A 113387-nucleotide genomic window follows, 5' to 3' on the forward strand; every position below is an offset into this window, starting at 1 on the left:
CCAGCATCGATGTAAGGCGGGCGTCCCACACCCAATAGGTGCCCCACATCGGCCGGCCCCAGAGCGAGCCGGTGACGAGGCAGAGGAACGCGAACACCGCGCCGATCGGCGCCATCGCCTTGTGCGAGACATCGGCGAGGGGATGGCGCCAGACCAGGATGCCGAGCGCGGAGAGCGCCAGCAGCGTGTAGCCGAACATGGCCAGCCACGCGAAGGGCACGTGGATGTACATGATCTTGACAGTCTCGCCCTGCTGGTAATCGGCCGGGGCCTGGAAGGCGAGATAGAAGCCGAGCGCAAGGCTGGCCAGCGCGGCGCCGGTCAGCCATGGCAGCACCCGCCCGGAAAGAGCGAGGAATCGGGTGGGGTTGGCAAGGTCCATCAGCGCCATGGGGCGGTTCTAATCCGCCGCGCGCGCAGCGGCAACACGCGCTGCCTGCGTCACAACGCGGATGTGAAGCCACAGGATCGTCATAAGTGGGGGCTTTAAGCGGCGGGCTGACCATTGGAGGATTCCCCGCGCCATGACGCTTTCGCCCCTTGCGTCCACGCTCCGCGTCGCCCTTGCCGGCTTTGTTCTGATGGCCGCGCCCCATGCGGCGAAGGCTCGCAGCGCCAATGACCAGATGTTGCTGCTCGACCCGGCGGAACGCATTGAACAACGGTGCAACGCCCGCGCCATGGGCGAGGTCGGACGTGGCAAGAATGGTCTCGATCCGGATGAACTCGTCGCCTATGCCTATCGCGATCCGGTCATAAAGGGTTGGCAGATCAAGGCGCCGGGCGCCGCGATCCGCAGCGGGCACACCTGGTATCACCTCTCCTATGAGTGCGAGACGCAGAATGAGGGACTGGACGTGAAAAGCTTCAGCTACAAGCTCGGCGCCGCCATCCCGACCTCGGAATGGTCAGCGCACTACCTCGTTGCGCCGTAGTCTCGCCTGAACGACACCGGGCGTCATCCCGGACGGCCCGAGGCCGATCCGGGATCGCTTTCATGACAAGAGCGGCGCGCGATCCCGGCTCCGCGCGTCGCGCAGCCGGGGATGTCGGCTTCAGCCGCCGTTCACCAGGAGGCGAGGGCGCGCAGCTGCGGGGTCTTCTTGTCGAGATGGTCGGACATGCGGGCGAGCAGCCGGTCGAGCAGCTCGACCGCCTCGCCGACCGCCGGGCCCTTGTTCAGCATGACGCATTCGGCGCGGGCGGCCATGGCGGCGTCGGTCATCTCGCCGCGCGAGGGCACGCCGTCGCGCACCAGATCCTCCAGCACCTGAGTCGCCCAGATGGTCGGCACGGCGGCGGCCTCACAGATCCACAGGAGTTCCTCCTGCATCTCGGCGAGGCGCTCGAAGCCGATCTCGGCGGCGAGATCGCCGCGCGCGATCATCACGCTGAAGCCGCCGCGCCGGGCGGCGCGGGCGATCAGGTCCGGCAGGTTGGTCACCGCCTCCGGCCGCTCGATCTTGGCCATGAGGCCGAGCGGATGGGTGCGCCCGCCGCCATGCCGGGCAATGGCGGCGTCCAGCAGGTCGATGTCCTCGGGCCGGCTGACGAAGGAATAGCCGACCATGTCGGCGCATTCGATCACCGTGGCGAGGTCGGCATCGTCCTTGTCGGTGAGCGGGGAGAGGCCGAGCGCGGTGTCCGGCAGGTTGATGCCCTTTTCCGGCTTGAGCTTGGTGCCGGCGGCGCGGGCGTGGTGCACGCGGATCACCGCCTCGCCCTCGGCCAGGCTCTCCACCACGCCCTCGACCTTGCCGTCATCATAGCGGACGCGGTCGCCGATGCGCAGCCGCAGCACGATCTCCGGCAGGGTGACGGCGGCGCTGAAGGCCACCTCGTCATCGATTCGGGGCTCGCCCTCAGCCACCAGACGGAAAGCGTCGCCGGTCATCAGCCGCCCGGCGGGTTTGCCCTTCTTCATCGGCAGAACGGCGCCGGTGCGGATCTTCGGTCCGGCAATGTCCATCAGCACGGTGAGGCGCCGGCCGAGCGTGGCGCCGGCGGCGCGCACATGGGTGGCCATCGCGCGCCAGGACTCGGCATCGTCATGGGCGCAGTTGATGCGGGCGATATCCATGCCGCGGCGGGCGAGGGACAGGGTGAAATCGGGATCGCTCGCCGCCTCGCTCGGCAGCGTGACCATGATGCGGGTGGCGCGGCCCTCGGGCTCCGGGCCGAGCGCGCCTTCCGCCGCCGCGTCGAGACGGGCCTCGCCGGCGAAGAAGGTGGCGGCATCCGGTTCAGTGATCGCCGGCTTCTTCTTCCGTCCGCCCAGCGCGGCGAGGGCGAGGATCACGGCGTCGAGCGTCGGCAGGACGCGGCTTTCCAGCCGGCCGAGCGAGGACAGGCCCCGGCGCATGAGCTGGCGCTGCAGCGGGCGCAGATCATGGCGGCGCAGGGTCAGATAATGAGCGAGGTTGGCGAGCGCGGCGTCCTCGCGGCCGGCGGCGGCGGTGAAGGCCGCGACGCGCGGCGCGGCCTCGCTCACCACGGCCTCGCGCAAGGCGAGCACGGTGTCCATCAGGGCGGCATCGTCGAGCGTGTCGAGATGCGCGGCGGAAAGGCTGGTCAGCATGTTCATCGGCGTATTTCCCCGCTAGGCTGAGGCGAAGCTAAGGCCGCGCTGTTACGCCGCCGTGACCTGGGTCAATCGGCGGCAAGGCGATGGCTGGAGCCCGTGAAACTTGACTTTGCGGCGGGCGGCGCCTAAGAGGCCGCGATCCTCGCATAACCCGCGAGCCGTCCCGCCGCCCGGGCCCTGAGCCCGGAGGTTAACGCCCGACAGCGCGATGCGCCCTCGGGCGCCACATGGCTTTGGGTACACCGATGCGAGAACGGAGCTGAGCGAACGCATGTTCGATTCATTGAGCGACCGCCTTGGCGGCATACTCGACCGGCTGAAACGACGCGGCGCCCTCACCGAGGCGGACGTGAACGAGGCCATGCGCGAGGTGCGCCGCGCGCTCATCGAGGCCGACGTCGCGCTCGATATCGTGCGCTCCTTCACCGACCGGGTGCGCACGCGCGCGGTTGGCGCCGACGTCGTCAAGTCGGTCACGCCCGGCCAGATGGTGGTGAAGATCGTCCATGACGAACTCATCGCCATGCTCGGCTCCGACGCCAAGCCGATCGATCTCGACGCCGCGCCTCCGGTGCCGGTGCTGATGGTCGGCCTGCAGGGCTCGGGCAAGACCACCTCCACCGCCAAGATCGCCAAGCGGCTCACCGAGCGCGGCAACCGCAAGGTGCTGATGGCCTCGCTCGACACGCGTCGCCCGGCGGCGATGGAGCAGCTCGCCACGCTCGGCACGCAGGTCGGCGTCGCCACCCTGCCGATCGTCGCCGGCCAGTCCGCCGTTCAGATCGCCCGGCGCGCCATGGAAGCCGCCCGCCTCGGCGGCTTCGACGTGGTGATGCTCGACACCGCCGGCCGCGTCACCCTCGACGAGGCGCTGATGGCCGAGGTCGCCGAGGTCAAGGCGGCGACCCGGCCGCATGAAGTGCTGCTGGTCGCCGACAGCCTCACCGGTCAGGACGCGGTCAACACCGCCAAGGCGTTCGACGAGCGCGTCGGCCTCACCGGCATCGTGCTGACCCGCGCCGATGGCGACGGGCGCGGCGGTGCCGCGCTGTCCATGCGCGCCGTCACCGGCAAGCCGATCAAGCTGATCGGTACCGGCGAAAAGATGGACGCGCTGGAGGATTTCGATCCCCGCCGCATCGCCGGCCGCATTCTCGGCATGGGCGACGTCGTCTCGCTGGTCGAGAAGGCGGTCGAGAACATCGATGCCGCGCAGGCCATGGCCGCCGCCGAGCGGATGCGCAAGGGTCAGTTCGACCTTGAAGACCTGCGCATGCAGCTTGAGCAGATGGAAAAGCTCGGCGGCCTTGGCGGGCTGATGGGCATGCTGCCCGGCGTCGGCAAGATGAAGAACCAGATCGCCGCCTCCGGCATGAATGACGGTGTCATCAAGCGGCAGAAGGCGATCATCGATTCGATGACGAAGAAGGAGCGGCGCAACCCGAAGCTGATGGACGGTTCGCGCCGCAAGCGCATCGCCGCCGGCTCGGGCACCAAGGTCGAGGAGGTCAACCGGCTGATGAAGATGCATCGCCAGATGGCCGACATGATGAAGGCGATGGGCGGCGCCGCCGGCAAGCGCGGGCCGATGGCCGGACTTGCCAACATGTTCGGCCTGGGTGGCGGCGGCGGGATGGGCGGCATGCCCAGCCCCGAGCAGCTCCAGCAGATGGCCGAGAAGATGCCGGGCGCGGGGAAGGGAGCGGGCGGGCTGCCGAACCTGCCGCCGAACTTCCCCGGCAACATGCCCGGCGGTTTCCCCGGCCTCGGCAAGCCGGGCGGGCTTCCGGGCCTGCCGGGGTTCCCGAAGAAGAAATGACGGCCGACACGACTTCACGCCGTCATGGCCGGGCTTGGCCCGGCCATCCACGACTGCCGCAACGCAAGGCGTGGATCCCCGGGCCAAGCCCGGGGATGACGGAAGAACCCAGACGACACGAACATAAGACCTGAAAGGAAGTACCCATGTCCCTCAAGATCCGTCTCGCCCGTGGCGGCGCCAAGAAGCGTCCCTATTACCGCATCGTCGTTGCCGACTCGCGCTCGCCGCGCGATGGCCGCTTCATCGAGAAGATCGGCACCTTCGATCCGCTGAAGCCGAAGGACGCCGCCGACCGCTTCGTGCTCGACGTCGAGAAGGCCAAGGCCTGGCTCGCCAAGGGCGCCCAGCCGACCGACCGCGTGGCCCGCTTCCTCGATTCGCTCGAGCTGGTGAAGCGCGAAGCCCGCAACAACCCGGAGAAGGCCGTCCCCGGCAAGAAGGCCCAGGAGCGCGCTGCCGAAGCCGCCAAGGTCGCCGCTGCCGCCGAAGCTGCTGCCGCCGCCGCTGCCGCTCCTTCGGCGGAGTGAGGCCGCGGGCGGGCGTCGACGCCCGCCTCACCTCTCCCCGTCGGGGAGAGGTCGGCCCGCAGGGCCCGGTGAGGGGAGGCCGTCGCCGGTCAACGGCGATGACCCCTCACCCAAACCCTCTCCCCGTGGGGGAGGGGGCTTTTCGCGCACGCTGGATGTAGCCCATGCCGACCGATCGCATCATGCTTGCCCGCATCGGCGCCCCGCACGGGGTGCGCGGCGAGGTGCGGCTGTTCATCTTCGCGGGCGATCCCGAGGCGCTGCTCGACTATGCGCCGCTGACCGACGAGGCCGGCAAGCGGGTGTTCCGCATCGCCTCGATGCGGCCCGGCAAGGAGCATTTCGTGGCCCGGCTCGACGGGGTCGCGACCCGGGAGGCGGCCGAGGCGCTGACCAATACCGGGCTTTACGTCACCCGCGACCTCCTGCCCGAGCCGGAGGACGAGGATGATTTCTACCATGCCGACCTGATCGGCCTTGCCGCCGTCACGGTCGCGGGCGAGCTGTTCGGCAAGGTGCTGGCGATGCACGATTTCGGCGCCGGCGACATTCTCGAAATCGCGCCCGAGGGCGGGGGCAAGACGCTCATGCTGCCCTTCACCCGCGCCGTGGTGCCGTCCGTCGACCTGAAGGGCGGGCGGATCGTGGTCGAGCCCGGCGAATGGGCGCGCGAGGAAGCCCCGCCGCCCGAGGCGGATCAGAACTAGAGCCGTCCCGTCATCCCGGTCAGGCAAGGTGCAGGGACGGGATCGCGCGCCGTAGAACCCTCTCCTTCACGCGATCCCGGATACGGCCTGCGGCCCTTCCGGGATGACGGCCGGACGATGTCGGCCACCGGATCGGAACCCCTGCCATGTGGCGCGCCTCTCTCGTCACCATCTTCCCCGATATGTTCCCCGGCCCGCTCGGCCTGTCGCTGGCTGGCCGGGCGCTGGGGCAGGGCGGCTGGGGGATCGAGACGGTCGATCCGCGCGATCACGCCACCGACCGCCACCGCTCGGTCGACGACACGCCGGCGGGCGGCGGGCCGGGCATGGTGATGCGGGTGGATGTGCTGGCCCGCGCCATCGACGCCGCCGCGCCCGAGGGCGACACCCGCCCGCGCCTGCTGATGACCCCGCGCGGCGCGCCGCTGACGCAGAAGCGCGTGCGGGAACTGGCGGCCGGGGAGGGCGTCGTCATCGTCTGCGGCCGTTTCGAGGGGGTGGATGACCGCCTCGTCGCCGCGCGCGGGCTGGAGGAGGTCTCGGTCGGCGATGTCGTGCTGTCCGGCGGCGAGATCGGCGCGCTGGTGCTGCTCGATGCCTGCGTGCGCCTGCTGCCGGGCGTGATGGGGCACCCGGAATCCGGCACAGAGGAGAGTTTTTCCGCCGGGCTGCTGGAGTACCCGCAATATACCCGCCCGCAGAGCTTCGAGGGGGTGGAAATCCCCGCCATCCTCACCTCGGGCGATCATGCCAAGGTCGCGCGCTGGCGGCGCGCGCAGGCGGAAGCGGCGACCAAGGCGCGCCGTCCGGATTTATGGGCGGCCTATCGCGCCGCGCATGACGGTTCTGCGACCAAGGGGGAATGACAACGCGGCCAAACTCGCGTATAGGGCGCGCCGTCACTACCGAACTGACAACAGCAATATGCGAGCGGCAGGGTCTGACGTCCCACAGCCGACTTCGCCTGAGGTGATAACATGGTCGATATCATTAAAGAGCTCGATGACGAGCAGGCCGCCAAGCTGGCTGCCGTCCGCGCCATTCCCGACTTCCAGCCCGGCGACACGGTGATCGTGAACGTCAAGGTGAAGGAAGGCGAGCGCACCCGCGTGCAGGCCTATGAAGGCGTTGTGATCGCCCGCAATGGCGGCGGCATCAATGAGAGCTTCACGGTTCGCAAGATTTCCTATGGCGAGGGCGTCGAGCGCGTCTTCCCGCTCTACTCGCCGAACATTGACAGCCTGAAGGTTGTCCGTCGCGGCAAGGTGCGTCGCGCCAAGCTCTATTACTTGCGCGACCGTCGCGGCAAGTCGGCCCGTATCGCCGAGCGTCAGGACAAGAACAAGCTCAAGGCCAAGAAGGGCGCCCCCGTCGCCGCCGAGTGATCGGTTACGACTGGGCGGGCGGCTTTCGCGCCTGAACGACAAAAGCCGGGGCTCGCCCCGGCTTTTTTGTTGCCCGTGCCGGTGCGCCCTGCGCTCCGCCCCGCGATAGTCGTCAGCAGTCCTTGATGTGGCGGACTTTGGTGTTGGTCTGCTGCTCGACGATGAGCGTGCCGTCGCCGAGCATGGCGGCCTGCATCACCGTGGCGAAATCGGGCTTGCGCATCGGGCAGGTGATCAGCTGGGCCTGTTTGCGCGGCTCGACGGCCGGCGGCGGCGAGGTCACCTCGACGCGGTTGCGCGCCTCGACCGCGGCGACGAAGGCGCCGAGAGTGGCAATGATCAGAGCGATGTCGGTGATGCGCATGAGGGGCAACTCCCGCTTCTTCTGCATCAGCCTAACGTAAGGAATGTCTTTCTTCCATAGGGTATTACGTAGGGTGAACGACGTAAATATAATCAGAATGGCGACGATTACTTGTAATACATTATCCCACATCCCATGTAGCTCGGCGCGCTTTCACGCCCTCGTGCGGCGCGTGCCGGGCGCGGTGGCTGCGGCGCTGATTGTTCCGCGCGCCGAGACTTGCTAGAAGAGTTCCATGAACAACAGAGCCGGCATCATCGTGAGCGTGCGCCGGGGCGTGGACATGTCCGCCGCCCCTGATGCCGCGCGCCCGGAAGCGCGCCGCCGGTTGCCCACCACGATCGGCTTTGCCGCCGTGCCGGACCATGTCCGCCTGCCGGCGCGTTTCTTCGGCCGCTTCACCGCCTGCGCGGTCGCCGGGCTTAGCTGAGCGCCGCCCGGAGCCGATCCGCGCTCCCGGCCGCGCCGCCGAGCCCCATGCCCTGTTTTCTTCCAGTGAGACGCCGAGATGAGCACGTCCGCGCCCCGTACCCTGTACGACAAGATTTTCGACGACCATGTGGTGGACCGTCAGGAGGACGGCACCTGCCTCCTCTATATCGACCGCCATCTGGTGCATGAGGTGACCAGCCCGCAGGCCTTCGAGGGTCTGCGCCTCGCCGGCCGCCGGGTTCACGCGCCGAGCAAGACGCTGGCGGTGGTCGACCATAACGTGCCGACCTCGGACCGGCGCTTCGGCATCGACGACCCCGAGAGCCGCACCCAGGTCGAGACGCTGGCCGAGAACGCCCGCGATTTCGGCGTCGAGTATTTCAACGAGCTCGACAAGCGCCAGGGCATCGTCCACGTCATCGGCCCGGAGCAGGGCTTCACCTTGCCGGGCACGACCATCGTGTGCGGCGACAGCCATACCTCGACCCATGGCGCCTTCGGCGCGCTTGCCCATGGCATCGGCACCTCGGAGGTGGAGCATGTGCTCGCCACCCAGACGCTGATCCAGAAAAAGAGCAAGAACATGCGCGTCAGCGTCGACGGCACGCTGCCCGAGGGCGTGACTGCCAAGGACGTGACGCTGGCCATCATCGGCGTGACCGGCACGGCCGGCGGCACCGGCTATGTCATCGAATATTCCGGCGAGGTGTTCCGCAACCTCACCATGGAAGGTCGCATGACGGTCTGCAACATGTCCATCGAGGGCGGGGCCCGCGCCGGCATGGTGGCGCCGGACGAGACCACCTATGCCTATGTGAAGGACCGCCCGCGCGCGCCCAAGGGCGCCGCCTGGGATGCCGCCCTGCGCTACTGGGACACGCTGCGCACCGATGAGGGCGCGTTCTTCGACAAGGAAATCCGTCTCGACGGCGGCGCCCTGCCGCCCATCGTCTCCTGGGGCACCAGCCCCGAGGACGTGATCTCGGTGGACGGGCTGGTCCCCGACCCCGACCTGATCGAGGACGAGGGCAAGCGTGAGGCGAAGAAGCGCGCGTTGGCCTATATGGGCCTCACCGCCGGCACCAAGATCACCGACATCGCCATCGACAAGGTGTTCATCGGCTCCTGCACCAATGCCCGCATCGAGGATCTGCGCGCCGCCGCCAAGATCCTCGACGGTCACAAGGTGCGCGAGGGCGTCTCCGGCATGGTCGTGCCGGGCTCGGGGCTGGTGAAGCTGCAGGCCGAGGCCGAGGGTCTGGACCTGATCTTCAAGGCCGCCGGCTTCGACTGGCGCGAGCCGGGCTGCTCCATGTGCCTGGGCATGAATGCCGACAAGCTCCTGCCCGAGGAGCGTTGCGCCTCGACCTCGAACCGCAATTTCGAGGGCCGGCAGGGCTACAAGGCGCGCACGCACCTTGTCTCGCCGGCCATGGCGGCGGCGGCGGCGATCGCCGGCCACTTTGTCGACATCCGCCGCTGGCCCTATTCGGTCTGACGGCGCGGGAGCATCGGGTGGCGCATTCCCCCTTCACCGACCCGCCGGACAACGACCCCATGGAAGTGTGGGGCCGGCGGATCGGGCGCGGGCTGGCGGTGGTCGTCGCGCTTGGGCTCGGGGTGTGGCTGATCGCGACCTATATGAGGTGATCGCATGAGCGCCCTTGCCCCGGATGACGCCGCCGTCTGGTCCGCCGCCGTCGCGCCCTCGCTGGCGCTGATGGAGGTGATGGCCGAAGAGGCCTATGCGCGCCTGCCCGAGAGCTTCCGCGCGTTGTGCGGCAATCTTGTCATCCGCGTCGAGGACTTCCCGACCGACGAGGTGCAGGAGGAGATGGAGGCGGAAAGCGCCTTCGATCTGCTCGGCCTGTTCCAGGGCATCGGTCTGGCGCAGGGCTATGAGACGGTGACGGGCGTGCTGCCCAATATGATCTTCCTCTACCGCCGGCCCATTCTCGACTACTGGGCCGAGCATGAGGAATCGCTGGGCGACATCGTCACCCATGTGCTGGTGCACGAGATCGGCCACCATTTCGGCCTGTCGGACGAGGACATGGAAGCCATCGAGGCGGCGGCGGATACGTAGGTGAACGCATTGGCAATGCGCACCTCCAAATTTAGAATGTCTCTAATTTGGAGGTGCGCATCATGGTCCAACCGGTTTCCGCCGCGTCTGCCGTTCAGCCGTACAGCTTTCCGCTCCGGTCCCTCCATTGGGCGACGGTGATCGCGATCATCGTCGTCTATGGGGTGACCTATCTCGAAGACCTGTTCGAACGGGGATCCGCCGGGCGGGCTTATGTGTGGTGGACCCATATTTCGGTGGGTCTGACAATCCTCGGCCTCGTTGCGTTGCGCTTCGCGTTCCGCATCGCCGGGCCGGTGCCGCCGCCCTCGGCGGCCCTGTCGCGGCCGGTTCATCTGGCCTCGTCCGCGGTTCATGTGCTGCTTTATGCGCTGCTTGTCGTCACTCCGCTTGTCGGCATCTATCTCGCCTTCCTGCGCGGCAACGAGGTGACGTTCTTCGGTCTGTTCACGATCCCCGCACCGTTCGCGGTCGATCGCGAGGCAGCCCGGCCGGTGCAGGAGGTGCACGAGTTGCTGGCCAATGCGCTGGTCATCCTCGCGATGCTGCACGCGGTTGCGGCGCTGGCGCATCATTTCGTCCTGAAGGACGATGTGCTGCGCCGGATGCTGCCGGGCCGCTAAACGCGAGGGGCAGGGCACGCGGCCGGCGCGGTGTGTTATGGAGGGCGGGAATTGACGGCTGGCGGCCCGTGCGGCCAGCCGGACGAAGGAGGAACCGCGTGGACAAGTTCACCACACTGAGCGGCATCGCCGCACCGCTGCATCTGGTCAATGTCGACACCGACATGATCATCCCCAAGCAGTATCTGAAGACGATCAAGCGCACCGGCCTCGGCACGGGGCTGTTCTCGGAGCTGCGCTACAAGGATGACGGCTCGGACAACCCGGATTTCGTGCTGAACAAGCCGTCCTACAAGGGCGCGAGCATCCTGGTCGCCGGCGACAATTTCGGCTGCGGCTCCTCGCGCGAGCACGCGCCCTGGGCGCTGCTCGACTTCGGCATTCGCTGCGTGATTTCCACGTCCTTCGCCGACATTTTCTACAATAACTGCTTCAAGAACGGCATCCTGCCAATCGTGGTGACGCCCGAGCAGCTCGCCGCCCTGTTCGACGATGCCGAGCGCGGCGCCAATGCGCGTGTCACCGTCGATCTGGAAAGCCAGACCATCAGCGGGCCGGATGGCGGCACGATCTCCTTCGAGATCGACCCTTTCCGCAAGCACTGCCTGCTGAACGGGCTGGACGATATCGGCCTCACCCAGGTGAAGGCGGACAAGATCGCCACCTATGAATCCAAGCTCGCCGAAGAACGCCCCTGGGCGTGAGCCCGGCCGCGTCCGCTCGCGCCTGCCCGTCATGCCCGGCCTTGCGCCGGGCATCCATGTCCTGAAGGACCGGAAGACGCCCCCATGTCCCAGCGCCGCCTGATCTCCTCCCATTCCGCCTTCGAGAAGGTGGCCGGCTATTCGCGCGCGGTGGTGGACGGGGACGACATCTTCGTCTCCGGTACCACCGGCTATGATTATGCCGCGATGGTGCTGCCGGATGATCTGGTCGAGCAGACCCATGGCTGTTTCCGCAACATTGCGAGCGCGCTCGCCGAGGCCGAGGCCAGCCTCGATGATGTGGTGCGGGTGCGCTACATCGTGGCGCGGGCGGAATATGCCGAGACGGTGTTCCCGATCTTCGGCCAGTATTTCGCCACGGCCCGTCCGGCGGCGACGCTGATCGTCGCCGGAATGCTCCAGCCGGAGATGAAGATCGAGATCGAGGTCACCGCGCGTCGGCGCAGGTAAGGCCTGTCGCAACTTACGCTTTACAGCGGCGCCTTCCGGGGGTGGAATCGTTCAAAATAGATGAACGTTCCGGGAGAACGCCATGTGCCATATCTTTGCGGGCCAAGCGCCCGAGACCTATGAGGGCCAGACGCGCTCCGTGCGCATCGGCGGCCATTCCACCTCGATCCGGCTGGAGGCGGCCTTCTGGACCGTGCTGGAGGAGGTCGCCGCGCATCAGGGCATGAGTCTGGGCAAATTCGTCACCAAGCTGCATGACGAGGTGCTCGACCTGCATGGCGAGGTGCGCAACTTCGCCTCGCTGCTGCGCTGCTCCTGCCTGATCTACCTCGCCGAGGTGCGCCCGGCCCACCAGCCCGCCGAGGCCGCGCGCGAACGCTATCTGTGCGAGAGCCGCCGCCTGCATCTGGAGGCGGCGGAGTAGTGCCGCGCACATCGTGGTGATGTGCTAGCAGCCTACCACCACGCCCTCTTCCCCCGGCCTAGCATCCTCTCGACGGCGGCAGTCGCGTCGCCGCAGGACCAGGCCGGAGGGACAGGTGGCGAAGGCCATTCATTCGATGATCCGCGTGCTCGACGAGGCACGCTCGGTTGATTTCTATGCGCGCGCCTTCGGGCTCGCCATTGCCGATCGCTTCGCGTTCGACGACTTCACCCTGATCTATCTGCGCAGCCCCGATGCCGACTTCGAGGTCGAGCTGACGGTCAATCATGACCGCACGGAGCCTTATGTGCTGGGCGACGGCTACGGCCACATCGCCTTTGCGGTCGAGGATCTCGAAGCCGAGCATTCGCGCTTCGTCGAGGCCGGGCTCAATCCCAACCCGATCAAGGAGTTCTTCCGCGACGGTGCGCTGCTCGCCAAGTTCTTTTTCGTCACCGATCCCGACGGCTACAAGATCGAAGTTCTGCAGAAGCACGGACGCTACCGCTGACAGCAACGCGCCGGAACGCCAGCGGCGCGACGACTGGAAAATACATAAAAATATCCGGGAGGAAACAATGACAACTCTGATCGACAGGCGGGGTCCGTCACGCCGGGCCCTGCTCACCGGCCTCGGTGCCGCCGGGGCGCTGATGGTGAGCGGCGCCGCCGTGCTCAACCCGCGCGAGGCCTGGGGCCTCGAAGTCACCGCTCTGAAGCCGGAGACCATGCGCACCCTCATCGTGATGGCGCGCGACGTCTACCCGCATGACCGCATCCCGGACCGCTTCTACGCCATCGCCATGAAGCCCTACGAGACCGGCGCGGCCACCGATGCGGCGCTGAAGACGCTGGTGGAGGAGGGCGTCATCACCCTCGACACGCTGGCCAAGGCCAAGCACGGCGTCGCCTATGCCGATGTCGGCTGGGAGGACCAGCGCGTCGCCCTGCTGCGCCAGATCGAGGACGGCGCCTTCTTCCAGAAGGTGCGGGGCGGCCTCGTGGTCGGCCTCTACAACCAGGAGGATGTCTGGCCGATCTTCGGTTACGAGGGCTCCTCGGCCGACAAGGGCGGTTACATCGACCGCGGCTTCAACGATCTCGCCTGGCTGTGAGGGGAGCACCGAACCATGTCCGCACCCTTCGATCTGAATGATGATTCCGTCGTCGTTATCGTCGGCTCCGGCGCCGGCGGCGGCACGCTCGGCACCGAGCTCGCGCTCAAGGGCGTCAAGGTGGTGATCCTTGAGGCCGGCCAGCGCCACAACATGGAAGACTTCGTCAATAACGAGTGGGAGAGCTTCGCCCAGCTCGCCTGGACCGACATGCGCACGACCTCCGGCTCGTGGCGCGTGCACAAGAACTTCCCCAACCTGCCGGCCTGGATCGTCAAGGCGGTGGGCGGCTCCTCGGTCCACTGGGCCGGCGCCTCGCTGCGCTTCCAGGAGCACGAGTTCAAGACCCGCACCACCTATGGCGACCTCGACGGGGCGAACCTGCTGGACTGGCCGATCACGCTCGCCGAGCTTGAGCCCTGGTACGCCAAGGCCGAGGATCGCATGGGCGTGACCCGCACCAACGGCATTCCCGGCCTGCCCGGCAACAATAATTTCAAGGTGTTCGAGGCCGGCGCGAAGAAGGTCGGCTATCAGGAAGTGTCGACCGGCCACATGGCGATCAACAGCCAGCCGCGCGCCGACCGGGGCTCCTGCCAGCAGATCGGCTTCTGCTTCCAGGGCTGCAAATCGGGCGCGAAATGGTCGACGCTGATCGCCGAGATCCCGCGCGGCGAGGCGACCGGCAATCTGGAGGTGCGCCCGCAATCCATGGTGCTGAAGATCGAGCATGATGCGAGCGGCAAGGCGTCCGGGGTCGTCTATGTCGACAAGGACGGCAAGACGCAGCGGCAGAAGGCGCGCATCGTCGCGGTAGCCGGCAATTCCATCGAGAGCCCGCGCCTGCTGCTCAACTCCGCGAGCAGCCAGTTTCCGGACGGGCTCGCCAATTCCTCCGGCCAGGTCGGGCGCAACTACATGCGGCACATGACCGGCTCGGTCTACGCCATCTTCGACAAGCCGGTGCACATGTATCGCGGCACGACGATGGCCGGTGTGGTGCGTGATGAGGCCAGATACGACACCAAGCGCGGCTTCGTCGGCGGCTATGAGATGGAGACGCTCTCGCTCGGCGTGCCCTTCATGGCGGCCTTCCTTGATCCCGGCGGCTGGGGGCGTTCCTTCACCTCGGCGATGGACGGCTATGTCAACATGGCCGGCATGTGGCTGGTGGGCGAGGACATGCCGCAGGAAACCAACCGCGTCACCCTCAACACCGATGTGAAGGACCGCTTCGGCCTGCCGGTCGCCGATGTGCATTTCGACGACCATCCGAACGATGTCGCCATGCGCAACCATGCCTATGCGCAGGGCGCGGCGGTCTATGACGCGGTGGGCGCCACCCGCACCCTGCCGACCCCGCCTTATCCGTCGACGCATAATCTCGGCACCAACCGGATGAGCGAGAAGCCGCGCGACGGCGTGGTGAACCGGCACGGCCAGACCCACGACATCCCGAATCTGTTCGTCTCCGATGGCAGCCAGTTCACCACCGGCGGCGCGGAGAATCCGACGCTGACCATCGTGGCGCTGGCGCTGCGTCAGGCCGAGTTCATCGCCGGGGAAATGTCGCGCAAAACGATCTGACGCGGCGGGCGCCCCGTATCGGTCAGGTCGGCACGTTCCGGCCACCCGAACGGGTGAAGCCTCCACTCGTCTCGTTCCCTCAGCCGCCGGCGCGCCCCCGCCGGCGGCTTTCTTTCTTGAAGGTCAGGAGGTTGTCTTGCCAGCGTCGACATGAGCCATTAGCAACGCCTCGCCCGCTTAAAATCGGCTGACCCCCGGGCTCACAGGCGCACGCGAGGAAACCATGGCGACCCACAAGCTCCTTCTCCTTCCCGGCGACGGCATCGGCACCGAGGTGATGGCCGAGGTGAAGAAGGTCATGAGCTGGCTCGATGCGCAGGGCATTGCCTCTTTCGCCATCGAGGAGGACCTCGTCGGCGGCGCGGCCTATGATTCCTGCGGTCTGCCCATCTCCGAGGAGGCCATGGCCAAGGCCTTCGCCGCCGACGCCATCCTGCTCGGCGCGGTCGGTGGCCCGAAATGGGCGAATGTGCCCTATGAGGCGCGCCCCGAGGCCGGCCTGCTGCGCCTGCGCAAGGATTTGCAGCTGTTCGCCAATCTGCGGCCGGCGCTGTGCTACCCGGCGCTCGCCGATGCTTCCAGCCTCAAGCGCGAACTGGTCGAGGGGCTCGACCTCCTGATCGTGCGCGAACTGACCGGCGGCGTCTATTTCGGCGAGCCGAAGACCATCACCGACATCAGCGACGGGCAGAAGCGCGCCGTCGACACGCAGGTCTATGAATCCTACGAGATCGAGCGCATCGCCCGCGTCGCTTTTGAGCTCGCCCGCACCCGTCGCGGCAAGGTGGTCTCCACCGAGAAGCACAACGTCATGAAGACCGGCGTGCTCTGGAAGCAGGTGGTGAGCGAGGTTCACGGCTCGGAATACAGCGACGTGACGCTGGAGCACCAGCTCGCCGATTCGTGCGGCATGCAGCTCGTGCGCGCGCCCAAGCAGTTCGACGTGATCGTCACCGACAATCTGTTCGGCGATATTCTCTCGGACGTGGCGGCCATGCTCACCGGCTCGCTCGGCATGTTGCCGTCCGCCTCGCTTGGCGGGGTCGAGGAAATTTCTGGCAAGCGCCGCGCGCTCTACGAGCCGGTCCATGGCGCGGCGCCCGACATTGCCGGCAAGGGCCTCGCCAACCCGATCGCGATGGTGGGCTCGCTCGCCATGGCGCTGCGCTATTCCTTCGGCCAGATCGAGGCGGCGGACCGCGTCGAGGCGGCGATCGCCGGTGTGCTGGCGGCGGGCTATCGCACGGGCGACATCTATTCCGAGGGCATGACCCGCGTCGGCACGGCCGGCATGGGCGACGCCATCGTCGCCGAGCTCGGCAAGGCGGCCTGATTCGCGCCATCGCGCCGCACCCCGCCTGCGGGCGGGGGCAGCCGGAGGGGCCCAAACAAAAAGCCCGGCGCGAGCCGGGCTTTTTCATGAGCGCGTAAAGGCGGCGCCGGGTGGCGCGGCGCGAATCAGTAGCGCGGCAGGTCGAAACGGCCAGGCAGCGGGTAGCGCGTGCCGGTGATGGTGCTGTCCTCGCCATAGGTGGGATAGCGCGGCTGCACGGCATACACATAGTTCAGATAGCCGGTGGAGCCGGGCTTCACCACGGTGCCGGGATCGAGATAGGAGCGCGGCGGCTGCTTGCGGATGATGATGCGCGTCTCCTGGGCCTGCGCCGGAGCGAAGGCGGCAAAGGCGCTGCCGGCAACAAGGCCGGCGAGAAGGAAAGCGGCGACACGCATGGGAACCTCCTGGTGACGCGAAGCGAACCAGCTCGGACGTCACGATAAGATATGGTCGCAACTTATCGTTCCGTCGAGATGAGGAAAGTCCTAATTCCGTCGGTAGGCGATGAAGCGGGCGGCTTCCACAAGGAGTGTGGCTTTGCTGCCGAAGGGAGCGAGGGCCGCCTCGGCCATATGGACGAGCCGGTCAAGCTCCTCCCGCGCGCCCTCGACGCCCATCAGGCCGACCAGCGTCGCCTTCCCGGCGGCGGCATCCTTGCCCACCGCCTTGCCGACCGTGCCGGCGTCGCCTTCCACGTCGAGCAGGTCGTCGGCGATCTGGAAGGCGCGGCCGATGGCCTGCGCATAGGCGTCCAAGGCCAGCATCTGGCCGGGCGAGGCGCCGCCCACCAAGGCGCCGGCCTCGCAGGCATGGCGCAGCAGGGCGCCGGTCTTCAGCGATTGCAGATGCTGGATTTCCGACAGGTCGAGCGCCCGGCGGCCGGCCGTCTCGAAGCGCCCCTCGGCGGCGAGGTCGAGCATTTGCCCGCCCACCATGCCGGCGGCCCCCGCCGCGCGGGCGAGGCCGGCGACAAGGGCGATGCGCACCTGCGCATCCGGCCCGGCCTCGGGCCGAGCGAGAATCTCGAAGGCGAGGGTGAGCAGGCCGTCGCCGGCAAGAATCGCGGTGGCCTCGTCAAAGGCGCGGTGCACGGTCGGCTGGCCGCGTCGCAGATCGTCATCGTCCATCGCCGGCAGGTCGTCATGCACCAGCGAATAGCAATGCACGCATTCCAGCGCCGCCGCGGCGGGAAGGGCGGCGGTGGGCGCGACACCGAACAGGGCAGCGGTCTCCACCACCAGCAAGGGGCGCAGCCGCTTGCCGCCGGCCAGCGCGCCATGCCGCATGGCGGCGGCGAGCCGGGCGCTCGGCTGCGCGCTCGCGGCGATGGCCGCCTCAATATAGGTGCTGACCGCCTCGGCGGTGGCGCTGAGGGAATCGGCGAGGCGGGTGGAAAGATCACCGGTTGAGGCTGCGGTCATGTCTGGGCACTCGCGACAGGGGCGTCGTTTCCGTGCCCGAGCGGCCCCGGCCGGTCAAGCGAACCGTTGCTTGCTCCGCAACGCCGGGGAAACGTTCCGTGCGGGACGGCGTTACCAGCCCGGCGCGGTCGACCCGCGTGCCGGGGCTGGATAAGGTTGAGTCGCAGGGGGAGCGATGCGCGCCATTTGGACGTGGGCTATTCGGCTGGTGGTGCTGCTCGTGGCGGCGCCGCTGCTGCTGGGGCTCCTTTATAATCTCGTGGCGCCGGTTTCGACGCTCATGCTGGCCCGCTGGGCCACCGGGCAGCCGGTCACCCGCAGCTGGGTGCCGATCGAGGACATGGCGCCGGCGCTGGTGCGCAGCGTGCTCGCCTCGGAGGATGCGCGCTTCTGCCAGCATATCGGCGTCGACCTCGTCGAACTGCAGAATGTGATGGACACCGCCGACGATGGCGAGCCCGCGCGCGGGGCCTCCACCATCACCATGCAACTCGCCAAGAATCTCTTTTTGTGGGGCGGGCGCAGCTACATCCGCAAGGGGCTGGAAATGCCGCTCGCGCTCTATCTCAATATCGCCATGCCGAAGCGGCGGCAGCTTGAGATCTATCTCAACATCGCCGAATGGGGGCCGGGCGGGGAATTCGGCGCCGATGCGGCGGCTCGGCGCGCCTTCAACCGGGGCGTGGGCGAGCTCTCCGCCCGGCAGGCGGCGCTGCTGGCGGTGACGCTGCCCAACCCCTATCGCCGCAATCCGGCCAAGCCGGGTCCGGGGCTGAACCGGCTCGCCAGCAACCTTCAGGCGCGGCTGCCGCGCGAGGGCGCGGAGCTGACCGCCTGCCTCGGCCTGTCGCGCTAGGCTGGGCTGGTGACGCTGGCGAGTAACTCGGGCGAGTGACTCCGGCGAGTGACTCGGGAACGCCAAGCGTGTATGACGCGCGCGGATAAAGTCTCGCGCAGACTCGCCGCGGCCCCTTTCGCTGGGACGCACGAGTCTGTATAAGCCGCCACTCGAATTACGCACGACCCGGCGCCGGCCCTCCTGTCAGGGGCGTGAGCCATGCCGGTACAGGAGAAGACAATGGCCGTTCCGAAGAAGAAAACCAGCCCGTCGCGTCGCGGCATGCGCCGTTCCGCCGATGCCCTCGCCAAGCCGACCTATATCGAGGACAAGGATTCCGGCGAGCTGCGTCGTCCGCACCATCTCGACCTGAAGACCGGCATGTATAAGGGCCGTCAGGTTCTCAAGGTGAAGGCCGAGGCCTGAGCCTCGCCCGGCGCTGAGCGTCAGCGATCACGCGATCTGAAACGCCGGCCTTCCCCCGAAGGCCGGCTTTCGCTTGTCTGGATGGTGCGGGCCTTTACCTCTGGTTCACGTCGTTCGGACGAGTTGTTCCTTGGCGTGCGGGCAAGTGGTATGAAGGGCCACCTCGGGCGGTGCCGAGAGCGAGGCCGTGTTGCTTATCAAGCGTATCAGTTACCTGCGTGTCTCGACGGACCGGGCGTTTGTGGCCAAGGCGGGTGCGCGTCGTGCCGGCCTTGCCGCTGCGTTTGTGAGCCTCTCGCTGCTTGCCGCCTGTGCCGGTCGCCCCGGCCCCGAGGCGCTAGCCGCCATCAACGAGACCACGGTGCAGGGCGCGAGCGAGCATGTGATCCTCGTCGCCTCCTCGCGCGAGCGCGATCCCAATCCCGGTATTTTCTTCAATGGCGAGCGCACCACGGCGCTGAATTTCGCCCGCATCGACATGACGGTGCCGCCGACCCACAAGCCGGGCATGGTCGAGATTCCGCGCGGCGTCGCCAATCCCGCCACCGACATGACGGTGCGCGAGGCGCTGTATCGCGACACGCCGGCGCAGTTCAGCGCCGACCTCAAGGCGGAACTCGCGCGCCGCAAGCCCGGCGATCGCGACGTGACGATCTTCGTCCATGGCTACAACACGCTGTTCTCCGAGGCGCTGTACCGCTTCGCGCAGATGGCGGAGGATTCCAAGCAGCCCGGCGTGCCGGTGCTGTTCACCTGGGCCTCGCGCGGTTCGGTGGCCGATTATGTCTATGACAATAACAGCGCCACGGCGGCCCGCGACCGGCTGGAGGAAACCATCCGCCTCGTCTTCGACAGCGGCGCCGAGAATGTGACGATCCTCGCCCACTCGATGGGCAATTGGGTGACGGTGGAAGCCCTTCGCCAGATCAAGATTTCCGGCAAGCCGATTCCGCAGAGCAAGATCGAGAACATCATCCTCGCCGCGCCGGACATCGACGTCGACGTGTTCAAGAGCCAGCTCAAGCGCCTCGGCAAGCCGCCCAAGCCGTTCATCGTCATCGTCTCGCGGGACGACAAGGCGCTCGCCTTTTCCGACTTCATCGCCGGCGACAAGCCCCGGCTCGGCGCCTACACCAACGATCAGGAACTGGTCGAGCTCGGCGCGGTCGTGGTCGACATGACCAAGGTGAAGTCGCTCGACGAATTCAACCACGGCAAGTTCGCCCAGTTGGCGCAAATGGCGCCCGAACTGCGGGGCATGATGGCCCATGCGCGGGCGAAGAATTCCGCCTTCACCCTGCCGGAACAGACCACCATTGCCGGTGTCGAGTTTGTCGGCGCGGACAAGCTGGTGCCGACGCTGGCCAATGCGAGCGGCAATCCCGGCTCCTCCACCGCCGGCACGCGGCAGGGGGCGGCATCGGCTTCGTCCGGGCCTTCCGAGGCTGCGGCGCAAAGCGAAGGCGAGACCTCGCCCCAATAGTCGAGACCTCGCCCCCCATCGTCTCGTCGTTCCGTTAACCGCGCGCACGGCCCGGCTTGCGCCCCTCGTGCCGAGTTGTGGCGCACGCGACAGAGGGTGGTACACTCGCGTCGAACTCGACGATCCCTCGATGGTTGTCGGCTTAACGTCTCGTTGCGTAATCGGAAGCCCGAATGCCTGAGCGCGTCGCGCCGCTGCATGCCCCCGTCGCCTTGCTGACGCCTGAAGAGGTGGCTGGTATTGTCGGCGAGCTGAGCGGCGCCGCCTATCGCTGGACGCCGGGCACGGACCAGCTGGCCTGGTGCGGCACCGCTGCCGATGTGCTGGGCACCGAGCGCCTGCCGCACGTCCATTCCGGCCGGGATTATCAGGCGCTGGTCGCTCCGGGTTCCGGCACGCCCCGCGTCGAAGCGGCCCGCACCGCCCAGACGCCGGGCCTCAAACCCGGCACCCGCCTGTTCGAGACCACCTATTGCCTGACGGCGCCGGCCGATGCCGAGCTGAGCCGTCTGTGGCTGGAGGACCGGGGCATCTGCCATCTGGCGGAGGACGGGCGGCTGGAGAGCGTGGAGGGCATCGTCCGCCGGCTGTCGGTCGGGCGTCCCGTGCGCACCGCGGGCGTGTTCGGCGGGGTGGAGCCGCAATCCGAGCGGCAGCGCCTGTCACAGATGGTCGATGAGCGCCTCACCGCCGCCTACCGGGACGGCAGCGAGTTCGGCTTCCTGCTGGTCGGCATAGACCAGCTCGGGCGTTTGAATGATTCCTACGGCTTCCAGATCGGCGACGAACTGGTCGACATCGTCTGGATGCGGCTTCGCGCCCAACTCCGCGAGGGCGAGGAGATCGCCCGCTTCTCCGGGGCGAAATTCGGCATTCTGCTGCCCCGTGTGGGGGGCGAATGGCTCGCCTCGGCCCAGCGCATCCTCGCCGGCGTCAACACCACGCCGCCGCGCACCAGCGCCGGGGGCGTGGCGATCAGCGTCTCGGCCGGCGGGCTGGTGGCGCCGCGCCATGGCCGTTCGGTGGCGGAGGTTTTTTCCCACGCGCAGGACATGCTTGTCGCCGCCCGCGCCGCCGGGCGCGGCAGCCTTCATATCTATTCGCCGGGGATCGACCGCGCGGCCGAGCGGCGGGCCAATCTGCGCTTCGCTGACGACATCATCTCGGCGCTGGGCGAGGGGCGGGTGACGCTTGCCTTCCAGCCGATCGCGCGGACGGGCGGCCGCACCATCGCCTTCCATGAGGCGCTGGTGCGCATTCAGGGCCGCAACGGGCGGGTCTATGACGGCTCCAGCATCATCCCGACGGCGGATCGCTTCGGCCTGACGCGGCTGCTGGATCAACGTTCGCTGGAACTGGCGCTGGCCACATTGCGGGCGGAGCCGGAACTTCATCTCTCGGTGAATGTCGCGCCGGGCTCGATCCATGACAGCGTCTGGCAGCACAGCCTTGAGACGGCGGCGGATGAGGGGCTGTGCCGGCGGCTCATCATCGAGCTTACCGAATCCGCCTCGATCTCCGACATCGACACGATGCGCGCCCGCGTTGTCTGGCTGCGCGGGCTGGGCTGCCGGGTGGCGATGGACGATTTCGGCGTCGGCTACACCTCGTTCCGCAGCCTGCGCCGGCTGGGCGTCGATCTGCTGAAGATCGACGGCAGCTTCATCTGCTCGATGATGCAATCGGAGGACGACCGCCATTTCGTGCAGGCGCTGCTGGAACTCGCCGGCAAGCTCGGCATCGAGACCGTGGCGGAATGGGTTCTGGATGAGGAGGCCGCCCGCCTGCTTGGCGACTGGGGCTGCACCTATCTTCAGGGCGAACTGGTCGGGATGGCGACCGAGCGGCCGGCCGCGGGCGACATCGCCGCGGGTGCCTGAGGGCAGGGCGATCTGCTCGCGCCGCCCCCAGACAGGATGTCACGTCAGGACTCAGTCCTTCTTGTCGCCAAGCTGGTCGAGGCGCTTCTGCATGTCGGCGACCTGACGCTTGAGTTCGTCGAAATCGTCGCTCTTTGGCGCGGCGGCCGGAGCGCCTCCGGCGGCGGGGGTCTCTTCAACCCGGCCATTGGGCAGGAACATCTTGAAGGTGCGGTCGAAGATTTCCATGTTGCGCCGGACCTGATCCTCCATCACGCCGAATCCGCCCACGCCGAAGGTCTTGGAGAACTGCTCGCGCATGTTCACCTGTTCCTTTGTGAAGTTCTCGATCGACATGTCGAGGTATTTCGGTACCAGCATCTGCATGCTGTCGCCGTAGAACCGAATGATCTGCCGAAGGAAGTTGATGGGCAGAAGACTCTGGCCCTTGCCTTCCTGCTCGAAGATGATCTGGGTCAGGACAGAGTGTGTGATGTCTTCGGACGATTTCGCATCGTAGACAATGAAGTCCTCGCCGTTTTTAACCATCTGCGCGAGATCCTCGAGCGTCACGTAAGTGCTCGTTCCGGTGTTATACAGCCGGCGGTTCGCGTATTTCTTGATGGTGACGGGTTCGTTGGATTTTGCCATTGTGATCCAGTCGCCTTGGTCGTTTCCCGTTGAAAACTCTAGGACGTTTCCAGCCCCCCGGCTACAGGATTGTGCGCCGCGCCATGGGGCGGATATGCCGGCCGTGCGGGGCGGGTAATATACCGACGCGGAATGCGGGCCTGCCATTGACATGGATCAGTTGCCCCGCCGACCATAGAGGCACAGTAACAGGGGGCAGCGGCGCGGCACCCGGTCGGGGACAGGCGCCGGAGCGACCCCGGAAACACCCAAGCGGGAGGAATGTCTTCATGAAGGACGATATCGTGATCGTCGGCGCCGCGCGCACGGCTGTCGGTGCGTTCAACGGCGCGCTTTCCTCGCTGCCGGCCCATGAACTGGGCAAGGTGGCGATCGCCGCGGCGCTGGAGCGCGCGGGCGTCGCTCCCGGTGAGGTGAGCGAGACCATCATGGGTCAGATCCTCACCGCCGGCGCGGGCCAGAACCCGGCCCGGCAGGCCTCGGTCGCCGCCGGCATTCCGGTCGAGAGCCCGGCCTGGGGCGTGAACCAGCTCTGCGGCTCCGGCCTGCGCGCCGTGGCGCTCGGCTATCAGGCGATCTTGAACGGCGACAGCGAGATCGTCGTCGCCGGTGGCCAGGAATCGATGAGCCAGGCCCCGCACGTGGCGCATCTGCGCAACGGCACCAAGATGGGCAATCTCGAAATGGTCGACACCATGATCAAGGACGGCCTGTGGGATGCCTTCAACGGCTACCACATGGGCACGACCGCCGAGAACGTGGCGCGCCAGTGGCAGATCACCCGCGAGCAGCAGGACGAATTCGCCGTCGGCTCGCAGAACAAGGCGGAGGCCGCCCAGAAGGCGGGGCGCTTCAAGGACGAGATCGTCCCTGTCACCATCTCGACCCGCAAGGGCGACGTGGTGGTGTCGGATGACGAGTATCCGCGCCACGGTGCCACCCTCGATTCCATGACCAAGCTGCGCCCGGCCTTCTCCAAGGACGGCACGGTGACGGCCGGCAATGCCTCCGGCATCAATGACGGCGCCGCCGCCGTGGTGCTGATGAGCGCCGCCAAGGCCGCGAGCACCGGCAAGACGCCGCTGGCGCGCATCGTCTCCTGGGCGCAGGCGGGCGTCGATCCGGCGATCATGGGTTCCGGCCCGATCCCGGCCTCGCGCAAGGCGCTGGAAAAGGCCGGCTGGACGGTCGGCGATCTCGACCTCATCGAGGCCAATGAGGCCTTCGCGGCGCAGGCCTGCGCGGTGAACAAGGATCTCGGCTGGGACCCGGCCAAGGTCAATGTCAATGGCGGCGCCATCGCCATCGGCCACCCGATCGGCGCGTCCGGCGCGCGCGTGCTCACCACGCTGCTCTACGAGATGCAGAAGCGCGACGCCAAGAAGGCGCTCGTCACGCTGTGCATCGGCGGCGGCATGGGCATCGCCATGTGCCTGCAGCGCGACTGACGCCGCAGGCGCGTCGGCAACGGCCGGCAAGGCGGGCCTCCCGCCTTGCCCCAAGGTAAAAACAACGTACAAACCGTACGCAGAGGCCGGGTTCGGTCCGATGCGCATGTTCCTTGGGGAAGGAACGCCAGAGGGGAAGGCAGATGGGTCGAGTTGCGTTGGTCACCGGGGGTACCCGGGGAATCGGTGCGGCAGTCAGCAAGGCGCTGAAAGCCGCGGGTTATCAGGTTGCCGCCAGCTATGCCGGCAATGACGCGGCGGCGGCGGCCTTCACCGCCGAGACCGGCGTGCCGGCCTTCAAATGGGACGTGGCGGATTTCGAGGCCTGCAAGGCGGGCATCGCCGCCGTCGAGGCCGCGCTCGGCCCGGTCGAGATCCTCGTCAACAATGCCGGCATCACCCGCGACGGCATGCTGCACAAGATGACCCCCGACCAGTGGCATGCCGTGATCGGCACCAACCTGACCTCGGTGTTCAACATGTGCCGCAACGTGATCGAGGGCATGCGCGAGCGCAATTTCGGGCGCATCGTCTCGATCTCCTCCATCAATGGCCAGAAGGGCCAGATGGGGCAGACCAATTATTCCGCCGCCAAGGCCGGCGAGATCGGCTTCACCAAGGCGCTGGCGCAGGAGAGCGCCCGCAAGGGCATCACCGTCAACGCCATCTGCCCGGGCTATATCGGCACCGAGATGGTGCGGGCGATCCCGCAGGATGTGCTCGACAAGCAGATCCTGCCGCAGGTTCCGCTCGGCCGGCTCGGCGAGCCCGAGGAAATCGCGCGCTGCGTGCTGTTCCTGGTGGCCGACGATGCCGGCTTCATCACCGGCGCCACGCTCTCCGCCAATGGCGGCCAGTACATGGTGTGAGCACGCGCGTGGTGTGAGCACGCTCTTGGCGTGAGCGCCCTTTGCGGGACGCCCGCCTTTTTGATGTGGGACGACCGGGCTGCGGCCCCTTGGCGCGCGGCGCGGCGGCGGTCATAAGGAGCCTCCCGCCGAGGTGTCCTGATGTCCCGCACCACCGCTACCCTGATCGGTTGCACCGCCATCCTGCTCTGGGCGAGCCTTGCGCTCGCCACGTCCTCCACCGGGGCGGTGCCGCCCTTCCTGCTCACCGCGCTCACCTTCGCCATTGGCGGCGGTGTTGGCCTGGCGGTGACTCTGGCGCGCGGCGTCGGGCTCGGCGTGTTCCGCCAGCCCTGGCCGGTCTGGCTGCATGGCGTCGGCGGGCTGTTCGGCTACCATTTCTTCTATTTCTCGGCGCTGAAGCTCGCCCCGCCGGCGGAGGCCGGGCTCATCGCCTATCTCTGGCCGCTGCTCATCGTGCTGCTCTCGGCCTTCCTGCCGGGCGAAAAGCTGCGCGCCGCCCATGTGGTGGGCGCGCTGATGGGCCTGGCCGGTACGGTGGTGCTGCTCGGGGCCAAGGCCGGGGGCTTCGGTTTCGCGGCGGAATATGTGCCGGGCTATCTCGCGGCGGGTGTCTGCGCGGTGGTGTGGGCGGTCTATTCGGTCGCCTCGCGGCGTTTCGAGACCGTCCCGACCGATGTGGTGGCCGGCTTCTGCCTGGCCACGGCGGCGCTGTCGGCGATCTGCCACGCCCTGTTCGAGCCGTCGATCTGGCCGGTGGGCAATGAGTGGCTCGCGGTGGTGGCGCTGGGCATCGGCCCGGTCGGCATCGCCTTCTACACCTGGGACATCGGCATGAAGCGCGGCGACATCCGCCTGCTCGGCGTCGCCTCCTATGCCGCGCCGGTGCTCTCGACGCTGCTGCTGGTGGCGGCGGGATTCGCCGCGCCGAGCGGGTCGCTGGCGGCGGCCTGCGCGCTGATCGTCGGTGGCGCGGTGGTGGCGACGCTGTTCGCGCGCCGCTGAATTCAGCCCGGCGACCAGCCGGGGGCGGCAAGCTCGAAGCCGGCGAATTCAAATCCCGGCGCGACCGTGCAGCCGACCAGCGTCCAGGCGCCGAGGCTGCGTGCCGCCTGCCAGGCGCCATGCGGCACGAGGCGCTGGGGTTCCTCGCCGTTGAGCAGGTCTGGCCCGAGCCGGAGCGTCTCGACCGGACCGGCATCATCCGGCGCGATCTGCAATTCCAGCGGCGACCCGGCATGCCAGTGCCAGATCTCGACCGCGTCGACCCGGTGCCAGTGCGAGCGTTCGCCGGCGGCCAGCAGGAAATAGATGGCGGTGGAGACGGCGCGCCCCTGTTCGGTGCGGCGTGCATCGCGGAAGGTCTCGCGGAAATACCCGCCCTCCGGGTGGGGCTGAAGCCCGAGGCGGGTGATGATCTCCTGCGCCGTCAGCCCGTTTTTCATCGCCCGCTCAACCCTTGAAACGGCTCTTGAGGCTGCGCAGCTCGGTGAACACCGTGGCGGGGTCCGACTCCGAGAGGCCGAGGCGGGTGGCAAGCTCGGGATCGTCCGCCCGCAGGAAGGGGTTGGTCGCCTTCTCCTCGCCGATGGTGGTCGGCACGGTCGGCGTGCCGGCCGCGGTGAGGGCCTCGACCTCGGCGGCCTTGGCCTTCAGCGCCTCATTGTCCGGGTCGACGCTTAGCGCGAAGCGGGCATTGGAGAGGGTGTATTCGTGGCCGCAATAGACGGCGATGTCGTCGGGCAGGGCGCGCAGCCGCAGCAGCGATTCCCACAAGACCGGCGGGTCGCACTCGAAGGGGCGCCCGCAGCCCATGACGAACAGCGTGTCGCCGGCAAACAGCAGCCGCTCATCCTCGAACAGGAAAACGATATGGCCCTTGGTGTGGCCCGGCGTTTCCAGCACGCGGCCGACCAGGCTGCCGACGGCCACAGGGTCGCCATCCACCACCGTCACGTCGATGCCGGGAATGGTGTCGCGCTCGGCGCGCGGGCCAACCACGGTGGCGCCGTAACGCTCCTTGAGCACCAGCACGCCGGCAATGTGGTCGGTGTGATGATGGGTGACGAGGATATGGGTCAGCGTCCAGTTCTCCCGCTCAAGAGCGGCGAGAATGGGAGCGACTTCCGGGGCGTCGATGAGGGCCGTCGTCTCCGTCGTCGGATCGTGCAGCAGGACCGCGTAATTGTCCGAGAGGCAGGGGATGAGACGCAGTTCAACCGACATGTCGCTCCTCGGGGCTCGTCGTCGGAAAGGGGGAGCGACCGCCCTTGAGCGGTCGCGCCTTGTCCAGTCTAGCCGACCCGCCCCGCGCGAGTCAGCGCCGTAAACACCGTCCGCCGCTCAGCGGCATTCCTGCGCGGCGCGGTCGACTGCGGCCGAGATACCGTTCAGAGAATAGGTGTCGGTGGTGACATTTCCGCGTCCCGAGGTGCTCTTGACCTTCACGTCGCGGCCCTTGCGCAGGGCGTCGACCAGTCGGGTCTCCTCGGCCACGTTGCGCACCCAGGCGCCATTGCCACGGGTGTACAGGTCGAACTGGGTCGGCCCGATGGTGAGGGTGGCGTCGACGCCTTCCTTGAGCGGGAAGCCCATCACCACGCTGACCTCGCCCTTCACATTCTCGGCCGTGCGGGTCGAGATGAAGAAATAGGCGGGATCACGGGCGAGCCCGGCCGGCTCGCGGGTCTTGGGCTGGGACAGGGCGTAGCAGATCTTCCCGTTGCCGCTGGTGTCGAGATACACGCCCCAGTCGCCGAACTGACCGACAAGTTTCGGTGCACCCTGGGCGCTTGCGCCGGACACTCCGATGAAAGCCAGTGCCAAGCCGGCGAGAGCTGCGCGCACGATGCGTCCTGCCATGGTCTCCGTCCTCCGTTCTTTCACCGCAATGCGGATCACGCGATTCTCCGTTGAAGCCGCCACAGGGATAAACAGACCGTCCGGCCCTGTGAACCCTTGCTCCGGGAATGCGACGGCATTCGCGATCAAATGCTGCGAGATCGGCGGCTAATTGAAGGCATGGTGAAGGAAAGCTTACCGCAATCCACCACCGACATACCGTCTGCGTGAGGCGACAGGATCTTAGGCCGCGGCAAGGGAATCAGCGCCCCGCCAGCCGGTCGAGCGCGGCCCGCGCGGCGTCGCGATGGGCCGGGCTGATGTGGCCCGCCAGCAGGTTGAGGGCGGTGGCGATCACGGCGGCATCATCGGTGAAGCCGAGCGCGGGGAGAATGTCCGGCAGCGCGTCGGAGGGCAGCAGGAAATAGGCGAGGGCGCCGAACAGCAGGGCGCGCACCCGCGTCGGGGTGCGCCGGTCGAGCGCGCAATAATAGGCGGCGGTGGCCTCCTCGGCGAAGGGCACCCGCGTGACCACGCCGGCCAGCTTGCGGAAGAAGCCGGCGCGCACGCGGGCCTCTTCCTCGGGCGAGGCGGCATCAATTCCGAGGTCGTCCATCCCGACATCGTCCATCCCGAGATCGTCGGAACCGGTCGTGTCAAAATCAGAGGTCTTGTCGGCTCGTGCGGCCATCGGCGGCGTCTCCCTCATCTTTCGAGATGGTTGCGCCGATGCCCCCGCGCAAGGATGCGCCGCTCACATCAGCGGGTAGGCGGCCTCCAGCCGGTACGGTCCGCCGCCCACCGAATCGCGGGAGGAATAGAGCACGAAGCGCGAGACCTCGAAGGTGGGGCTGCGGAAATAGCCGCGCAAGGCGAGATATTCCGCCACCTGCCGGGGGGCTACATCTCGCAGCCGGGCGAGCGTGACATGCGGTTTGAAATTACGTCCCTCGGGCGGCAGGCCGATGCGCTTCATCGCCCGCTCGTGCTCGGCCTGAAGATCGGTGAGCGCGTCATTGCCCTTCACGCCGACAAAGATCGAGTGCGGCTTGTGATTGCCGAACTGGTCTACGCCGGTGAGCGTCAGATCGAAGCCGAAGCGGTCGATCTCGTCGAGCGCGGCCGCCGCGTCGCGGGCCACCGCATGATCGACATCGCCGATGAAGCGCAGCGTCACATGGTAGAAGTCCGGGCTGATCCAGCGGGCGCCGGGGAGCCCGCCGCGCAGCATCGACAGCGTTTCGGCGATGTCGGACGGGATTTCGAGGGCGGTGAAAAGCCGCGGCATTGGCCCCCTCCTGTGTTTTCCTGCAAGGAAAGCGAGTCGATTTGACACGGATTCGCCAGCAGAGGAAAAGCGGAAAATGCGACAGGGCGAAAACACCCGCTCGCCGGCCGCCGCGCGTGGCCTCTGATCCGGTCTTTCCGGCGGTTGAAGCTGACGATCCGGCTTCGAGCCTATAAGGTGTGGGCGATGAACGAATCGACCGAAGATGCGGGCTTTCCCGCCGATGAGACGCCCGCCCTCGCGGCGCCGATCACCTTTGCCAACATCGCCGCGATCTATCGCTACCCGGTGAAGGGCCTCACGCCCGAAAAGCTCGAGGTGGTGGAGCTTGAAGAGGGGCGCTATTTCCCCGGCGACCGGCTGTTCGCGATCGAGAACGGCCCGTCCGGCTTTATCCCCGAGGCGCCGTCCTTCCAGCCCAAGATCAAGTTCCTCATGCTCATGCGCAATGAGCGTCTCGCCGCGCTCGATGCGCGCTTTGAGGATGCGACCAGCGAACTGGTGATCCGGCATGAGGGCACGGAGGCCGTGCGCGGCGATCTGCGCACCGCCGAGGGCCGCGCCGCCATAGAGGGGTTCTTCCAGCGTTATTCGCGCTACGAGCTGCGCGGCGCGCCCAAGGTGCTGGCCGCCCCGGAGGGCTTCCGTTTCGTCGACACGACGGAGGGGTTCGTCTCGCTGATCAATCTGGCGAGCTGCCGGGCGCTGGGCGAGATCATCGGCCAGGAGGTCGATCCGCTGCGCTTCCGCGGCAATCTCTATCTCGACGGTCTTGAGCCGTGGGAGGAGTTCGATCTGGTCGGCCAGACCATCGATGTCGGCAACCATGTGCGGCTGAAGATCACGCAGCGCATCTTCCGCTGTGCCGCGACCAATGTGGATCCCGTCACCGCCAAGCGCGACATGGACGTGCCGGGCACGCTCATGCGCCATCTCGGCCATACCGATTGCGGCATCTTCGCCGAAGTGGTGCGGGGCGGATTGCTGACCGAAGGCGATTCGCTGCGCATCACGCTGTGATCCGGCACGCGGGCGCCGGGCCAGCCTCGGCATCCGGCCGCGCCCGTCCCTGACGCTCTCCCAGAATCAGAAAGGCCCGGCTGAGCCGGGCCTTTCGCGTTTCAGAGGTGCTTGTTCAGCGGCGCGTGCCGCTCACTCGCCGGCTTCGGCGGGGGCGGGATTCGGCGTCTCGCTGCCGCCCTCGGCCTCGTTATCGGCCTGGCGATAGCGGCGGCGGCGCGTGCGCGGGGCGCGGGCTTCGCCGTCCTCGGCATCCGCGGCCGCCACGGGGGCCGGTTCGGCCGCGGCAGGGGCCGCCTCAACGGCCGCCTTGGTGCGACGCGGGGCGCGCGGCTCCTTGGCCGGACGCTCCTTGGTCGCGGCATCCTTGGCCGGCGTTTCCGCCTTGACCGGGGCCTGATCTATCGCGGCCGGGGTCTCGGCGCGCGGAGCCGGTGCGGCCGGGGTGGGGCTGGTGGTCTGGGTGATGAAAGCGGGCAGGCCGATTTCGATCTCAGCTTCCGGCCCGAGCCGGGGCTGCGGCTGCTGGGCCGGATCGCGGTACGGCGCGCTCTCACTGGCCGCGGCGCGGGGCTCACGGGGTTCGCGCGGTTCACGATAGGGACGGTCGCGCCAGCGATTCTCGCGACCACCCTCGGCCCGCTCCTCGCGGGGGCGGTCTTCACGGGGACGTTCCTCGCGGGGCGCGCGATCCTGATTGCGATCCTGGTTCCGGTCACGGTCCTGATTGCGATCCGGGCCGCGATCCTGGTTCCGATCCTGATTGCGGTCGCGGTTGTCGCGATTGCGGTTGTCCCGGTCGCGGTTGTCGCGATCACGGTAGAAGTCGCGCGGGCCGTTGCCGTTGTCACGGTTGCCGTTGTCGCGATTGCCGTCGCGGCCCTGCTCGCGCTGGCCGTTGCCGTTGTCGCGCGGGCCGTTGTCACGGTTGCCATTGTCGCGCTGATGCTGCGGCTCGCGGGCCTGGAAGGCCGGCTGCACGTCGGTGCCGCCCTCCTCGAAGTCCTCGTCATACTCCTCGTCATCCGTGCGGGAGTAGGGCTGTCCCTGGACGCCGAACTGCGCCTGGGCGGCCATGATGATGCGGTAATAATGCTCGGCGTGCTGCAGATAGTTCTCGGCGGCGACATGGTCGCCCGAGGCCTGCGCGTCCCGCGCCAATTGCTGGTATTTTTCGACGATATGCTGCGCGGTGCCCCGCACCTTCACGTCCGGCCCGTTCGATTCATAGACGCGGGTGAGCGGGTTCTGGCTACGCCGGTTATTGTTCCGGCCACGCATACGCTTCTGCTGGTTATTATTTCGCATCGAGCTGGTCTCTGAAGCCGGTACGCCGCCGGCGGGTTAACCCCGGATCGGGCACAGGCGGGTCCATCGCCTAATTAACCGTCGTTCCGTTCCGTTCAGGCTAGGGCCGGTCGGGAGTGGGAGCGTCGGGAAAACATGTCCTTGGATCGGCAATGATCCGACGAAAACCAAAGCCATCAAGCTCTGGCACGCGGAGGGTCGCCGCCGACCTCTGGACTTCCTGCATGGGAGCGCACCGTCAAGATGCCCCGCGACCGGCCAAGCCGGCTGCGATCGATTGGGACCGATGATCACTCGGTCTCAATCCGGCGAGCGCAACGTCGCGCTTCAGCCATTCCCATGCTTCATCGTGCAACCAAGGCCGCACCGATAAAACCGTGAAGCATTCGCCTGCAAGACAATCGACACATCCATTATGGGCGTCGTCGCCTAGTTTTCTACCGGCGTCCTCCGAAGAGGCGTCGCGGATCAGATCGCTATGTGGCGGGTGATGTCTCGGGTCGATTCCTGTTGTGGACACTAGTCGGTTCGATACCTCGTTCCAAGAGCTTTTTTGCCACAGCACAGCGTATTTCAAAGGGCCATGGTCACGATGGCGCGTGCGACGCCGCCGAGATCGCGTCGCGCCGGACCATCCGGCGGCACGCCCTTCGCCGCGAGCAACGCCGCCACCTCGACCTCCTGGCCAATGCCGAGTTCGAGGATCGCCCGCCCTCCCGTCGCCAGCAGGCGGGGCAGGGACTCGGCGATGGCGCGATAGGCATCGAGCCCATCATTACCGCCGTCGAGGGCCAGACGCGGATCGTGATCGCGCACCTCCACATCCAGCATGGGGATATCCGTGCTGGGAATATAAGGCGGATTGGAGACCACCAGGTCGAAGCGCCCGGAAATCGCCGCGTCCCATGTCCCGACGATCACCGCGGCGCGGCGGTTGAGGCCGAGCGGCGCGAGGTTCTCCCGTGCCTGCCGGGCGGCGCCCTCCGACAGGTCGACGCCCAGCCCCCACGCCGCCGGGTATTCACTGAGCAGGGCGGCGAGGATGGCGCCGGAGCCGGTGCCGAGATCGAGGATGCGCAAGGGCGCGCTCCGATCGGGAAACACCTCCAGCGCCGCCTCGATCAGTGTCTCGGTGTCGGGGCGCGGCACCAGCGTGTCGGGCGACAGGGAAAGGTCGAGGCTCCAGAATTCGCGGCGACCGGTCAGGCGGGCGAGCGGCTCGCCTCCCGCGCGGCGCGCGGCAAGGCCGCGCAGCCGGGCCACCTCGTCCGCCGCTACCGATTCCTCGCCCCGCGCCAGAAGATCGAGGTCGGAGAGGCCGAGAGCCGCCTTCACCAAGGCCCGCGCCTCGCGCTCGGGCGCCTCCAGTCCGGCGGCGGCGAAACCGGCCGCCAGCTCGCGCAGCAGCTCGGTGCGGCGTGTCACCGCTCGCCCCAGCCGGTGCTTTCGGCTTCCGCCAGCAGCGCGGCCTGATATTCGGTGGTCAGCGCGTCGACCAGTTCGCCGAGCGCCTCGCCGGCAACGACTTCCGGCAGCTTGTAGAGGGTGAGGCCGATCCGGTGATCGGTCACGCGGCCCTGCGGGTAATTATAGGTGCGGATGCGCTCCGAGCGGTCGCCCGAGCCGACCTGCACCTTGCGCTCGCTGGCGCGGGCCGAATCGCGCTTCTCGCGCTCGGCCTCATAGATCCGCGCGCGTAGCATGCCCATGGCACGCGCCTTGTTCTTGTGCTGCGAGCGTTCGTCCTGCACCGCGACCACCGTGCCGGTGGGGATGTGGGTGATGCGCACCGCGCTCTCGGTCTTGTTGACGTGCTGGCCGCCGGCGCCGGACGCGCGGAACACGTCGATGCGCAGATCATTCTCGTTGATCTCGACGTCGACTTCCTCGACCTCGGGCAGCACCGCGACGGTGGCGGCCGAGGTGTGGATGCGCCCGGAACCTTCCGTATCCGGCACGCGCTGCACGCGGTGGACGCCCGATTCGAATTTCAACCGGGCATAGGCGCCGGCGCCGTGGATGCCGGCGATCACTTCCTTGTAGCCGCCGGCAGTGCCTTCGGTCAGCGAGAGCACCTCGACCGACCAGCCATTGAGGCCGGCAAAACGCTCATACATGCGGAACAGGTCGCCGGCGAACAGCGCCGCCTCGTCGCCGCCGGTGCCGGCACGCACTTCGAGGATCACCCCGCGCTCGTCCATCGCGTCCTTCGGCAGAAGGGCGAGGCGCACGGCGAGGGCGAGCTCCTCGATCTGCGCATCGAGTTCGCGGGCTTCCTCGCGGGCGAGCTCGGCCATGTCCGGGTCGGTCGCGGGATCGTCGATCAGCGCGAGCGCCCCAATCCGTTCGCGCTCGGCCACGCGCAGCGCCTTCACGCGCTCGATCAGCGGGGCCAGCTCGGCGAATTCGCGCGACAGCCGCACATAGGTGTCGGCATCCGGGTTGCCGGAGAGCGCATGTTCCAGTTCGGCATGGCGCGCCAGCAACTGGTCGAGCCGGGCATCGGGGAGGGCGGTCACAGGCAGGCACTCACAGGGGAAGTCCCGCCTTTTCGGCGAAGCTCTTGAGCTGGGGACGCAGCGTCGAGACCTCCGAGCCGGTCGCCAGCAGCGGAGCCACCAGCGCCGAGACGGCAGCGACATCGAGTTCCAGCAGCATCGCCTTCACCGGGCCATAGGAGGCGGGCGAGAGCGAGAGCTTGCGGTAGCCGATGGCGATCAGCGCCAATGCCTCAAGCGGCTTGGACGCCAGCTCGCCGCACAGCGTGACCTGCTTGCCATATTCGGCCGCCTTGTCGGCGATGAGCTTGAGCGCCCGCAAGGTGGAGGGCGCCAGCGCGTCGAACCGGTCGGCGACGCGCGGATTGCCGCGATCGGCGGCATAGAGGAACTGCACCAGGTCGTTCGAGCCGACCGAGGCGAAATCGACCTTCTCGAACAGCTGGTCGAGCTGGAACAGCAGCGCCGGCACTTCCAGCATGACGCCGATCAGCACCCGGTCCGGCAGGCCGTGGCCGTGGCGGCGCAGATGGGTCAGCTCGCGCTCGACAATGTGGCGGGCGCGGTCGAATTCCTCGACCGCCGAGACCATCGGAAAGATGAGGCGCAGCTCGCGCCCGGTCGCCGCCCGCAGCAAGGCGCGGACTTGGCTGCGCAAGAGGCCCGGCCGGTCGAGGCCGAGGCGGATGGCGCGCCAGCCGAGGGCCGGGTTCTCCTCCTCGATCGCCCGCATATAGGGCAGCACCTTGTCGCCGCCGATGTCGAGCGTGCGGAACACCACCGGGCGCTCGCCCGCCACGTCCAGCACCGAGCGGTAGAGCTTGAGCTGCTCATTGGTGCGGGGAAAGGCCGAGGCGATCATGAATTGCAGCTCGGTGCGGAACAGCCCGATGCCGGAGGCGCCCGTCTCCTCGATATGCGGCAGGTCGACCAGCAGGCCGGCATTGAGATGCAGTTCCACGCTCACCCCGTCGCGGGTGACGGTCGGCAGGTCGCGCAGCGCGGCATATTGTTCGAGCCGCTTGGCGCGGAAGCGCACCTTCTCGGCATAGGCCACCTCGACATCGGCGGGCGGGCGCACATGCACCTCGCCGCCCACGCCGTCGACGATGATGCCGTCGCCGGAATCGACCACGCCGACGATGTTCTCGACATGGCCGACCGCGGCGATGCCGAGCGCGCGGGCGACGATAGTAAGGTGGCTGGTGGCCGCGCCTTCTTCCAGCACCAGGCCGCGAATGCGCGTGCGGTCATAGTCCAGCAGCGCCGCCGGGCTCATATTGCGGGCGACGATGATGGCGTTGTCCGGCAGCTTGTTCTGTTCCGGCCCGCCGGAGCGGCCGGTGAGCTGGCGCAGCAGGCGGTTGGCCAGATCGTCGAGATCGTGCATCCGCTCGCGCAAGTAAGGGTCGGTCATGCGCAGCATGCGCGCGCGGGTGTCCGACTGCACGCGCTCGACCGCGCCCTCTGCGGTGAGGCCGGTCATCACCGCCTCGCGCATCCGGCCGATCCAGCCGCGATCATGGGCGAACATGCGGTAGGCTTCGAGAATGTCGCGGTGCTCGCCGACGCGGGCGACGCCCTCGTCTTCCAGCATGATGTCGATCGAGGTGCGCAGCGTCTGGACCGCGCCGTCGAGCCGGTTCAGCTCGGCCGGCAGGTCGTCGGCGATGACCTTGGTGACCTCGATGCGCGGCTCGTGCAGCACCACATGGCCGAGGCCGATGCCCTCCGACAGCGCGAGGCCGGTGAGGTGCAGCGGGCGGCGGGCGGCGGGCTCGGCGCCGGGCAGCGCCATGGCCGTGAGTTCGCCCGAGGCGATGATTTCCGCCAGCACCATGGCGGTGGTCTGGAGCGCCTCGATCTCCTCCTCGGTATAGGAGCGGTGGGCGCGGTTCTGCACCACCAGCACGCCGAGCGTGTTGCCGGAGCGCAGGATCGGCACGCCGAGGAAGGAGTGGTAGATTTCTTCGCCCGTCTCCGGCCGGTAGGAGAAGGCCGGGTGCGCCTGCGCATTGGACAGGCTGATCGGCTCGGCCTCGCGCGCCACGGTGCCGACGAGGCCCTCGTCGATGCGCATGACGGTCAAGTGAACCGCCGAGCGGTTCAGACCTTCGGTGGCGTAGAGTTCGAGCGTGCCGTCGACGCGCAGCACATAGACCGAGCAGACCTCGGCCACCATGTTGGCCGCGATCAGAACGACGATCTTGTCGAGGCGGTCCTGCGCGCTGACCGGCTCCGCCATGACCTCGCGGAGCCGTCTCAATAGCACGCGCGGGCCGCCGAGCGCGCCACGCATTGGCCGTCCTCGGTTTCCGGGAAAACCGATCCCGGAGGTCCTACGAAAGGCGCGACTCAGGCCGCGCCATTGCCCTCGCTCAGGCGTCCAGCCCGTATACCGAATGCAGCGTCCGAACGGCAAGTTCGGTATAGGCCGCATCGATCAGCACCGAAATCTTGATTTCGGAGGTCGAGATGGCGCGGATATTGATACCGCGCTCGGACAGCGCCTTGAACGCCTTCGCCGCGACGCCGGCATGCGAGCGCATGCCGATGCCGATCACCGAGATCTTCACCACGTCGGTGGCGCCCTCGATGGTCTCGTAGCCGATCTCGTCCTTGACCACGGCGAGCGCCGCCTTGGCGCGCTCGAAATCGGTGCTCGGGACGGTGAAGGTGATGTCGGTGAAGCCCTCTGCCGAGATGTTCTGAACGATCATGTCGACATTGATGTGGGCGTCGGCCAGCGGGACAAAGACATTGGCGGCGATGCCGGGCTTGTCCGGCACACGGCGGATGCTCACCTGGGCTTCGTCCCGTGCGAAGGCGATGCCGGTGACGACTTCACTCTCCACGATTTCCTCCTCGTCGCAGATCAGGGTGCCGGGCGGGTCGCCGGCGGTCATGAGTTCGGGTGCATAGGGGTCGGTGAAGCTGGAACGCACGAAGGTGCGCACCTTGTGGACCATGGCAAGCTCGACCGAGCGCACCTGAAGCACCTTGGCCCCGAGCGAGGCCATTTCCAGCATCTCCTCGAACGCCACCTTGTCCAGCCGCTTCGCCTTCGGGACGATGCGCGGATCGGTGGTGTAGACGCCGTCGACATCGGTGTAGATGTCGCAGCGATCGGCCTTGATGCCGGCGGCGACCGCCACCGCGCTGGTATCCGAGCCGCCGCGCCCGAGCGTGGTCACCCGGCCGGACGGCAGATGGATGCCCTGGAAGCCGGCGATCACCGCGACCTCGCCCTCGGCGAAACGCTTGATGATCTCCTCGCCATTGACATCGAGGATGCGGGCCGAGCCATGGGCATCGTCGGTGGAAATCGGCAATTGCCAGCCCTGCCAGGAGCGGGCCGGAATGCCCATGTCCTGAAGCGCGATGGCGAGCAGGCCGGAGGTGACCAGTTCGCCCGAGGCGACGATGGCGTCATATTCGCGCGCGTCGTGCAGCACGGAGGTTTCGCGGCACCAGCCGACCAGTTCATTGGTCTTGCCGGACATGGCGGAAACCACGACCGCCACCTCGTTGCCGGCCTCGGTCTCGCGTTTCACATGGCGCGCCACGTTGCGAATGCGCTCAATGTTGGCGACCGAGGTGCCGCCGAACTTCATCACCAGACGTGCCATTGCGGGAAACCGTAAACCGTTCTTTTGTCGGGGCCGGGCGGGAGAAGGTGGGCTCCCGGCCAAAAAGGCGCGTATACATATCCACCTCGCGTCCGCCCCGCAACGGGCCGCTCGCGAGCTTGGAAACGTTTCGGGAACCGTCCCGGATAGATCAGAGAGTCCCGATGAGCGAGACCGCCACCACCGTCGATCCCCGCGAGGTCGAGCGATTCGCCGCGCTCGCCGCCGAGTGGTGGAACCCGCGCGGCAAGATGCGGGTGCTGCACAAGTTCAACCCCGTGCGCCTGTCTTATCTGCGCGAGCATCTGACCACCCATTTCGGCCGCGACCCGCGCGCCATCCGCCCGCTCGACGGGCTGCGCCTGCTCGACATCGGCTGTGGCGGCGGGCTGCTAAGCGAACCGCTGGCGCGCATGGGCGCACAGGTCGTCGGCATCGACCCGGCGGAGAAGAATGTCCGCGTCGCCGCGCTTCATGCCGAGGAGAGCGGCGTGCCGGTCGATTACCGCGCCACCACGGCCGAGGCGCTGGCCGATGCCGGCGAGCGATTCGACGTGGTGATGGCGATGGAAGTCGTCGAGCATGTCGCCGATGTCGGCCTGTTCCTCGCCCGTGCGAGCGAGATGGTGAAACCCGGCGGCCTGATGGTGGCGGCAACGCTGAACCGCACCAAGCGGTCCTTCGCGCTGGCCATTGTCGGGGCGGAATATGTGCTCGGCTGGTTGCCCAGGGGCACGCATGACTGGAACAAGTTCGTCACCCCGGACGAGCTGGAGGCGGCGCTGGCGGCCGGCGGCCTGAGCGTGATCGACCGTCAGGGCGTGGTGTTCAACCCGCTGGCGGATGAATGGCGCCGCTCCAGCGATCTGTCGATCAACTACATGCTGCTGGCCGAGCGGCCGGTGTGAGACACTGCGTCCGTTAGGTAACGGGGAACTGTGACGCCCGCGCGGGCTTATCGGTCGTCCTCCAGCGGAACCCCCTCATGACCGCCATGTCGTCGCTCGCCGGGCTCGCCGCGCTCAATCTGTTTCTCTCCGACGTGCGCGATGGGCTCGGGCCCTTTCTCGGGGTGTTCCTGCAACAGAAGCAGTGGTCGCCCGGCGAGATCGGGCTGGTGATGACCATTGGCGGCCTCGCCGGCATGGTGGCCACCATCCCGATGGGGGCGCTGGTCGATTCCAGCCGCGCCAAGCGGACCATCGTCATCTGCGGTTCGGCGGTGGTGATCGCCGCCTCGATGGCCATTCTGCTGGCGCCCCATTTTGCCGTGGTGACGCTCGCGCAGGCGGTGAACGGCATCGCGGCGGCGGCACTGGGGCCGGCCGTGGCGGGCATCACGCTCGGTCTTGTCGGCGCCGCCGGGTTCGACCGCCAGCTTGGCCGCAACGAGGCCTTCAACCATGCGGGCAACATCATCGCCGCCATATTGGCCGGGGTGCTCGGCTGGTGGCTCGGCCTTCCGGCGGTGTTCGCACTGATGGCGGCGATGGCGGTGGGATCGGTGCTCTCGGTCCTGTCGATCCGGCCGGGCGACATCGACCATGAGGCGGCGCGGGGCATGGCCCGTGCGGCGCCGGGGGAGGAGCGCGGCGCGGAAGGCTGGCGCGGCCTGTTGTCCGACCGGCGGCTGCTCACCGTCGCTTTCACCATGGGGCTGTTCCATCTCGGCAACGCCGCCATGCTGCCGCTGTTCGGGCAGGGCATGGTCGCGCGGGGCGCCGGAGACCCGTCGACCCTCACCGCCCTGACCGTCGTCGTGGCGCAGGCGACCATGATCCCCATGGCCCTCATGGCCGCCCGCCTCGCCCAATCGCGCGGCTACCGGCTGGTGCTGCTGATGGCGCTGGCAGCCCTGCCGGTGCGGGGCCTCATCGCGGCGGCGGCCACGCAATGGGATATCGGTCTCGGCCTCTATCCCGTGCAGATCCTCGACGGCGTCGGCGCCGGCCTTCTCGGTGTCGCCACGCCCGGCATCGTCGCGCGCATTCTCCAGGGTTCCGGTCGCTTCAATGCCGGTCTCGGGCTGGTCATGACCGCGCAAGGCATCGGCGCCGCGCTTTCGACGTCGCTGGCGGGGTTCATCGCCCAGTCTGCCGGCTATGCCGCCGCCTTCCTCGTGCTCGGGGCGGTGGCGCTGGTGGCGGCCCTTGCCTATCTCCTCGGCGGGGCGCCGGGCGGGGACGCGCCCGCGGCTTCGGGCGGGGCATCGGCCATCGCGCCGGGCGCTCGCACAAAAACAGCGGCTTGATCGCGCTCAACGCCCTTCCGTTGCCGATGGGCCACACTACATGAGGGTGGACGGATCGCCGTACCGGGGTCCGTTGCGGTGGCCGGGATACGGGCGCCGCCGTCCCGAGTGAGCGTTCGTGCCTTTCAAAGGGCGGATGCGGGGCCAGGAGGCTGATGATGAATTTCGAGATCTACACCGAGCGCGCACGTGGCTTTGTCCAGTCGGCGCAGTCGCTTGCCCTGCGAGAAGGGCACCAGCAGTTCACCCCCGAGCACCTGTTGAAGGTGTTGCTCGATGATCCCGAGGGCCTGTGCGCCGGGCTGATCCAGCGTTCCGGCGGCGATCCGCGCATCGTGCTGGCCGATACCGAGGCCGCGCTCAAGAAATTGCCCAAGGTGGAGGGCTCCGGGGCCGGGCAGGTCTATCTCGCACCCGCCACCGCCCGCGTCTTCGAGGCGGCCGAGCAGGCGGCCAAGAAAGCCGGCGACGGCTATGTCACGGTGGAGCGGCTGCTGCTCGCTCTGGCGCTGGAGAAGGACAGCCAGGCGGGCAAGATTTTGGCGAAAGCCGGCGCCAGCCCGCAGAAGATCAACACCGCCATCGAGGCGCTGCGCAAGGGCCGTACGGCCGATAGCGCGACGGCGGAAAACGCCTATGACGCCCTCAAGAAATACGCCCGCGACCTGACGGCGGCGGCGCGCGAGGGCAAGCTCGACCCGGTGATCGGCCGCGACGAGGAAATCCGCCGCACCATTCAGGTGCTGTCGCGCCGGACCAAGAACAACCCGGTGCTGATCGGCGAACCCGGCGTCGGCAAGACCGCGATCGTCGAGGGCCTCGCTTTGCGCATCGTCGATGGCGACGTGCCGGAGAGCCTCAAGGACAAGAGCCTGCTGGCGCTCGACATGGGCTCGCTCATCGCCGGCGCGAAATATCGCGGCGAGTTCGAGGAGCGGCTGAAATCGGTGCTGTCGGAAGTGACGGCGGCCGAGGGCGGCATCATTCTGTTCATCGACGAGATGCACACGCTGGTCGGTGCCGGCAAGAGCGACGGGGCGATGGACGCCTCGAACCTGCTCAAGCCCGCTCTGGCGCGCGGTGAGTTGCACTGCGTCGGCGCCACCACGCTCGACGAGTACCGCAAGCATGTGGAGAAGGACCCGGCGCTGGCCCGCCGCTTCCAGCCCGTCTTCGTCTCCGAGCCGACGGTGGAGGACACCATCTCCATCCTGCGCGGCATCAAGGAGAAGTACGAGCTGCATCACGGCGTGCGCATCACCGATTCCGCGCTGGTGGCGGCGGCGACGTTGTCCAACCGCTACATCACCGACCGTTTCCTGCCGGACAAGGCGATCGACCTGGTCGACGAGGCGGCGGCGCGCCTGCGCATGCAGGTGGATTCCAAGCCCGAGGAACTCGACAGCATCGACCGCGAGATCGTGCGCCTGCGCATCGAGCAGGAGGCGCTGAAGAAGGAGAGCGACGCGGGGTCGAAGGACCGGCTGAAGCGGCTGGAGAAGGAGCTCGCCAATCTGGAGGAGCAGTCCGACGCGCTCACCTCGCGCTGGAGGGCGGAGAAGGAAAAGCTCGGCGACGCGCAGAAGATCAAGAGCGATCTGGAAAAAGCGCGGGCCGACCTCGCCATCGCCCAGCGCACCGGCGAGTACCAGAAGGCGGGCGAGCTCGCCTATGGCACGATCCCGGCGCTGGAAAAGAAGCTCGCCGTCATCGAGGCCAAGGACACCGCCGCCGAGGTGCAGGCCGGCACGATGATGGAGGAGGCGGTGACGCCCGACCATGTCGCGCAGGTCGTCTCGCGCTGGACTGGCGTGCCGGTCGACCGGATGCTGGAAGGCGAGAAGGAGAAGCTGCTGCGCATGGAGGAGGTGCTCGCCACGCGCGTCATCGGCCAGAAGGAGGCCGTGGAGGCCGTCTCGACCGCGGTGCGCCGCGCGCGGGCGGGGCTTCAGGATCCCAACCGGCCGATCGGCTCTTTCATCTTCCTCGGCCCCACCGGCGTCGGCAAGACCGAGCTGACCAAGGCGCTCGCGTCGTTCCTGTTCGACGACGACACGGCGCTCGTGCGTATCGACATGTCGGAATACATGGAGAAGCACGCGGTCTCCCGGCTCATCGGCGCGCCTCCCGGCTATGTCGGCTATGAGGAGGGCGGGGCGCTGACCGAAGCGGTGCGGCGCCGGCCCTATCAGGTCGTGCTGTTCGACGAGGTGGAGAAGGCGCATCCGGACGTGTTCAACGTCCTCCTGCAGGTGCTCGACGACGGGCGACTGACGGACGGGCAGGGCCGCACGGTCGACTTCCGCAACACGCTGATCATCATGACCTCGAATCTCGGCGCCGAATATCTCGTCGCGCAGAAGGACGGCGAGGATTCGGAGGGCGTGCGCGAGGAGGTCATGTCGGTGGTGCGCGGGCACTTCCGCCCCGAGTTCCTCAACCGCGTCGACGAGATCGTGCTGTTCCACCGGCTGCGGCGCGACCAGATGGGCGCCATCGTCGATATCCAGGTCAAGCGGCTGGAGAAGCTGCTGGAGGAGCGCAAGATCCAGCTGGAGATCACCCCCGAGGCGCGGGACTTCCTCGCCGAGCGGGGCTACGACCCGGCCTATGGCGCGCGCCCGCTGAAGCGGGTGATCCAGAAGCTGCTGCAGGACCCGCTGGCCGGCCGCATTCTTGCCGGCACGGTCAAGGACGGCGACATCGTCCGGGTCGAGCGCGGGGCGAACGAGCTTCTGTTCGACACCCGCCCCGGCGCGGTGGACGAGGCGGCCTGACTGGCCTGACTGTTCACCCCACTACGCAAAAACAAAGGGCGCCGCGAGGCGCCCTTTTTCATGCATCGGGTCTCGTCTTTCTGCCCGATCGGGGCAGGAAATAAGCGCCCTCACTGCTTCGCCAGCAGCGCCTTCAGCTCCGGCAGGAAGCTCTCGGCAATGTCGGGACGGTCCAGCGCATAGGCGACATTGGCGGTGAGGAAGCCGAGCTTCGAGCCGCAGTCATAAATCGAGCCGTCGAAGGTAACGCTATAGAAATCCTGCTTTTTCGCCAGCTTGAGCATGGAATCGGTGAGCTGGATCTCGCCGCCGGCGCCGCGCTCCTGGGTGGCGAGCAGGTCGAAGATCTCCGGCTGGAGGATGTAGCGGCCGGAAATGGCGAGGTTGGAAGGCGCCACGCTGGTCTTCGGCTTCTCCACCATGCGGGAGATGCGGTGGACATTGTCGGACAGCGGCTCGCCGAGCCCGACGATGCCGTACTGGTCGGTCTGCTCCGGCGGCACCTCATAAACAGCCAAGTGGTTGCCGCCGCCCGCTTTTCTGTAGGCGTCGACCATCTGCGCGAGGCAGCCCTTGCCGTTGCGCGGCTTGTGCAGCATGTCCGGCAGCAGCAGCGCGAAGGGCTCGTTGCCGATGATGTCGCGGGCGCACCACACCGCATGGCCGAGGCCGAGCGGGAGCTGCTGGCGGGTGAAGCTGGTCTTGCCCGGCCCCATCGTCTCCTCGCGCAGCACGTCGAGCAAATGGTGCTTGCCGCGCTCGGAAAGGGTGGCTTCCAGCTCGTACTGGCGGTCGAAATGGTCCTCGATGACGCCCTTGTTGCGGCCTGTGACGAAGACGATGTGCTCGATGCCGGCGGCGCGCGCCTCGTCGACCACGTGCTGGACGACGGGACGGTCCACCACGGTCAGCATTTCCTTCGGGACGGCCTTGGTGGCCGGAAGGAAGCGGGTGCCGAGGCCGGCAACGGGCAGGATCGCTTTGCGTATCGGAGTAGCCATGGAAACGTGATGCCGCTTTTGATCGGTGGAAACGGAAGTCGGGCGGATCGGTGGGCTCTTGCTGGCCTTAACCGTTCGCTCTGGTGAATGACACATTGCTTATAACGCGTTGCGACCCATTCGGCTCCCTCGCCCGTGCAATGTCTCGCCCGGCATCATAGCGCGAGTGGATGAATATTTGCGTACCATTTGGCGTGCCGTCATCGCCTCCCGAGCTGGCGAAACCCTGATTCCACGCCGGCGTTAAGCGCTTGGAAACCCTGCCGCGTCCCTAATCCCGCCTCGGGTTCGCGTAAGGGTAGGCGTTATGAGTAATCGAACGACGGGTCTCGGCCGGCGCTCGGCCGGCGGCATCGCCGCGTTGATGATGGGTCTCGGCCTCGCCGGCTGCGCCTCGCCGGACGACGTGACCGGCACGCTGGCGACGCCCGCCTCCCGCCCGGTGGCGGCGGCGAACTATGCGCCGCCGGCTGCTTCTCCCCGCCCATCCGCGTCCCGACCCGCCCTATCCGCCCCGCAGGCGTCGAGCCACCCCGAGATGACGCCGGCCGCGCTGACCCGCGCCGAGGCCAATTTCAGCCGCTGCATCGCTTCCCTGGAGCCCGCCGCGCGCGCCAGGGGCGTCTCGGCCGCCGGCTTCCGCCGCTACACGGCCGGGCTCAAGCCCGATATGGGCATCATGGAGAAGCTGCAGATGCAGCCGGAATTTACCCGCACGGCGGGCGACTATGTGACGATGCTGGTCTCCGAGACCCGCATCCGCCGGGGCCGCGAGGCCATGGCGCAGAACGCCGCCGTGTTCGAGGCGGTGAGTCGCACCTATGGCGTCGACCCTTACGTCGTCGCCGCCATCTGGGGCATCGAGACCAATTACGGCAGCGCGCGCGGCTCCTATCCGGTGTTGCAGGCGACCGCCACGCTCGCCTGCGTCGGCCGGCGCCAGCCTTATTTCCGCGACGAGTTCGTCGCCGCGCTGCGCATCGTCGACAGGGGCGACATCCCCGAGAGCCATCTGCGCGGCTCCTGGGCCGGCGCCTTCGGGCTGACCCAGTTCATGCCGACCGCCTTCCAGCGCGACGCGGTGGATTTCGACGGCGACGGGCACCGCAATGTGGTGGATTCGGTCGCCGACGCCATGGGCTCGACCGCCAACAAGCTCAAGCGCGGCGGCTGGCAGGCCGGGCACTCCTGGGGCTATGAGGTCGTGCTGCCGGCGCGCTTCAACTATGTGCTGGCCGACAAGAACCTGCGCAAGCCGATGCGCGAGTGGTGGGCGATGGGCGTGCGCCGCCCGGATGGCCGGTCGATGCCGTCGGGCGACGAGATGGCCTATCTGCTGCTGCCCGCCGGCGCGCAGGGCCCGGCCTTCCTGATGACTGATAATTTCAAGGCCATCCTCAGCTACAACCCGGCCGATGCCTATGCACTGGCCATCGGTCATCTGGCGGACCGCATCCGTGGTGGCGGGCCGTTCGTGCAGCCCTGGCCGGAGGATGCGCGGGCGCTGTCGCGGCTGGAGCGTGCCGAACTCCAGCGCCGCCTCGCCTCGCGCGGCTATGATGTCGGCCCGGTGGACGGGGCGCTCGGCAGCAAGACCCGCGTCGCCGTGCGGGAATATCAGGTGAGCGTCGGCCTGCCGGCGGACGGCCACCCCTCCGACAAGGTGCTGGACAGCCTGCGCAGCGGTTCGTGAGGGACGGCGAGGCGGTCGCCTGGAGCCGCCGGGACTTGAAACCGCCGCGAGAATGGTTCACGCCTGACGCCGGAATTCCACTCCGGCATCGTCCGTGAGCGTCGATCAACAGGGCAAGTCATGAGCGCGCGCCGCATCGCTCGGGTTCTCAAGGCGCTGCCGCTGGCACTCGTGCTGGCGGCGGGTGGCCTGTGCCCGTCGGTCCCGCCGCTCGGCATCACGCCCGCCCTCGCGCAGAGCGACTGGTTCCGCCCGCCTGGCAATGTCGGTTCGCCCGCCACGCGTCAGGCGCCGTCCCAGCAGCGGCAGGCGCAGCCGCGCCAGCAGCCCCGGCGCCAGCAGGCGGCTCCTCAGGCGCAGCGCCGGCAGGCGCCGCCGCCCCAGCGCCAGACCTGGTCGCCCTTCCAGCCCTTCCTGAACCTGTTCCGCTCGGACCAGCCCCGCCGCATGGTTCCGAGCCGGCCGAACGACAGCTACGCCGCCCCGCCCGTCGCCGCCCCGCCGGTCATCGCCCAGCCGGCCGTGCCGCGCGGCACGGTGTTCGACACGGCCGCCGCCGCGCGGGACGAATCCGACGCCATCAAGGAGATCGTGCTGGTGCTCGGCGATGAGCTCGCCGCTCCGCTGGCGCAGGGGCTGGCCGACGGCTTTGCCGCCGACCGCGAGAGCGTCGCCGTGGTGGCGCGCACCGAGCCCGGTTCCGGCTTCGGCCCCCTGAGCGGTTTCGACTGGATCAGCAAGGGCCGCCAGTTCACGGCCGGTGAGCAGCCCAATGTGGTGGTGGTGTTCGCCGGCATGAACGACCTGACGCCGATCGACGATCCGGCGGGCCGGGCCGAACTGTTCGACGAACGCTGGCGCGACCTTTACGGCCGGCGGGTGGATGATTTCCTGCTCGGCCTCAAACTTGCCGGCAGGCCGGTCGTGGTGGTCGGTCTGCCGCCGGTCGAGGATCCGGCGGCCAATGAACGCAATGTGCAGCTTAACGCCCTGCTGAAGGAGCGCACCGAGCGCGCCGGCCTCGTCTTCGCCGACGTCACCGACGGCTTCGTCGACGAGGAGGGCAAGTTCATGATGTCCGGCCCGGATGTCGATGGCCAGCGCCGACGCCTGCGCAATGCCGATGGCGTGGGCTTCACCCGCGCCGGCGGGCGCAAGCTCGCCTTCTTCGTCGATCGCCATCTCGACGCGCTGCTGGCGCAGCCGATCGACCCGGCCGCCGCGGCGGCTGCCGCCAATCCGGCGGAGGCGCGGCCCTCCATCATCCTGCTCACCGGCGGGGCGTCGGCCGGGGCGCGCACCCTCGCCGGAGCGCCGGGTGCGCCAGCGGTGGCGACCCCCGCCATTCTTTCCGGCCGGCCGGAGGAGCCCGAGCCCGCCAGGGCTCTGGTCAGCGGCGCGGCGCTGCCGGTCGTGGCCGGACGGACCGATGATTTCCGCTGGCCCGCCGGCCAGCCCGCCGCCACCGCCGAACCGCTGGTGCCGGCGGCTCCCGCGTCAGTGCTGCCGGCCGGCCCGCTGCCGAACGCCGCCCCGGCCGGGACACCCGCGAGCGGGGCCGGGGTGGGGACGACGGCGCCGTAGTCCGCTGAGCTAGATTGCCTGTGCGGCCCGCAGGCCGAGGCTCTGTGAGAAGCGGATGAGATAGCCGTCCGGGTCCTGCACGAGGAACTGGCGCACGCCGACCTCTTGCTCGCTTGCGCGATACCATTTTTCCTCGACGGCCATATGCAGCGGCCAGTCGGCGGCCTTGAGCGCGGCGAGGATCGGCTCGACGGCGCTCACGGCGATCTGGAAATTCAAACCCCGCCCGAACGGGCGTTCGAGAGGGCCGGTGATCCATTGCCGGCCCTCGCCGATCTCCTCCAGCATGAGCTGGGCGCCCTCGCGCTGGAGATAGGCAAAGCCGTCCTCCTCGCGCGCATAGGCGATGGCGAAGCCGCAGAGGCCGCACCAGAAGCCGAGGCTGGCGGCGATATCCGTCACCAGCAGTTCCGGGACCAATGCGGCCCAGACGAAGTCCTGCGGGAGCGGCGGCGTCGCCGTGCCGTCGGACATGTCCCGCCCTCAGCGCGGCAGGATGGACGAGCCCATCAGGAAGGTGTCGACCGACTGCGCCGCCTGGCGGCCCTCGCGGATCGCCCAGACCACCAGCGACTGGCCGCGCCGCATGTCGCCGGCGGCGAACAGCTTGGGCACGCTGGTGGCGTAGTCGAGTTCGTTCGCCGCCACATTGCCGCGCTTGTCGAGGCCGAGCCCGGCCTGCGACAGCATCCCCTCATGGATCGGATGCACGAAGCCCAGCGCGATGAAGACGAGGTCCGCCTTGATGTGGAACTCGGTGCCGGGAATCGGCTGACGCTTGGCGTCGACGCGGGCGCACTTCACCGTGGCGACCCGCCCCTTCTTGCCCTCGATGGAGAGGGTGGCGGCGGCGAATTCACGGTCGGCGCCCTCGGCCTGGCTGGTCGAGGTGCGGAACTTGGTCGGCCAATAGGGCCACACGGCGAGCTTGTCTTCCTTCAGCGGCGGCACCGGGCGGATGTCGAGCTGGTGCACGGAGAGCGCACCCTGCCGGAAGGCGGTGCCGACGCAGTCGGAAGCGGTATCGCCGCCACCGATGACCACGACATGCTTGCCGGCGGCCAGAATCGGCGTGTCGCGGCTCACATCCTCGCGGCCGACACGGCGGTTCTGCTGCACCAGATACGGCATGGCGTAGTGCACGCCCTCAAGCTCCTGGCCGGGCAGGCCGGGATCGCGCGGGGCTTCCGAGCCGCCGCACATCAGCACCGCGTCATGCCGGGCGAGGAGATCCTCAAGCGGCGTGGTGACGCCGACATTCACGCCGTAATGGAAGGTGACACCCTCGCCCTCCATCTGCGTCACGCGGCGGTCGATATAGTGCTTTTCCATCTTGAAGTCGGGGATGCCGTAGCGCAGCAGGCCGCCGGCCTTGGGCTCGCGCTCATAGACATGGACATCATGGCCGACCCGCGCGAGCTGCTGGGCGGCGGCAAGGCCGGCCGGGCCGGAGCCGATGACGGCGACGCTCTTGCCGGTCTTGAACGGGGCCGGCTCGGGCTTCACCCAGCCCATCTTCCACGCCTTGTCGGCGATCGCCTGCTCGACCGTCTTGATGGTGACGGGCACGTCCTCGAGGTTCAGCGTGCAGGCTTCCTCGCAGGGCGCGGGGCAGATGCGGCCGGTGAATTCGGGGAAATTATTGGTGGAGTGGAGGTTGCGCACGGCTTCCTCCCAGTTCCCGTTATAGACGAGGTCGTTCCAGTCCGGGATCTGGTTGTGCACCGGGCAGCCATTGGGGCCATGGCAGAACGGCACGCCGCAATCCATGCAGCGCGAGGCCTGGTTGGCGACCTCGGCATCCGGCAGGGGCAGGGTGAATTCGCGGAAATGGCGAATTCGGTCGGACGCCGGCTGATACTTCGCCTCGCGCCGATCGATCTCGAGAAAGCCCGTAACCTTACCCATTGCGCCCTCTTTCGCGGAGCACCGCCACCTTGGAGACGTTCCAGCCCCAGGTGCAGATACATCAATCATGCCAATTGGAAAATGACGGCGCGGCACGGGGCCGAGCATTCATCGTCACCGTTTAGGTCGTCATCCCGGACGGCCGGCGGCCGATCCGGGATCGTGCGGCGATTAGCCTGCCCGCGATCCCGGCTCTGCGCGACGCTTCGGCCGGGACGACGGCCCGCGTTCTATTCGGCCGCCTGCAGGCCGCGCGTTTTCTCCATCTCGCGCAGCGCCCGCTGGTACTCGACGGGCATCACCTTGACGAATTTCGACCGGTACTCGGTCCAGTTGTCGAGGATGCCCTGTGCCCGCTGCGAGCCCGTATAGTGCAGGTGCTTGGCGATGAGCTGGTGCAGCCGCTCCTCGTCGTGGTGGCCCATATCCGCCATGATGTCGATGCGGCCCTTGAACTCCAGGTCGCCGCCATGGTGGTGCAGGCGTTCGAGAAGGTCTTCCTCCTCCTCGACCGGCTCCAGGTCGACCATGGAGAGGTTGCAGCGGTTCTTGAAGCTGCCGTCCTCGTCCAGCACATAGGCCACGCCGCCGGACATGCCGGCCGCGAAATTGCGCCCGGTCTGGCCGATGACGACGACCACGCCGCCGGTCATGTATTCGCAGCCATGGTCGCCCGTGCCCTCGACCACCGCGATGGCGCCCGAGTTGCGGACCGCGAAACGCTCGCCGGCCACGCCGTGGAAATACACCTCGCCGGAGGTCGCGCCGTACAGCACGGTGTTGCCGACGATGATCGAGTTCTCCGGCACGATGGCGGCATTGGCCGCCGGGCGCACCACGATGCGTCCGCCCGAGAGGCCCTTGCCGACATAGTCATTGGCTTCGCCGACCAGCGTCATCGAGATGCCGGTGGCGAGGAAGGCGCCGAAGGCCTGGCCGGCGGTGCCGGTCAGATGGATGTCGATCGTGTCGTCCGGCAGGCCGGTGTCGCCGTAACGCTTGGCGACCTCGCCCGAGAGCATCGCGCCGACGGAGCGGTTGATGCTCTTGATCTCGCTGTGAATCACCACCTTGTCGCCGCTCTCCAGCGCCGGCATGGCCTGATGGATCAGGGTGCGGTCGAGCACATGGTGGATCGGGTGGTTCTGCCGCTCCGTGTGACGGATGGCGACCTCCGGCCCGACATTGGGCTTGGCGAAGATGCGGCTGAAGTCGAGCCCCTTGGCCTTCCAGTGCTCGATCGCCACGCGCTGGTCGAGCCAGTCGGAGCGGCCGATCAGCTCGTTGAAGTCGGCGATGCCCATCGAGGCCATGATCTCCCGCACTTCCTCGGCGACGAAGAAGAAGTAGTTGATCACATGCTCCGGCGTGCCCTTGAACCGCTTGCGCAGCACGGGGTCCTGCGTCGCCACGCCCACCGGGCAGGTGTTGAGGTGGCACTTGCGCATCATGATGCAGCCGGCCGCGATCAGCGGGGCGGTGGAGAAGGCGAAGTCGTCGGCGCCGAGCAGCGCGCCGATCACCACGTCGCGCCCGGTGCGCAGGCCACCGTCAACCTGCAGGGCGATGCGCCCGCGCAGATTGTTCAGCACCAGCGTCTGATGCGCCTCGGCCAGACCCATCTCCCAGGGCGAGCCGGCGTGCTTGATGGCGGTGAGCGGCGAGGCGCCGGTGCCACCTTCGAAGCCGGAGATGGTGATGTGGTCGGCGCGCGCCTTGGCAACGCCTGCCGCGACCGTGCCGACGCCGACCTCGGAGACCAGCTTGACCGAGATGTCGGCCTCCGGGTTCACGTTCTTCAGGTCGAAGATGAGCTGCGCCAGATCCTCGATCGAGTAGATGTCGTGATGCGGCGGCGGCGAGATGAGGCCGACGCCCGGCGTCGAGTGGCGCACCTTGGCGATCACCGCATCGACCTTGTGGCCGGGCAGCTGGCCGCCTTCGCCGGGCTTGGCACCCTGCGCCATCTTGATCTGGATCATGTCGGCATTGACGAGGTAGTCCGCCGTCACGCCGAAGCGGCCGGAAGCCACCTGCTTGATCGCCGAGCGCATGGAATCGCCATTGGCCAGCGGCTTGAAGCGCGTCGCCTCCTCGCCACCCTCGCCGGTGTTCGACTTGCCGCCGATCCGGTTCATGGCGATGGCCAGCGTGGTGTGCGCCTCGCGCGAGATCGAGCCGAACGACATGGCGCCGGTGACGAAACGCTTGACGATGTCCACCGCCGGCTCGACCTCCTCAAGCGGGATCGGGCCGCGGCCGAGTTCGCCGGCCTCGCGGATGCGGAACAGCGAGCGCACGTTCAGCGTCTTGGTGCCGGCCTCGTTCACCAGCTTGGCGAAGTGGCGGTACTTGTCCTGCGCATTGCCGCGCACGGCATGCTGCAGCACCGCGACCGTCTCCGGGTCCCAGGTGTGCTCCTCGCCGCGCAGGCGGAAGGCATAGTCGCCGCCGACATCGAGCGAGGTGCGGTACACCGGCGCGTCGCCGAAGGCGTCGCGGTGGCGCATCGCGGTTTCCTCGGCGATCTCGGCGAGGCCGATGCCGCCGATCGAGGAGGCGGTGCCGAAGAAATACTTCTCGATCACCTCGGTCGACAGGCCGACCGCGTCGAAGATCTGCGCGCCGCAATAGGACTGGTAGGTCGAGATGCCCATCTTGGACATGACCTTGAGCAGGCCCTTGTCGATCGACTTGATGTACCGCTTGACGATCTCGTACTCGTCCACCTCCTCGGGGATGTCGACGCGCATGTCGATCATCGTCTCGAAGGCGAGATAGGGGTTGATCGCCTCGGCGCCATAGCCGGCCAGGCAGGCGAAGTGATGCACCTCGCGCGCCTCGCCTGTCTCCACCACGAGGCCGACCGAGGTGCGCAACCCCTTGCGGATCAGGTGATGATGTACGGCGGCGGTCGCCAGCAGCGAGGGAATCGGGATCCGGTCCGGCCCGACCAGACGGTCGGACAGGATGATGATGTTGTAGCCGCCATGAACGGCCGCCTCGGCGCGCTCGCACAGCCGCTCGACCGCGTCCTCCATCCCCGCCGCGCCCTTGTCGGACGGGTAGGTGATGTCGAGCGTGCGGGTGTCGAACCGCTCCTCCATGAAGCCGATGGAGCGGATCTTCTCCAGATCGCCATTGGTCAGGATGGGCTGGCGCACTTCCAGCCGCTTGCGGCGTGAATTGCCCTCAAGGTCGAAAATGTTCGGCCGCGGCCCGATGAAGGAGACGAGGCTCATCACCAGCTCCTCGCGGATCGGGTCGATCGGCGGGTTGGTGACCTGGGCGAAGTTCTGCTTGAAATAGGTGAACAGCGGCTTGGACCGCTTCGACAGCGGCGAGATGGGCGTATCGGTGCCCATGGAGCCGACCGCCTCCTGCCCGGTGGTCGCCATCGGCGCCATCAGCAGCTTGACGTCTTCCTGCGTGTAGCCAAAGGCCTGCTGGCGATCGAGCAGCGACACGTCGGTGCGCACCTCGCGTGCCTCCACCGCGCGCAGCTCCTCCAGCACGAGCTGGGTGCGCTTCAGCCATTCCTTGTAGGGATGCGCCTTGGCGAGCGAGGTCTTCACCTCCTCGTCCGGCACGAGGCGACCTTCCTCCAGATCGACCAGCAGCATCTTGCCCGGCTGGAGGCGCCACTTGGTGACGATCTCGTCCTCGGGGAAGGTGAGCACGCCCATTTCGGAGGCCAGCACGATCCGCTCGTCGCGGGTGACGAGATAGCGCGCCGGGCGCAGGCCGTTGCGGTCGAGCGTGGCGACGATCTGCCGGCCGTCAGTGGCGACGATCGCGGCAGGGCCGTCCCAGGGCTCCATCAGCGCGGCGTGGTACTCGTAGAAGGCGCGGCGTTCCTCATCCATCAGCGGATTGCCGGCCCACGCCTCGGGCACGAGCATCATAGCCGCGTGCGGCAGCTCGTAGCCACCCTGCACAAGGAATTCGAGCGCGTTGTCGAAGCAGGCGGTGTCCGACTGGCCCTCATAGGAAATCGGCCAGAGCTTGGAGATGTCGTTGCCGAACAGCTCGGTGTCGACGGAGGCCTGGCGGGCCGCCATCCAGTTCACATTGCCGCGCAGCGTGTTGATTTCGCCGTTATGGGCGACCATCCGGTAGGGATGGGCGAGCGACCAGGCCGGGAAGGTGTTGGTCGAGAAACGCTGATGCACCAGCGCGACGGCGCTCTCGAACATCGGGTCGTGCAGGTCGGCATAATAGGCGCCGAGCTGGTCGGCGTTGAACATGCCCTTATAGACGATGGTCCGGCAGGACAGCGACACCACATAATAGCCGGCCGTGCGCGGGTCCTTGGCGCCATAGACGGCGTTGGACACGACCTTGCGCAGGATGAACAGCCGGCGCTCGAAATCGTCCTCGCTCTGGACCGCCTCGCCCCGGCCGATGAAGACCTGGACATGCTTGGGCTCGGTCGGCAGCACGGTGTGGCCGAGCGAGGTGTTGTCGGTCGGCACGTCGCGCCAGCCGAGCAGGACCTGTCCCTCTTCGGCGACGACACGCGCGAAGGTCTCAAGGACGATCTGCTGGCCTTCCGCGTCGCGCGGCAGGAACACATGGCCGACGGCATAGAAGCCGGGCTCGGGCAGGCCGAAGCCGAGCGTGGCGGCTTCCTTGGCGAAGAAGCGGTGCGGAATCTGCACCAGCATGCCCGCGCCGTCGCCGGCGCGCGGGTCCGCGCCCACCGCGCCGCGATGTTCGAGGTTCAGCAGGATGCGCAGGCCGTCCTGCACGATGGCGTGCGACTTGCGGCCCTTGATGTCGGCGATGAAGCCGACGCCGCAGGAATCCTTCTCGTTGCGCGGATCATAAAGACCCTGGGCGAGCGGAAGGCCCGGGTCGATGTGGGAAATGGCTTTGGCGTCGGCGCGATCCGTCGCGGCCGGGCGAACCGAAGCCTCGTCGATCATGCGCGCGGCAACGCCGCCCAGTTCCTCAGTCATCCCCGTATCTCCCTTCGGGTCTTCTCCGGCGCGCCGGAAGCTTCCGGCTCCCGCGGGGCGCTCCCCCCGCGAAGATGCACGCCGTTCTGGAATTACGCTAGTTTCGGTCACGCCCATGCGGTGCAGAGCGGTGACCTCTCCGATTATAGGACAGTATAGCTGCCCTATCAACCGCGAAGATGCCAGAATTGACGGCCTCGCACAAGCGTCGTGACATATCCTGTCCCGGCGAATTTTGCGACTTGTTGCGGCGAGGCCCCTTCCGGCGAAACGAACGGTAAGGCTCCCCGATTCCCCGCGCAATGCTCTTGCCCGTGATCGGGTGCCACCAATCCGCCGGTTTTGGCAGGGCGCGACTGGGGCGCGGTTCTCGTGAGCCTCGCGCAAGCCCCGTCATGGCAGGCTGGTGCGGCGCGCCACTACCGGCGGTGCTGCCCCGCTTCGTCCTGCCCTTGCCGCATTCGCGCGCTGTTATGCCGCTTCGGAACGTTCCCCTCGGAGGCTTCCATGCCCGCCCTTCCGGCCCGTGTCGCCCGGCCCCGCTCGCGGGCCCTTCTCGCGGTCATTGCTCTCTTGTCTTCCGCCGCTCCGGCGGCGGCGCAGTTCTATGACCGGCCCTACGGCCGGCCTTATGTGCAGCCCTATATCGACATGGACCTCAACGCCTACAACCAGCCGGGCCCCGCCGATTATAACGCCCCGCCGGTCGGCCTGCCGCCGCAGGATGTCGAGCCGATGCTGCGCTCCATGGGCATGCGCAATGTCGGGCGCGTGCGGGCGGGCGGCAACATCTACGCGGTCGATGCCACCGATCCCCGCGGCATGCGCCAGCGCGTGCGCATCGACGCCATGAGCGGACGCATCATCTCCATGATCCCGCTCGGGCCCGACACCGGCGCCACGCGCTACGGCGCGACCCCGCCGGGCAATGGCAACTGGAACCCACCGCCGGCGGTGATGAACGTGCCCAGCGGCGTGGGGGCCCCGGTCGCGCTCCCGGCCGAGCCGCCGCTGCCACCGATCCGTCAGCCCGAATTCGCCGCCGTTCCGCCGGCGGATGAGCCGCCCGCCGACGCCCCGCCTGCCGGAGCATCGCCTGCGGCCAGCCCTCCGCTGGGGAGTGCGGCCGAGAGCCCCGCGCCGCCAGCGACTGCCGGCCCGGCCGATCCGGCCGTAGCCGGCCCGGCCAAGGTCGATGCCGCGAAATCAGAGACGCTCGATGCCGGCGCCGCGCCGGCCGCCGCCAATGGTCCAATCCGGGTCATTCCCGGCGTCGCCGTGCCACCGGGAACCGAACCGACCTCGATGGCTCCCGCTCAGGCGGGTGTTGGCACCGGCATGGGGACGGGCACGGGAGAAGCGGCGGGCTCGGCCGGCACGGCCTCGGTCGTCGCCCGCGACAGCGGCTCGACCACCCCGGCCCCCTGAGTCTTCTTCAATATAAAAGCGCCCCGGTGTTGCCGGGGCGCCCTGTCATTTTCGGCTCACCGGGTGAGCGTCGGGGGCGGTCACGCCGCTTTGGCGTCGCCCACCTTGGCCTCGATCGCCCGCGCGGCGGACGTGCCAGCCGCGATCGGAACGCGGCGGGGTTTCATCGCCTCGGGGATTTCGCGCACCAGGTCGACATGGAGCAGCCCGTTGGCGAGGCTGGCGCCACGCACTTCCACATGGTCGGCGAGCTGGAAACGGCGCTCGAAGGCGCGCGCGGCAATGCCCTGATAGAGCACCTCGCCGGCCTTGCCCGCGCTCTCGCCGGTGCGATCGCCGCGGATGGCGAGGGTGTTCTCCTTCACCTCGATGTCGAGGTCCTGCTCGGTGAAGCCGGCCACCGCCACGGTGATGCGGTAGGCATTCTCACCGGTGCGCTCGATATTGTAGGGCGGGTAGGTCGTGGAGGTGTCCACATTGCCCACCTGATCGAGCATGGAGAACAGCCGGTCAAAGCCGACGGTGGAACGCTGGAGGGGGGTAAAGTCAAACGTACGCATAGGCATATCCTCACTTTCAAGCGACATGCGACTGAGAGGTCCGCTCTCCTGAGCCGGACCCGATTTGCGTACCGCCTCACGGCCGGTACGTCTTCGAGATAGGAAGCCTGCGCGCGCTCGCAAGAGGGGCAATGGCGGGGGCAGATGAACGGCAGATGAACGGGGCGACAGGAGGCGGTTCAGTCCCCGCCGGCTATTCCCGCCTTTGCCCCTGAACGGAGGAAACCGCGTGGTCAGGCTGGCGTCCGGGATGCTCGTCGTCCTTCTCCTGCTCGGCGTGCCGGGCGGAATGGTCGCGCATGGGCAGGGTTATGCCCCGCCGCCCGGACCTTATGGCGCCGCGCCTGGCCCGTTCGATCCCTATAATGCCCCCCCGCCGCCGCGCGCGGGCGGGGAGGTGGATGGCGAGGCGGCGAGCCGCATGCTGGCGGCACGTGGCTTCACCAATATCCAAGTGGTCCGGCGGCGTGGCCCCACGCTGGTGATGGAGGCGAACGGGCCGCGCGGCGAGCGGGTGCAGGTCATCGTCGACAGTGCCTCGGGCGCCATCAACGGCATGAAGGTCATCGGTTTCGGCGACAAACGCTACTAATGGGGCCGCGGTCGGTTCCTTCCAATCACGGTTCGTCCCGTCACCGGTTTGTCCCGTCATCGGTTTGTCTCGTCACATGGGTCCGCTATAAGCCCTGCCCAGCTATAAGCGTGTGCCTCGTTTTCCGTCCTTTCTCGCGCAAGATGCCCGCCTGATGACGCTGTTCAGCACCAAGGACAATCCCGTGCCCGAGGGCGCGGAGACCGGACAGGTCGTCGCGGCCGACGGCGTGTCGCTGCGCTTCGCCCGCTGGCGCCCGGAGCCGACGACGCCTTTGCGCGGCACGGTGTGCCTGTTCGCCGGACGTACCGAGAAGATCGAGAAATATTTCGAGACGGTGCGCGATCTGCTGCGGCGCGGTTTTGCCGTCGCCACCGTCGACTGGCGCGGGCAGGGCGGCTCGCAGCGCCTGCTGCGCAACCCGATGAAGGGGCATATCGACGATTTCGCCGACTACCAGTACGACCTCGAAGCCTTCATGCGCGAGGTGGTGATCCCCACCTGCCCGCCGCCCTATTTCGCCCTTGCCCATTCCATGGGCGCGGCGATTCTGCTGGATTCCGCACGCGAGGGCGACCGGGTGTTCGACCGGATGTTCCTGGTCGCGCCGATGCTGGAGCTGTCGCTGCTGAAGCACGATGTCGCCGCCCGGCGCATGGCGCGGCTGCTCACCGGCGTCGGCTTCTCGCGCGCCTATGTGCCGCGCGGGCGCCGGGCGCGGATCAACGAGTTCCATTTCGACGGCAACCGCCTGACCTCGGACACCAAGCGTTTCGCCCGCAACCTGACCATCACCATGGAGCAGCCGCAGCTCGATGTCGGCCCGCCGACCATCGGCTGGGTGACGGCGGCGTTCGACCTGATGGAGCGGTTCACCGACCCTCTGGTGGCGCGGTCGATCCGTCAGCCGCTGCTGATGGTGGCGGCGGGCGACGACCAGATCGTCTCGACCCCGGCCATCGAGCGTTTCGGCACGCGGCTCATCGCCGGCGCTAGCCTGGTCATTCCCGGCGCGCGGCACGAATTGCTACAGGAGCGCGACACGTTCCGCGAACCGCTGCTCGCCGCCTTCGACGCCTTCATTCCCGGCAGCGCGCGCCCCTGACGCGGGCCCGCCTCAGCCCTGCTGGAGAACCTTAAGCGCGGCTTCATGCGCGCGCGGATCGCCCGCCGCGATCACCCGGCCGCTCGACAAGTCCGACGTACCTTCCCAACTGGTGACGATGCCGCCCGCGCCCTCGATGACCGGGACCAGCGGCAGGATGTCGAAGGCCTTCAGATTGGTCTCGATGACGAGATCGACATGGCCGGCGGCGAGCATGCAATAGGCATAGCAGTCGCCGCCATAGCGCGGCAGGCGCACGCGCTCCTCCACCGCGCGGTAGCGGGCGCGGTCGGGCTCGTCCATCAGCAGCGGCGAGGTGGTGAGCAGGATCGCCTCGTCGAGCCCGCCGCAGGGCCGGGCGTGCAGGCGGCGCTCGCCGGCGGGGCCGCGATAGCGCGAGACCGCGCCGTCGCCATAGAAGCGTTCGCCGATGAAGGGCTGGTGCATCATGCCATAGGCCGGCTGGTCCTCGCGGCACAGGCCGATCAGCGTGCCCCAGGCCGGCAGGCCGGTGATGAAGGATTTGGTGCCGTCGATCGGATCGAGCACCCAGACATATTCGGCGTCGAGGCCCTCATCGGCGAATTCCTCGCCGCGCACGCCATGGCTGGGGAAGTGGCGGCGGATCAGCGTGCGCATCGCCTGTTCGGCGGCGCGGTCGGCGGCGGTGACGGGATCGAACGCGCCGCCGCTGTTCTTGTCCTCGACACCCAGCGCCGTGCGGAAGAAGGGCAGGATGGCCTGGCCGGAGACCGTTGCCAGCTCGTGCACGAAACCCTCGAAATCCACCGCGCTCATGCGCTTGCGCTCCCGCTGCCGGCGCCGGGGCCGTCCGGCGCTGCGCAACGCATATCGAGACGCAGGCGGCTCGGCAATCGCGCGACCTGTCCCGCGCGCGTGAAACGGTAAGCGGGGAAGAGGGCGGCGGCAAAAGCTGAGATGCGCCCCTCATCCGCCCCGCGCCTGACGCATGGCTGCCATTCCAACAAGGCTAAGGAATGGGCATGCCTAAGCGTTGCACTCAGGCAGTGAAGCTGCCATATTATTGCAGCGCGGCAGGGTGATTGGCGTTGCCCTTCCGCCGCCCTTCTTGGGCGTTTCCTCCCTAGACTTGGGCCGCTCCGGCAACGTGAGCGGCCCCTTTCTTTTTATAACCATCTGAAATCGCTAGCATTTATCGCCCTCGTCGGGAGGCGTGCCCTTGGGCATGCTCCAGCGCGGCCGGCGCCCGCCGGGGTGACGGTCCTGCCGGCAACTTCAGCGATGCCTCTGTCCAGACAATGCTCGCGCAACGCGCGAATTGCGACATTCGCGCTCACGCTCGGGTGAATGAGTTTCGTTTCTTTCGTTTTAGCCTTGCCATTTGTGCGGCGCACCGCTATCAAGATCGCAGTGCCGGGACGTGATTGGCGTTGCGCTCCGGCCGCCCTTCTTGGGCGTTTCCTCCCTAGACTTGGGCCGCTCCGCTTTTGCGCGAGCGGCCTCTTTCTTTTCAGCCCCTGTTTTTCGCCCCGGCGGCGACGATGCGATCGGCCGGCGCGCCGGCCCTTCGGCCGAGCGGCGGGCAAGACGCACGCACCTCACGCTTTGATGGAAGGGCGCCGGCTTCGGCCAGGCATATCCGTGCCGGTGGCGAGCCTGCGCCCGGCATGAACGGCGGGATGGGGATGGCTGACCGGCGGGCTAGGCCTAGACTTCGGCTTCTGCCTCAGTCGCGGGAGCGGGTCGCGCCCGGCGCGGCGCTCGTGTCTCACCCGCGCGGGGTTTGCCCGCGCGTGGCTTGCCCCTGGAATCGCTGCTGCGGGGCGCAGGGGGGCGGCGGCGGGCGGCACAAACAAATAAGGCCCGCTCCAGAGCCTCCCGCCCTGGGCGGTTCAGCGTGGAAACGAGCCTTCAATGGGCGAATGAGGTCCGACAGGGCCGAAAACGCGGCATTAATGTCACACGGGACCTGCATGCGTATCTGGTATGCCAGAAAATGGCGGCGCTTGCCTTGATTATTCCGCAATGCACCTACATCTTCCAACTCGTACGCAGCGATTGGCGTCGCTCCGTACAGCCCTCCTTGGGCGTTTCCTCCCTAGACTTGGGCCGCTCCGCTATTGCGTGGGCGGCCTCTTTCTTTTGGTCCGGGTCGGGCGTTCCGTGCCGGCTGGAGCCGATCTTCGTCACGACCGCTTGGCGTTCCCGGCACCCGATAGGGTGGCTGGGGTTCGGGGTAGTTTCTCCCTGCCGCTTGGCGCGGTCTCGCCCGATGGGGTGAGGGAGATTGTGCCCGGAACCGAGCGTGCAGAATTGGTATAGCTCTCATGTTCAAAATGCAAGGCTGTTATGCGGCCTTTTGCATCATGCGATCACATTTTTGTAGTGTTCGGCGTAACATGTTGATCTGCTTATCTATTCTGCGGCCGTCCGGCTCGGTGTGAGCTCCACCTGAGCGATTTTTCCGAGGGTGGCGGCCACATCCATCAGGTCGCGACGCACATTTTCGAACGCATCCGATGCCTGATAAGTAGGCTCATGCATATAGAGCGCGCGGTTGATCTCGATCTGCACCGCGTGCACGCCCGAGGCCGGGTTGCCGTAATGCTCGGTGATGAAGCCGCCGGCATAGGGCTTGTTGCGCACCACCGAATAGCCGCGCCGCCGCAGTTCGCCCTCCAGAATATCCGCGATCACCGGCGCGCAGCTCGTGCCGTAGCGGTCGCCGATCACCATGTCGATGCGGTTGCGCTCGTCGCGCTGGCAGCCGGAGGGCATGGAGTGGCAGTCGACCAGCACCGCCATGCCGAAGCCGCGCTGCAACTGCGTCACGATCTGCCGGAGCGTGCGGTGATAGGGCTTATAGAGCGTGTCGATGCGCGCGATCGCGTCATCCACCGGAATGCGCCGCGCATAGATTTCCTGCGCTTCGCCGACGATCCGGGCGATGGTGCCGAGCCCGCCGGACACCCGCATCGAGCGCGTATTGGCATAGGCCGGCAGTCGCCCCTCGAACATGCGCGGATCGAGCTCATAGGGCTCGCGGTTCACGTCGAGATAGCAGCGCGGGAAATGCGCGCGCATGAACGCCATGCCGAGGCGGGTCACATCGGCGAACAGCGCGTCCACCAGCGTGTCCTCGGAGCGGCGCAGCATCGGCAAATCGAGCCGCGACTGCTCGACGAAGGCGCGGGGATAGACCACGCCGCTATGGGGCGAGTTGAACAGGAAGGGCAGGGCCGGCCGGGCCGGCATGACGACCTCAAAGGCAGGATCGATGGTTTCGGCAATGACAGCCATCATCTCAAGGACCAGCTCAACCCCGTCTTCCGTCCGCGCCTGCCCCCTCCCGGCACGCGGCGAGGGAAGCCGTGCCGGCGCGAGCCAGCCTGCACCAATTCCTCTGTAACATGAGCGTTCCCGGTGCGGAACGAGGAACGCACAGGAAGAACAGGCGCCCGCGCGCCGCGTGCGCACGAGGCTGTGAGCGGCGCCCGCACAGCGTTTTGCCCGCCACACACCTGTGGAAAGCGCGCCGTATCCCCCGGCGATTCACGATGTGCTAAGAGCCGAGGGAGTACCGATGAGGGCAACAGGCTGCCGGGCGTGCGGATTCTCGACGTTCCGCGCCATTGCGAGTGAACAGGGTGCAAGGGATGTTGAAGATCCTTCTCGCCGAAGACGACAACGATATGCGTCGCTTCCTGGTGAAGGCGTTGCAGAATGCGGGCTATGAAGTCGCGTCCTTCGACAATGGCCGCTCGGCCTATGACCGGCTGCGCGAGGAGCCGTTCGAACTTCTACTGACCGATATCGTCATGCCGGAGATGGACGGCATCGAACTCGCCCGCCGCGCCACCGAGCTCGACCCGGACATCAAGGTGATGTTCATCACCGGCTTCGCCGCCGTGGCGCTGAATGCCGACAACCGGGCGCCCAAGGATGCGAAGGTGCTCTCCAAGCCCTTCCACCTGCGCGATCTGGTCAATGAGGTCGGCAAGATGCTGGCGGCCTGAGGCCGCGCGGCGCTCCGGTCCCTGTCGCGCCGCGCGTAACTGTCCACATCCCCGTCGGGGGCGCTTGCACTCTCAGAAGCGAATGGATATAGGGAAGCCCCGCTCGCAAGAGACCACGGAATGGGCGCGTAGCTCAGCGGGAGAGCACCTCGTTGACATCGAGGGGGTCACAGGTTCAATCCCTGTCGCGCCCACCATTCCATTCCCTGACGGTAATCCTCGCATCCATCCGGCGCCGCACGCGCCGCCGCACGGCATGACGGTGCCGGTCCAACGGCGGCGGCACAACCTTGGCCCGAGGGGGCGGCTCTGCTAAAGCCGTCCGCGCGCTCGCGCAGGATGTATTCCCCTTGGTGCTGTGGGCATGATTCCCTTCTGGAAGTTGAAGCGCGAAGCGGTACGGCTCGGCCGCAAGGCCAATGCCGTTCCCTGGTTCTTTCGCGGCCGCTGGCGCCGCTGGCTCTATGACCGCCAGCGCGCCGCCAGGCTGCGTGTGACCGAGGGCGCCCAGCCGGCCCGCACTGAGATGGCGGTGCTGCTGATCTATCAGCCCGCCGGCCTCGTCGCCTCGACCTTCCTGACCCTCGATTATTTCGCCAGCCAGGGCGTCTCGACGGTTGTCGTCTCCAACACCCCGCTCAGCGAAGCCGATCGCCGGCAACTCGCCGCCCGCAGCTACCTCGTGATCGAGCGGCCGAATGTCGGCTATGATTTCGGCGGCTACCGCGAGGGCGTGATGACCCTGCTGGAGCGCGGCCTCCATCTGGACGCGCTCTATGTGCTGAACGACAGCATCTGGTTTCCGCTGTCCCGCGACAGTGATGCGCTGGCGCGCTGCCGGGCGCTGGACGCGGATGTGGTCGGCCTGCTCATGGGCAATGCCGGCAAACCGTCGCCGGACAATGAGTACATCCAGTCCTATTTCTTCCGCTTTTCCGGCCGGCTGATCGCCGATCCGCAATTCGTCCGCTACTGGCGGGACATGCCGCTGGTCGACGATAAATATCTGGTCGTCCATCGCTTCGAGCGTTTCGTGTCGCGCCATTTCAAGCAGCGCGGCTTTGCCGTCACGGCGCTCACCCATTGGAGCGAACTGGCGGACAGCCTGGCGCGGGTGGAGGACGAGGCGACGCTGCGGGCGATCTTCACCCATCAATGCGGCATCGCGCCGAAGGACCACAACGCCATCGCGCCCGGACTGGCCGCCGGGCAGTCGCCGCTTGCGCTGCGCGACGAGCTGGTGCCCCGCGTGGCGCAGCATGAGCTGTTCGCCTCCACCGTCCACGCCCATCCGGTCCTGCTGATGGATATGGGCATGGCCTTCCTGAAGAAGCGCATCCAATCGCAGCACGCCGAACTGACCTGCTTCGGCCTGCTGGAGCGGCTCGATCCGGTGATCCGGGCCGAGATCGCCGTGGAAAGCCCTGACGGGGAATCCGCACGGGATATCTGAGAGGGCACAGGGGCGGCTATTCCGGCAGTCCGGCCCCCTCGACCAGTATGCCATTGGCCTCGGCCCACCATTTGAAGGCGTTGCCGGCCTCGATCCGGTCCGCCGTTTCGCTGGCGCTCTGCAGCCGGCGGATCAGGCCCTCATAATCGCCCCTGGGGTGCGGATGGGCCTCGGCGAAAGCCAGCGCCTCGTCCAGCGTCGCGATGTCTGCCAGCGTGTCGCCATCGCGCAACTTCAGCGGCGGGATGAGCGCGGAATAAGTCTCGGTCGGCTGCATGGCTCGCTCCTTGGTCTGCCGAACGGTAATGCGCGGCGCGGCCGGCCGTTCCCCGGTGCGGATGGACCGCCTGTCGACTCCCCCTGTCCGTCGCGGAATCGCCGGGCCGCGCACGATTGCAGCAGGGCCGATGAAACTCTTTGGCGAATGCTTCGTTATGTCTGCAATTGAACTTTCATCGGGAGGTAGACATGATCTCGAAAACTATCGCCATGACCGCCGGAGCTGCGGCACTTGCCGTGACTTTCATGATCCCGGCGGCGCCGGCCCACGCCACCACCACCACGACCAAGCCGCTGCCGGCGATCGGCAGCTATGAGCAGCGGGACGTGCGCGAGCGTGAGCGTGTGCGCCGCCAGCAGGTGCGTCAGAACGCGCACCGCCCGTTCTATGAGCCGTTCTTCCATCCGCTGTACAAGGGCAAGAACTCGCCCGGCCAGCAGATCAAGCGCACCTTCGACTGACAGCGCGCTTCACGACTTACGACGCGGGGGAGTATCCGTGGGTCAGGTGCAGCCGGAATCGGCGGGCCGGCCCTCGGGCGCTCCCCAGTCGTTTGACGGCAAATTGGCGTAGGGCGGCTTGAAATATTGCCGCACCGTAGAAAATCGTGACGGCACCGTCGCGGTCGGGCTGTCATAGTCCAGTATCCAGAAGAAATTATAGTTGCTGTTGGGCCAGGTCTTCGGCACCCCGCCCGGCACGCCCTTCACCTCATCGAGGTTGAGCAACTGGCGCAGTGTCACCTCCTGCCCGGCGAATTCCTGCTCCAGCGCCGCGCTGGCGATGTGGAAATGCTCCCACACCATCACCACCGTCGTGCCGTGCCAGCGCGGATTCTCCAGCAGATCGCGGGCCACGCGGCGGTTCTGCACATTGATCAGCGCATTGTCGTGCCGGTCGTTCTTGATCGGCATCAGCATCAGCGGGTTGGTGGCGATTCTCATGCCCCACGCCTTGGCGGTGGGGCGCGCGGTCTCCAGCGTATGCAGGGTGATGGCAAGAATCGCCGCCGGCTTGTCCTTGGCGATCAGGCTCATCGGGCTGGTCGGCGAGAGATACTGCGCGGCCAGCGCCTGCGCCCGCTCCTTGCCCAGCGCGCACAGGCTGAGGGCGGAGAGCTTTTCGCCATGACGCACGATGATGATGCGTTTGGGCGCCGCCTGCGCGGGTAGCATGGGGGTGGCGAAGGCAAGGCCTGCCAGTGCCGCCAGGGCCGTCATCCATCGTCCGCTGCGCATTCATTCCCCCGTCGCCGCCCGCCGGCGGTGCTAAAATGCCGCTGCCCGTGGCGGCCCGCAAGCATGTGAAGTGGGAACGCATGGGCGCGGGGTGGATTGATAGGCCATGAGCAGGCACGTTATCTGTGCCTGTAGCGAATGATTTTTCCCGCCCGGAGTGACCATGCTTCCCCCCGCCTTTGGCCTCGTGCCCCGTTCGCCCGACATGCCCGTCGCTTCCGCCGCCCTCGGCGCCTTGCCGCAATGGGACCTCAGCGACCTCTATCCCGGCATGCAGTCCCCCGAGCTGAAAGCCGACCTCGAACGCGCCGCTGCCGACTGCGCGGCCTTCGAGGAAGCCTATAAGGGCAAGCTCGCGGCGATTCTCGACGGCGCGGACGCGGGCGGGCAGATGGCGATCGTCGTCTCCCGCTATGAGGCGATCGAGGATCTGCTCGGCCGGCTCTATTCCTATGCCGGCCTCATCTATTCCGGCGACACCACCGATCCCGTGCGCGCCAAATTCTATGGCGACGTGCAGGAAAAGCTGACCGAGGCCTCGACCCATCTCCTGTTCTTCACGCTGGAGCTGAACCGGCTGGACGATTCGAAGATGGAGGCCGCGCTCGACGGGCCGGCCTTCGGCAAATACCGGCCGTGGATCGAGGATGTGCGGGCGGAAAAGCCCTACCAGCTTGAGGACCGCATCGAGCAGCTGTTCCACGAGAAGGGCGTGTCGAGCCGCAGCGCCTGGAACCGGCTGTTCGACGAGACCATTGCCGGCCTGCGCTTCGATGTGCGCGGCGAGATCCTGCCGCTGGAGCAGACGCTGAACTTCCTCGCCGAATCGGAGGAGGACAAGCGCCGCGATGGCGCGCAGGCGCTCGGCAAAGTGTTCCACGAGAATGTGCGGCTGTTCACCCTCATCACCAACACGCTGGCCAAGGACAAGGAAGTCTCCGACCGCTGGCGCGGCTTCGAGGACATCGCGGATTCGCGCCACCTCGCCAACCGCGTCGAGCGCGAGGTGGTGGATGCGCTGGTCTCCTCGGTCCACGCGGCCTACCCCAAGCTCGCGCACCGCTATTACCGGCTGAAGGCCAAGTGGTTCGGCAAGGATAAGCTGGAATATTGGGACCGCAACGCCCCGCTGCCCAAGGTCGAGACCCGGACCATCGGCTGGGACGAGGCGCGCGACACCGTGCTCGGCGCCTATTCCACCTTTTCCCCGCGCATGGCGGACATTGCCCGCACCTTCTTCGACAAGCACTGGATCGATGCCGGCGTGCGGCCGGGCAAGGCGACCGGGGCGTTCGCCCACCCGACCGTTCCCTCGGCGCATCCCTATGTGCTGGTGAACTATCTCGGCAAGCCGCGCGACGTGATGACGCTCGCCCATGAGCTTGGCCATGGCGTGCATCAGGTGCTGGCCGCGCCCAATGGCGCGCTGATGGCGCCGACGCCGCTGACGCTGGCCGAGACCGCCTCGGTGTTCGGCGAGATGCTGACCTTCCGCCGCCTGCTGGCGGCCGCCCCCGATGCCCGCGCCCGCAAGGCGATGCTGGCCTCGAAGGTCGAGGACATGATCAACACGGTGGTCCGGCAGATCGCCTTCTATACCTTCGAGCGCCGCATCCACACCGAGCGCAAGAATGGCGAACTGACCGCCGAGCGCATCGGCCAGATCTGGATGGAGGTGCAGAGCGAAAGCCTGGGCGACGCCATCCATCTCGGGCCGGGCTACGAGAATTACTGGGTCTATATCGGCCACTTCATCCATTCGCCGTTCTATGTCTACGCCTATGCGTTCGGCGATTGTCTGGTGAACTCACTCTATGCCGTCTACGAGAACGCCGCCGACGGCTTTGCCGAACGCTATCTCGGCATGCTGGCGGCGGGCGGCACCAAGCATCACTCGGAACTGCTCAAGCCCTTCGGCCTCGACGCCCGCGACCCCGCCTTCTGGCAGACCGGGCTGAGCCTGATCGAGCGGATGATCGCCGAGCTTGAAGCGATGGAAGACTGAACCGGGGACGGAGCCTCCCGCGCTCCCGCCGACCCCTCATCCCCGGGCGAGGCCCGGGGATCTACCTTGCGGTAGAGGCCTAAAGCCGGACCTTGAGCCGGACCGAGCCGATCTGGTTGAAATAGCCGGAATCGCTCGCCTGCACGTCGTAATTGACGCCGAGGCTGAAACTTTCCGTCACCGGCGAGGCAAGGCCCACCCCGCCGGTGAACAGCCAGCGCGACACGTCCGGTCCGGTGGTGACGAAGGGATCGCCGCCGCCGGAAAAGCTCGCTGTCACCGCGCTCGCCGTATCCAGCATGTTGTAGCCGGCGGAGCCGCGCGCGGTCAGGTCGAGGCGGTCGGTGAGCGCGTAGCGCAGCGCGATGTCGGCGCTAACGATCAGTTCCTGATAGCTGTCCGAATCGACATAGAGGTCGAGCGGGCCCGCCCCGCTCTCGTCATAGCTGCCGGAACTCACGGTCAGATAATCCAGCCGCACGCCCGGCGTCAGCGTCAGCGCATCGGACACCGCATAGGCCTTGTGCAGCCCGGCCCCGAGCCCGAGCACGAGGCTCTGATAGCTGCCCTCCGCCACGCTGCCCATGAAGGCGATGCTGCGGCTGGTCGAGGTGTCGACCACCCCGGCATTGGCGGCGAAGGTGAGGTTGAGGCCGGGGCTCAGCTCATGCGCGCCGTAGAGGCCGAGCACATAGGACTGAAGGTCGGCGGAGCCTTGCGCGAGGCTCGCCGTGTCGGTGTCGGTGCTGGCGTCGAGCACGGTGGAGGCGAAGGCGAACAGCCCGCCGATCCGCGTGCCGGAGCCCACGGCCCGGTCCGCGCCGGTGGCAAAGCCGCCGCCGCTCATCGTGTAGCCGGGCACCCCGTCCACCGCGCTCTGCCGGCTGGCGCCGCCGAGCGGCTGCACCCAGAGCTGGCTGTCGGGCGCGGCATCGACATCGGCGAGGCGGTTGGCGACCACCTGCCCGATCATGCGCTGCGTGTTGGCGGTCGCCTGCGCGGCCGCGCCCGAGAGCACCGGCACGGTCTGGCTCAGCGCCCCGGAGAGCGCGCTGCCGGACAGGTTGTTGAGCACGCTGGTGACCGGCGCCATGTCGCCGATCAGCCCGTCGCTCGTCCCGGCGATGGCGTAGAGCACCTGCGCCGCCCCGAGCGCGGAGACGGTGCCGGTCGCCTGCGCCGTTTCCTGATAGGGCCGCACGACCTGCGTGAGCGTGATGTCGCCGGTGAACAGCGCCGAGGCATCATAGGTGCCGAGCAGCATCTGCGCGGTGGAAGGATCGCCGGCTATGCCGCCATAGAGGCTGAGCAACTGGGCGCTCGAATCGGTGATGTTGAACAGCACGCGCCCCTGTGGCGTGATCGAGCCGAGCAGGCTGAACTGGGTGCCGTCCGGCCGCAGGCCAATGCCCCAGAAATAGCCGCTCTTGTAGCCGGTGATGATGAAGGTGCCCGGCGCGCTGGTGCCGAAGGCTTCCGGGCTGACGATCCGCCAGGGCGTGCCCTCGGTCCAGGCCCATTGCGGCGAGAGATTGCTCGGCACCACCTGCGCCGTCGGCGGGGTGAAGGTGGCGGGATCGTAGGGGGCCATATAGGCCCAGTGGCTGACCAGCGGATTGGTGCCGATGATCATCTGCATTTCCATGGTCGTGATGCCGCCGACCTGCTGCATCACGCCGAGGCCGATCGTGCTCGGGCCGCCCGTTGTCGAGGTGAACACGATGCTCACCATCCCGTCGGGCGTCACCATTCCCTGCATGGTCAGTTCGGAGGTGCTGGTGATCGGGCCGATGGCCAGCGTGCCGGTGCTGAGCCCGGAGAAAACGCCGTTTACCGAGGTGCCGAGCGCCCACAGCGTCTGGTCGCCGATGGGCAGCGGGTTGGAGAAATCGTCCGGCGGCGCGGCATAGGCCAGCATCTGCGGCACAGTCACGTACCAGTAGCTGTTGCTGATCACCGGGTCCCAGACCGATTGCGCCCGGACCGGGCCAGCCCCGCAGGCGAGGGCGATGACCGACAGCGCCACCCGTCCTCCGCCCGTCAACCAACGCACATACATTGACTGCGATGCCCGTACTGCCACCCCCGGCAATTGAACAGGGGCGATAGCGGTTTTTCAATCCCGAAATCCATTCCGAGAAAGTATATACAGGCGATAGTCAGGCCGTCACGCAGCCTCCTCTAGGGAAGGGTGGTCGCCGTCGCTGCTTTCCCCGCGCGGCTATCCCCGCCGTCCATGCCCGCCGGGCAGGCGCACGCCGGGGGCGGGGCGCTCGATCAGCACCTCGCGGCGGAAGCGCACGAGGCGGGCCGGGCGCCCGCCGGTCTCCGCTGTGGTCTCGCCGGTTTCCTCGACGAGGCGCTGCTGCTCGATCAGCCGGCGGAAATTCTGCTTGTGCAGCCGCACGCCGGAGAGCGCCTCCACCGTGCGCTGGAGCTGGAGCAGGGTGAAGTTCGGCGGCATCAGCTCGAACACTACCGGGCGGTATTTGATCTTGCCGCGCAGCCGGCCGATGGCGAGGGCCAGCATGCGGCGGTGGTCCTCGCGCATCTCCACGCCCGAGGGGCCGGGGGCGGTGCGGTCGGAGCCGCGCTCGCGCAGCGCCTCGGCCACCAGCCCGGCCTCGTAGAGCAGTTCATAACGCTCCAGCACGCGCTCCTCGTTCCAGCCGGCCTCGCCCGTGATCGCCCCGCCGAAGCACAGCGTCACCCGCTCGGCCCGCATCTCCGCCATGCGCGGATTGGTGGCGGAGGCGGCCCAGGCGCGCAGCCCCGGTATCAGTGCGTCGAGCAGGGCCGGGCGCCCGTCGCGCCAGTCCTCCCAGGGGAAATAGCGGTACCAGCTTTCCCACGCGGCATCGGAATCGCCCGCCGGGCGGGCCTCGCGCACCAGAGCGAGATAGGCGAGCGAGAGCGCGCGCCGCCCGTCCTCGCCGCGATCGCGGTCGCCGAAGGTGTAGAGCTGCTCGACATAGCCGAGTTCCTGCAAGGTCTGCCGCTCGACCCAGGAGCGCAGGCCCATTTCCAGCGTGCGGTGGCCGCGTTCCAGCGGGCCTGAGGGAAGCCCGTCGCGCGGCCCGTCCCGCACCTCGTCCCGGCCATTGGCGTGGCGGATCGCCAGCACTTTGGGATCATCGCCGGTCGCCGCCACGATCACCGCCGACAGCCCGATGGCCAAACCAGGCTCAAGGGTGCCGGGCTCAAGGATGCCAGGCTCCAGCGCGCCGGGCGCGTCACGAGGCTCGGGGGAGGGGGCAGCGGGCGGCGTCATCGGGCTCCGGTCGCGGCGCGTTTTTGAAGGTGGCCAGTGATAGCATGCTTGCGCGCGCGGCGCGGCGATGGCAATGCGCGCATGGTCAAAGCGCGAGGTGGATGATGAAGAACGTGACCCTCCCCGGCGGCGAAAAGGTTCCGGCGCTCGGTATCGGCACCTGGATGATGGGCGAGCGCGCCAGCGCCCGCAAGGAGGAGGCCGAATCGGTGCGCCTCGGCATCGAGCTGGGCCTCACGCTGGTCGACACCGCCGAAATGTATGGCGAGGGTGCCTGCGAGAGCTTTCTCGGCGAAGCACTGGCCGGGCTGCGCGACAAGGTGTTTCTGGTCAGCAAGGTCTATCCGCACAATGCCAGCCGAACTGGGGTCATCGCCGCCTGCGAGCGCAGTCTCCGGCGGCTGAAGACCGACCGGCTCGACCTCTATCTCCTGCACTGGCGCGGCAGCGTGCCGCTGGAGGAGACCATCGCTGCCTTCGAGCACCTCAAGAGCCAGGGCAAGATCCGCCATTGGGGCGTGTCGAATTTCGACACGGACGACATGGAGGAGTTGCAGGAGACGCCGGGCGGGGAGGGCTGCGCGGTCAATCAGGTGCTCTACAACCTCACCCGCCGCGGCCCGGAATGGGATCTCCTGCCATGGCTGGAGAAGCACGACGTACCGCTCATGGCCTATAGCCCGATCGAGCAGGGGCGGATCAAGACCGCCGGCGTGCTGGCCGAACTCGCCGCCAAGCACAACGCCCGGCCGTTCCAGATCGCGCTCGCCTGGGTGCTGCGCAACCCGAACAACATCGTCATCCCCAAAGCCTCGCGGCCCGAGCACATGCGCGAGAATGCCGGCGCCCGCGACATCGCCCTCGATGGCGACGATCTTGCCGCGCTGGACAAGGCGTTCCCGCCGCCGAACCGCAAGCGGTCGCTGGAGATGCTGTGAACCTCGCCCAACTAGGCGCCCGGCCGGATCAGGGGATCGGGCAGGGCGCCGGGCGGCGCGACACATCGCTGATCAGGTAGAAGGCGACGGCGGCGATGACGAGGGCGCCGCCGACCAGCTGGGCCGCGCTGACGCTCTCGGCAAAGGCCAGCCAGACCCAGAGCGGGCTCAGTACCACGTCGATCAACATCATGAAGCCGGCCTCGCCGGAGCGGATATAGCGCCCGCCCATCAGGCTCAGCACATTGGCGAGCCCCGAGGTCAGCACGCCCAGCAGCGCGCAGACCAGCAGCCCGTGCGCCGAGGGCAGGCCGGCGGGCACCATCGGCAGGGCGACCAGCGCGGCGGCGAGCGCGGAGGCGAGGCTGACCAGCGTCAGGTCCAGCGCGGGATGCTTGCGCACCAGCACCAGCAGCCCGGCCCAGCTCAGCACCATCAGGAAGGTCATGCCGATACCCGCGAGGTCGCTCGGCGACATCGACGCCCCCGCCGTGATGACGATGCCGAGGCTGGCCAGCGCCGCCGCGCCGACAAAGCGCAGGCTCAGCGGCTCGCGCAGCGCCACGAAGGCCATGGCGGCGGCCACGAAAGGCAGCACCGCGCCCACCGTCATCACCGTCGCGACCGAGGTGAGCTGCAGCGCGGCGATATAGGTGACATTGCCGGCGACGCCGAGAAACACGGCGAGCATGCCGATCGGTGAGGCCAGCAGGCGAAGCGCGCCGATGCGGTTGCGGCTGGTGAGCAGCCAGAACGGCGCCAGCGCCACGGCGGCGAACAGCGACCGCCACAGCACGATCGACCAGGAATCCATCTCCGCCAGCCGGACGAAGAAGCCGGCCGTGCTCCACAGCACGGTGCCCGCCAGCACCAGGGCGAAGCCGCCCGAGCGGGTTTGCAGCAGGGCGGATACGGGCGAATGGGGCCGCGCTTGGACGTTCGACATGGCGGCCTCTGCCGGTTGCGGTTTGATCCTGAATAGGGCAAAGTAGACCAGTCGTCTAGAGCGTGGTTCGGCTGATTTGACACAATCTGATCGGTGAGCTGCCTCCAGGCTGGAAAAGGGAGCACGCGCCAATGTCCACCCGCGACAAGATCGTTGCCGCCGGGCGCCGGGCGATGCTGGAGCAGGGCTATGAGGGCACCGGCCTCGGCCCGCTTCTGGCCTCGATCGCCGTGCCCAAGGGCTCCTTTTACCATTTCTTCGCCAGCAAGGAGGCGTTCGCCGCCGCCGTGCTCGCCGCCTATGCCGGGCAGTATCGCACCCAGCGGCAGGCGCTGTTCGCGCAGGCCGATGTGAGCCCGCTCGCCCGCATCGAGCGCCATCTGCTCCAGCTTGAGCAGGACACGCTGGCCGAGGGGAATGTGGCGGGGTGTCTTTATGGCGTTCTCGCGCTGGCCGCGCCGGGTCTCGGGGGAGAGTTGCGGGGCAAGCTCAACGAGGTGTTCGCCTGCTGGGAGACCGATCTCGCCGCGCTCATTGAAGAGGCGCAGCAGGCCGGCGAGGTCGATGCTGGCCTCGATCCGCGCGAGGCGGCGGCGCATCTGATCGATTGCTATGAAGGCACGGTGATCCGCGCGCGTGCCGACGATCCCGCCGCGGCCTTCGCCCGTTTCCGCAAATTCGCGCTGGCCGCCCTCGGGGCGGGGGCCAAGGGGCCCACGGGGGCGCCGCTGTCCTGAGCCTCGCCTATCGACAGGACGGCGCTCCCCGCTCCATAAGCGGCGGCGATCGCCCGCCCCTTCCTTCTCCTTCGGACGCCGCCCGTGCCGAATGCCCCGCTCATCCGTCTCGACCACGTCACCCTCAGCCGCGGCGGGCGGGTGGTGCTGGACGATGTGTCGCTGGAATTGACCGAACGGCGGATCGGGCTGATCGGCACCAATGGTTCCGGCAAGAGCTCGCTGGTGCGCCTGCTCAACGGCTTGCTTACCCCGGACAGCGGCCGCGTCATCGTGCACGGCATCGACGCCGCCGAGGCCCCGGCCGAATTGCCGCGCACCGTCGGCTTCATTTTCCAGAACCCGGACCACCAGATCATCTTCCCGACGGTGGCCGAGGAAATCGCCTTCAGCCTCGAACAGGCCGGCCGCTCGCGGCGGGAGGCGCGCGAGGGGGCGGTGCCGGCGCTGGCCCGCTTCGGCCGGGAAGGCTGGGCCGAGCGCCCGGTCCATGCGCTGTCGGAGGGCGAGAAGCAGCTTCTGTGCATCATCGCCGTGCTGGTGATGGAGCCGGCGGTGATCGTGTTCGACGAGCCGTTTTCCAGCCTCGACCTGCCCACCCGCCGCCGGCTGGAGACGCTCATCGCCGCCCTGCCGCAACAGGTGCTGATGATCGCCCATGAGATGGACGCCTTCGCCGGTTACGACCGGCTGCTCTGGCTGCATGAGGGCCGCGTGCGCCTCGACGGCCCGCCGCAGGAGGTGCTCGCCGCCTACCGCGCCTTCGCCGAGGCGCTGGCGTGATCTCGCTCTATCTGCCCGAGCGCACCTGGCTGCACGCCATCCCCGCCGGCTGGAAGCTCGCCGCGCTGGCGCTGATCAGCCTCGTCATCTCCCCGATCGAGAGCCTGCCGGTGATGGGCGCGCTCATCCTCGCCGTGCTGGCGCTCTATGCCTCGCTTGGGTCCGCGGCGCTGCGCCAGCTTGCCCTGCTGCGGGCCATGTGGCCGCTCTTTGCCATCCTGCTCGCCTTCCATTGGTGGAATGGCGATCTCATCTTCGGCCTCGTCGTGCTGACGCGCCTCCTCGCTATGATCCTGCTGGCCAATGCCGTGACCATGACCACCCGCATGGACGCGATGATGGATGCGGTGGAGCCCATTCTGCGCCCGCTCGGCTGGGTCGGCCTGTCGCCGCGCGCGGTGGCGCTGATGGTGGCGATGATGATCCGCTTCATCCCGCTGCTTTTCGCGCTGTGGGAGGCGCTGAACGAGAGCTATCGTGCCCGCACCGGAAAACGCGGCGGCTGGCGTCTGCTCGCGCCGTTCTGTATCCAGACGCTGCGCCTGTCCCACCATACCGCCGAGGCGCTGGCCGCGCGTGGCGGCGCCCCGAGAGGAGACCGCCGATGAAGGATCGCTCGCTCGTCCAGATCGCCCTCTATGCCGCGATCTTCGCCGTGCTCGGCCTGCTGCCGAAATTCGACATCCCGCTGGCCGGCGGCGTGCCGATCACCGCGCAGAGCATGGGCGCGATGCTGGCGGGGGTGATGTTAGGGGCCTGGCGCGGGGCGGCGGCGATGGTGCTGATGCTGTTCGTGGTGGCGCTCGGCGCCCCCCTGCTGGCCGGCGGGCGCGGCGGGCTCGGCGTGTTCTTCACCCCCTCGATCGGCTTTATCGTCGGCTGGGTCGCGGTCGCCTTCGTGGCCGGAGCGATCATGCAGGCGCTGCGCAAGGCGCCGGTCTTCCCCGCCGCGCTGATCGCCTCGGTGGTCGGCGGCATCGTGGTGATGTACGCCTTCGGCATTGTCGGCATGGCGATGCGGACGCAGCTTTCCCTGCTCGACGCCACCAAGGCCTGCCTGATCTTCATCCCCGGCGACGCCATCAAGGCGGTGCTGACGGCGCTGGTCGCCCAGACCGTGGCGCGCGGCCTGCCGGAGGCGCTGCTCTCGCGCAACGCCTGATGGGAACGACCATCGGCGCGGCGCTGTCGGCCCTTGCCGCGCGCGCACCGGCGCGCGTCGCCCTCGTATGCGACGGCGACCAATGCACCCGCGCCGCCCTTGCCGCCCGTGTGGATAGCCTCGCCCGCTGGCTGGCCGCTCGCACTGGGCCGGGCGAAGGCGTCGCGCTCGCCATGGGCAATGATCCCGCGCTGGTCGAACTGTTCCTCGCCTGCGCGGTGAGCGGGCGGCAGGCCTTCGTCTATGATCCCGGCTGGCCCCCCGCCACCCGTGCCGTCCTTGAGGCCGCGCTGGCCCCGGCGCTGACGCTCGATGCCGCGCCGTCGCTCGATGGCATACCCGGCCCGCTCCCCGCGCCGCCCAACCCCGACACGCCCTTCTATGTCGGCTTCACCTCCGGCTCGACCGGTGTGCCGAAGGGCTATCGCCGCAGCCATCGCAGCTGGATCGACAGCTTCACCGTGAGCGAAGCCGAGTTCGGCCTCGGCCCGGACGATGTGGTGATGGCCCCCGGCGGGCTCGCCGCCTCGCTGCACCTCTATGGCGTGGTCCATGCGCTGCACAGCGGCGCGCGGGCGGTGATGATGCGCGCCTTTCACCCCCGCCGCGCGCTCCGCCTGATCGCCCGCGAGGGCGTGAGCGTGCTCTATCTCACCCCGACCCAGTTGCAGATGCTGGTGGAGGCCGGGGCGGACGCGACCTGCCCCAGCGTGCGCCTCCTGCTGATCTCCGGCGCCAAATGGCGGCCGGAGACCCGCGCGGGGGTGCAGCGCCTGTTCCCCAACGCCGCCATCGGCGAGTTCTACGGCGCGTCGGAACTCTCCTTCGTCACCATCGCCCACCCGGACGAGACCGTGCCGCCCGGCTCGGTCGGCCGCGCCGCCCATGGCGTCACCCTCTCCATCCGCGACGCGCAGGGGCAGGAACTGCCGGTCGGCGAGGCCGGCGCGATCTGGGTCGGCTCGACCATGCTGTTCGACGGTTATGCCTGCGGCGGCAGCGAGGATCTCGGCCGCACCGAGGGTTTCATGAGCGTCGGTGACCATGGCCGTCTCGACGCGGCCGGCTTCCTCTATCTGCATGGCCGCGAGAAGCGCATGCTGGTCACCGCCGGGCTGAACGTCTACCCGGAAGAGGTCGAGGCCGTGCTCACGCGCCTGCCCGGCATTGAGGAGGCGGCGGTGTTCGGCCTGCCCGATGATCTGCGCGGCGTCGAACTCGTCGCCGTGCTGCGCGGGACTTTCGCCGCCGCAGGGCCGGACGCGCCGGCGCTGCGTGCCGCCTGCCGCGCCTTTCTCCCCGCCGCGAAGATCCCCCGCCGCTTTCTCGCGCTTGCCGACTGGCCGCGCACCTCCGGCGGCAAAGCGGATTTGCGGGCGCTGGAGGCGATGGCGCGCGAGAGGTTGGGCCGATGAACGCCGCCCACCTCGTCGCCGCCCGTCGCACGGCGGTGGCGCCCCGGCGCGGCGCCTTCAACGCGGTGGAGGCGCATGACCTTGCCGCCCCGGTGCTGCGCACGTGCCTCTCCGATGCCGGCATCCCGCCCGAGGCGGTCGGCCATGTCATCCTCGGCAATGCGCTGTCCGGCGGCGGCAATGTCGCGCGTCTCGCCGCGCTGGCGGCGGGCATCCCCGCCCGCGTGCCGGCGCTCACCATGGACACGCAATGCTGCTCCGGGCTCGACGCCATCGCACTCGGCGCACGGCTCGTCGCGAGCGGCGCGGTGGAGATCGTGCTGGCCGGCGGGGTGGAAAGCTGGAGCCGCGCTCCCTTGCGCGCCCGCCGCCCGCGCTCGCCTGAGGACGCGCCGGCCTTTTACGACCGCCCGGCCTTCAGCCCCTTCCCGGACCGCGACCCGGACATGCTTGAGGCGATGGCGGCGCTCGCCGTCGAGCGCGGCTTTACCCGCGCCGCCCAGCACAATGTCGCGGTGGACAGCCACGCCAAGGCGCGAGCCGCGCGTGAGCGGATGGCGGCTGAGATCGTGCCGGTCGCCGGGCTCGCTCACGACGCCTTCACCCGCGATCTCACCCACCGCCTCGCCGCCCGCGCCCCGCTCGTCGCCGGGGAGGGGGCGTGCGCGCTCGACGCCACCACCGTCGCGGTGGAGGCGGATGCCGCCGCCTGCGTGCTGATCGTCTCCGGCGCTGTGAAAGAACGCCTTGGCCTGCCCTCCTGCATCGTCACGGCGGCCGCCTCAGTGGGAGGGGAGCCCGAGCGGCCTTATGATGCGCTGGTGCCGGCGGTGCGGGCGGTTCTGGATCAAACGGGTCTCGCTCTCGACGCGCTGGCCGTCATCGAACTGATGGAAGCCTCCGCCCCGCAGCTTCTGGAGAATCGGCGCCATCTGCCGCTGGCGGACGACCGGCTGAACCGCGGCGGTGGGGCGCTGGCGCGCGGCCATCCGGTCGGCGCGTCCGGCGCCATCCTTGGCGTGCGGCTGTTCCAGGAGCTGATGGACATGTCCGGCGGCGCGCGCGGCCTTGCCGCCATTGCCGCCGCCGGGGGGCTGGGCAGCGCACTTATGCTGCAACGCAGCTAAGCCTTTGTTTGCGTGCCGCCTCCGGTTGTGCAGGATTGCTGACTGGAATCATTCTCTCGGACGTCTCGCCGGCGCGGGGGCAAGAACGGACCAACCGGAATGACGGACCAACCGGCATGAACGTGATCTCATCCCGCCAGCAGGACATCCTCATGCTGGCGCGGGCGCAGGGGCGCGTCAGCGTGGAGGATCTGGCGGGGCGTTTCGACGTCTCCCCGCAGACCATCCGCAAGGATCTCAACGATCTCTGCGTGCGCCGGCTGATGTCGCGCGTGCATGGCGGCGCCGTGGTCGCCTCGGGCGTGGAGAACCTCGCCTATGAGGCCCGCCGCGCCATGGCGCAGGGCGCCAAGCGCGCCATCGCCGAGGCCGCCGCCGACATGGTGCCGAACCGCGCCTCGCTGTTCATCAATATCGGCACCACGACGGAAGAGGTGGCCCGCGCGCTGGGCGACCATGAGGACCTCCTGGTCATCACCAACAACCTCAATGTCGCGACGCTGCTCTACCGCCACCCGAAGATCGAGCTGATCATGGCCGGCGGCCCGGTGCGCCATGCCGATGGCGCGGTGATCGGCTCGGCGGCGGTGGATTTCGTCCGCCAGTTCCGCGTCGACTATGCGGTGATCGGCGCCTCCGCCATCGAGGAAGACGGCACGCTGCTGGATTTCGACTATCGCGAGGTGCAGGTCGCCCGCGCCATCATCGACAATGCGCGCCAGGTCATTCTGGTGGCCGACCGCTCCAAGCTGGAGCGCACCGCCCCCGTGCGCATCGGGGCCATGGCGGAGATCGACACCTTCGTCACCGACGTCGTCTCCTCCCCCTCGCTGCGCGACGTCTGCGCCCGCGACGCGGTGGAACTGATCGAGGTCGGCTCGCGCGACGAGGACGCGTTCTAGGGGGCGGAGGCTCGTCCATCGTCATCCCCGTCCCCGGACTTGATCCGGGGATCACCCCGGGGATCCACGACTTTCTTGCTGCCCGAACCCGGCCAAGTCGTGGATGGCCGGATCAAGTCCGGCCATGACGGCGCTCCCGGTATCCACGCGTCGGACCACCCCGCCGAAGTTACAACACAGGGGTGGTTAGCGCCCGGCGCGTCATGGCCTACACTCCGCGCCCCATCTGCCGGAGGATCGACATGGAACTGCGCCGCCTTGGCCGCTCCGACATTCTTGTCCCGCCGCTGTGCTTCGGCGGCAATGTGTTCGGCTGGACCGCCGACGAAGCGACCTCGTTCCGCCTGCTCGACGGGCTGGTCGAGGCCGGCTTCACCTTCATCGACACGGCGGATGTCTATTCGCGCTGGGCTCCCGGCAATCAGGGCGGCGAATCCGAGGCGATCATCGGCCGCTGGATGAAGGCGCGCGGCAATCGCGACAAGCTCATCATCGCCACCAAGGTGGGCTCCGATATGGGCCTCGGCCGGGTCAGCCTTGCCCCCGACTATATCCGAAGCGCGGTGGAGGCCTCGCTCACGCGGCTGCAGACCGACCGCATCGACCTCTACCAGTCGCATTGGGACGACCCGGACACCCCGTTCGAGGAGGTGCTCGGCGCCTATGACGAGCTGATCCGCGCCGGCAAGGTGCGGCTCATCGGCGCTTCCAACCTCACCCCCGCCCGGCTGTTCGAGGCGCTGGCGGTGGCGGCGCGCGAGAAGCTGCCGCGCTACGAGACGCTCCAGCCGGAATATAACCTCTGCGAGCGCGCCGGCTTCGAAGCCGAGCTGGAACCGCTGTGCCGCGGCAATGGGCTCGGCGTCATCACCTATTTCTCGCTCGCCGCCGGCTTCCTGACCGGCAAGTACCGCAGCGCGGCGGATGCGGGCAAAAGCCCGCGTGGGGAAGAGGTGGTCGGCAAATATCTCAACCCGCGCGGCCTCGCCATCCTCGCCGCGCTTGATCAGGTCTCGGCCGCCCATGAGGCGAGCCCGGCGCAGGTGGCGCTCGCCTGGGTGATGGCACGCCCGAGCGTCACCGCCGCCATCGCCAGCGCCTCGAAGCCCGAACAGCTCGGCGATCTCCTCGCCGCCGCCCATCTCACCCTCTCGGGCAGCGAGATCGCCGCGCTCGACGCCGCGAGCCGCTGGAAGGACGCCTGATGACCAAGCTTTCCCCCGCCGAGATCGGCCGTTTCATCGATGCCGGGCGCGGCGTGGCGCCGGCGGACCTCGTCATCAAAAACGTCCAGCTGCTCGACGTCATCACCGGCGCCATCACGCAGACCGACATCGCCATCGTCGGCAACCGCATCGTCGGCACCTATGACCGCTATGACGGCGCGCGCGAGATCGACGGCACCGGCCTGTTCGCCGTGCCGGGCTTCATCGACACCCATCTGCATGTCGAATCCTCGCTGGTCACCCCGCTGGAATTCGACCGCTGCGTGCTGCCGCATGGCGTCACCACGGCGATCTGCGACCCGCACGAGATCGCCAATGTGCTGGGTGCGGAGGGCATCCGCTATTTCCAGCGTTGCGCCGAGCAGACCATCATGGATCTGCGGGTGCAGCTCTCCTCCTGCGTGCCGGCCACCGCCTTCGAGACCTCGGGCGCCGAACTCGACGCGGGCGACCTCATCGCCCTCACCGGCCACGCCTCGGGCATCGGCCTTGCCGAGTTCATGAATTTCCCCGGCGTACTGTTCAAGGAGGCCGGCTGCCTCGCCAAGCTCTCCGCCTTCTCCGACGGGCGGATCGACGGCCATGCCCCGCTGCTGGGCGGGCGCGACCTCAATGGCTACATCGCCGCCGGCATCCGCACCGAGCATGAGGCGACCGCGCTGGCGGAAGCCCGCGAGAAGCTGATGAAGGGCATGACGGTGCTGATCCGCGAGGGCTCCGTCTCCAAGGACCTGCACGCGCTGATCCCGCTGATCACGGCCGATACCTCCGCCTTCCTCGCCTTCTGCACCGATGACCGCAACCCGCTCGACATCGCCGAGGAAGGCCATCTCGACTACATGATCCGCACCGCCATCGCGCGCGGCGCGCCGCTGCACCATGTCTACCGGGTGGCGAGCTGGTCGGCGGCCAACGCCTTCGGCCTCACCGATCGCGGCCTCATCGCGCCGGGCCGGCGCGCCGACATCGTGCTGCTGGACGATCTGGAAGCCTGCTCGGTGCGTCAGGTCATCTCGGCCGGCCGGCTGGTCACGGATGAGTTATTCGCCACCCGCGCCGGCGTCGAGCCGGTCGGGCTCGAATCGATGAAGGCGGAGGCGGTGAGCGCGGATGATTTCCGCATTCCTGCCACCGCGCCGGCGACGCGGGTGATGGGCGTGGTGCCCGGCCGCATCATCACCGAGGACCTGACCTTCGACCTGCCGGTGATCGACGGCGAAAAGCGGGTCGATCTCGACAAGGATGCGGTCAAGGTCTGCGTCGTCGCCCGCCACGGCAAGAACGACAATATTGGCCGCGGCTTCGTGCATGGCTTCGGCATGAAGCGCGGCGCCATAGCCTCCTCGGTCGGCCATGACAGCCACAATATCTGCGTCGTCGGCGCCGACGAGGCGGACATGGCGGCAGCGGTCAACCGGCTGATCGCCATCAAGGGCGGCTTCGTGGTGGCCGAGGGCGGGCAGGTCACCGCCGAACTGGCGCTTCCCGTCGCCGGCCTCATGTCCGCCGGCTCTTTCGAGGAGGTGCATGACAGCCTCATCCCGCTGCGCGCCGCCGCCAAGGCCCTCGGCGTCGTGCTGGCCGAGCCGTTCCTGCAGGTCGCCTTCCTGCCGCTGCCGGTGATCCCGCACCTGAAGATTACCGATCACGGCATGTTCGACGTCGACGCCTTCGCGCCCGTGGAGGGGTAGGGGCGAGGGGACTGCAATGTGGTGGACGCGTGACGCATCAATGGAAGGCGAGCCCCCTTAGGGTCGTCATGGCCGGACTTGATCCGGCCATCCACGCCTTCCCCACCGCTGCACCCGGCCAAAGTCGTGGATCCCCGGGTCAAGTCCGGGGATGACGGCGTGAGGACGACGGCGGGCGTGACGAGCTCACTTGCATGACAATGTGCCGGCCGTTGCGATCTCCGGTGCGGAAACGCGCGTCCAGGTGCCGGCTGTCTTGCGCCATTCTTCCTTCCGCTCGAAAATCTGTGAACCAAGCTTTGCCGAGATCAGGATGTTGATTTCCGACCCCGCCTTGACTTGCGGGTAAAAGCTTGTCGCCTCCTTACCAAAGGAAAAGCTGGTATCGCCTTTCAACGTGCCTGAGGTCGGCTCGCACAGTTTGATGTTGAAAGAGCCGGGCACATTCGTCGCCTGCTTTTCCAGATAGACCATCTGGCTGGCGCCCATATCGAGTACTTGCCCGACATATAAACGCTCATCCTGCTCAAGAACGGGCTCTTGTGCCAGTCGCTCCGCAATACGAGACAGATCGGCCGAAAGGTCAGCCGGCTGAATAAAGGCGTAATAGCTGATCAGCGTCCCGCCCACCGTCGCGATGAAGCCGATAATAGCCATCGTCCGTTCTATGAATGCCCACATCCCAGATAACCCCCGTCCGCCCCATTCAATTTAGGCGAATGCTTTTCAGGTGTCGAGATTGCTGGCCTCTTATCTGAGGCAGCGAGAGAAACTGGCCCACTATGACAATTTTAGAGGCCACGACTTACTTGCCACTGCGGCCTGGTCACTCCTACGCCGTCAGGACCGGGCTTGACCCGCTCCTCCACGCCTTTGGTCCATCGCTGGGAAGTCGTGGATCCCCGGATCAAGTCCGGGGATGACGGGGGGGGGGATGGTTGGTCGCGGCCGGCTGGCCCCCTGACGGTTTTCAGGGTGCCGCCCCCCGGCGCGATCTGCTAGACCCTTCGCCCGACCCTCGACCCTTCGCCGAGACCCGCGCCCGCCATGCCCCGCCTGCGCTCCGCTGTCTTTCTTGTCCTGCTGGTGCTGTGGACGGTTCTGCTCGCGCCGAGCATTCCCTATTACAAGCTGCGCAATGAGCCGGCGCGCACGCGGGGCTTCTCGCGCTTCTGGGCGCGCGGGGTGCTCGCCATATTGCGCCTCGTCGGCGTTTCCTACCGCACCATTGGCGAGAGCAACCGCCCGAGCGGGCCGGCGCTCTATGTCGCCAACCATCAGTCGACCTTCGAGACCATTGCCATCGCCGTGCTGGTGCCCGATGTCGCCATCGTGCTGAAGGAAGAACTCTACCGCATCCCGGTCTTCGGCTGGTTCCTGAAGCATTCGCCGATGATCGCCATCGACCGGGCCGGCGGCGGGGCGGCGATGAAGAAGATGTTCCGCGAGGGCCGCGCGGCGGCCGGCGAGGGGCGCAGCCTGCTGATTTTCCCTGAGGGCACGCGCCAGAAGGTGGATGCGCGCGGCGAGTTCCAGCGCGGCGTGGTGCTGCTCTACAAGGCGCTCGGCCTGCCCGTGGTGCCGATGGTGCACAATGCCGGGCTGTTCTGGCTGGCGCGCAGCTTCCAGATCAGGCCGGGGACGATCACCGTCTCCTTCCTGCCGCCGATTCCCCCCGGCCTGCCCGAGGCGGCGTTCATGGAACGGCTGCATGCCGGCATTTACGACGAGCGCGACCGGCTGGTGGCGCAGGTGATAGGCGAGACGACAGACCAGACGACAGGCGCCCCCGGCGCCGGGAGTGACGCATGAGCGAGCAGGCGGGCAGGCCGATGGACGAGCCGATGGACGAGAACGCGGCCATCGTCATTCTTGGTGCCGGGCAGGGCGGCTTTCAGGCCGCCGCCTCGCTGCGCGAAGCCGGTCATGCCGGGCCGATCACGCTGATCGGCGACGAGCCGGGCCTGCCCTATCAGCGCCCGCCACTGTCCAAGGCCTATATGAAGGGCGATGCGGGAATCGAGCAGATCGAGCTGCGCGCCGCCGCCTTCTATGCCGACCACGCCATCACGCTGGTCGAGGGACGGGCCGTGGCCATCGAGCGGGAGGCGCGGCGCGTGCGGATGGAGGACGGATCGGTCCATTCCTACGCCCATCTCATCCTCGCCACCGGCGCCCGCAACCGCCCGCTGCCGGTGCCCGGCCGGGAGCTTTCCGGCGTCTATTACCTGCGCACCCGCGCCGATGCCGATGTGCTGAAGGCCAGGCTCCCCGCCGCCCGCCATGTGGTGGTGATCGGCGCCGGCTTTATCGGGCTGGAATTCGCCGCCGTGGCCCGCGCCCTCGGCCATGAGGTGCTGGTGCTGGAAGCGGCCGCCCGCCCGCTCGCCCGCGCCGTCTCGACGCAGATGTCGGCTTTCTTCGCGGACGAACATCGCGCCATGGGCGTCGATCTGCGCTGCGGCGCCGGCGTGGTCGGGCTGGTGGGCGAGGGCGGCCACGTCACCGGGGTTTCGGCGACGGACGGCACCATCCACCCGGCCGATTTCGTGCTGGTCGGCATCGGCGTCGCGCCCAATGTCGAGCTGGCCGCGGAGGCCGGGCTGGAGGTGAGCAACGGCATCGTGGTGGACGCGCATCTGGCGACCCTCGATCCCGCCATTTCCGCGCTGGGCGACGCGGTGGCCTATCCCAGCGTGCATGCCGGCATGATGGCGCGGCTGGAATCGGTGCAGAACGCGGTCGATCAGGCGCGTTCGATCGCCGCCCGGCTGACCGGCAAGGTCGGGCCGGCCGGGGAGCCGCTGCCCTATACCGCCGTGCCGTGGTTCTGGAGCGATCAGGCCGATCTCAAATTGCAGATCGTCGGCATCGCCGGGCCGACCGACCTCGCCGTGCTGCGCGGCGACCCGGCCTCGCGCCGCTTCTCGGTGTTCCGCTTCCATGAGCGCCGGCTGACCGCCATCGAGAGCGTCAACCGGCCGGCCGACCACATGCTCGGCCGCCGCCTGCTCGCCGGCACGCCGCGCCTCACCCCGGAGGAAGCGGGCGATGAGAGCTTCGATCTGAAAAGCCTGCTGGCGAAGTAGGACGCGCCCGGACGCCTTGGACTGATTACCCTGATCGTCCACCTGACTGCACTGACTGGCCACGCCTGAGCCGCGCTGATACCATCGGAAAACACCCCGTCGCGCGGAATTTCCGATGGCCTTCTCGCTGCGCCAGCTGCAATATTTCATCGCCGTGGCGGAGAAGGGCTCGGTGTCCTCCGCCGCCCATACCCTGTCCATCTCGCAATCGACGATGACCGAGGCGCTGCGCGAGCTGGAGCTGGACCTCGGCTTCAAGCTGCTGGAGCGCCACGCCCGCGGCGCCGCCCTCACCCTGAAGGGCCACCAGTTCCTGCGCCATGCGCGCAAGATTCTCGGCGATGTCGCCGATGCCCGCCGCGCGCTGGCCGGGGCCGAGGCGACGGCGTTGACGGGGAGGCTGTCCATCGGCGTCACCCCGCTGGTCGCCGGCTATATCTATCCCGATCTGATCGCCCGCTTCCGCCGCGCCTTTGCCGGCGTCACCGTCGAGGCGGTGGAGGATGCGGGCGATTATCTCGAACATCTGCTGATCGGTGGCGAGCTGGATGTCGCGGTGATGGTGCTGCCACAGGAGCGCCGCTCGCCCGCCCTGCAGACGGAAACCGTTGAAATATCACCCTATCGTCTATGGACGCCGCTCGGCCACCGGGCGCTGGCGCAGGAGCGGGTGAGCCTGCGCGATCTCTCCGGCGAGCCGCATGTGCTGCTCACCATCGACGAGATCGCCGAGGCCTCCGAGGTGGTGTGGCGCCGCCTCGGCATCCGCCCGCCGGTCGCCTTCCGCACCCGTTCGGTCGAGGCGGTGCGCTCGCTGGTGGCGACCGGGGCGGGCGTTGCCGTGCTGCCGGACCTCACCTACCGGCCATGGTCGCTGGAAGGCGACAAGATCGAGGCCCGCGCGCTGATCGACGAGGTGCCGGCGGTCGAGGTGGCGACCGCCTGGCGGCGCGGCTCCCCGCTCTCGGCCGCCGCCGCCGGCTTCGTCGCGCTGGCGGCGACCCGGCACGCCGGGCGGGGGCGCTGAATTGCCTAGAGGCTAGGCATCGGTTTTTCCGATGCCACTCTTCTGATCTTTGCTGTGGTGCGGGCGATGACGTGGCGGCACACTCTCCTCAAAGGGCGACAAACGCCCGCAGACCAGAGGAACCACGATCATGCCGAGTTCGCATATCACCCGTTTTCTGTCTGTGCCGGCGCTTGCCGCCTGCGCCTCTTTCACCTTCCAACCTCTTGTTGCCGCTGAGCTTTCGGCGATCGGTTCCGGCGAGGGGCAGGTCGATATCGTCGCCTGGCCGGGCTATATCGAGCGCGGCGAGACCGACAAGGCCTATGACTGGGTCAGCGATTTCGAGAAGAAATCCGGCTGCAAGGTCAATGTGAAGACCGCCGGCACCTCGGACGAGATGGTCGCGCTGATGAACGAGGGCGGCTTCGATCTCGTCACCGCCTCCGGCGACGCCTCCCTCCGCCTCATCGCCGGCAAGAAGGTCGCCCCCATCAACACCAAGCTCATCCCGAGCTGGGGCACGGTCGACACCCGCCTGCAGGACGCGCCCTGGCACATGGTCAATGGCGTGCATTACGGCGTGCCCTATCAGTGGGGCTCCAACGTCTTGATGTACAACACGGAAACCTTCAAGGGGCAGGCGCCGAAAAGCTGGAGCGTGGTGTTCGAGGAGCAGACCCTGCCGGACGGCAAGTCCAACAAGGGCCGCATCCAGGCCTTTGACGGGCCGATCTACATCGCCGACGCCGCGCTCTATCTGATGGCGCACAAGCCCGAGCTCGGCATCAAGGACCCCTATGAGCTGACCGAGGAGCAGTACAAGGCGGCGCTCGATCTGCTGCGCGCCCAGCGCAAGATCGTGCAGCGCTACTGGCACGACGCGATGATCCAGATCGACGACTTCACCAATGAGGGCGTCGTCGCCTCCTCCTCCTGGCCGTTCCAGGTCAACCTGTTGCAGGGCCAGAAGAAACCCATCGCCTCCACCATCCCGCAGGAGGGCGCGACCGGCTGGGCCGACACCACCATGATGCATGTCGACGCCGCCCACCCGAACTGCGCCTATATGTGGATGGAGCACTCCATCAGCCCGAAGGTGCAGGGCGATCTCGCCGCCTGGTTCGGCTCGGTGCCCGCCGTCCCCGCCGCCTGCAAGGGCAATGAACTGCTGGGCGCGGAAGGCTGCGCGACCAACGGCATGGGCGATTTCGAGAAGATCCGCTTCTGGCGCACCCCGGTCGCCAAATGCGCCACCCAGCCCGCCGGTTGCGTGCCCTATTACCGCTGGGTCTCCGACTACATCGCCGTGCTCGGCGGGCGCTGACGTCGCAGTTAATCGCAACGCCGTCCTCTGTCGCGACGTCATCCTGAGGTGCCCGGGCGCAAGCCCGGGCCTCGAAGGATGCCGTTGAGGCTGTCCCACCGGACATCCTTCGAGGCTCGCTTCGCTCGCACCTCAGAATGACGTGGTGCGCGCTGTCACGGAATAGTTTTCATGCATGTCCATACACTTAGCGCAGCCACGCCCGCCGTCCGCTTTGCCGGAGTGACCCGGCATTTCGGCGCGGTGCGGGCGGTCGACGGGGTGGACCTTGCCATCGCGCCGGGCGAGTTTTTCGCCATGCTCGGCCCTTCCGGCTCGGGCAAGACGACGTGCCTGCGCCTGATCGCCGGTTTCGAGCAGCCCGATGCCGGGCATATCGAGATTTTCGGCGAGGCGGTGGAGGGGCTCCCGCCCTATCGCCGGCCGGTCAACACGGTGTTTCAGGACTATGCGCTGTTTCCCCATCTCAGCGTCGGCGACAATGTCGCCTATGGGCTGAAGGTGCGCGGTATCGGCCGGGCCGAGAGGGATCGGCTGGCCCGCGAGGCGCTCGCCCTCGTCAAGCTTTCGGGCATGGAAGCGCGGCGCCCGGCGCAGCTTTCCGGCGGCCAGCGCCAGCGAGTGGCGCTCGCCCGCGCGCTGGTGGTGCGGCCCAAAGTGCTGCTGCTGGACGAGCCGCTGGGCGCCCTCGATCTCAAGCTGCGCGAGGAAATGCAGAGCGAACTCAAGAGCTTGCAGCGCGCGCTCGGCCTCTCCTTCGTCTTCGTCACGCATGACCAGAGCGAGGCGCTGTCGATGGCGGACCGCGTTGCCGTGTTCAATGAGGGCCGCATCGTGCAGGTCGGCCCGCCCGAGGATGTCTATGAGCGCCCGGCCACCCGCTTTGTGGCCGGCTTTGTCGGCTCGGCCAATGTGCTGGGGGCCGCGCAGGCGGCGGCGCTCGGCGGCGAGGAGGTGCCGTCCAGCCTGCGGCCGGAGAAGATTATCCTTCTGGGCCATGGTCTTGCCGAACCGGCGGAGGCCGCGCGGCTGGAGGCCCGCGTCGTCGAGGTGTCCTATCAGGGCGCCGTCCGCCGTGTCGCGCTGCTCACCCCCGCCGGCCTGTCGCTTACCGCCCTTGTCCCGGCCTCTGCGCCCGGCGCGATGGTGGGCGGCACGGTGCAACTCGCCATTCCGCGCGGCGCTCTCCAGCCGATGGAGGGCGAGCGTTGAGCCTTGCCACCTTTGACCTGCCGGCCCCGCGCGACGGGGCGCTGCGCCGGCTCTCCGACCGGCTGGTGCGCCGCGCCCGGTTGCTCACGCTGGTGCTGCTGGTGCCGCCGCTGCTGTGGCTGGGGCTGATCTATCTCGGCAGCTTGTTCGTCTTCCTCGGCCAGTCGATTTTCTCGATCGACGAATTCTCGGGCACCATCGTGCGCGAGCCGACCATTACGACGCTGCTGGAGCTGTTCCGCCCCGCCAATTACGACATCGTGCTGCGCACCGTGGGAATTTCCGCTGTGGTGACAGTGCTTTGCGTGGTGATCGCGTTTCCCGTCGCCTATTACGCCGCGCGCTATGCCGGCCCGCGCGCCAAGGCGGCGTTCTATCTCGCGGTGATGATGCCGCTGTGGTCGAGCTATCTGGTCAAGGTCTATGGCTGGAAGCTGCTGCTGGCCAAGGAGGGCGCCATCGGCTGGTTCGCCGGGCGCCTCGGTCTCGGCGGCGCGCTGGAGGCCTGGCTGGCGCTGCCGGTGGTCGGCGGGCCGTCGCTCTCGGTCAGCTATACCGGCATGGTGCTGGTCTTCACCTATCTCTGGCTGCCCTTCATGATCCTGCCCGTTCAGGCGGCGCTGGAGCGCGTGCCGAAAAGCCTGATCGAGGCGGCGGGCGATCTCGGCGCTTCGCCCGCCACGCTGTTCCGCACGGTGATCCTGCCGCTCGCCATGCCCGGCGTGGTGGCGGGCGCCATCTTCACCTTCTCGCTGACGCTGGGCGACTACATCGTGCCGCAGATCATCGGCACCTCGGCGCTGGTGCTCGGGCAGGCGGTCTACATGCAGCAGGGCACGGCCGGAAACATCCCGCTCGCCGCCGCCTTCTCGCTGGTGCCGATCCTCGTCATGGCGCTGTTCCTGACGCTGGCCAAGCGCACGGGGGCGTTCGATGCGCTGTGAAATCAAGGGGCTAGGCCGAAAAATTCCGGCTCGGTTCCCCTCCCTCCTTCCCTCATCCCCGGGCTTGACCCGGGGATCCATCGCGGCAGCGCAGGCTCCCGGCTCACTGGATCCCCGGGTCAAGCCCGGGGATGAGGGGCCATATGAAATCGGGAGCGCCCGATGACCCGCGCCTCGCTCCCCCTCAGAATCGCGGCCGTTGGCGGGCTCGCCTTCCTGCACATCCCGCTGCTGTTCATTCTGCTCTATGCCTTCACCACGGAGGAAAAGAGCTACGCCTTTCCCCCGCCGGGCTTCACGCTGAAATGGTTCGGCGTGGTGTGGGGGCGGGCGGATATCTGGGCGGCGGTCGGGCTGTCGCTGAAGGTGGCGACGATCGCCACCGTGCTGGCGCTGGTGCTGGGCACGCTGGCCGCCGGCGCGCTGGCGCGCACGCGCTTCTTTGGCCGCGAGCCGATCTCGCTGCTGTTCGTGCTACCCATCGCCCTGCCGGGCATCGTCACCGGCATCGCGCTGCGCCAGGCCTTCGGGCTGATGGAGATTCCCTTCTCCTTCTGGACCATCGTGCTCGGCCACGCGACCTTCTGCATCGTCGTCGTCTACAACAACGCAGTCGCGCGGCTGCGGCGGCTCTCGCCCTCGCTGATCGAGGCGTCGATGGATCTCGGCGCGGATGCGTTCCAGACCTTCCGCCTCATCGTGCTGCCGAATATCGGCACGGCGCTGCTGGCGGGCGGCATGCTCGCCTTCGCGCTGAGCTTCGATGAAGTCATCGTCACAACCTTTACCGCCGGCCAGCAATCGACGTTGCCGATATGGATGCTGTCCGAGCTGATCCGCCCGCGGCAGCGACCGGTCACAAACGTCGTCGCCGTCCTCATCATCATTGTCACCTTCCTCCCCATCCTCGCCGCCTACTATCTGACGCGCGAGGGCGAGGCGGTGGCCGGCTCAGGCAAATAGGAGACGTTTCATGGCCGCCCTATCCGACACGCAGATGCTCATCGGCTCCGATTTCGTCGCCGGCACCGAGACGGTGGAGAACGTCCTCAATCCGAAGACCGAGGAGACGCTGATCGAGCTGCCGGAAGCCTCGCCGGACCAGATCGACGCGGCGGTGAGCGCGGCGGACAAGGCGTTCCGCACCTGGTCGCGGAGCACGCCGGCCGAGCGGTCCTACATGCTGCTCAAGCTCGCCGACCGCATCGAGGCCGAGGCGGAGAGCTTCGCCACGCTGGAGGCGTTGAACTGCGGCAAGCCGCGCCACGCGGTGCTGAATGACGAGATTCCCGGCGTCGTCGACTGTTTCCGCTTCTTTGCCGGGGCCGCGCGCACGCAGCACGGCATGGTGGCGGGCGAGTACATGGCCGGGCACACCTCGATGATCCGGCGCGATCCGATCGGCGTCGTCGCCTCCATCGCGCCGTGGAACTACCCGCTGATGATGGCGGCGTGGAAGCTGGCGCCGGCGCTGGCGGGCGGCAATACGGTGGTCATCAAGCCCTCCGAGCAGACGCCGCTCACTCTACTGAAACTGGCCAGGATCATCGCCGACATCTTCCCCGAGGGCGTGGTGAATGTCGTCGTCGGCCGCGGCGAGAGTGTCGGCAACGCCTTGATCAACCACCCGAAAGTCTCGATGATCTCGCTCACCGGTGACATTGCCACGGGCAAGAAGGTGCTCACGGCCGCGGCGCGCACGGTCAAGCGCACCCATCTGGAACTCGGCGGCAAGGCGCCGGTGCTGGTCTTCGACGATGCCGACATCGACGCGGTGGTCGAGGGGGTGAAGATCTTCGGCTATTATAATGCCGGGCAGGACTGCACGGCCGCCTGCCGCATCTATGCCGGCGAGAAGGTCTATGAGAAGCTCGTGGCGGATCTCGCCTCGGCCGTCTCCGGCCTCAAATTCGGCCAGACGGACGACAGCCAGAACGATATCGGCCCGCTGATTTCCGCCCGCCAGCGTGCCCGTGTCGCCTCCTTCGTGGAGCGCGCCTCCGAGCTCAACCACATCGAGATTGCCACCGGCGGCAAGCTCGCGGGCGGGGCCGGCACCGGCAAGGGCTTCTTCTACGAGCCGACCGTGGTGGCCGGTGCGCTGCAGAGCGACGAGATCGTCCGCCGCGAGGTGTTCGGTCCGGTCGTCTCCGTCACCCGCTTTTCGGATGTCGACGAGGCGGTGGCCTGGGCCAATGACAGCGATTACGGCCTCGCCTCCTCGGTCTGGACGCGCGATGTCGGCAAGGGCATGGCGACCGCTTCGCGCCTGCAATATGGCTGCACCTGGGTGAACTGCCATTTCATGCTGGTGAGCGAGATGCCGCATGGCGGCCTGAAGCAGTCCGGCTATGGCAAGGACCTGTCCGCCTATGCGCTCGAGGATTACACGGTGGTTCGTCACGTCATGGTGAAGAACGCTTGAGCGGGAAGGCCGCGCGGCCTTCTGATCGCCATCGGCGCGGCGCCCGCAAAGGTGTATGTTCGTCCCGGCAAGCGCGAATGTGACCGGGCCGTGCTGAATGTGACGAAGAATTAAGTTGGCACGTCGCGCCGCGTCTGCTGTGTCGCAATATAAGCAATTCTACTTGCGACACAGCCAGCGAAGGGGTGCCTATGCGACGTGGGATTGGCCTGCTGTTCTGTCTCGCCCTTGTGGTGGGCGGCGGCGCCTTCGCCTACCAGAAGGGATGGCTCGGCGCCGGCCTTGCCAGCCTCCGGGGCGAAGCGGCCGCGCAGGAGCCCCGCGCTGCATCGCGCATCGCCGTCGAGGTCGCTCCGGCTCGCCAGCAGGACGTGACCACGGACATCCGGTCGATCGGCAGCCTGCAATCCGATGAATCGGTGAAAGTGGCGTCGGAAGTCGCCGGCCGTATCCAGGACATCCGCTTCCGCGAGGGCGAGCACGTCAAGGCGGGCGATGTGCTGGTGCAACTCGACGCGGCTCTGGTGAACGCTTCGATGGAGGAAACCGAGGCGCGTCTTGAGCTGGCCAAGGCCAATTATGAGCGCGCCCAGCGCCTTCAGCAGACCGGCTCCGGCACCGCCCGCGCGCTCGACGAGGCCCGTGCGGAACTCAACACCGCCAATGCCCTGCTTGATTCCCAGCGCGTGCAGATCGCCAAGCACACCATTACCGCCCCGTTCGACGGCGTGGTGGGTCTGCGCTCGGTCTCCCCCGGCGCCTATATCGCCGTCGGCACGGAGCTGGTGAACCTTGAGAAGATCGACCTGCTAAAGGTCGACTTCAAGGTGCCGGAAACCCAGCTCGGGCGCGTCGCCGTCGACCAGTCGGTGGATGTGATGATCGATGCCCTGCCGGGCCGCAGTTTCACCGGTACCGTCTATGCCATGGATCCGCTGATCGACGTCAATGGCCGGGCACTAAGCGTCCGCGCTCGCCTGCCCAATGCCGATCTCTCTCTCCGCCCCGGCCTGTTCGTGCGCGTCGTGCTGAAGGGCAAGGATGTGCGCAGCGCCGTCTTCGTGCCCGAAAGCGCCATTGTCCCGCGCGGGCAGGAGCGCCTCGTCTGGATCGTCGAGGATGGCAAGGCCGTGCAGAAGAAGGTGACGCTCGGCGCGCGCATCGCTGGCGAAGTCGAGGTCGTCAGCGGGCTTCAACCCGGTGCCACCGTTGTCACAGCGGGGCAGGGACGGCTGCGGGAGAATGCGGCCGTGGAGATTGTGAGCGCTCCGGCGGCTCCGCAGAGCTGAGGGCGGGACCATGGGCCTTCCTGAGATCTGCATCCGCCGCCCGGTCTTCGCGACGGTGCTCAGCCTGCTCATGGTTCTGGTGGGCATCGTCGCCTACACCCGTTTGACGGTGCGTGAATACCCAAACATCGACGAGCCGGTGGTGTCCGTGGTCACCACCTATTCCGGCGCCTCGGCCAGCATCGTTGAAAGCCAGGTCACGCAGGTTCTTGAAGGCTCCATTGCCGGCATCGAAGGCATCGATGTTCTCGAATCCACCAGCCGTTCCGAATCAAGCCGCATCACCGTGCGCTTCCGGCCCGAGATCGACCCGGACGTCGCCGCCAGCGATGTGCGCGACCGCGTGAGCCGCGTGCGCCAGCGTTTGCCGGACGAGATCGACGAGCCGGTCATCTCCAAGGTCGAGGCCGACGCCCAGCCGGTGGTCTTCGTCGTGTTTCGCTCCGACCGGATGAACGGGCTGGAACTGACCGATTATATCGACCGCTATGTGGTCGACCGGTTCAAGAACCTCACCGGCGTCGCCGACGTGCAGATCTATGGCGAGCGCCGCTATGCCATGCGGGTCTGGATCGACCGCGAGCGCCTCGCCTCCTACGCGCTGACCGTGCAGGACATCGAGGATTCGCTGCGCGCCCAGAATGTCGAGATACCCTCCGGCCGCATCGAGAGCGTCGACCGCGAGTTCAACGTGCTCTCGCGCACCGCGCTGTCCACGGTGGACCAGTTCAACGACATCGTGGTCAAGCGCGCGGATGGTGCGCAGGTGCGTCTGGGCGAGGTGGCCAAGGTCGAGCTTGGCGCGGCCGATGAGCGCCGGTCCAGCCGGTTCCAGGGCGCGCAGGCGATCATCGTCGGCATCATCAAACAGGCGGTCGCCAACCCGCTCGATGTGTCCTCGGGCGTGCGCGGCGTGCTGCCGGCGGTAAATCAGAGCCTGCCGGAAGGCATGAGCGCGACGATCGGCAACGACAATGCCGTCTTCATCGATCGCTCCATCAATGCGGTCTTCCACACCATCTTCGAGGCCGTCCTGCTGGTGGTGCTGGTGATCGTGGTGTTCCTGCGCTCCTTCCGCGCCTCGATCATTCCGATCGTCACCATCCCGATCTCGCTGATCACCACTTTCGCGATCATGTATGCGCTCGGATTCAGCGTGAACACGCTGACGCTGCTCGCCATGGTGCTCGCCATCGGCCTGGTCGTGGACGATGCGATCGTCGTGCTGGAGAACATCTTCCGGCATATCGAGCATGGCATGAAGCCCATTCCCGCCGCCATCAAGGGCTCGCGCGAGATCGGCTTCGCCGTGGTGGCGATGACGCTGACGCTGGCCGCGGTCTATGCGCCCGTCGCCTTCGCCTCCGGGCGTACCGGGCGGCTGTTTCTCGAATTCGCCCTGACGCTGGCAGGCGCGGTGCTGATCTCCGGCTTCATCGCCCTGTCGCTGACGCCGATGATGTGCTCGCGGCTGCTCAAGCACGAAGCGAAGCCGGGCCGGGTCTCCGCCTTCATCGAGCGGGGGCTGCGGGCGATGGAGAGTGGCTACCGGCGCTTCCTCACCCTCACGCTCAAGGTGCGCCCGCTGGTGCTGCTGGTGGCGCTGCTGGTGGCGGGGGCGAGCGGGGTGCTGCTCTATGTGCTGCCCTCCGAACTCTCCCCGGTGGAGGATCGCGGCGTGGTCCGCGTCACCGGCAGCGGGCCGGAAGGCGCCACGCTCTCCTATACGTCGCGCTACACGAACCAGGTCGACGGGATCCTGAACACGATCCCCGAAATGGACAGCGTGCTGATCATCAATGGCATGCCGGAGGTGCAGCGTTTCCTCGTCATCGGGCGGCTGAAGGATTGGGACGACCGGGAGCGTCGCCAGCAGGAAATCGTCGCGGCTACCTCGCCAAAGCTCCGGCGCATTGCCGGCGTGAATGCCTATGCGAACAATCCGCCTTCGCTCGGGGCATCCAACAATTCGCGGCCGATCGAGTTCGTGCTTCAGACCTCGGGCACCTATGAGGATCTGAACGAATATGTCGACCGCTTCCTCGATCGGGTGCAGGACTATCCGGGCCTGACCAGCGTCGAGAGCGACCTCAAGCTCAACAAGCCGGAAATCTCCATTACCGTCGACCGTGCCAAGGCCGCTGATCTGGGCATCGACGTCTCCGTGCTCGGGCGGACGCTGGAGAGCCTTCTGGGCGGGCGGCAGGTCACGCGCTTCGAGGTCGGCGGCGAGCAGTACGATGTCTATGTCCAGCTTGATGCGCAGGACCGCGCCTCGCCGGCCACGCTCGACACGATCTTCCTGCGCGCGGCGAGCGGGGACATGGTGCAGCTCTCCAATCTGGTCACGGTGCGCGAGACGGTGGCGCCGCAGGAGCTGAAGCGGTTCAACCAGCTCCGCTCGGCCACCATCTCCGGCAATCTCGCACCCGGCTTCGCGCAGGGCGAGGCGCTGGCCTTCCTTGATCAGACGGCGCGGGAGGTGCTACCGCAGACCGTGCAGACCGATGTGGCCGGCCAGAGCCGCGAATTCCGTGCGGCCGGCCAGAGCCTCGCCATCGTCTTCCTGCTGGCGCTGGGCTTCATCTATCTGGTGCTGGCCGCGCAGTTCGAGAGCTTCCGCGATCCCGTCATCATCATGCTCACCGTGCCGCTGTCGATGACCGGCGCGCTGGCGGCGCTCTATTTCACCGGTGGCACGCTCAACGTCTACTCGCAGATCGGCCTTGTCACGCTGGTCGGCCTCATCACCAAGCACGGCATTCTCATCGTCGAATTTGCCAACCAGCAGCAGGAAGCCGGACATGACCGGCGCGCCGCGGTGATCGAGGCGGCGGTGCTGCGCCTGCGGCCGATTCTCATGACCACGGGCGCCATGGTGCTGGGCGCGGTGCCGCTCGCGCTGGCAAGCGGGGCGGGCGCCGAAAGCCGCTCGCAGATCGGCTGGGTCATTGTGGGCGGCATGAGCCTCGGGACCCTCTTGACCCTGTTCGTGATCCCCACGGTCTACTCGCTGATCGGCCGCATTCACCACGTGGCCCATGCCGAGATCGCGCCGGGCCTCATCCACAGCCCCGCCGAATAGCCCCCTCGCCAGCTTCCTTCCCGCCAGTGTTGGCCCGCGCGTTCGGTGCACGCGCGGGCTTTTCTTTGCTGCCGTCCCTACAGTTTTGACCACGCCTTCTGTATAGTTGTTCTAATGAAGCTATCAGTTTGGATTTTTTCTACAAAGAAGGCTTTTTTGAAACTATTTAAACTATCAAACACATTGTTTGACTCAATGTTTTACTCAACCTAAGCAGTTGTTCGAGCGGAGGAGATGGATTCTCACTCTGAAACAGCTGACGCGCGGCGCCGCAGCCGCTTTCGTCCGGCGCCGGCCGGCTTGGGGACAACACATGACACGCACGCTCGGTCCAACCACCCTCCCCACCCTCAGCGTCTCGCTGTTGGCGCTGCTGGTCGCGGCGCCGGCCGTGGCGCAGCAGGCGGTCTCCACCGCGCAGGTGATCGCGACCGACGAGTTCGTGGAGCTGGACCCGGTGACCGTGGTGGCCACGCGGACCGAGGAAAGCTGGATCGACACGCTGGCCGCCGTCAGCGTCGTGCGGCCTGACGACATCGAGCAGATGATGCCGGTGCGTACGCAGGACCTGTTCCTGGGCATGCCGGGCGTCACCGCGATCCAGAACGGCAACTCCACCCAGACGGCGATCAATATTCGTGGCCTGCAGGATTTCGGCCGGGTTGCGGTCATTGTCGACGGTGCCCGCCAGAACTTCACCCAGCTCGGCCATGGCAATGGCGCCGGCACCTTCTTCGTCGAGCCCGGCCTCATCGCCGATGTCGACGTGGTGCGCGGCCCCGTGTCGAACATCTACGGCTCGGGCGCCATTGGCGGCGTGGTGACGATGCGCACCAAGGATGCCGACGACATCATCGCCAAGGGCAATAGCTGGGGCGTCGAGGCGGATGCCGAGGGGGCCACCAACGGGCCGATGGGCTACGGCTCGCTGCTCGCGGCCGCCCATGTCGGTCAGAATGTCGATGTGTTCTTCGGCGGCACCTACCGCAATCAGGACGACTACAAGGATGGCGACGGCAATGTCGTCGACGATACCGGCTACGAGACGTGGACCGGCATCGCCAAGGTCACGGTGCGGCCGGTGGATTTCCACGAGGTCAAACTGAGCTTCCTCAACTATGAGAGTCAGTACCAGACGAGCAACGATTCCTCGTCCACCTCGACAGCCTACCAGACCGAGGTCGCCAACCGCTCGCTCACGCTGAGCTGGGATTATGAAAACCCGGACGACAACCTGTTCGACTGGAGTTCGGCGGTCTACTGGAACCAGGTCGATGAAGATCAGGTGAAGGTGCGCGGCAGCTCGAATCCGATCACCGGTGCCATTGGCGATCCGCGCAGCTTCGTCATCGACACGGTTGGCTTTGACGTCAACAACACCAGCCGCTTCGAATGGGCTGGCATGGAGAACGCCATTACCATTGGCGGCGATTACTTCCACGATGATGTCGACAACACCGATGATTACGGCTTCGGCGACGGTTACAATCCTTCGGGCGAGCGCGGGGTCGGTGGTGCCTTCGTGCAGTGGAAGGCGAATTACTCGACCTGGCTCGAGGCCATCGCGGCGCTGCGCTATGACGCCTATTCGCTGAGCTCGGATGATGGCGGCACGAATGGCGACCGCGTGTCGCCCAAATTCACCCTTGGCATCACGCCGGTGTCCTGGCTGACCTTCTACGGCACCTATGCGGAAGGCTATCGTGCCCCGTCCGTTACCGAGGCACTGGTGAGCGGGCCGCATCCGCTGCCGACCACCGGCACCGGCGAGCTGTTCGACTTCGTGGCCAACCCCAACCTTCAGGCGGAAGTCGGCAAGAACAAGGAAGTCGGCATCAACATCAAGCAGGATGACCTGTTCGTTCCCGGCGACCGCCTGCGCATGAAGGCCAATTACTACCAGAACGATGTCGATAATTACATCGAACTGGTGGAGTACGGCCCGGCCAATACATTCTATGTGTGCCCGATCCCGTCTCGCCCCACGGTCTGCTTCCCCTCCAGCAACAGCTATTCCTTCGCGCAGTATCAGAATGTCGAGGAGGCGCGGCTGCGCGGCTTCGAGTTCGAGGGTAGCTACGATGCGCGCAAATGGTTTGTGAAGCTGTCGGGCCAGACCACGGAAGGCGAAGTAACGGCGGGTGAGGATGCCGGCCAGCCGCTCTCCAGCATTCCGCCGGACCAGATCACCACCACGCTGGGCTTCCGGTTCCTTGAGGAAAAACTCACCCTCGCGGTCAGCTGGACGGCCGTGGCGGCGGTGACGGCGGCGGATCTGCCGGACAATTCGGTCTACGATCCGACCGACAGCTTCAATCTCGTCAGCCTCTATGCGGGCTATCAGCCGAACCCCAATACGCTGTGGCGCCTCTCGGTAGAAAACCTGCTGGATGAACAATACACCCAGTATGAGAATTTCCTCCCCAGCGCGGGGCTGACCGTCAAGGCAGGCTTGACGATCCGCTTTGGCGGCGGCGAAGTGGCGCAGGCCTCGCCCGCTCTCATCACCAAGTGAGCGCGGCAGTCCGAACAGAGGTGTGAAAGCGAACACAATGACGATCGTGACGGATATGCAGCCCGACAGCCGTGCCAAGCGGTTCAAGGCGGCGACGACGGCGGCGCATGAGATGGTGGACACCACCGTCATGGGCGCCAAGCCCTTTGCCAGCCGGGAGAATTACGAACGCTTCCTGCGCTTCCAGTATCGGCTGCACCGCCATGTCGAGCCGCTCTATGCCGCACCGGAGCTACAGGACCTGCTGCCGGGCCTTGCCGATCGCTCGCGGCTCGATCCGCTGGAGCAGGACTTCGCTGATCTCGGTCTGACGCTGCCGGAGGCCGGGTTCGGTCCCGTGCTGCCAAAGGCAGAGGCGCTCGGTTGGCTCTATGTGGTGGAAGGCTCGAACATGGGCGCGGCGTTCCTTGCCAAGGACGCGGCCAGGATCGGCTTCTCCAGCGCGTTCGGCGCGCGCCATCTTGCCGGCCATGCCGATGGGCGCGGCCTGCACTGGCGCCGCTTTACCGCCGGGCTTGATGCGGTCGATCTGACGGAAGCCGAGGAGCGTGAGGCGGAAGCCGCGGCCACGGCGGCGTTCAATCATGTGCTGGAGATCGTCCGGCAGGAAATGCTCTGAGATCAGCGACGGCAAAACGCGGCCCGGCGGCATAGACCCGCCGGGCTGTTTTCCTGTTCAGCCTTGCACCGATTGCGGCAGCAGGAAGGGCGCCTGCGGGGCCCAGCCGATCCGCCCGCGCACCCCGTAAAGCGTCTCGATGACCGCATCGGTGAGAACCTGCTGCGGGGCTCCTTCCGCGAGCACGGTTCCTTCCTTCATCGCCACGATCACGTCGGCCGCCATGGCGGCGAGGTTGAGATCGTGCAGCACCGCCAGCACGCCGACGCCGTCAGCCGCGGCGAGCTTGCGCATATGGCGCACCACGAGCAGTTGCTGGGCAAGGTCGAGGCTTGCCGTGGGTTCGTCGAGCAGCAGATAGCCGGGGCGCGTGCCGCCGGCGAGCTGGGCCAGCGCCCGCGCGATCTGTACCCGCTGGCGTTCGCCGCCGGAGAGCTGCTCATAAAGCCGCTCCTCGAAGCCGCCGAGGTCCACCTCATCCAGCACCTGGCGGATCACCGCCGCGCGTGAGCGGCCCTCCGGCGTGCCGATGCTGACGACCTCTGCCACGGTGAAGGGAAAGGCGAGCTGCGCGTTCTGTGGCACCACCGCGCGCAGCCGGGCGAGTGCCGCCGGACGAAGCCGGTGAATGTCCGTTCCGTCGAGGTGCACCTCGCCGGCATGGGGACGCTGCTCGCCCGACAGGATCTTCAGCAGGGTCGATTTGCCGGCACCATTGGGACCGATCAGCACCGTTACCCGACCGGGCTGGACGAGTGCATGGGCGCCGCTCAGCAGGCGTCGCCCGCCGGCGTGGAAATGGATGTTGCGCGCTGCGTACATCGGGCGCTCGCTATCCGAACAGGGCCGCACGCCGCTTCAGCAGCAGGCCGATGAAGAAGGGCGCGCCGAGAGCGGCGGTAACCACCCCGAGCGGCAGCTCGGCCGGGCTGGCGAGGGTGCGGGCGAGGACATCGGCCCCCAGCAGCAGGGCCCCGCCGAGCAGAGCCGCTGCCGGCAGCAGAACCCGGTGTCCCGGTCCCAGCGCGAGGCGTATGAGGTGTGGCACCACCAGACCGACAAAGCCGATGACCCCGGCGACGGCCACCGCCGCCCCGGTGCCCGCCGCGATCGCCGCGATGGCGAGTGCTTTGGTGCGCTGGACATCGACGCCGACATGGAAGGCTTCGGCCTCGCCCAGCGCCAGCGCGTCGAGCGCACGCCCGAGCCGCGCGGCAACCAGCCCCAGCAGGGCGATGAAGGGCAGCATGCTCACCACCTTGTGCCAAGTGGCGCCGCCAAGACTGCCGAAGGACCAGAAGGTGAAGTCGCGCAATTGCTGGTCCGAGGCGAGGAACACCATCAGCCCGGTGCCGGCGCCGGCCAGCGCGCCGATGGCGATGCCGGCGAACAGCATGGTCGGGATGGAGGTGCGCCCCTGATGGGTGGCGATGGCATAGAGCGCGAGGGTCGCGATCAGCGCGCCCGTGAAGGCCATGAGCGGCAAGCCAAACTCCGCCAGCGCCATCGGCAGCAGCGGCGCGATGTGGGCGCCGAGCACGATCCAGATCACCGCCGCCAACGCCGCGCCGTTCGAGACGCCGATCAGCGCGGGGTCCGCCAGCGGGTTGCGGAAGATACCCTGCATCAGCGCACCCGCCATGGCGATGCTGGCGCCGACCAGAAGCCCGAGCAGGGTGCGCGGCAGGCGGATGTCGAGCACGATCACCGTCTCGCGCAGCTCAAGGCCGACCGGGCGCATGCCGCGGAACGCGCCGATCAGAATGTCCGTCACCCGGCCCGGCGCGATGGTGACCGGGCCGATGGCAAGCGAGGCGAGCACGGCGAGCACCAGCAGCAGGGCGCACAGCAACAGGCCCATTTGGCTGCTGACAAGCCAGCGAACCCGCACCGGGCGCGCGCGTGCCGCCCGGTCGCTCATGGGAGCCTGCGCGCCTGGCTCACCGGGCCGACGTCCAGGGATGGGCGGGCATCGGGGGCAGGTCGAGTTCGGGATAGATCAGCGCGGCGAGGTCGCGGGCCGCCTGCGGCGTGCGCGGACCAAAGGCGAGCAGATAGCCGCCATCCATCCGGTACAGCCTTTTGGCGGTTGCCGCCGGGGAGCCGGCAAAGGCGGGCATGGCCGCCACCGTCTCGTCCGTGAGGGCGTGGTTGCGATCCTGCATGAGGAGGATCGCATAGGGCTCGGCGCCGAGGATCGCCTCGTCCACCGCCGGCTTGTAGCCATTAATGGCCCGCATCGCGTTCTCCACTCCCGCAAGGGCGAACATGGCGTCGGCGCTGGTGTGGGCGCCGCCGACCACGGGTGCGGTGCCGGAGGCGGACAGCACGAAGGCGGCGCTGCGCGGCGTGGTGATGCGCGCACGCAGGGCGGCCAGTGTCGCGAAATCGCGCTCCACCGCGCCCGCGACCTCCTCCCCGCGCTCCGTCACCCCCATGAGCGCGGCGACGCGGCGGATATTGGCGATGACGGTCGCGGGATCGCGCGCCTCGGGAATGGTCTCGACGGGGATGGCGGCAGCCTTCAGCACCGTCACCGCGTCCGGCGGGCCGGCGCCGTCCAGCGCGATGATCAGGCTCGGGCCGACCGAGAGCACCCCCTCGGGAGACAGCGCGCGGATATAGCCGACATTCGGTTTTTCCTTGAGCGCCTGCGGCGGGTAGGTGCTGGAGGTGTCGACCGCCACCACGCGCTCGCCCAGCCCCAGCGCGTAGAGGATCTCCGTCACCGCGCCGCCAATCGCCACGACGCGGCCGGTGTCCGGCGGGGTCTGCGCCCGCGCGGTGGCCGGCAGCAGGGCGAGGGCGAGCGCCAGCAGGGTCGCGGGCAGCGGGAAGGCGAAGGCAGGGCGCAGCATGGCTCATCTTCCACAGCGGGGATGACGGCTCCGGCCCCTCGACGGCGCCGGCACTGGCTGCTGATAGACCCTCGGGCGGCGAGCGCGAAATGATATTTGGATGAGGCTAAATAATTGGAATTGTTCGAATAAAAATCAATGCGCGGTTCAGCGCCGGCGCTCCAGCACGGCGAAGAACAGGATGGTGAGGCCGAGCACGATCAGCAGCAGCACGAAGGAGGCGGCGGCGCCCTCATTGAGGTGCAGGCCGAGAAAAGCCCGGCGATAGGCGAAGAAGCTCAGCACTTCCGTGGCGTTGCCCGGCCCGCCCTTGGTCAGGATATAGGGCAGGTCATAGGTGCGGAATTCGTTGATCAGCTGGATGATGACGGCGATCGCCGCCACTGGCCGCAGCATGGGCAGGGTGATGTACCAGAACTGCTGCAGGGCGGTGGCGCCATCCACCTCGGCCGCCTCATAGGGGTCGCGCGGCAGCGCGGCGAGGCCGGCGGCGAGGATCAGCACCACGAACGAGGTCTGCTGCCAGATGTCGATCGCCGCCATGGTCCACAGCGCGAGGCCGGGATCGCCCAGCCAGTCGATGCGCGGCAGGCCGAGGCTTTCCATCAGCTGGTTGGCGATGCCGAGATTGGGCTGCAGCAGCATCCGCCAGATCAGCGCCACGCTCACCGGGGACATGGCCATGGGGATGGTCAGCACGGCGAAATAGACCGGCTTCATGGTCACCGTGCGGTTGAGCATCAGGGCGATGCCCAGCCCGATCACGAACTCGCCGACAACGGTGACGAGCGAGTATTTGACGGTCAGCCACAGCGCGCCCCAGAACATCGGGTCGCTCATGACGATGACGAAGTTGCGCAGGCCGACCAGCGGAAACAGCGAGGGCTTCAGCAGGGTTAGCGAGGAGACCGAGATGACGGCGGCATAGACCAGCGGAAAGCCCATGACGATGGCCAGGGTGAGCAGGCCCGGCGCCGCAAAGGCCCAGCCGGTCCGCCAGTCACGATCCGCGAAGCCGAGCACCCGCATGGTCATTATTCCGTCTGTGAAGGTCAGAAAAGACGGTGCGCCGGACCGAGGGGGAGGCCGGCGCACCGTGGCCGAAAGTATCAGGCCGAGAGATCTCTCTTCGCGAGAGAAGCGCTCCTTTGGGGGAGGGGGGTCACTTGTTCATGAGCTGGGTCAGGCCATCGGCGGCCGCCTTGAGCGCGTCCTCCGGCTTGGCCTGTCCGCCGCCGGCCAGCGACAGCTGGGTGCCCAGCACGTCCTCGTACTGCGCCGAATAGGCGAAGATCGGGAAGGACTTGCCGGAGGCGACGACGTCGAGCGCGGTCTTGTAGAAGGGGTACTTCTTCAGCACGGCTTCGTCGGTATAGACGTCCGAGCGAACCGGGGCGTGGCCTTCGAGCGCGCGGGCGACGGAGATCTTCTTGCTCTGCACCCACTCGATGAACTTCCAGGCCGCGGCCTTGGATTCATCCGACGTGTTCTTCGGAATGCCCCAGCCCCAGCCGCCGCTCTCGCCATGGCCACCCGGCATGACGCTGAGCGCCAGCTTGCCGGCCACTGACGGGCACTTCTCGGCATTGTCGAGCTGCGGCAGCATCCACCAATAGGTGACCATGCTGAACGTCTTGCCGGCGCACATCAGGCGCATCGTGTCATCGAGCGTGGCGGAAAGGGCGCCCTGCTGCGCGCCGTTCTGGATGTTGTCGGCATAGAGCTTGAGCGCGGTCAGGCCCTCGGGGCTGTTCAGCACCACCTTGCGGCCGGCGTCGAGATAGGCGCCGCCCGACGAGAACAGGTAGTTGGAGAACTCCATCGCGTTCGGGTCGCCGCGCTGGCCCTGCATCGCCGCGCCGACGAGATCGCCGCCGCTAGCCTTGAAGTATTTCGACAGCGCCACATAGTCCGCGAGCGTGGCCGGCGGGGCGAGATCCTTGCCGGTCTTGGCCTTGAAATCGGCCTTGATCTTGGGGTCGCTCAGCAGGTCCGTGCGGTAGATCAGGCCCATCGAGTAGTTGTACATCGGCAGGATAGGCAGCGACTCCTTGGTCGCGCCGAGCAGGTCGAGCATGGACGGGATGATCGGCTTGAGATCGAAGCCGGACTTCTCGACATAAGGCTTCAGGTCTTCCAGCCAGCCGGCGGCGGGGAACTCGCCAGCCCAGAGGAAATCGACCTCCAGCACGTTGTAATAGCTTTCGGGAGAGACGAGCTGGGCGACCAGCTTGTCGTGCATGTCGCCATAGCCGATCTTCTCGAACTCGACCTTGATGCCGGTTTCCTTGGTGAACTCCGGCAGCAGTTTCTCGATGATCTGGGTTTCCGGCACGTCCTCCATCAGGGCGCGCAGGGTGATCGGTTCGGCGAGGGCGGGGCCGGCAGCGGCCAGCATGCTGGCCCCGAGAAGGGCCTGGACGATACGGCGTCTCATCTGCATCTCATCTCTCCTGTTCCGTCTGGTACGGGCTTTGCCCGCTGTCTTGGCGCCGGCCGGGTGAGGCGGCGCAATGGGGCGGCTATTTCACGCTGCCGAAGGTCAGTCCCTGAACGATGAATCGCTGGATGAAGCGGGAGGCGATGACCAGCGGCAGCACCGCCAGCACCACGCCGGCCGACACCTTGGCGATCTGCACGCCGTTGGAAGTCTGCAAGGAGGCGAGAGCCACCGGCACGGTCGCGGTCTGTGGACCGCTCAGCACCAGCGCGAACAGGAACTCGTTCCAGGTGAGGATGAAGCCGAGCACGCCGGCGGCGGCGATGCCGGGCAGCGAAACCGGCAGCACGATGCGCCAGAAGGCCTGCCAGGCGGTGGCGCCATCGGTCTGCGCCGCCCATTCCAGATCAACCGGAATGCCCTCGAAGAAGCCCATCAGGATCCAGATGAGGAAGGGCAGGTTGAGCGCCGCATAGACGATGATCAGCCCGGTCAGCGAATTGGTGAGGCCCACCATGCGGAACAGGGTGAAGGCCGGGAGCACGATGGCCACGGGCGGCAGCATCTGGATGGCGAGCACGGCGAAGCGACCGCCCTTGCCGCTGGTCTTGAAGCGGGCGAAGGCGTAGCCGGTCATGCAGGCGAAGGGCAGGGCCACCACCACCGAGCCGATCGCGACGATCAGGCTGTTCAGATAGGACTGGCCGTAGCGGGTGGAGGTGAACAGTGCGACGTAATTGTCGAGCGTGAACGCCGGCATGATCTCCGGCGAGTAGGACATCGGCTCGGGCAGGAAGCTGGTGCGGATCACCCAGAGCAGCGGAATGAGGATGGCGGCGCAGGTCAGGAGAAGGCCGAAATGAAGGGCGATGCGCCGCATGTCCTGATCCCCCGCCGTTCTCAATGTCCGAGGACGCGGAGCGAGGGACGGGGCAGGGCCCGCGTCGTCTCCGGGTCGAACAGGTGCATGGGCCGGGCGTCGACATAGAGCGGCACGGTGGCGCCGACCGCCGCCGTGTAGTGGCGCGACAGGCGGGCAGAGATCTCCGCCGGGCGCCCCTCGGCGCCGTTTCCCTGACCGATCTGGCCGACCAGAATGTTCTCGACGCCCAGCGATTCCATGGCGACGACGGTGACGTCGATGCGCTGGAAGCCGGGCTGCGGCGCCTCGTGAATATCCTCCGGGCGCAGGCCGAAGATCACCTCGCGCCCGGTTGCCGGGGCATAGGCGTCGCGGTGCATCGCCGGCACCTCGACCGAGAGCCCATCGCCGCGCACGAGGAGGCCGTCCCCCTGCGCCTCAAGCCGCGCGGGAAGGAGGTTCATCGGCGGGGTGGCGAGGAACCGGGCGACGAAAGTGTCCACCGGGTCGGCATAGACATCCAGCGGCTTGCCCACCTGGATCATCCGGCCATCGCGCATGATGCAGATGCGGTCGCCCATGGTCATGGCTTCCACCTGATCATGGGTGACATGGACGATGGTGCGCCCGAGCCGGCGGTGCAGCTTGACCAGTTCGAGCCGCATCTCGGCGCGAAGCTGCGCGTCGAGGTTGGACAGCGGCTCGTCGAGCAGGAAGGCGACGGGATCGCGCACAATGGCGCGGCCAAGCGCGACGCGCTGGCGCTGGCCGCCCGAGAGCGCCGCCGGCTTGCGATCAAGATAGGGGGCGAGGCCGAGCAGCCCCGCCGCTTCCTTGATCTTCTCCTCGATCACCGGGCGGGCGACGCCGCGCATCTTCAGGCCGAAGCCCATATTCTCGCGCACGCTCATATGCGGATAGAGCGCGTAGGACTGGAACACGACGGCGATGTTGCGGTCGCGAGGGGCCACATGGGTCACGCTGCGCCCGCCAATGCGCAGATCGCCCGAGGTGATGCCCTCAAGACCCGCGATCATGCGCAGCGTGGTGGATTTGCCGCAGCCGGACGGGCCGAGAAAGATGACGAACTCACCCTCCGCAATGGTCAGGTCGACGTCACGCACGCCATAGGCGCCGTTGGCGTAGAGCTTGGAGACGTGATCGAGTTCGATCGATGACATCAGGGAACCTTTGCCCGCGGGGCGCGATGCGGAATCTGCGGCGTCTCGGCTGTGAAGCCGCGGTGGGTCCGGTGCGCGAGATCGAATGGTAAGCTCACAAAGTCGAACATGTAAATCACAAAATCGAACGCATCAGCGTGAGTCTGCGATCATGTTCGAACATCGCTCCGGCTCAGGTCGTGTAAACCCCACCGGTCACATTGATCGCCTGACCGGTCATGAAACGCGCCTGTTCCGAACAGAGGAAGACGACGACATCGGCGACATCCTCGGGGGTCTCCAGGCGGCCGAGCGGAGTCTGGTTGATGTAGTCGGCGACCACCTGTTCGGGCGTCACGCCGCGCAATGTCGCTTCCCACTGCGCCTCGCGAGACTGCATGCCGGTGGCGACGAAGCCGGGGCACACGCAGTTGGCGCGGATGCCTTTGGCGGCGAGTTCGCGGGCCAGCGCCTGGGTCCAGCCGACCACGGCGAATTTCGAGGCGGAGTAATGCGCCAGCAGCGGCGCGCCAACCTTGGCGGCGAGCGAGGCGGTGTTGACAATGCAGCCTTTTCCCTGCGCCACGAAGTGCCGGGCGGCGATCTGGTTGGTCAGGAACACGCCGCGCGTATTGACGTCAAAATTGAAGTTCCACTCCTCGTCGGTGATGTCGAGCGCCGGCGCCATGGTGGACACGCCGGCATTGGCGACCAGCAGATCGCACCCGCCCAGCGCGCCGAGCACCTGCTCGAAAGCCATGCTGACGGCGTCGCGCTGGCGCACGTCGATCTGAATGGCGACCGCGCCCCCACCGATCGCCGCCGCCGTCTCCTGCGCCGCGCCACGGTTGATGTCACCCACCGCAACCCGCACCCCCTGCCGCGCCAGCGCCGCCGCAATCGCCCGCCCAATCCCCGCACCGCCGCCGGTCACAAACGCCTTGCGGCCCGAAAGCTCCGGATAGGAAGGGGTGGGGGCGGTGGTCGGGATCATGTGCAGCTCCTGATGTTAGAAGGCACTGTAGACAAACAATATCGAACATCAAGACGAATCTTATGTTTGAATTTGTTCGTTTGATGCGCTAAAACTTGAATCTGCGTGGCGCCGAATCTCCTTCGTCGGTTCGCGTATCGGTGCAGGATCCAATGATGGCCGAAGACCTCTCCTACCGGGATGTTCCCGCCGAGCCGGCCTCCACCGAGGAGCGGGGGCGCTTGCCGTCGCATCTCCGGCATGCCCGCATTCTCGACCAGTTGAGCCTTGCCGGGACGATCAGCGTCACTGGCCTCGCCGCCGAGCTGGGCGTTTCCGACATGACCATTCGCCGCGACCTCCTTGAGATGGAGCGCGAGGGCAAGCTGGTGCGGGTGCATGGCGGGGCCATGCTGGCCGATGCGCCGGTGCCGGTGGCGATGGACAGCGAGGAGCCGCGCTTCGACGCCCGCCTGCGGCGCGGCAGCGATGCCAAGAGCGCCATTGCTGCCTATGCCGCCAATCTCATCGTCGGCTACCGCGCCGTCGCCCTTGATGTCGGGACCACCACCTATCTGATGGCGGGACACTTGCGCGAGGTGCCTCACCTCAAGCTTTTCACCAATAGTCTGCGCGTCTCGGCGCTGCTCGATGGCGGCGGACCGGAAATCTATGTGGCCGGCGGGCGCGTGCGCCCGGAGGAAATGTCGGTCTGGGGCCCGACGGCGATCGCCCAGTTCGAGAAGCTCTGGTTCGATGTCGCCGTGCTCGGCACCTCCGGCATCACCGCCGAGGGGTTCTTCGACTATTCCTTCGAGGACACCGACATGAAGCGCGTCTATCTGCGCCGTTCTGGTCTTCGCATTCTTCTGTGCGACAGCGCGAAGTTCCAGCGCATGTCGCTCGTGCAGGTCGGCTCTTTCACCGACATCAACATGCTCATCACCGACGCAGAGCCGCCGCCGCGTATCGCCGCGGCGCTCGCGGCCGCGCGGGTCGATGTGCGTATCGCGCCGCCTGCCGCCAGCCGTTGATGCGCCGCGGCGTATCCTGTTTCCAAGGAGTAGATGGAATGGTTTTCGAGTGCTTCGGCGAGAAGAAAAAGGTCGTGATCGCCATGGCCCATATCGGTGCGCTGCCTGGCGCGCCGCTCTATGACGCCGATGGCGGCCTCGACAAGCTGATCGAGGGCGTTCTGACCGATGTCGAGAAGCTGCAGGCTGGCGGGGTCGACGCCATCATGTTCGGCAACGAGAACGACCGCCCTTATGTCTTCAAGGGCTCGCCGGCGTCGATCGCCGCGATGAGCGCCATCGTCCAGGCGGTCAAGCCGAGCCTGAAGGTGCCGTTCGGGGTGAACTACCTCTGGGATCCGGTCGCCACGGTGGCCATCGGCGCGGTGACGGGCGCCAGCTTCGTGCGCGAGATCTTCACCGGTCTGTTCGCTTCCGACATGGGTCTGTGGGAGCCGAACTGCGCCGAGGCGGCGCGGCTGCGCCATGATCTCAAGCGCGACGACATGAAGATGCTGTTCAACATCAATGCCGAGTTCGCCCACTCGCTCGACCAGCGCCCGATCGAGTTGCGTGCCAAGAGCGCGGTGTTCTCTTCGGTCGCCGACGCCATCCTTGTCTCCGGCCCGATCACCGGCCAGCCGGCCGACCAGTCTCATCTGCGCAAGGTGGCGGAGACGGTGAAGGACGTGCCGATCTTCGCCAATACCGGTGTGAACATCGACAATATCCGCGACATCTTCTCGGTCGCCTCTGGCGTGGTCATCGGCACCCATTTCAAGGTCGATGGCAACACCTGGAATCCGGTCGAGGCTGGGCGCGTCGCCCGCTTCATGGATGTGGTGAACTCGCTGCGCTGAGCTTGTGAGGCGTCCGGGCTGTGGCCCGGCGCGGATGCCTCACGATGCGCGCGCCTGCCGCGCCACACCGGCGCTCACGTCGATGTGGCGCGGCGTTTTCCACCTCTTGTCGGCATCGACGCGCCTTCCCACTGGATGAGCTTCAATGATGAGCTGCGTTCTCGGCCTCGATATCGGCACCACCTCCACCATCGGCCTGTTGCTGCGCCTGCCGGGGGAAATTCTCGGCGTTGTCTCGCGGCCGGTGACGCTGTCCTCGCCGCAGGCGGGCTGGGCGGAGGAGGATCCGGCACAATGGTGGGCCAATGTGCGCGCCATTACCCGCGAGCTGATCGAGACATCCGGCATCGACCCGGCCGAGATCGTCGCTGTCGGCGTTACCGGTATGCTGCCGGCCGTGGTCCTGCTCGATGCGCAGGGCCAGTTGCTGCGCCCCTCCATCCAGCAGAGCGACGGACGCTGCGGCGCCGAAGTCGCGGAGATGCGGGCGGAGAAGGACGAGGCGACCTTCATCGCCAAGGCAGGCAACGGCATCAACCAGCAGCTTGTCACCGCCAAGCTGCGCTGGATCGCCCGCCACGAACCGGAGGTGTTCGCTCAGATCGCCACCGTGTTCGGCTCCTATGATTATGTGAACTGGCAGCTCACCGGCGAGCGTGCGGTCGAGCAGAACTGGGCGCTCGAAGCTGGCTTCGTCGACGTGTCCCGCCATGCGATTGACGACGAGTTGGTCGCCTGGGCGGGCATTCCCCGCAGTGCTGTGCCACGCAAGACCGCCTCTCATGAGATTATGGGCCATGTGAGCGCGGCTGGCGCGGCCGCCACCGGCCTTGCCGAGGGCACACCGGTCATTGGCGGGGCGGCGGACATGATCGCCTCGGCGCTCGGCGCCGGCGTCACTCGCAAAGGCGACATCCTCCTGAAGTTCGGCGGCGCCGTGGATATTCTGGTCGCCACCGATCAGGTGAAGCCCGATCCGCGCCTCTATCTCGACTATCACCTGATCCCCGGCCTCTACATGCCAAATGGCTGCATGGCGACGGGTGGTTCGGCGTTGAACTGGTTCGTGCGCAACTTCGCCGGTGGCGAGACGGCGGAGGCGGAAAGGCAGGGCGTCAGCCTGCTCCAGCATCTCGACCGGCTGGCCGCCGAAAAGCCCGCGGGCGCGGACGGGCTGATGATCCTGCCCTATTTCCTCGGCGAGAAGACGCCGATCCATGATCCCGCAGCGCGGGGCGTTGTCGACGGGCTCACGCTCTCGCATGACATAGGCCATGTCTGGCGGGCTTTGCTGGAAGCCTATGCTTATGCCTGTGCCCACCATATCGAGGTGCTCGCCGATATGGGCCATGCGGCGGACCATGTGCTGGTGTCCGATGGTGGCTCCCAGTCCCGTGTCTGGATGCAGATTGTTGCGGATGTCCTTGGCAGGAAGGTGCATCGCCTCAAGGGCCATCCCGGCTCCTCGCTCGGGGCCGCCTGGACAGCGGCTGTCGGCGTCGGGCTGGCCGATTGGTCGGGGATTTCGCGATTCGTGCAGCAGGATGAGGTGCTCGCACCGGATCCCGCGCACGCGCCGGTCTACCGTGCCGGCTATGGACGCTACCGCGATCTGTACTGTCGGCTGTCGGCGGGGAGGGGGGCGTGAAGCGGTTCCGCGCTGTCGCCTGGGACATTGACGGCACGCTGATCGACAGCGAGCCCTTGCATCATCGTGCGCTGGTGGCTGCCTGTCGCGAACTGGGAACCGATCTGTCGGATCTGCCGGACCAGGCCTTTCGCGGCATTCATGTCGGGGATGTCTGGCAGCAGATTTCACCGCGCCTGCCGGCGGGGGTCGCCGAGGCTGAATGGCTGGCGCTGATCAACGCGCATTATGTGGCCAATCGCGCCAGTCTGATTGCCCTCCCGCAGGCCGTGGCGACCATTCGCGCCCTGTCTCGCCGGGGCGTGGCGCAGGCCTGCGTCTCCAATTCGAGCCGGAGCGTGGTCGACGCCAATATCGACGTGCTCGGTATTTCCGATGCGATTGCCTTTTCCCTGAGCCTTGATGATGTAACCCACGGAAAGCCGGACCCCGAGCCGTATCGGCGCGCCTGCGCCCGCTTCGGTTTCGATCCCGCCGAGGTGATCGCGGTGGAGGACAGCCAGGCCGGCGCCCGTTCGGCCCGGCTCGCGGGCCTTCACGTGATCGGCTACGCCGCCACCGGCGGTGGCTTCGACGATGTCGATTGTGAGATCGACAGCCTCGATCAGGTATCGGTGCTTTTTTTATAGCCCTGCACGCTATTGCAGGTTGTTATTGGGCCTTTTGCGCGTCTGTCTTCACCTTCTCAATCAATGGAGCCAGATAGGTTGTTTCCTGACGCGCGATCCATGTTTTGTCCGCGACATCCAACACCGTTCGGCAAAGATCAAGGCAGCGGTCCCAGGAATAGTTCTTCTCCACGAAGTCGTAGCCATTTTGCTGGAGAGCGTTCCATGTGGTCGCGCTATCATAGAGTGTAAGAACGGCCTCTATGAAGTCTTTGGCGTCGCCGGCAATAACCGCGTGAACGCCCGACTCGAGGCCGATACCCTCCGCTGCGATCGGCGTAAGCACCGATGGAACGCCGTGAGCCAGACTCTGGATGACTTTGCCCTTGATGCCTGCCCCATAGCGCAGGGGCGCGACGAACACGCGGGCCTGATCGAAATAGCCCTTAATCTCTTCCACATAGCCCGTGACGACAACGCGCTCATTCGCCAACGCTCGAATGGAGCCGGGCGGGGACGCGCCGACAATGAGAAGCCGTGCATCGGCCGGCAAGCGATCGCTCAGTTGCTGCCAGATAAACTCCATGAAGTAGTGGACAGCATCAACATTCGGGGTATGGGCAAACCCACCCAGAAACATGATGTCACGACGTTGCTCGAACGGAACATCAGTTGGAACCGGATCAGCGATGTATGGGAACTCAACGATATTCGAGACGGGCATGTTTTCCCGAATAATCTGCGCCTCCACTGCCGTATGGACGATCGTGCAATCGACGTTGGCAATCAGCGAAAGCTCGGCAATCTTGCTGTTAGCAGCGGCGATTTTTCGGGATCGTGCCCCATAAAGTTCTGCTTCACGCTGTTCCCGCACAAAGTGCAAATCCACGTTGTGAAATATCAGCCGCGCCTTTGGCAGCATACGTCTCGCATCGTCATATATTGGCTGCAGGACGTTGTAGCGATATCCAAGCAAATATTCGACGTTATTGTAATCCGCAAAAACGGAAGAAGCATCAGTAAAGTAAGGATAGTATAGGCATTCAACCCCGATACGTTGCAGATCCTGAGTGTAATGGGGCTCGTAGCGATAACCGTGCTGTGGCACGAAAATGACGTGAAAACCTAGTTCCTGAAGAGCCCTAATCATTCGAACGGTAATGAAGGAGCCTGAATCCTGATCGGGCGTCGGTGTGAGAGCGTCGAAAACGAGAATGCGTTCCCCACCGAGACGGTTAGCCTCAAGGTCGGGTAGCTCTGCGTTCGGGCGATGGGAGGCCAGTACATGGCGCCAACGCGACTCAAGCAGCTTGGTATTGGCGACCTGATAGGCCTTTATGCCTGAAGTGACGTCACGCCCGTGCGTGCGGCCTTCGTAATGGAGGACGCTGGATAGTGGCTGAAGCCACACTTGGTATCCCGCATCGCGCAGACGGAATGCGAGATCGGCATCCTCGCAATAGGCTGGGCGAAAGAGCGTGTCGAAGCCACCCATTTCTCGCCATATCGCGACAGGCACCGCGATGGCGGCGCCGGAGCAATAGTCCACCTGGCGCGCGAAGGAGTATTTCGGATGGTTGCCGTCAGCACCGCGCCCATAGTTCCAAGCGCTTCCGTCTTTCCAGTAGATGCCGCCGGCTTCCTGCAGCGTGCCGTCCTCATTGAACAACCGCGAGCCGACCAATCCCGCGCGAGGAAAGAGCGCGAAACTGCCGATCAATTCGTCGAGCCAGCCATCGCCAACCCGGACATCGCTGTTGAGGAAGACCAGATATTTACCCCGCGCGATGGAGGCGGCCTCGTTACAGGTATCGATGAAGCCGCCATTCTCCACCCGGCGCTTGTACCGGATCCACGGAACGGCCTGGAGGGCCTCAACCTTGTCGGCGGCCGGGGACACGTCGTCGATCACGATGACCTCGACGGAGAACCGGCTGCGATGCGCGGCCAGAGAATTGAGGCAGTTGAGCAGAAACGGCAATTGTCCATACACAGGAATGATAATGGACACGTCGGGTCTGACATCCGCGATGGTCAGGTAGACCTCATCGCAGATCAGATTTCTAATGGCGGCGTTGACCTGCTTCGCCGATAATGCCCCGTTTTCGGTGAAACCAAATTTTTTGAAATATTGCCGTCCAAGAGCGGACTGGCGAAGAATGTCATTGGCTATGTGAGGCGCGCGACGACCCTCGATAGGCCTTCCCTCGAACTGGCCGAACCTCAAATAATGCTCTAGTGCGTCCATGCCGCTTTCCGCGACATCGGGATTCATGGCCAGGTAAGAATCGCGATCGAATCGGCCGGGAAATTTCCGCCCTTCCCGGCGGCCGAACCGAATGTAATGAGCGGCAGGGTTCATTCCAGACACCGCTACGTCCGCGTTCTCAGCAAGGTAGAGTTCTGGATCGAACATGCTCGTGGACGCAAGCGCATCGATCAGCCGGGCTTCACGCCCTTTCGGCCAGAATTGGCTGAGTTTGAAGCCGTTGCGCGTCTTTATACGGCCACGACCAAGCTTACCGGCAGGCTTGTCCGGCTGGATATCAAACAAGCTTGCGAGCTGGAGCTTGTGTTTCAGTTTTTTGTAGAGGTCGCCCAACGGACACCGCTCTTCTGTCATAATGAACGGGCAGTTCCCGCAAGAACTGAATTTGCAGATATCGGCTTCTCTAT

General features: G+C 67.2%; 103 protein-coding genes and 1 tRNA gene (2 of these 104 cut by a window edge). 65 read left to right on the forward strand and 39 right to left on the reverse strand.

The features are described from left to right. Window positions 1-391: the 5' portion of a heme ABC transporter permease gene (locus KIP89_RS14050; protein ID WP_213756106.1), read on the reverse strand. Its footprint begins 344 nt before the window's first position; only the first 391 of its 735 coding nucleotides appear in the window; its start codon is at window positions 389-391; its stop codon lies beyond the left edge, outside the window. A 133-nt stretch (window positions 392-524) separates the two neighbouring features. Here KIP89_RS14050 and KIP89_RS14055 point away from each other — a divergent pair, with 133 nt between their 5' ends. Further along, entirely contained in the window at window positions 525-935 is a 411-nt protein-coding gene (locus KIP89_RS14055; RefSeq protein WP_213756108.1) for a DUF930 domain-containing protein, read from the forward strand. A gap of 131 nt (window positions 936-1066) precedes the next feature. Here the strand turns inward: KIP89_RS14055 and KIP89_RS14060 are convergent, their stop codons facing one another. Next, entirely contained in the window at window positions 1067-2584 is a 1518-nt protein-coding gene (locus KIP89_RS14060) for a pyruvate kinase (RefSeq protein ID WP_213756110.1), read from the reverse strand. 271 nt (window positions 2585-2855) lie between these two features. On the opposite strand from KIP89_RS14060, the gene ffh reads away from it, so the two are divergent. From ffh to rplS, 5 genes are all read left to right on the forward strand, one after another. After that, entirely contained in the window at window positions 2856-4403 is a 1548-nt protein-coding gene (ffh, locus tag KIP89_RS14065; RefSeq protein WP_213756112.1) for a signal recognition particle protein, read from the forward strand. A 146-nt stretch (window positions 4404-4549) separates the two neighbouring features. Then, complete coding sequence (gene rpsP / locus KIP89_RS14070) at window positions 4550-4933, forward strand: 30S ribosomal protein S16 (protein ID WP_213756114.1); 384 nt, start codon at window positions 4550-4552, stop codon at window positions 4931-4933. Between the two features lie 164 nt (window positions 4934-5097). After that, complete coding sequence (gene rimM / locus KIP89_RS14075; protein ID WP_213756116.1) at window positions 5098-5640, forward strand: ribosome maturation factor RimM; 543 nt, start codon at window positions 5098-5100, stop codon at window positions 5638-5640. Between the two features lie 146 nt (window positions 5641-5786). Further along, a complete protein-coding gene (gene trmD, locus KIP89_RS14080; RefSeq protein ID WP_213756117.1) occupies window positions 5787-6506 on the forward strand; it encodes a tRNA (guanosine(37)-N1)-methyltransferase TrmD in 720 nt (239 codons plus the stop codon). Window positions 6507-6617: 111 nt separating this feature from the next. After that, complete coding sequence (gene rplS / locus KIP89_RS14085) at window positions 6618-7025, forward strand: 50S ribosomal protein L19 (protein ID WP_213756119.1); 408 nt, start codon at window positions 6618-6620, stop codon at window positions 7023-7025. Window positions 7026-7137: 112 nt separating this feature from the next. Here the strand turns inward: rplS and KIP89_RS14090 are convergent, their stop codons facing one another. After that, entirely contained in the window at window positions 7138-7389 is a 252-nt protein-coding gene (locus KIP89_RS14090; protein WP_213756121.1) for a hypothetical protein, read from the reverse strand. Window positions 7390-7624: 235 nt separating this feature from the next. Here KIP89_RS14090 and KIP89_RS14095 point away from each other — a divergent pair, with 235 nt between their 5' ends. The 12 genes from KIP89_RS14095 to leuB all read left to right on the forward strand — a co-directional run bounded on the left by KIP89_RS14095 (window position 7625) and on the right by leuB (window position 16164). Next, window positions 7625-7819 (forward strand): hypothetical protein, encoded by a 195-nt coding sequence (locus tag KIP89_RS14095; protein WP_213756122.1) that lies wholly within the window; start codon window positions 7625-7627, stop codon window positions 7817-7819. 78 nt (window positions 7820-7897) lie between these two features. Beyond that, complete coding sequence (gene leuC / locus KIP89_RS14100; protein ID WP_213756123.1) at window positions 7898-9319, forward strand: 3-isopropylmalate dehydratase large subunit; 1422 nt, start codon at window positions 7898-7900, stop codon at window positions 9317-9319. A 17-nt stretch (window positions 9320-9336) separates the two neighbouring features. Continuing rightward, on the forward strand, window positions 9337-9471 hold the full coding sequence (locus tag KIP89_RS20000; RefSeq protein WP_256441453.1) for a hypothetical protein: 135 nt from the start codon (window positions 9337-9339) through the stop codon (window positions 9469-9471). 4 nt (window positions 9472-9475) lie between these two features. Then, window positions 9476-9907, forward strand: a complete 432-nt coding sequence (locus KIP89_RS14105) for a metallopeptidase family protein (protein WP_213756124.1) — start codon at window positions 9476-9478, stop codon at window positions 9905-9907. A gap of 62 nt (window positions 9908-9969) precedes the next feature. Further along, a complete protein-coding gene (locus KIP89_RS14110) occupies window positions 9970-10530 on the forward strand; it encodes a cytochrome b (protein WP_213756125.1) in 561 nt (186 codons plus the stop codon). 98 nt (window positions 10531-10628) lie between these two features. After that, on the forward strand, window positions 10629-11234 hold the full coding sequence (gene leuD, locus KIP89_RS14115) for a 3-isopropylmalate dehydratase small subunit (protein ID WP_213756126.1): 606 nt from the start codon (window positions 10629-10631) through the stop codon (window positions 11232-11234). 84 nt (window positions 11235-11318) lie between these two features. Beyond that, window positions 11319-11705, forward strand: a complete 387-nt coding sequence (locus KIP89_RS14120; RefSeq protein WP_213756127.1) for a RidA family protein — start codon at window positions 11319-11321, stop codon at window positions 11703-11705. 82 nt (window positions 11706-11787) lie between these two features. Next, entirely contained in the window at window positions 11788-12129 is a 342-nt protein-coding gene (locus KIP89_RS14125) for a ribbon-helix-helix domain-containing protein (RefSeq protein WP_213756128.1), read from the forward strand. A 115-nt stretch (window positions 12130-12244) separates the two neighbouring features. Beyond that, a complete protein-coding gene (locus KIP89_RS14130) occupies window positions 12245-12640 on the forward strand; it encodes a VOC family protein (protein WP_213756129.1) in 396 nt (131 codons plus the stop codon). A 67-nt stretch (window positions 12641-12707) separates the two neighbouring features. Further along, complete coding sequence (locus KIP89_RS14135; RefSeq protein ID WP_213756131.1) at window positions 12708-13244, forward strand: twin-arginine translocation signal domain-containing protein; 537 nt, start codon at window positions 12708-12710, stop codon at window positions 13242-13244. 15 nt (window positions 13245-13259) lie between these two features. Further along, window positions 13260-14831 (forward strand): GMC family oxidoreductase, encoded by a 1572-nt coding sequence (locus KIP89_RS14140; RefSeq protein WP_213756134.1) that lies wholly within the window; start codon window positions 13260-13262, stop codon window positions 14829-14831. Between the two features lie 223 nt (window positions 14832-15054). Next, complete coding sequence (gene leuB / locus KIP89_RS14145) at window positions 15055-16164, forward strand: 3-isopropylmalate dehydrogenase (protein ID WP_213756135.1); 1110 nt, start codon at window positions 15055-15057, stop codon at window positions 16162-16164. A gap of 125 nt (window positions 16165-16289) precedes the next feature. On the opposite strand, the gene KIP89_RS14150 is transcribed toward leuB, so the two are convergent. Together KIP89_RS14150 and KIP89_RS14155 are read right to left on the reverse strand one after the other, a co-directional pair. Then, window positions 16290-16562: a hypothetical protein gene (locus KIP89_RS14150; RefSeq protein ID WP_213756136.1), complete on the reverse strand. Its 273-nt coding sequence runs from the start codon at window positions 16560-16562 to the stop codon at window positions 16290-16292. A 90-nt stretch (window positions 16563-16652) separates the two neighbouring features. Then, the gene (locus tag KIP89_RS14155; RefSeq protein ID WP_213756137.1) at window positions 16653-17588 is read right to left on the reverse strand and encodes a polyprenyl synthetase family protein; all 936 of its coding nucleotides are present in this window, start codon (window positions 17586-17588) and stop codon (window positions 16653-16655) included. 175 nt (window positions 17589-17763) lie between these two features. Here KIP89_RS14155 and KIP89_RS14160 point away from each other — a divergent pair, with 175 nt between their 5' ends. The 4 genes from KIP89_RS14160 to KIP89_RS14175 all read left to right on the forward strand — a co-directional run bounded on the left by KIP89_RS14160 (window position 17764) and on the right by KIP89_RS14175 (window position 22215). Further along, window positions 17764-18444 carry a biosynthetic peptidoglycan transglycosylase gene (locus KIP89_RS14160; RefSeq protein WP_213756138.1) on the forward strand — a complete coding sequence of 227 codons (681 nt, stop codon included), beginning with the start codon at window positions 17764-17766 and terminating at the stop codon, window positions 18442-18444. 222 nt (window positions 18445-18666) lie between these two features. Then, window positions 18667-18852: a 50S ribosomal protein L32 gene (gene rpmF / locus KIP89_RS14165; RefSeq protein WP_018387408.1), complete on the forward strand. Its 186-nt coding sequence runs from the start codon at window positions 18667-18669 to the stop codon at window positions 18850-18852. Between the two features lie 187 nt (window positions 18853-19039). After that, on the forward strand, window positions 19040-20335 hold the full coding sequence (locus KIP89_RS14170; protein ID WP_369807163.1) for an alpha/beta hydrolase: 1296 nt from the start codon (window positions 19040-19042) through the stop codon (window positions 20333-20335). Window positions 20336-20508: 173 nt separating this feature from the next. Beyond that, entirely contained in the window at window positions 20509-22215 is a 1707-nt protein-coding gene (locus KIP89_RS14175) for a GGDEF and EAL domain-containing protein (protein WP_213756139.1), read from the forward strand. Window positions 22216-22266: 51 nt separating this feature from the next. On the opposite strand, the gene phaR is transcribed toward KIP89_RS14175, so the two are convergent. Beyond that, window positions 22267-22845, reverse strand: a complete 579-nt coding sequence (gene phaR / locus KIP89_RS14180; protein WP_213756140.1) for a polyhydroxyalkanoate synthesis repressor PhaR — start codon at window positions 22843-22845, stop codon at window positions 22267-22269. A 269-nt stretch (window positions 22846-23114) separates the two neighbouring features. Between phaR and KIP89_RS14185 the strand changes: the two genes are divergently transcribed. From KIP89_RS14185 to yddG, 3 genes are all read left to right on the forward strand, one after another. After that, a complete protein-coding gene (locus KIP89_RS14185; protein WP_213756141.1) occupies window positions 23115-24293 on the forward strand; it encodes an acetyl-CoA C-acetyltransferase in 1179 nt (392 codons plus the stop codon). A 143-nt stretch (window positions 24294-24436) separates the two neighbouring features. Further along, window positions 24437-25162 (forward strand): acetoacetyl-CoA reductase, encoded by a 726-nt coding sequence (phbB, locus tag KIP89_RS14190; protein WP_213756143.1) that lies wholly within the window; start codon window positions 24437-24439, stop codon window positions 25160-25162. A gap of 141 nt (window positions 25163-25303) precedes the next feature. Continuing rightward, entirely contained in the window at window positions 25304-26167 is an 864-nt protein-coding gene (gene yddG, locus KIP89_RS14195; protein ID WP_213756145.1) for an aromatic amino acid exporter YddG, read from the forward strand. A gap of 2 nt (window positions 26168-26169) precedes the next feature. Here yddG and KIP89_RS14200 read toward each other — a convergent pair whose 3' ends face one another. From KIP89_RS14200 to thpR, 5 genes are all read right to left on the reverse strand, one after another. Then, window positions 26170-26607 carry a cupin domain-containing protein gene (locus KIP89_RS14200; RefSeq protein ID WP_213756146.1) on the reverse strand — a complete coding sequence of 146 codons (438 nt, stop codon included), beginning with the start codon at window positions 26605-26607 and terminating at the stop codon, window positions 26170-26172. A gap of 7 nt (window positions 26608-26614) precedes the next feature. Then, window positions 26615-27388 carry a hydroxyacylglutathione hydrolase gene (gene gloB / locus KIP89_RS14205; protein ID WP_213756148.1) on the reverse strand — a complete coding sequence of 258 codons (774 nt, stop codon included), beginning with the start codon at window positions 27386-27388 and terminating at the stop codon, window positions 26615-26617. A 117-nt stretch (window positions 27389-27505) separates the two neighbouring features. After that, a complete protein-coding gene (locus tag KIP89_RS14210) occupies window positions 27506-28024 on the reverse strand; it encodes an invasion associated locus B family protein (RefSeq protein ID WP_213756149.1) in 519 nt (172 codons plus the stop codon). 241 nt (window positions 28025-28265) lie between these two features. After that, entirely contained in the window at window positions 28266-28619 is a 354-nt protein-coding gene (locus tag KIP89_RS14215) for a YkvA family protein (RefSeq protein ID WP_250152512.1), read from the reverse strand. A gap of 138 nt (window positions 28620-28757) precedes the next feature. After that, window positions 28758-29291 (reverse strand): RNA 2',3'-cyclic phosphodiesterase, encoded by a 534-nt coding sequence (gene thpR / locus KIP89_RS14220; protein WP_213756151.1) that lies wholly within the window; start codon window positions 29289-29291, stop codon window positions 28758-28760. Window positions 29292-29477: 186 nt separating this feature from the next. On the opposite strand from thpR, the gene KIP89_RS14225 reads away from it, so the two are divergent. Beyond that, window positions 29478-30311 (forward strand): MOSC domain-containing protein, encoded by an 834-nt coding sequence (locus KIP89_RS14225; RefSeq protein ID WP_213756152.1) that lies wholly within the window; start codon window positions 29478-29480, stop codon window positions 30309-30311. Window positions 30312-30443: 132 nt separating this feature from the next. Here the strand turns inward: KIP89_RS14225 and KIP89_RS14230 are convergent, their stop codons facing one another. The 5 genes from KIP89_RS14230 to KIP89_RS14250 form a co-directional block, all read right to left on the reverse strand. Next, window positions 30444-31619, reverse strand: a complete 1176-nt coding sequence (locus KIP89_RS14230; protein WP_213756153.1) for a DUF4167 domain-containing protein — start codon at window positions 31617-31619, stop codon at window positions 30444-30446. Between the two features lie 573 nt (window positions 31620-32192). Continuing rightward, window positions 32193-33044: a peptide chain release factor N(5)-glutamine methyltransferase gene (gene prmC / locus KIP89_RS14235; protein ID WP_213756154.1), complete on the reverse strand. Its 852-nt coding sequence runs from the start codon at window positions 33042-33044 to the stop codon at window positions 32193-32195. Further along, the gene (gene prfA / locus KIP89_RS14240; RefSeq protein ID WP_213756155.1) at window positions 33041-34138 is read right to left on the reverse strand and encodes a peptide chain release factor 1; all 1098 of its coding nucleotides are present in this window, start codon (window positions 34136-34138) and stop codon (window positions 33041-33043) included. Before prfA ends, prmC begins: the two co-directional genes overlap by 4 nt. A 10-nt stretch (window positions 34139-34148) precedes the next feature. Further along, window positions 34149-36416, reverse strand: coding sequence for a phosphoenolpyruvate--protein phosphotransferase (gene ptsP, locus KIP89_RS14245; RefSeq protein WP_213756156.1), 2268 nt, complete (start codon window positions 36414-36416; stop codon window positions 34149-34151). Window positions 36417-36495: 79 nt separating this feature from the next. Further along, window positions 36496-37746, reverse strand: a complete 1251-nt coding sequence (locus KIP89_RS14250; protein WP_213756157.1) for an aspartate kinase — start codon at window positions 37744-37746, stop codon at window positions 36496-36498. 164 nt (window positions 37747-37910) lie between these two features. Between KIP89_RS14250 and ubiG the strand changes: the two genes are divergently transcribed. From ubiG to clpB, 3 genes are all read left to right on the forward strand, one after another. Beyond that, complete coding sequence (ubiG, locus tag KIP89_RS14255; protein WP_213756158.1) at window positions 37911-38654, forward strand: bifunctional 2-polyprenyl-6-hydroxyphenol methylase/3-demethylubiquinol 3-O-methyltransferase UbiG; 744 nt, start codon at window positions 37911-37913, stop codon at window positions 38652-38654. Between the two features lie 77 nt (window positions 38655-38731). Further along, window positions 38732-39997, forward strand: a complete 1266-nt coding sequence (locus KIP89_RS14260) for an MFS transporter (protein WP_250152500.1) — start codon at window positions 38732-38734, stop codon at window positions 39995-39997. A gap of 158 nt (window positions 39998-40155) precedes the next feature. Next, window positions 40156-42774 carry an ATP-dependent chaperone ClpB gene (clpB, locus tag KIP89_RS14265; RefSeq protein ID WP_213756323.1) on the forward strand — a complete coding sequence of 873 codons (2619 nt, stop codon included), beginning with the start codon at window positions 40156-40158 and terminating at the stop codon, window positions 42772-42774. A 110-nt stretch (window positions 42775-42884) separates the two neighbouring features. On the opposite strand, the gene KIP89_RS14270 is transcribed toward clpB, so the two are convergent. After that, window positions 42885-43775 (reverse strand): UTP--glucose-1-phosphate uridylyltransferase, encoded by an 891-nt coding sequence (locus KIP89_RS14270; protein WP_213756160.1) that lies wholly within the window; start codon window positions 43773-43775, stop codon window positions 42885-42887. A gap of 307 nt (window positions 43776-44082) precedes the next feature. On the opposite strand from KIP89_RS14270, the gene KIP89_RS14275 reads away from it, so the two are divergent. Both KIP89_RS14275 and KIP89_RS14280 read left to right on the forward strand, forming a co-directional pair. Next, window positions 44083-45468, forward strand: a complete 1386-nt coding sequence (locus KIP89_RS14275) for a lytic murein transglycosylase (RefSeq protein WP_213756162.1) — start codon at window positions 44083-44085, stop codon at window positions 45466-45468. Window positions 45469-45588: 120 nt separating this feature from the next. Continuing rightward, window positions 45589-47052 (forward strand): SGNH/GDSL hydrolase family protein, encoded by a 1464-nt coding sequence (locus KIP89_RS14280; protein ID WP_213756163.1) that lies wholly within the window; start codon window positions 45589-45591, stop codon window positions 47050-47052. 9 nt (window positions 47053-47061) lie between these two features. Here KIP89_RS14280 and KIP89_RS14285 read toward each other — a convergent pair whose 3' ends face one another. The 3 genes from KIP89_RS14285 to gltB all read right to left on the reverse strand — a co-directional run bounded on the left by KIP89_RS14285 (window position 47062) and on the right by gltB (window position 53921). Next, window positions 47062-47526, reverse strand: coding sequence for a bleomycin resistance protein (locus KIP89_RS14285; protein WP_213756165.1), 465 nt, complete (start codon window positions 47524-47526; stop codon window positions 47062-47064). 9 nt (window positions 47527-47535) lie between these two features. Continuing rightward, the gene (locus KIP89_RS14290) at window positions 47536-48960 is read right to left on the reverse strand and encodes a glutamate synthase subunit beta (protein ID WP_213756166.1); all 1425 of its coding nucleotides are present in this window, start codon (window positions 48958-48960) and stop codon (window positions 47536-47538) included. A 230-nt stretch (window positions 48961-49190) separates the two neighbouring features. Further along, window positions 49191-53921, reverse strand: coding sequence for a glutamate synthase large subunit (gene gltB, locus KIP89_RS14295; protein WP_213756167.1), 4731 nt, complete (start codon window positions 53919-53921; stop codon window positions 49191-49193). 507 nt (window positions 53922-54428) lie between these two features. Between gltB and KIP89_RS14300 the strand changes: the two genes are divergently transcribed. Next, the gene (locus tag KIP89_RS14300) at window positions 54429-55349 is read left to right on the forward strand and encodes a hypothetical protein (protein WP_213756169.1); all 921 of its coding nucleotides are present in this window, start codon (window positions 54429-54431) and stop codon (window positions 55347-55349) included. A gap of 80 nt (window positions 55350-55429) precedes the next feature. Here KIP89_RS14300 and KIP89_RS14305 read toward each other — a convergent pair whose 3' ends face one another. Continuing rightward, the gene (locus tag KIP89_RS14305; RefSeq protein ID WP_213756170.1) at window positions 55430-55909 is read right to left on the reverse strand and encodes an Hsp20 family protein; all 480 of its coding nucleotides are present in this window, start codon (window positions 55907-55909) and stop codon (window positions 55430-55432) included. Window positions 55910-56159: 250 nt separating this feature from the next. On the opposite strand from KIP89_RS14305, the gene KIP89_RS14310 reads away from it, so the two are divergent. Together KIP89_RS14310 and KIP89_RS14315 are read left to right on the forward strand one after the other, a co-directional pair. Next, window positions 56160-56501 (forward strand): hypothetical protein, encoded by a 342-nt coding sequence (locus tag KIP89_RS14310; RefSeq protein ID WP_213756171.1) that lies wholly within the window; start codon window positions 56160-56162, stop codon window positions 56499-56501. Window positions 56502-56655: 154 nt separating this feature from the next. Next, a complete protein-coding gene (locus tag KIP89_RS14315) occupies window positions 56656-57606 on the forward strand; it encodes an alpha/beta fold hydrolase (protein ID WP_213756172.1) in 951 nt (316 codons plus the stop codon). 12 nt (window positions 57607-57618) lie between these two features. On the opposite strand, the gene hisN is transcribed toward KIP89_RS14315, so the two are convergent. Next, window positions 57619-58404 carry a histidinol-phosphatase gene (gene hisN, locus KIP89_RS14320; RefSeq protein ID WP_213756173.1) on the reverse strand — a complete coding sequence of 262 codons (786 nt, stop codon included), beginning with the start codon at window positions 58402-58404 and terminating at the stop codon, window positions 57619-57621. A gap of 1599 nt (window positions 58405-60003) precedes the next feature. Continuing rightward, the gene (locus KIP89_RS14325; protein ID WP_213756174.1) at window positions 60004-60891 is read right to left on the reverse strand and encodes an N-formylglutamate amidohydrolase; all 888 of its coding nucleotides are present in this window, start codon (window positions 60889-60891) and stop codon (window positions 60004-60006) included. Between the two features lie 353 nt (window positions 60892-61244). Between KIP89_RS14325 and cpdR the strand changes: the two genes are divergently transcribed. The 3 genes from cpdR to KIP89_RS14340 all read left to right on the forward strand — a co-directional run bounded on the left by cpdR (window position 61245) and on the right by KIP89_RS14340 (window position 63057). Continuing rightward, window positions 61245-61604: a cell cycle two-component system response regulator CpdR gene (gene cpdR, locus KIP89_RS14330; protein ID WP_213756175.1), complete on the forward strand. Its 360-nt coding sequence runs from the start codon at window positions 61245-61247 to the stop codon at window positions 61602-61604. A gap of 122 nt (window positions 61605-61726) precedes the next feature. Further along, a tRNA-Val gene (locus KIP89_RS14335) sits at window positions 61727-61801 on the forward strand. Window positions 61802-61968: 167 nt separating this feature from the next. Then, entirely contained in the window at window positions 61969-63057 is a 1089-nt protein-coding gene (locus tag KIP89_RS14340; protein ID WP_213756177.1) for a rhamnan synthesis F family protein, read from the forward strand. 16 nt (window positions 63058-63073) lie between these two features. On the opposite strand, the gene KIP89_RS14345 is transcribed toward KIP89_RS14340, so the two are convergent. Beyond that, window positions 63074-63334 (reverse strand): hypothetical protein, encoded by a 261-nt coding sequence (locus KIP89_RS14345; protein ID WP_213756178.1) that lies wholly within the window; start codon window positions 63332-63334, stop codon window positions 63074-63076. Between the two features lie 191 nt (window positions 63335-63525). On the opposite strand from KIP89_RS14345, the gene KIP89_RS14350 reads away from it, so the two are divergent. Further along, window positions 63526-63798, forward strand: coding sequence for a hypothetical protein (locus tag KIP89_RS14350; RefSeq protein WP_213756179.1), 273 nt, complete (start codon window positions 63526-63528; stop codon window positions 63796-63798). 42 nt (window positions 63799-63840) lie between these two features. Here KIP89_RS14350 and KIP89_RS14355 read toward each other — a convergent pair whose 3' ends face one another. Continuing rightward, a complete protein-coding gene (locus KIP89_RS14355; protein ID WP_213756181.1) occupies window positions 63841-64557 on the reverse strand; it encodes a histidine phosphatase family protein in 717 nt (238 codons plus the stop codon). 223 nt (window positions 64558-64780) lie between these two features. On the opposite strand from KIP89_RS14355, the gene KIP89_RS14360 reads away from it, so the two are divergent. Then, a complete protein-coding gene (locus KIP89_RS14360; RefSeq protein ID WP_250152515.1) occupies window positions 64781-66580 on the forward strand; it encodes a M3 family oligoendopeptidase in 1800 nt (599 codons plus the stop codon). A gap of 79 nt (window positions 66581-66659) precedes the next feature. On the opposite strand, the gene KIP89_RS14365 is transcribed toward KIP89_RS14360, so the two are convergent. Together KIP89_RS14365 and KIP89_RS14370 are read right to left on the reverse strand one after the other, a co-directional pair. After that, window positions 66660-68606 (reverse strand): autotransporter family protein, encoded by a 1947-nt coding sequence (locus KIP89_RS14365; protein ID WP_369807165.1) that lies wholly within the window; start codon window positions 68604-68606, stop codon window positions 66660-66662. Between the two features lie 195 nt (window positions 68607-68801). Beyond that, entirely contained in the window at window positions 68802-69851 is a 1050-nt protein-coding gene (locus KIP89_RS14370; protein WP_213756183.1) for an NUDIX hydrolase, read from the reverse strand. A gap of 104 nt (window positions 69852-69955) precedes the next feature. Here KIP89_RS14370 and KIP89_RS14375 point away from each other — a divergent pair, with 104 nt between their 5' ends. Continuing rightward, on the forward strand, window positions 69956-70789 hold the full coding sequence (locus KIP89_RS14375; RefSeq protein ID WP_369807166.1) for an aldo/keto reductase: 834 nt from the start codon (window positions 69956-69958) through the stop codon (window positions 70787-70789). Between the two features lie 28 nt (window positions 70790-70817). Here KIP89_RS14375 and KIP89_RS14380 read toward each other — a convergent pair whose 3' ends face one another. Beyond that, the gene (locus KIP89_RS14380; protein ID WP_213756187.1) at window positions 70818-71735 is read right to left on the reverse strand and encodes a DMT family transporter; all 918 of its coding nucleotides are present in this window, start codon (window positions 71733-71735) and stop codon (window positions 70818-70820) included. A 131-nt stretch (window positions 71736-71866) separates the two neighbouring features. Here KIP89_RS14380 and KIP89_RS14385 point away from each other — a divergent pair, with 131 nt between their 5' ends. From KIP89_RS14385 to ade, 9 genes are all read left to right on the forward strand, one after another. Next, entirely contained in the window at window positions 71867-72472 is a 606-nt protein-coding gene (locus tag KIP89_RS14385) for a TetR/AcrR family transcriptional regulator (RefSeq protein ID WP_213756188.1), read from the forward strand. Window positions 72473-72556: 84 nt separating this feature from the next. Continuing rightward, window positions 72557-73255: an energy-coupling factor ABC transporter ATP-binding protein gene (locus KIP89_RS14390; RefSeq protein ID WP_213756189.1), complete on the forward strand. Its 699-nt coding sequence runs from the start codon at window positions 72557-72559 to the stop codon at window positions 73253-73255. Further along, on the forward strand, window positions 73252-73863 hold the full coding sequence (locus KIP89_RS14395) for an energy-coupling factor transporter transmembrane component T family protein (protein WP_213756190.1): 612 nt from the start codon (window positions 73252-73254) through the stop codon (window positions 73861-73863). Before KIP89_RS14390 ends, KIP89_RS14395 begins: the two co-directional genes overlap by 4 nt. Further along, window positions 73860-74417 carry a biotin transporter BioY gene (locus KIP89_RS14400; protein ID WP_213756192.1) on the forward strand — a complete coding sequence of 186 codons (558 nt, stop codon included), beginning with the start codon at window positions 73860-73862 and terminating at the stop codon, window positions 74415-74417. Before KIP89_RS14395 ends, KIP89_RS14400 begins: the two co-directional genes overlap by 4 nt. Then, the gene (locus tag KIP89_RS14405) at window positions 74417-75832 is read left to right on the forward strand and encodes an AMP-binding protein (RefSeq protein ID WP_213756193.1); all 1416 of its coding nucleotides are present in this window, start codon (window positions 74417-74419) and stop codon (window positions 75830-75832) included. Before KIP89_RS14400 ends, KIP89_RS14405 begins: the two co-directional genes overlap by 1 nt. Then, the gene (locus tag KIP89_RS14410) at window positions 75829-76959 is read left to right on the forward strand and encodes a thiolase family protein (protein WP_213756195.1); all 1131 of its coding nucleotides are present in this window, start codon (window positions 75829-75831) and stop codon (window positions 76957-76959) included. The genes KIP89_RS14405 and KIP89_RS14410 overlap by 4 nt, the downstream gene beginning before the upstream one ends. 116 nt (window positions 76960-77075) lie before the next feature. Continuing rightward, complete coding sequence (locus KIP89_RS14415; RefSeq protein WP_213756197.1) at window positions 77076-77861, forward strand: DeoR/GlpR family DNA-binding transcription regulator; 786 nt, start codon at window positions 77076-77078, stop codon at window positions 77859-77861. Window positions 77862-78103: 242 nt separating this feature from the next. After that, on the forward strand, window positions 78104-79066 hold the full coding sequence (locus tag KIP89_RS14420) for an aldo/keto reductase (RefSeq protein ID WP_213756198.1): 963 nt from the start codon (window positions 78104-78106) through the stop codon (window positions 79064-79066). Then, on the forward strand, window positions 79066-80778 hold the full coding sequence (ade, locus tag KIP89_RS14425) for an adenine deaminase (RefSeq protein ID WP_213756200.1): 1713 nt from the start codon (window positions 79066-79068) through the stop codon (window positions 80776-80778). Before KIP89_RS14420 ends, ade begins: the two co-directional genes overlap by 1 nt. 186 nt (window positions 80779-80964) lie before the next feature. On the opposite strand, the gene KIP89_RS14430 is transcribed toward ade, so the two are convergent. Beyond that, on the reverse strand, window positions 80965-81435 hold the full coding sequence (locus KIP89_RS14430; protein WP_213756212.1) for a hypothetical protein: 471 nt from the start codon (window positions 81433-81435) through the stop codon (window positions 80965-80967). A gap of 390 nt (window positions 81436-81825) precedes the next feature. On the opposite strand from KIP89_RS14430, the gene KIP89_RS14435 reads away from it, so the two are divergent. The 12 genes from KIP89_RS14435 to KIP89_RS14490 all read left to right on the forward strand — a co-directional run bounded on the left by KIP89_RS14435 (window position 81826) and on the right by KIP89_RS14490 (window position 98289). Then, entirely contained in the window at window positions 81826-82590 is a 765-nt protein-coding gene (locus KIP89_RS14435) for a lysophospholipid acyltransferase family protein (protein WP_213756213.1), read from the forward strand. Between the two features lie 20 nt (window positions 82591-82610). Next, window positions 82611-83867, forward strand: coding sequence for an NAD(P)/FAD-dependent oxidoreductase (locus KIP89_RS14440; RefSeq protein ID WP_213756327.1), 1257 nt, complete (start codon window positions 82611-82613; stop codon window positions 83865-83867). Window positions 83868-83982: 115 nt separating this feature from the next. Continuing rightward, window positions 83983-84894, forward strand: a complete 912-nt coding sequence (locus KIP89_RS14445; RefSeq protein WP_213756215.1) for a LysR substrate-binding domain-containing protein — start codon at window positions 83983-83985, stop codon at window positions 84892-84894. Window positions 84895-85024: 130 nt separating this feature from the next. Further along, complete coding sequence (locus KIP89_RS14450) at window positions 85025-86200, forward strand: ABC transporter substrate-binding protein (protein ID WP_213756216.1); 1176 nt, start codon at window positions 85025-85027, stop codon at window positions 86198-86200. Between the two features lie 171 nt (window positions 86201-86371). Then, the gene (locus KIP89_RS14455; protein ID WP_213756217.1) at window positions 86372-87412 is read left to right on the forward strand and encodes an ABC transporter ATP-binding protein; all 1041 of its coding nucleotides are present in this window, start codon (window positions 86372-86374) and stop codon (window positions 87410-87412) included. Continuing rightward, window positions 87409-88356, forward strand: coding sequence for an ABC transporter permease (locus KIP89_RS14460; protein ID WP_213756219.1), 948 nt, complete (start codon window positions 87409-87411; stop codon window positions 88354-88356). The genes KIP89_RS14455 and KIP89_RS14460 overlap by 4 nt, the downstream gene beginning before the upstream one ends. A gap of 162 nt (window positions 88357-88518) precedes the next feature. Continuing rightward, a complete protein-coding gene (locus tag KIP89_RS14465) occupies window positions 88519-89319 on the forward strand; it encodes an ABC transporter permease (RefSeq protein WP_213756220.1) in 801 nt (266 codons plus the stop codon). Between the two features lie 10 nt (window positions 89320-89329). Continuing rightward, the gene (locus tag KIP89_RS14470) at window positions 89330-90781 is read left to right on the forward strand and encodes a gamma-aminobutyraldehyde dehydrogenase (protein ID WP_213756221.1); all 1452 of its coding nucleotides are present in this window, start codon (window positions 89330-89332) and stop codon (window positions 90779-90781) included. 191 nt (window positions 90782-90972) lie between these two features. Continuing rightward, window positions 90973-92070, forward strand: a complete 1098-nt coding sequence (locus KIP89_RS14475; protein ID WP_213756222.1) for an efflux RND transporter periplasmic adaptor subunit — start codon at window positions 90973-90975, stop codon at window positions 92068-92070. 10 nt (window positions 92071-92080) lie between these two features. Next, a complete protein-coding gene (locus tag KIP89_RS14480; protein WP_213756223.1) occupies window positions 92081-95155 on the forward strand; it encodes an efflux RND transporter permease subunit in 3075 nt (1024 codons plus the stop codon). Window positions 95156-95468: 313 nt separating this feature from the next. Then, complete coding sequence (locus tag KIP89_RS14485; RefSeq protein ID WP_213756225.1) at window positions 95469-97670, forward strand: TonB-dependent hemoglobin/transferrin/lactoferrin family receptor; 2202 nt, start codon at window positions 95469-95471, stop codon at window positions 97668-97670. A 37-nt stretch (window positions 97671-97707) separates the two neighbouring features. After that, on the forward strand, window positions 97708-98289 hold the full coding sequence (locus KIP89_RS14490; protein ID WP_213756227.1) for a biliverdin-producing heme oxygenase: 582 nt from the start codon (window positions 97708-97710) through the stop codon (window positions 98287-98289). Window positions 98290-98346: 57 nt separating this feature from the next. On the opposite strand, the gene KIP89_RS14495 is transcribed toward KIP89_RS14490, so the two are convergent. The 8 genes from KIP89_RS14495 to KIP89_RS14530 all read right to left on the reverse strand — a co-directional run bounded on the left by KIP89_RS14495 (window position 98347) and on the right by KIP89_RS14530 (window position 106603). After that, a complete protein-coding gene (locus KIP89_RS14495) occupies window positions 98347-99111 on the reverse strand; it encodes a heme ABC transporter ATP-binding protein (RefSeq protein ID WP_213756229.1) in 765 nt (254 codons plus the stop codon). Between the two features lie 10 nt (window positions 99112-99121). After that, window positions 99122-100210, reverse strand: a complete 1089-nt coding sequence (locus tag KIP89_RS14500) for a FecCD family ABC transporter permease (protein WP_213756230.1) — start codon at window positions 100208-100210, stop codon at window positions 99122-99124. Between the two features lie 19 nt (window positions 100211-100229). Then, the gene (locus KIP89_RS14505; protein WP_213756232.1) at window positions 100230-101147 is read right to left on the reverse strand and encodes a heme/hemin ABC transporter substrate-binding protein; all 918 of its coding nucleotides are present in this window, start codon (window positions 101145-101147) and stop codon (window positions 100230-100232) included. 147 nt (window positions 101148-101294) lie between these two features. After that, entirely contained in the window at window positions 101295-102182 is an 888-nt protein-coding gene (locus tag KIP89_RS14510; RefSeq protein WP_250152501.1) for a carbohydrate ABC transporter permease, read from the reverse strand. Window positions 102183-102309: 127 nt separating this feature from the next. Next, window positions 102310-103584 (reverse strand): extracellular solute-binding protein, encoded by a 1275-nt coding sequence (locus tag KIP89_RS14515; RefSeq protein ID WP_250152502.1) that lies wholly within the window; start codon window positions 103582-103584, stop codon window positions 102310-102312. An 85-nt stretch (window positions 103585-103669) separates the two neighbouring features. Next, a complete protein-coding gene (locus tag KIP89_RS14520) occupies window positions 103670-104467 on the reverse strand; it encodes a carbohydrate ABC transporter permease (RefSeq protein WP_213756234.1) in 798 nt (265 codons plus the stop codon). Window positions 104468-104487: 20 nt separating this feature from the next. Beyond that, window positions 104488-105630, reverse strand: coding sequence for an ABC transporter ATP-binding protein (locus tag KIP89_RS14525; protein WP_213756236.1), 1143 nt, complete (start codon window positions 105628-105630; stop codon window positions 104488-104490). A gap of 172 nt (window positions 105631-105802) precedes the next feature. Further along, window positions 105803-106603, reverse strand: a complete 801-nt coding sequence (locus tag KIP89_RS14530; RefSeq protein WP_213756237.1) for an SDR family NAD(P)-dependent oxidoreductase — start codon at window positions 106601-106603, stop codon at window positions 105803-105805. A gap of 155 nt (window positions 106604-106758) precedes the next feature. On the opposite strand from KIP89_RS14530, the gene KIP89_RS14535 reads away from it, so the two are divergent. From KIP89_RS14535 to KIP89_RS14550, 4 genes are all read left to right on the forward strand, one after another. Then, entirely contained in the window at window positions 106759-107616 is an 858-nt protein-coding gene (locus tag KIP89_RS14535) for a DeoR/GlpR family DNA-binding transcription regulator (RefSeq protein WP_213756331.1), read from the forward strand. 38 nt (window positions 107617-107654) lie between these two features. Then, window positions 107655-108455: a BtpA/SgcQ family protein gene (locus KIP89_RS14540; protein WP_213756238.1), complete on the forward strand. Its 801-nt coding sequence runs from the start codon at window positions 107655-107657 to the stop codon at window positions 108453-108455. 148 nt (window positions 108456-108603) lie between these two features. Then, window positions 108604-110103, forward strand: a complete 1500-nt coding sequence (locus KIP89_RS14545; protein WP_213756333.1) for an FGGY-family carbohydrate kinase — start codon at window positions 108604-108606, stop codon at window positions 110101-110103. Next, window positions 110100-110732 (forward strand): HAD family hydrolase, encoded by a 633-nt coding sequence (locus KIP89_RS14550; protein WP_213756239.1) that lies wholly within the window; start codon window positions 110100-110102, stop codon window positions 110730-110732. Before KIP89_RS14545 ends, KIP89_RS14550 begins: the two co-directional genes overlap by 4 nt. 22 nt (window positions 110733-110754) lie before the next feature. Here the strand turns inward: KIP89_RS14550 and KIP89_RS14555 are convergent, their stop codons facing one another. Then, on the reverse strand, window positions 110755-113313 hold the full coding sequence (locus KIP89_RS14555; protein WP_213756241.1) for a glycosyltransferase: 2559 nt from the start codon (window positions 113311-113313) through the stop codon (window positions 110755-110757). A gap of 70 nt (window positions 113314-113383) precedes the next feature. After that, a protein-coding gene (locus KIP89_RS14560) for a class I SAM-dependent methyltransferase (protein WP_213756242.1) crosses the window boundary here: on the reverse strand, window positions 113384-113387 show its 3' end. The gene runs 1049 nt beyond the window's last position; the window shows 4 of its 1053 coding nt (coding positions 1050-1053); the start codon falls outside the window, past its right edge; its stop codon occupies window positions 113384-113386.

The organism is Ancylobacter radicis (genome assembly GCF_018449475.1).
Taxonomy (GTDB): Bacteria; Pseudomonadota; Alphaproteobacteria; order Rhizobiales; family Xanthobacteraceae; genus Ancylobacter; species Ancylobacter radicis.

Bases quoted from the DNA above. Each gene is read 5' to 3' on its own strand.
- KIP89_RS14350 (WP_213756179.1), top strand. From the start codon at position 63,526: ATGATCTCGAAAACTATCGCCATGACCGCCGGAGCTGCGGCACTTGCC.
- KIP89_RS14135 (WP_213756131.1), top strand. From the start codon at position 12,708: ATGACAACTCTGATCGACAGGCGGGGTCCGTCACGCCGGGCCCTGCTC.
- thpR (WP_213756151.1), bottom strand. From the start codon at position 29,291: ATGCCGCGGCTTTTCACCGCCCTCGAAATCCCGTCCGACATCGCCGAA.
- KIP89_RS14435 (WP_213756213.1), top strand. From the start codon at position 81,826: ATGCCCCGCCTGCGCTCCGCTGTCTTTCTTGTCCTGCTGGTGCTGTGG.
- ffh (WP_213756112.1), top strand. From the start codon at position 2,856: ATGTTCGATTCATTGAGCGACCGCCTTGGCGGCATACTCGACCGGCTG.
- KIP89_RS14410 (WP_213756195.1), top strand. From the start codon at position 75,829: ATGAACGCCGCCCACCTCGTCGCCGCCCGTCGCACGGCGGTGGCGCCC.
- KIP89_RS14155 (WP_213756137.1), bottom strand. From the start codon at position 17,588: ATGACCGCAGCCTCAACCGGTGATCTTTCCACCCGCCTCGCCGATTCC.
- KIP89_RS14305 (WP_213756170.1), bottom strand. From the start codon at position 55,909: ATGCGTACGTTTGACTTTACCCCCCTCCAGCGTTCCACCGTCGGCTTT.
- gltB (WP_213756167.1), bottom strand. From the start codon at position 53,921: ATGACTGAGGAACTGGGCGGCGTTGCCGCGCGCATGATCGACGAGGCT.
- KIP89_RS14385 (WP_213756188.1), top strand. From the start codon at position 71,867: ATGTCCACCCGCGACAAGATCGTTGCCGCCGGGCGCCGGGCGATGCTG.
- KIP89_RS14095 (WP_213756122.1), top strand. From the start codon at position 7,625: ATGAACAACAGAGCCGGCATCATCGTGAGCGTGCGCCGGGGCGTGGAC.
- KIP89_RS14345 (WP_213756178.1), bottom strand. From the start codon at position 63,334: ATGCAGCCGACCGAGACTTATTCCGCGCTCATCCCGCCGCTGAAGTTG.
- KIP89_RS14160 (WP_213756138.1), top strand. From the start codon at position 17,764: ATGCGCGCCATTTGGACGTGGGCTATTCGGCTGGTGGTGCTGCTCGTG.
- KIP89_RS14440 (WP_213756327.1), top strand. From the start codon at position 82,611: ATGGACGAGCCGATGGACGAGAACGCGGCCATCGTCATTCTTGGTGCC.
- KIP89_RS14300 (WP_213756169.1), top strand. From the start codon at position 54,429: ATGCCCGCCCTTCCGGCCCGTGTCGCCCGGCCCCGCTCGCGGGCCCTT.
- KIP89_RS14535 (WP_213756331.1), top strand. From the start codon at position 106,759: ATGGCCGAAGACCTCTCCTACCGGGATGTTCCCGCCGAGCCGGCCTCC.
- KIP89_RS14250 (WP_213756157.1), bottom strand. From the start codon at position 37,746: ATGGCACGTCTGGTGATGAAGTTCGGCGGCACCTCGGTCGCCAACATT.
- KIP89_RS14340 (WP_213756177.1), top strand. From the start codon at position 61,969: ATGATTCCCTTCTGGAAGTTGAAGCGCGAAGCGGTACGGCTCGGCCGC.
- hisN (WP_213756173.1), bottom strand. From the start codon at position 58,404: ATGAGCGCGGTGGATTTCGAGGGTTTCGTGCACGAGCTGGCAACGGTC.
- KIP89_RS14315 (WP_213756172.1), top strand. From the start codon at position 56,656: ATGACGCTGTTCAGCACCAAGGACAATCCCGTGCCCGAGGGCGCGGAG.
- KIP89_RS14290 (WP_213756166.1), bottom strand. From the start codon at position 48,960: ATGGGTAAGGTTACGGGCTTTCTCGAGATCGATCGGCGCGAGGCGAAG.
- KIP89_RS14105 (WP_213756124.1), top strand. From the start codon at position 9,476: ATGAGCGCCCTTGCCCCGGATGACGCCGCCGTCTGGTCCGCCGCCGTC.
- KIP89_RS14380 (WP_213756187.1), bottom strand. From the start codon at position 71,735: ATGTCGAACGTCCAAGCGCGGCCCCATTCGCCCGTATCCGCCCTGCTG.
- KIP89_RS14415 (WP_213756197.1), top strand. From the start codon at position 77,076: ATGAACGTGATCTCATCCCGCCAGCAGGACATCCTCATGCTGGCGCGG.
- KIP89_RS14150 (WP_213756136.1), bottom strand. From the start codon at position 16,562: ATGCGTGTCGCCGCTTTCCTTCTCGCCGGCCTTGTTGCCGGCAGCGCC.
- KIP89_RS14090 (WP_213756121.1), bottom strand. From the start codon at position 7,389: ATGCGCATCACCGACATCGCTCTGATCATTGCCACTCTCGGCGCCTTC.
- KIP89_RS14225 (WP_213756152.1), top strand. From the start codon at position 29,478: ATGAACGAATCGACCGAAGATGCGGGCTTTCCCGCCGATGAGACGCCC.
- KIP89_RS14510 (WP_250152501.1), bottom strand. From the start codon at position 102,182: ATGACCATGCGGGTGCTCGGCTTCGCGGATCGTGACTGGCGGACCGGC.
- leuC (WP_213756123.1), top strand. From the start codon at position 7,898: ATGAGCACGTCCGCGCCCCGTACCCTGTACGACAAGATTTTCGACGAC.
- KIP89_RS14480 (WP_213756223.1), top strand. From the start codon at position 92,081: ATGGGCCTTCCTGAGATCTGCATCCGCCGCCCGGTCTTCGCGACGGTG.
- KIP89_RS14285 (WP_213756165.1), bottom strand. From the start codon at position 47,526: ATGTCCGACGGCACGGCGACGCCGCCGCTCCCGCAGGACTTCGTCTGG.
- KIP89_RS14110 (WP_213756125.1), top strand. From the start codon at position 9,970: ATGGTCCAACCGGTTTCCGCCGCGTCTGCCGTTCAGCCGTACAGCTTT.
- KIP89_RS14125 (WP_213756128.1), top strand. From the start codon at position 11,788: ATGTGCCATATCTTTGCGGGCCAAGCGCCCGAGACCTATGAGGGCCAG.
- KIP89_RS14185 (WP_213756141.1), top strand. From the start codon at position 23,115: ATGAAGGACGATATCGTGATCGTCGGCGCCGCGCGCACGGCTGTCGGT.
- KIP89_RS14445 (WP_213756215.1), top strand. From the start codon at position 83,983: ATGGCCTTCTCGCTGCGCCAGCTGCAATATTTCATCGCCGTGGCGGAG.
- phbB (WP_213756143.1), top strand. From the start codon at position 24,437: ATGGGTCGAGTTGCGTTGGTCACCGGGGGTACCCGGGGAATCGGTGCG.
- KIP89_RS14200 (WP_213756146.1), bottom strand. From the start codon at position 26,607: ATGAAAAACGGGCTGACGGCGCAGGAGATCATCACCCGCCTCGGGCTT.
- KIP89_RS14430 (WP_213756212.1), bottom strand. From the start codon at position 81,435: ATGGCTATTATCGGCTTCATCGCGACGGTGGGCGGGACGCTGATCAGC.
- ubiG (WP_213756158.1), top strand. From the start codon at position 37,911: ATGAGCGAGACCGCCACCACCGTCGATCCCCGCGAGGTCGAGCGATTC.
- gloB (WP_213756148.1), bottom strand. From the start codon at position 27,388: ATGTCGGTTGAACTGCGTCTCATCCCCTGCCTCTCGGACAATTACGCG.
- KIP89_RS14055 (WP_213756108.1), top strand. From the start codon at position 525: ATGACGCTTTCGCCCCTTGCGTCCACGCTCCGCGTCGCCCTTGCCGGC.
- KIP89_RS14450 (WP_213756216.1), top strand. From the start codon at position 85,025: ATGCCGAGTTCGCATATCACCCGTTTTCTGTCTGTGCCGGCGCTTGCC.
- clpB (WP_213756323.1), top strand. From the start codon at position 40,156: ATGAATTTCGAGATCTACACCGAGCGCGCACGTGGCTTTGTCCAGTCG.
- rplS (WP_213756119.1), top strand. From the start codon at position 6,618: ATGGTCGATATCATTAAAGAGCTCGATGACGAGCAGGCCGCCAAGCTG.
- KIP89_RS14310 (WP_213756171.1), top strand. From the start codon at position 56,160: ATGCTCGTCGTCCTTCTCCTGCTCGGCGTGCCGGGCGGAATGGTCGCG.
- phaR (WP_213756140.1), bottom strand. From the start codon at position 22,845: ATGGCAAAATCCAACGAACCCGTCACCATCAAGAAATACGCGAACCGC.
- KIP89_RS14400 (WP_213756192.1), top strand. From the start codon at position 73,860: ATGAAGGATCGCTCGCTCGTCCAGATCGCCCTCTATGCCGCGATCTTC.
- KIP89_RS14420 (WP_213756198.1), top strand. From the start codon at position 78,104: ATGGAACTGCGCCGCCTTGGCCGCTCCGACATTCTTGTCCCGCCGCTG.
- KIP89_RS14495 (WP_213756229.1), bottom strand. From the start codon at position 99,111: ATGTACGCAGCGCGCAACATCCATTTCCACGCCGGCGGGCGACGCCTG.
- KIP89_RS14490 (WP_213756227.1), top strand. From the start codon at position 97,708: ATGACGATCGTGACGGATATGCAGCCCGACAGCCGTGCCAAGCGGTTC.
- KIP89_RS14530 (WP_213756237.1), bottom strand. From the start codon at position 106,603: ATGATCCCGACCACCGCCCCCACCCCTTCCTATCCGGAGCTTTCGGGC.
- KIP89_RS14215 (WP_250152512.1), bottom strand. From the start codon at position 28,619: ATGGACGACCTCGGAATTGATGCCGCCTCGCCCGAGGAAGAGGCCCGC.
- KIP89_RS14375 (WP_369807166.1), top strand. From the start codon at position 69,956: ATGAAGAACGTGACCCTCCCCGGCGGCGAAAAGGTTCCGGCGCTCGGT.
- rpmF (WP_018387408.1), top strand. From the start codon at position 18,667: ATGGCCGTTCCGAAGAAGAAAACCAGCCCGTCGCGTCGCGGCATGCGC.
- KIP89_RS14360 (WP_250152515.1), top strand. From the start codon at position 64,781: ATGCCCGTCGCTTCCGCCGCCCTCGGCGCCTTGCCGCAATGGGACCTC.
- KIP89_RS14260 (WP_250152500.1), top strand. From the start codon at position 38,732: ATGACCGCCATGTCGTCGCTCGCCGGGCTCGCCGCGCTCAATCTGTTT.
- KIP89_RS14520 (WP_213756234.1), bottom strand. From the start codon at position 104,467: ATGCGGCGCATCGCCCTTCATTTCGGCCTTCTCCTGACCTGCGCCGCC.
- leuB (WP_213756135.1), top strand. From the start codon at position 15,055: ATGGCGACCCACAAGCTCCTTCTCCTTCCCGGCGACGGCATCGGCACC.
- KIP89_RS14325 (WP_213756174.1), bottom strand. From the start codon at position 60,891: ATGATGGCTGTCATTGCCGAAACCATCGATCCTGCCTTTGAGGTCGTC.
- KIP89_RS14525 (WP_213756236.1), bottom strand. From the start codon at position 105,630: ATGTCATCGATCGAACTCGATCACGTCTCCAAGCTCTACGCCAACGGC.
- KIP89_RS14470 (WP_213756221.1), top strand. From the start codon at position 89,330: ATGGCCGCCCTATCCGACACGCAGATGCTCATCGGCTCCGATTTCGTC.
- KIP89_RS14270 (WP_213756160.1), bottom strand. From the start codon at position 43,775: ATGGCTACTCCGATACGCAAAGCGATCCTGCCCGTTGCCGGCCTCGGC.
- ade (WP_213756200.1), top strand. From the start codon at position 79,066: ATGACCAAGCTTTCCCCCGCCGAGATCGGCCGTTTCATCGATGCCGGG.
- KIP89_RS14540 (WP_213756238.1), top strand. From the start codon at position 107,655: ATGGTTTTCGAGTGCTTCGGCGAGAAGAAAAAGGTCGTGATCGCCATG.
- KIP89_RS14230 (WP_213756153.1), bottom strand. From the start codon at position 31,619: ATGCGAAATAATAACCAGCAGAAGCGTATGCGTGGCCGGAACAATAAC.
- KIP89_RS14140 (WP_213756134.1), top strand. From the start codon at position 13,260: ATGTCCGCACCCTTCGATCTGAATGATGATTCCGTCGTCGTTATCGTC.
- KIP89_RS14505 (WP_213756232.1), bottom strand. From the start codon at position 101,147: ATGCTGCGCCCTGCCTTCGCCTTCCCGCTGCCCGCGACCCTGCTGGCG.
- yddG (WP_213756145.1), top strand. From the start codon at position 25,304: ATGTCCCGCACCACCGCTACCCTGATCGGTTGCACCGCCATCCTGCTC.
- KIP89_RS14210 (WP_213756149.1), bottom strand. From the start codon at position 28,024: ATGGCAGGACGCATCGTGCGCGCAGCTCTCGCCGGCTTGGCACTGGCT.
- KIP89_RS14370 (WP_213756183.1), bottom strand. From the start codon at position 69,851: ATGACGCCGCCCGCTGCCCCCTCCCCCGAGCCTCGTGACGCGCCCGGC.
- KIP89_RS14455 (WP_213756217.1), top strand. From the start codon at position 86,372: ATGCATGTCCATACACTTAGCGCAGCCACGCCCGCCGTCCGCTTTGCC.
- rpsP (WP_213756114.1), top strand. From the start codon at position 4,550: ATGTCCCTCAAGATCCGTCTCGCCCGTGGCGGCGCCAAGAAGCGTCCC.
- KIP89_RS14485 (WP_213756225.1), top strand. From the start codon at position 95,469: ATGACACGCACGCTCGGTCCAACCACCCTCCCCACCCTCAGCGTCTCG.
- KIP89_RS14545 (WP_213756333.1), top strand. From the start codon at position 108,604: ATGAGCTGCGTTCTCGGCCTCGATATCGGCACCACCTCCACCATCGGC.
- KIP89_RS14175 (WP_213756139.1), top strand. From the start codon at position 20,509: ATGCCTGAGCGCGTCGCGCCGCTGCATGCCCCCGTCGCCTTGCTGACG.
- KIP89_RS14405 (WP_213756193.1), top strand. From the start codon at position 74,417: ATGGGAACGACCATCGGCGCGGCGCTGTCGGCCCTTGCCGCGCGCGCA.
- KIP89_RS14060 (WP_213756110.1), bottom strand. From the start codon at position 2,584: ATGAACATGCTGACCAGCCTTTCCGCCGCGCATCTCGACACGCTCGAC.
- KIP89_RS14120 (WP_213756127.1), top strand. From the start codon at position 11,319: ATGTCCCAGCGCCGCCTGATCTCCTCCCATTCCGCCTTCGAGAAGGTG.
- KIP89_RS14275 (WP_213756162.1), top strand. From the start codon at position 44,083: ATGAGTAATCGAACGACGGGTCTCGGCCGGCGCTCGGCCGGCGGCATC.
- trmD (WP_213756117.1), top strand. From the start codon at position 5,787: ATGTGGCGCGCCTCTCTCGTCACCATCTTCCCCGATATGTTCCCCGGC.
- KIP89_RS14475 (WP_213756222.1), top strand. From the start codon at position 90,973: ATGCGACGTGGGATTGGCCTGCTGTTCTGTCTCGCCCTTGTGGTGGGC.
- KIP89_RS14465 (WP_213756220.1), top strand. From the start codon at position 88,519: ATGACCCGCGCCTCGCTCCCCCTCAGAATCGCGGCCGTTGGCGGGCTC.
- ptsP (WP_213756156.1), bottom strand. From the start codon at position 36,416: ATGCGTGGCGCGCTCGGCGGCCCGCGCGTGCTATTGAGACGGCTCCGC.
- cpdR (WP_213756175.1), top strand. From the start codon at position 61,245: ATGTTGAAGATCCTTCTCGCCGAAGACGACAACGATATGCGTCGCTTC.
- rimM (WP_213756116.1), top strand. From the start codon at position 5,098: ATGCCGACCGATCGCATCATGCTTGCCCGCATCGGCGCCCCGCACGGG.
- KIP89_RS14355 (WP_213756181.1), bottom strand. From the start codon at position 64,557: ATGACGGCCCTGGCGGCACTGGCAGGCCTTGCCTTCGCCACCCCCATG.
- KIP89_RS14280 (WP_213756163.1), top strand. From the start codon at position 45,589: ATGAGCGCGCGCCGCATCGCTCGGGTTCTCAAGGCGCTGCCGCTGGCA.
- KIP89_RS14515 (WP_250152502.1), bottom strand. From the start codon at position 103,584: ATGAGACGCCGTATCGTCCAGGCCCTTCTCGGGGCCAGCATGCTGGCC.
- KIP89_RS14500 (WP_213756230.1), bottom strand. From the start codon at position 100,210: ATGAGCGACCGGGCGGCACGCGCGCGCCCGGTGCGGGTTCGCTGGCTT.